The organism is Alteromonas sp. S167 (genome assembly GCF_036864375.1).
In the GTDB taxonomy this organism is placed as follows: domain Bacteria; phylum Pseudomonadota; class Gammaproteobacteria; order Enterobacterales; family Alteromonadaceae; genus Alteromonas.
The window spans coordinates 115,344-230,686 of record NZ_JAZETR010000001.1 but is presented as its reverse complement, the minus strand read 5'-3'; the positions used below and the strand labels follow the sequence as shown (position 1 = coordinate 230,686).

The window sequence follows — 115,343 nt, the reverse complement described above, 5'->3', positions numbered from 1 at the left end:
GGCATCATAATAGTGCTACGACCGTCTTGTGAGGTAAGTCCTGTTATACCCTGTGGCGAACCATTAGGGTTAGCCGGATATTGCATAGTCGGGTTGCCATAGTTATCAACATAGCGCATTGCTACTTGCTGACCTACGTTACTTAGGGCTTGCTCATTTGCAAACTCGGCCTGCCCTTCACCGTGTGAAACAGCAATAGGCATACGTGAGCCAGCCATACCATCTAGCAGTACCGATTTCGACTCCATCACTTCAACCATGGCTACGCGTGCTTCAAAGCGCGCAGATTGGTTAGTTACGAAGTGAGGCCAGTGCTCTGTGCCAGGAATAAGTGACTTCAAGTTTGAAAGCATCTGACATCCGTTACAAACGCCTAAGCTGAATGTATCTTCGCGGTTAAAGAAGCCTTCAAATTGATCGCGAGCCATGCTGTTGAACAGAATTGATTTAGCCCAGCCTTCACCTGCACCTAGTACGTCACCGTAAGAGAAACCTCCACATGCAGCTAGCCCCGCAAATTGCTCAAGCGTAACACGGCCTGACAAAACATCGCTCATGTGTACGTCTATTGCGTTGAAGCCAGCACGGGTGAACGCCGCTGCCATTTCTAGATGCGAGTTAACACCTTGCTCTCGTAAAATAGCTACTTTAGGTTTTACACCTTTGGCAATGTATGGCGCCGCAATATCGTCGTTTACGTCGTAACTTAACGCTACATGTAAACCTGGGTCTTGTGAATCTTGCTTGGCAGCGTGTTCTTGTTCAGCGCAAGCAGGGTTGTCGCGTAGTTTTTGCATTTCAAACGTAGTTTGTGCCCACGTTGTGCGCATAGAAACGCGACTATCAGTTAGGATAAAAGCACCGTCACGAGCAAACTCAATAGTATCTGAAGCATTCAGCGTTCCGATATCGTGCGTTAACGCACCTAAATCGAATTGTGCAAAGATTTGATTAACCGCATCAATGTCGCTTTCAAGTACCTGGATAACACCGCCAAGCTCTTCGTTAAAGAGTACCGCAATATCGCTTCCAGACAATGCATCAAGGTTAACACTTACCCCGGTTTTACCGGCAAACGCCATCTCTGCAACAGTAGTGAATAAACCACCGTCAGAACGGTCGTGATATGCCTGAACCAAACCTTTTTCGATAAGCGCCTGCATGGCATCGAAGAAGGCTTTTAAACGTGTCGCTGAAACTACATCTGCTGGGCTATCGCCTAACTGCGTATAAACCTGAGCTAAACAGCTAGCACCTAAACGGTTTTTGCCTTCACCTAAATCAATAAGTAACAAACGGCTATCGCCTTTATCAGTGCGCAGTTGTGGCGTTACCGTTTTACGAATATCTTTAACCGCACCAAAGGCAGAAATAACAAGTGAAAGCGGTGACGTTACCGCTTTGTCTTCGCCGTTATCTGTCCACGCGGTTTTCATCGACATTGAGTCTTTACCCACCGGAATGGTTAAACCTAACTCAGGACAAAGTTCTTCACCAACCGCTTTTACTGCTTCGTAAAGACCTGCATCTTCACCAGGGTGACCTGCCGCGGCCATCCAATTTGCCGATAACTTAATACGTTTAATGTCGCCAATGTTTGCTGCAGCAATGTTAGTTAGTGCTTCACCTACCGCCAAGCGAGCAGATGCTCCATGTGATAGCAGTGCTACTGGTGTACGTTCACCCATCGACATTGCTTCGCCGTGATAGGTATCAAACGCAGAAGCAGTTACCGCAACGTCAGCAACCGGCACCTGCCAAGGACCTACCATTTGATCGCGACTTACCAAACCTGTCACCGAGCGATCGCCAATGGTAATTAGGAAGGTTTTTTCCGCCACCGTTGGCAACGACAAAATACGTTCAGCCGCCTCGCTAAGAGTGATACCGCTATCGTCTAATGCCGCAGAATTAGCGGTTGAAGACGTTACATCGCGATGCATTTTAGGTGGTTTACCTAGCAATACATCAAGGGGCATATCGATAGGTTTGTTATCGAACTGGCTGTCATTAAGATTAAGATGCTGCTCTGCTGTTGCTTCACCTACTACCGCAAAAGGTGCGCGTTCACGTGCACATATTGCTTCAAAAACAGGCAGATTTTCAGGGGCTACTGACAATACATAGCGTTCTTGCGACTCGTTACACCAAAGCTCAAGCGGCGTCATGCCTGGTTCGTCAGACAATACTTTACGTAGCTCAAAGTTACCACCACGACCGCCGTCATTCACAAGTTCCGGAAGCGCGTTAGACAAACCACCCGCGCCCACGTCGTGAATAAATTGGATTGGGTTATTATCACCCAGCTGCCAGCATGCATCGATGACTTCTTGGCAACGGCGCTCCATTTCAGGGTTATCACGCTGTACTGAAGCAAAGTCTAGATCTTCGTTTGATTGACCAGATGCCATAGACGACGCTGCACCACCGCCAAGGCCAATGTTCATTGCAGGGCCGCCTAAAACAATAAGCTTGGCACCTACTGTAATTTCGCCTTTTTCAATGTGTTCACGACGAATATTACCTAAACCACCGGCAAGCATAATTGGCTTGTGGTAACCGCGCACCTCAACACCGTTAAAGCTATTTACTTCTTGCTCGTACGTACGGAAATAACCCAGCAGGTTTGGACGGCCAAACTCGTTGTTAAATGCTGCGCCACCTAGCGGCCCTTCAATCATAATATCAAGAGCACTAACAATACGCTGTGGCTTGCCATACTCAGCTTCCCACGGCTGAACTGCACCAGGAATACGCAAGTTTGATACGGTAAAACCAACTAGGCCCGCTTTTGGTTTTGAGCCGCGGCCTGTTGCACCTTCGTCGCGAATTTCACCGCCAGAGCCAGTAGCTGCACCTGGAAATGGTGAAATGGCGGTTGGGTGGTTGTGCGTTTCCACCTTCATTAGAATATCAATGTTTTCATTGTGATATTCATATTGATGAGACTGAGGATTAGGGAAGAAACGGCCCGCTTGCCAGCCTTCCATTACTGCTGCGTTGTCTTTGTATGCAGAGTAAACGTGGTCAGGCAGTAGCTCGAACGTGTTTTTAATCATCTTAAACAGTGACTTTTCTTGTTCGTCACCATCGATGGTCCAGCTTGCATTAAAGATTTTGTGTCGGCAATGCTCAGAGTTTGCCTGAGCAAACATATATAGTTCTACGTCAGTTGGGTTCCTACCCAGTTTCGTAAAACTATCGAATAAGTAATCAATCTCATCATCAGCGAGTGCAAGGCCCAATGTTAAGTTTGCACTAACAAGTGCTTCTTTGCCTTCACCCAATACATCAACCGTCGCAAAGGTGTTTGCTTCGGCTTGCATAAACAATACTGCTGCGTCTGCTGTTTGCGTAAATACCGACTCTGTCATTCGGTCGTGTAGAAAGCTTGCAACATGCGCATAATCGCTTTCGCTTAATGCGGTTTCCGTTTCAATATAAAAGGCACAGCCGCGTTCAATGCGATTGATTTCTTTTAAGTTACAGTTGTGAGCGATGTCGGTGGCTTTAGAAGACCAGGGAGAGATAGTGCCGGGGCGAGGAGTAATAAGGAAGAGGGTTCCAGAAGGTGATTGTGCTTGCCTCGCGGGGCCGTAAGTGAGCAGCTTTTCTAGTATCTCTATGTGCTGCTTAGACAAATCACCTTGGGAATCGACTAGGTGAACATATTCACTGTAAAGGTTTTTCACCTTAACGCCGGATTGACCCAGCTTTGCAATCAGTTTAGTTTGGTTAAACTCTGATAGTGCGGGAGCGCCTCTTAGGACCAACATATTGTTTTACCTGGTTTGTTAGAAACAACGACCACCAATGCGACCCGTTGCCTCTTGGATTGATGAGTATTTCGGCGCGGATTATAGAGTAAATATCATTCCTTGGTAACCTCATAACGCGCTAACATGACGTTTTTTTTAAACTTAGTTGGTTTAATAACAATAAGTAAAGGTTTATGCAGCAAGACGGCTATAAAAAGCGATTAAAAACATTCTTGGTAATCACATTTACTGCACTTTTGTTCAGCTGTGGTACGCCACACGTGCCAACGGCATTATCATCACTGCTTGAACGTGAATCTATTCGAGTAGGCACGGTTTATGGCGCAGCAACATATTATAACGGTGCGGAAGGTCCTCAGGGTTTTGAATACGAATTGCTAGCTGGTTTTGCCGACTATTTAGGCGTAACGCTCGACGTTTATCCTTTTTACAATTACGACGAAATGCTGCAGCAGTTGGAAGACGGTAATCTGGATATCGTAGCAACGGGTGATGCTGTTACCAGCCAGTTGATGGCTCGATTTGACTATGGCCCTCGCTATCAACAAGTTAAACAACAGCTGGTATTTCAAGCGGGCACAGCGCGTCCACGCAGTATGCAAGACCTTGAAGCACCAGTGGTATCGGTGACAGGCAGCAGTCAGTCATTTCTACTTTACCAAGCGCTAGAAAACACAAATAGCGAGGGGGATAAAAATAAGCTTGTTACCACTGAAGATTCTGATTTAGAAGAACTGCTTCAACAAGTCGCGCTTGGTGATATTTCATATACTGTGGCCGACAGTAACCGTTTAGCTTTACAGCGTCGTCGCTATCCAAACCTTGCTGTTGCTTTTACTGTTAACGACGCCATGCCCATGGCATGGGCCCTGCCCCGCAACCAAGATGATTCAGTAAAAGCAGCGCTTATTGAATACTTTGGTACCGTGCATCAGTCGGGGTGGTTTACGGTTTTAGAAGACAAATATTTTGGGCACATTCGCCAGTTTGATTATGTCGATAGCCGCGCATTTAACGCTGCCGCTGAACATACCCTTGTTCAATATGAAGCATTGTTTAAACAGTACTCAGGAGATTTAGACTGGCGTTTGCTTGCTGCCATGAGCTACCAAGAAAGTCATTGGGAACCCGATGCAGTTTCACGCACAGGCGTTAGAGGGTTAATGATGCTCACACTCGATACTGCGAGCGACTGGAATGTTGACGATAGAACCGATCCAGAACAGAGCATTCGCGGTGGTTCGCGCTACTTTGCAAGCCTTCTTCAGCGTATTCCAGCCCGTATTGGTGAACCAGATAGAACCTGGATGGCAATGGCCGCGTATAACATTGGTATGGGACACCTTGAAGATGCAAGGATCCTTACAGAACGTCAGGGAGGAAATCCTGACTTGTGGGTAGATGTTAAACGCCGACTACCGCAGCTGCGCCAGAAAAAGTATTACCGTACTACGAAATACGGATATGCTCGTGGAGATGAAGCATTAACCTATGTCGAAAACATACGTCGTTATTACGATAGTTTAGTGTGGCTCGACGAACAGGGTAAAATTTAAGCTCAACGCAAACCATCAATGGCTTGATAACTGTCATTTCGGTGTCATCTTACTTATGTACAGTAAAAATATCGCTTCACGTGAGGCTAGCTGTCCCGTATTGCTATCAAGAAGATGCTGCATGGAGGATAAATGAAGAAAAACCGTTTTATGAGAAAAGGAACACCATTGAAAAATAACAATCGACGTAGAATGATGTTGAAACGTTGTCACCAAAAAGTATTACAACGCCGCAAGCTATTTGTAACCACCGACTTATTTACCCAACTGGTACGCCCTGCTAACTAGCCGTGATACCTATTAACCGTAATACTTATTAACCAAGATACTATTATACGAGATAACATTAGCCGAGATTCTATTAGCTAAGATACTAGGACTTTTGGCTTTCTTTTTTGGCTTTTTTAGCCGCTTTTATTTCCTTCCTGCGCTTTTGAAAAAACTGCGACAACTTTGTAGCGCATTCATCAGCAAGTACACCAGATTGAATATCGACTTGATGGTTAAGCGCAGGATGTTGAAGTAAATTCATTACTGAACCCGCCGCGCCTGTTTTCGCGTCCCACGCACCAAACACCACTCGTTTAACCCTAGCATGCACAAGCATTCCCGCACACATAGAGCAAGGTTCAAGGGTGACATATAACGTAGCGTCAACCAAGCGATAGTTCTGGATGTGTTGTGCTGCGTCCTTTACCGCACGCAACTCTGCATGAGCTGACGGGTCATTATCACTTATTGGTGTATTCCACCCCTCTCCTATCACCTCATCATTTAATACAACGCATGCGCCAACAGGCACTTCACCAATAGCTTCTGCCCTGTCTGCTAAAGCAAGGGCATGTCGCATCCATTTCACGTCATGCTCGGTAGTTGGGCTTAAAAGCGTTTCACTTTCAGCACTGTTCTGTTTTTTGTGACTATTTTCGTTACTCATTCGTCAATTTTACTACTTCGGGTGGTGAAATACGTTAACTGGCAGTGCTTCACGCAATATAAAAAACACTTAAACAGCTAATAATTAATGACTTTTGTCACTTGGCAACAGATTTGCAAATAATGCATAGTAGCTTACATAGTAGCTAAACTAACCGAACTAAATACGCTGCGATATGCAAACCGTTACATCTTTTACTTAAAAAATATGACCGATAGTGGTTATAGTAACAAAAGGGCTATCGCAGTAAGTAGAAAAATAGAAGGGCAGGCGAAATACCCTGTTCTCAACTACACTTTTTAAACATCACCAGAGAGGGATACCGCCGTGAACATGACTGCCGTTGCTATTGTTGCCATTTGTGCTTGGGCACTTGTTACTATAATCGAAAGTGCTAAAGATAAAAAAGGTAAAAAGCTGAATACCAAAGAAGCGGATGCTTACAAAGCTGAGATTGCTGAACTAAAAGAACGTGTTTCTGTACTTGAAAAAATTGTAACCGATGAACGTTACGACCTTAAAAAACAGTTTGCAGATTTAGAAAAAGACCGTGTTGCGTAGTCTTACTGACAACGTTGACTTTAAGCCGTCTTTTTTATCAATATCTGCACTTAACTGCTTATAGCAAGCGGCGCGTTAATATTCGCTAGTCCCTATCGGATAAGGCTTTAAACAACGCTGCTCAACTTTTTGGGCAGCGGTATTCGTACAGCGTCAAACAAAGATGAACTAACTTCCCTCAAGCAGTCGCCTTTCGGCACGTTCAACGCGTCTTGGTTTACCTGCTATTACCAACACATCATGGGCTTTTAAAACTGCGTCACTATCGGGGTCTTTAATTTCATTTCCATCTCTTCTTAGCCCTTTCACACTCACGCGCATACGTTCAAAGTCTATTTGTTTTAGCGATTTACCAATACACGACGCATGTTCAGACAGCACAATGGCGTGGATAAATTCCAACTTATCTTCCGTTCCATAGGTAATTTCAGTTGTTTCGCCTGGGTAAAAACCGTGCATATGATCGTAGCGACCTTTTCGTTCTGCACGGACTCGTTTTAAAATTCGCGACATTGGGACTCCAGCATAATGCAGAACCTGAGATACCAGCATTAGGCTACCTTCTTGCAGTTCAGGCACTACCTGATTAGCGCCTGCGGTATACAAGCTTTCAAGCTGATAGTCACGTTTTGTTCGCACCATTACGTCTATGGTGTCTACTAAGGAACGCGCTTGTGTAATGACCTGCTTCGCTTTATCTACTTGGTCAAATGTCACCAAAACCAGTTTGGCTGTTTTAAGGTTAGCACTTTGCAGAATGTCTTTTTGGCTTGCATCACCAAAAATCACAGGTTCGCCCGCATTTCGGCTCTCGTGAACACGCACCGGATCCATATCAATTGCCACAAAGTTAATACCTTCCATTTTTAGCATTCGCGCAACCGACTGCCCTACGCGTCCGAAGCCACAAATAATAACGTGGTTACGTAATAGCTCGGTGTGTAATGGATGATTTTCTTCATCGACAAGAGTATCTTTGTTAACGATGCGCTTTGCTATTAATACACTGTTATTCATAAGCCATGGCGTAAGCGCCATACTGATTACGCCCATACATACAATTAGTGAGGATTGTTCACTGGTAAGTACACCATGAGTGGTTGCCAATGCTGCTATAACAAAACTGAATTCACCAATTTGACAAAGCTTTACACCTGCGGACCAGCCATCTACCGCATCAGTTTTTACTAACACTGACGCAGCCCGAACCAAGATCACTTTTACTATCATTAGCGCAAACACACCGAAAACGATTTCAAACAAACTGTTCATTAACACGGTAAGCTCTAGTTGCATGCCAACCGTTACAAAAAACAGCCCCATCAAGATATCTCGGAATGGCCTGATATCGGCTTCTAATTGATATTTATACTGGCTTTCACCTAACATCATTCCCGCAAGAAAAGCCCCTAGCGCCATGGAAAGGCCAAAGTAATACGTCAGCCCACCGGCCAATAAAGCAATGAGAATGGTGGTGAGAACAAACAATTCATCGGTTCGTGTCCTCGCTATTTCACGAAACACCCAAGGTAGTAACCACTTACCAACAGACATCAAGAATGCAATAACAAATAAGCCTTTGAGCAATGCCCCACCCAAAGCCATTGCAATACTGACCTCTCCTTGTTGTGCCAACAGCGGAATAGCAATTAAAAAGGGCACCACAGCAAGGTCTTGAAACAATAAAATACTTACAGCAAGCTGTGTTCTGCGATTATTCAGTATGCCCATTTCCGTGGCTTGCTTTATTACAATTGCCGTCGAGCTTAGCGCTAAAGTTCCGCCAATAATGATTGATGCACTTAGCCCAATGCCAAGAAAATAAGGTACGCAAGTAAAAACGGCGGTGGTCAAGACCATTTGACCAAGGCCTACTCCAAAAACTAATGAGCGCATGGCAAGTAGTTTGGGTAAAGAGAACTCCAACCCTAAAGAGAAAAGAAGAAAAACGATGCCCACCTCTGCCAGTAAATGCATTTCTTCTGGGTGAGCAAAAACGGAAAGAATTTGAGGGCCGGCCAATACGCCGGCAAAAAGATATGCCAAAATTGGCGGTAAATGTACTCTTTTGAACAATGCCACTGCGCAAACTGAGATAAACATTAACAGTACAATATTTAAAAAACTAGTTCCCACACAACCTCCATAGCCCACGGCTTTTAGCTAGCTCACCCTCGAAATTCGCTTTTTCTTATTGCTTATTATCTGTCACCTTTTTTAACGGCGAGCGCCCAGTTTATCTCGAATCTAAAAACAACAAACATACCTTGTATATCTCATTCACTGAAGGCTTATGAAGTTCTTATTGAGCTCATATATAGCAGCGTCAATTTTACTGTTGGCATTCAGTTTGCAACTGCCTTGCTAACAGATGCAAATCCGGCAAGTTTTGCCGCTGCCAGCGATATAAGGGCTTCTAAAGGCTCTTACTCGCCGCAGATTCGTCAGGGCTTTGACGCTTATTTTTTGCATATCGAAGCACATTTGCATGAGGTATTACCGTGGATTTATCAACGCCTATCTACGATAGCACACAACATAACAACTTTTATCCAGCTGAGAGTATCGGAAACGCGCTATCGGTTAGCGAACTTAGCGGTTTTATAACGCAACTTCTCTCTACGCTTGAGTTACAAGAGCTAGGCGCTCTTTATTATCAACAGCTAAATACACTTTTACCTGTTGTAGGCCTAAGCCTTTCAGACTTTGATGCCCGCTGGGTGTTCGGTCACGCCAAGGTATCTTCAACGTTAATTGATTTACCACTTAAAAACGTGTCTTCAATATCTGGCGAACAAGCTCAAGCCTACTATTACATTAGTTCACCCTTGTCATTGTCGCAACGAGAAACATTATTCCAACTTCATGATTTATTTGGAAAACAAGTAAAACATGCCGTAGAGCACCTGCGCTTAAAGCAGATGGCAACAAAGGATGCACTGACAGGATTAAGCAACCGCGGCGGCTTCGAACAATCAATGATTAGACAGCAGGCGTGGGCGCAGAGACATGGCGAAACTTTCGCATTGCTCGTAATCGATTTAGATAACTTTAAATACGTGAATGATAACTTTGGTCATCGCGAGGGCGACAAAGTACTTGCTCATGTCGCTTCCCTCCTTATAAATGTGCTTCGTGATGAGGACGAGCCATTTAGATTCGGTGGAGACGAGTTTTGCTGTTTGCTTGATTGTCAAAATCAACAACAACTAGCTTGTGCCGCTGAACGTATTCAGGCAAAGATAAACGGCTCAAGCTATTTAGCGAGAATGGGCGTATCTTGTAGCTTAGGAGGCGCAATTTATCGAGATAGCGATACTACAAGCACACTTTTCGACCGCGCTGACAGCGCGCTTTATAGCGCGAAGAATGCAGGTAAAAATACTTATCAAGCTGCGTAACGAGCAATAGAACGGGGTCACAGAAAGTGGCAACAATAAAAGCACAAAAAAGCGGCAGTGAATTGCCGCTTTTTGCTATTAACTGAAAAACGTTTGTGATGTTTTCAACACGTTTTTAAGTATTTATAAGCAAGTCACCTGTTAACTTAATACTTATCCCCGCTTGTCGGGGCTCAAACCATTCGACTGTTTTATTAAGTATTAGTGCCACAGGTTTATCATTAATATAAATTACTGGCACGCCATCGCGCTCCCACAAAGGCACTCGCCACACCTTAAACCAGTCTTTCAAACTTTTCGTCACGCTGGCAGCTTCGGGTTTTACTTTCAAAGCGCGTTTGTTTGTTTCCAGACGAATACACGGAATAGCTGAAGATGAAGTTGTGACGTTGTCTTTGAAGTAAGTATCCATCTCAGAGCCGCTAGTGTCTTCCACATCAACAACTATTACTATACCCAACCAAGGCAGCTGCACTGGCTTTCCGTTTTCAATGATCAGATATTTTTCCGGCAAGACCTGCTGTTTTTCAACCCAATATAAATCGTGTTGGAAACGTGCCACCTTTCCCCATTTGAAAAGCACTTCTGGCGTAGCGTCTTGTTTCGCTGAAAGCATTTTAATTACTTCATCAACTTGAGCTTTACTGGGCGGTAATTCAGCATGATTGGTAAACCACGCTCTTAATACATTGGCTTGCCATGGTACAGACAACGATGCCAATGCGTCACCGTTTAATTGGTTTTCAGATACCATACAACGCTGCAAGTGCTGCTGTGCTGTATCATTTAATAATACGGACTGCTGAGCGCATAATTCGGCGCTTCGACTTACCGTTTTTGCAAGCTTTGGCCAGCGCGCCACCAGCTGAGGGATAATGTCGTTACGCAAAAAATTTCTGTCAAAGCTATTTTGTGCGTTGGACTCATCTTCCACCCAAGCGATATTTTCTTGCTTGGCATATTGCACAATAGCTTGCTTTTCTAACGACAGCATAGGGCGCAAAACAAGTACACCATCGCGATAAGTCGCTTCGCCCATTGCAGCAAGGCCTTGAGGTCCGGCACCGCGTTTTAATTGAAGTAATACCGTTTCAAGCTGATCTTCGGCATGCTGCCCAAGCAGCAATACACCGTTAACTTCTTTACAAACGCGAAGCAGCGCTTCATATCGAGCTTTGCGCGCCTGAGCTTCAAGACTTGTTCGGTTTTCCTGCGCCACTTCAACAGTAGCAAGATGAAAATTAACGTCGCTCAAACGACACTGCAATTCACAGTGGCGTGCCCATGCGTCTGCGTTATCGCTTAACCCGTGGTGAACATGAACGGCATGTAGCTCTCCACCTTCTTGGTCTCGTAAGCTAACAGCGGCATGAAAGAGAACTGAAGAGTCTACACCGCCGCTGAATGCGACAACGAGCGGTGTATCGATAGCAAGGTTAAATTCGGTAAGTGTATGGGTTATACGCTTCGCTACATGTTTAGCTATGTGTGTAGCAACATGCTGTGCATTTACGGTATGCTCATGCGCGTTTTCTAATTCACTTTTCACAGATCAAAGTTCACTTACCGGCAATACCTCTATTACTTATTGAGCTTGAGATGTTTAGCAATAACCAAACGACATTAAGCGTGAATAACGCTCATCCATCAATTTGGTTTTATCTAACTCTTTTAGCTGGTTAAGTTGCTGCTTAATCACGGCTTTTAAGTTAGCCGCCATTGAGTTGTGGTCTCTATGGGCGCCACCTAACGGCTCTTCAACAATATTGTTAATTAGACCCAGTTCTTTAATTTGCGGTGCACTGACACCCATTGCCTCGGCAGCAAGTGGCGCTTTTTCAGCGCTTTTCCACAAAATAGAGGCACAGCCTTCAGGTGAAATTACAGAGTATGTGGAATATTGAAGCATATTCACACGGTCACCTACTCCAATTGCTAGTGCGCCGCCCGAACCACCTTCACCAATTACCGTACAAATGATAGGTACATTAAGCTCGGCCATTTCAAATAAATTCTTAGCAATCGCTTCACTTTGTCCACGCTCTTCAGCACCAACACCTGGGTATGCTCCCGGCGTGTCGATAAACGTAATAATAGGCATATTAAAACGTTCAGCCATTTTCATAAGGCGCAGCGCCTTACGATAGCCCTCGGGCTTCGGCATACCAAAGTTGCGCTTAATCTTTTCATGGGTATCGCGGCCTTTCTGATGACCTATCACCATTACCGGTTGGTCATCTAGCATTGCTGGGCCACCTACAATAGCCTTGTCATCTGCAAAAGCGCGATCGCCGGCTAGTTCATCGAACTCGGTAAAAATACGCGGAATATAATCAAGCGTATAAGGCCTCATTGGATGGCGGGCCAGCTGTGATACTTGCCATGCGCCAAGGTCAGAAAAGATCTTCTTGGTAAGTTCGGCACTTTTACCACGAAGCTTATTGATCTCTTCTTCAATACCTACATCAAATTCGCCACCTTGATTCACCAACCTTAGCTCTTCAATTTTTGCTTCTAATTCGGCTATTGGCTGCTCAAAGTCCAAAAACTGTATACTCATTTCATGTCCTATTCGTACTACGCTCGTCTATGCAAACGCGAGATGTCCAATCTATCGAACTCTGACCGCTAATGGTAGAGTATTGAAACGGCTTTTTCTCCCAAACACTGTTTGAGGTCGTGTAAGAGCTGATCTTCCGGTGTAACATACCATTTTGCTCCGCATGCGAGTGTAACTTCTGCATCGGGGTGTGTCACAGCCAGCTGAACAGGGCAACTTCCACCATTAAATGCCTGCAGGATAGATTGCATCTGACTCATTTTCTTTGGTTCAAGCAACTGGGTATCTATGTTTAGCGCCAGCGCTCTCGCGTTTTTCTCTCGTGCCTGAACAATGTCCATTACATCACGGGCGGTGATTGTATTGCCCCCAGAGAAATCATCAAAGCTGACCTGTCCCTTTATAAGCAAAATTCTGTCGTTTTCTAACACACTTTCGAACTGTTCGTACATATCGGGGAAGAAACGTACGTCTATTCTTGCACTCTTATCATCCAGTGTCACTATGGCCCAGCGACGGCCACGCTTGTTTGTCATTACGCGAACGCCAAGTACTAAACCCACCGCGCTTGCCATTTGATCCTTATTAGTAGGTTTCAAATCTACCAAACGGCCATCAGTATAATAGCGAAGCTCGTCTGCATACTGATTTATTGGGTGGCCGGTTAAATACAAGCCAAGCGTGTCTTTTTCACCCTCTAGCCATACTTTTTCTGGCCATTCAGGCACATCTGCAAAAGCTTGTTTCACATCTTCAGGCTCGGTGGTTAATAGTCCAAACATATCAGACTGACCAAACGACTCAGCCTTCGCATGTTGACCGGCTGCAGCCAGCGCTTCTGGTAGACTCGCCATAAGCGTGGCACGGTGCGGGCCTAAGTTGTCCATCGCGCCTGCGAGCACTAGCTTTTCTAATACCCGTTTATTAACGCGCTTAATATCTATTTTTGCACAAAAATCGAAAAGGTCTTTAAACGCACCCTGCGTTTCTCGCGCTTCAATTATGGCTTCAATTGGACCTTCACCCACACCTTTAATGGCACCGATACCGTAAACAATGCGCCCTTCGCTATCTACCGTGAACTTGTACTTACCCACATTTAAGTCTGGTGGTAAAATTTCAATACCCATGCGTTCGCATTCATCTACAAGGGTTACAATTTTATCGGTGTTGTCCATATCAGCCGACATTACCGCCGCCATGAACTCAGCCGGATAATGTACTTTTAGCCATAGTGTTTGATAAGACACCAATGCATATGCTGCAGAGTGCGATTTGTTGAAGCCGTAACCTGCAAACTTTTCTACCAAGTCGAAAATCTTCATCGCCAAATCTGGGTCGATGTTATTTCCCTTAGCACCATCGGCGAACGTACCGCGCTGCTTAGCCATTTCTTCTGGCTTTTTCTTACCCATTGCACGACGAAGTAAGTCGGCGCCACCAAGCGAGTAGCCCGCCATTTCCTGAGCTATCTGCATTACCTGTTCCTGATACAAGATAATGCCGTAGGTAGGCTCTAGAATTTCTTGCAAACACTCGTGCTGGTATTCAGCATCTGGGTAAGAGATTTCTTCGCGTCCGTGCTTACGGTCGATAAAATTATCTACCATGCCTGATTGCAATGGTCCAGGGCGAAATAGTGCTACCAATGCGATAATATCTTCAAAACAGTCGGGCTTAAGGCGCTTTATAAGCTCTTTCATACCGCGAGATTCAAGCTGGAATACTGCGGTGGTTTCTGCGTTTTGTAAGGTTCTAAAGCTTTTCGGATCTTCTAAAGGAATAGCACTGATATCTACATCAACGTTCTTCCCTTCTTTGATCATATCAATAGCCCACTGAATAATGGTGAGCGTTCTGAGGCCTAGGAAGTCGAATTTTACTAAGCCCGCAGTTTCAACGTCGTTCTTATCGAATTGTGTTACCGGGTTTTTACCTTCGTCATCGCAATAAAGTGGCGAGAAATCGGTAATGGTAGTTGGCGCTATTACAACACCACCGGCGTGCTTACCTGCGTTTCGCGTTACCCCTTCAAGAATACGCGCCATATCAATAAGGTCTTTTACTTCCTCATCGCTGTCGTACACTTCGGGCAACTGTGGCTCTGCGGCAAACGCCTTTTCAAGCGTCATGCCCGGGTCGGGTGGAATAAGTTTAGAAATTCTATCAACAAAACCGTAAGGATGGCCTAAAACTCGACCTACATCGCGCACAACCGCTTTTGCCGCCATCGTACCAAAGGTAATGATTTGCGATACCGCCTGACGACCGTAAAGCTCAGCAACGTGGTCGATTACTTCGTCTCGTCTATCCATACAGAAGTCGACGTCGAAGTCTGGCATTGATACACGTTCGGGGTTTAAGAATCGCTCGAATAGCAGGTCAAATTCCAATGGATCGAGGTCGGTGATTTTAAGCGCATAAGCCACTAATGAGCCAGCACCAGAGCCACGGCCAGGGCCTACTGGAATACCGTTATCCTTACTCCATTGAATGAATTCCATTACGATAAGGAAGTAACCTGGGAAACCCATTTGGTTTATTACTTCAAGCTCTATACGCAAGCGATCATCGTATTCCGGTCGCTTTTCTTTTCTTACATTTTCATCGGGAAATAAGAACTCAAGGCGCTCTTCTAAGCCTTCTTCGGATACTTTAACCAAGAAGTCTTCCGTGGTCATACCGCCCGTGGGAAACTGGGGTAAGAAGTATTCATTTAATCGAACGGTAACGTTACAGCGCTTTGCTATTTCAACGGTATTTTCTATTGCTTCTGGAATATCGCTAAACAGCTCAATCATTTCATCAGCGGTGCGCAAGTATTGCTGGTCGCTGTAGCGTTTAGGGCGACGGCTATCGTCTAACGTGTAACCATCGTGAATACACACGCGAATTTCGTGTGCATCAAACCCTTCTTGATTAATAAAACAAACTTCATTAGTTGCTACAACAGGTAGGCTTTGGGCTTCAGCAAACTCAACGGCCAAGTGAAGGTAATCTTCCTCGCCTGCCCTGCCGGTACGAATAAGCTCTAAATAAAAACGGTCTGGAAAATGGGTTTTATAAAACGCTAAGGCACCCTCAAGAATTTTGGCGTTATTCTTCATCAAACCCACGCCAATATCACCGTGCTGCGCACCCGAAAGCACAATAACCCCTTCACTGTGTTCAGCAAGCCACTCTTGATCGATGACAGCTCGATGTGACAAATGCCCACGAAGGTATGCTTTAGATATAAGAATGGTAATGTTCTTATAGCCTTCATTGTTCATCGCTAAAAGCGTGAGTCTGAAGGGTTCGTCGCCAAAAATATCGTTGGTTACCCAGAAATCAGTACCGATAATGGGTTTAATGCCTAAGTTGTGCGCCTCAGAATAGAACTTCACCAAACCACACATATTCATTTGATCAGTGATTGCCACAGCGGGCATTTCAAGGGCCGACACTTTGCCCAATATAGGCTTAACTTTATTAAGCCCATCCATCATTGAGAAGTCGCTGTGAACGCGTAAATGAATAAATGGCGATGACATGATGTTATTTCTCTTCAAGTAACGCTTTAACGGGTTTGAAACTCTTACGATAACAATCTAACACACCAAATTCAGCAATGGCTTCAAAATGTGCTTTTGTGGGGTAACCTTTGTGACCGGCAAAGTTATACTGCGGATAGGCCTCGTGCAGCGTCAGCATATCACTGTCTCGCTCAACTTTAGCAATAATAGATGCTGCAGAAATTTCAGCATGTAAGCTATCGCCTTTTACCACGGCTTCAGCATTGTAACGCCATTGTGGAACACGGTTGCCATCTACACGCACAAAGTCAGGAGTAACAGCTAAACCATCCACCGCGCGGGTCATGGCAAGCATAGTTGCGTGAAGAATATTAAGCTCGTCAATCTCTTCGGGACTTGCGCGCCCAATGTGCCAATACAAGGCTTTTTCTTTAATCTCAGCGGCAAGGGCTGTACGCTTTTTTTCACTCAGCTTTTTTGAGTCGGTTAGCCCTTCAATAGGGTTGGCTGGGTCTAGTATTACGGCAGCGGTAACAACATCACCCACTAATGGGCCACGCCCAACTTCGTCTACTCCGGCAATTAAATTATGCAAACAATTCCTCCACGACGGCTTTTGCAGCTGTTTTATCAGCATTGCATTTTAGCGTATGGTGGAGGTCGGTGAAACGGGAAATAAGGGCTGAATTGTCACTTTCGAAGAAGTTAAGAAGTTGACTGCTCATATTATCGGCATTCACTTCTTCTTGTAGTAGTTCGGGAATAATCGCTTCGTTTGCCAATAAATTAGGCAAGGTAAAGAAGGGGGCTTTGTATAAGCGCTGCATGATTTTATAGGTAAGTGGCGCAAGCTTGTACGCTGCAACCATTGGCCTTTTACACAGCATTGCTTCAAGTGTAGCGGTGCCCGACGCCAATAAGATAGCGTCGCTGGCTATCATGGCATCTCGCGCTGTTCCCTGAGTTACTGTGATAGGCAAACGCTGCTCTGCATTGTTGGTATCTTTAAGTAGACTCTGAATTTGCTCAAGACGATGTACGTTTGCCGCAGGAATAACAAAATGAATGTCAGGCCGCTGCTTATGAATAAGCTCAATAGTGTCGAGAAAAACGGGAAGTAAGGTATCAACTTCGCCTCGTCTAGAGCCAGGCAACACAGCTAATACTCTACTGTCTTGGTCAAGTCCAAGGGCTAAACGTGAAGCGCTTTGGTCGGGTTCAAGGGCGATAGAATCAGCCATTGTGTGACCCACAAAGGTGTAAGGTACATTGTATTTGTCGTACACCTGCTGTTCAAAAGGAAACAGGCCTAATACGCGATTAGCGGCTTTTGCGATTTTGTGGATACGCTTTTCACGCCACGCCCAAACGGTGGGACTAACGTAATGCATCGTTTTAATACCCTTAGCCTTCAGTGCCTTTTCAACACGCAGATTAAAGTCGGGGGCATCAATACCTACAAAAATATCTGGGGGGGTTTTCTCAAAATGTGCAAGAAGCTGCTTTTTTACTTTTAGAATGGAGGGAAGATGAGACAGTACTTCAACCAATCCCATCACCGATAAAGTTTCCATATCAAATAAACTATGAAAACCTTGCTCAATCATATGCTGACCACCAATACCTTCGATAATTGCATCAGGGTATTGACGTTTTAATTCAGCCACCATGCCGGCTGCAAGAACATCGCCAGAGGGCTCTCCGGCAACCATGCCGATTCTTAATGGCTTTGTCATGACTAGCGGATAATGCCTCGCTCTGCATTTTTCAAGAAGGTTACCATGCGTTCAACGCCTGGATATTGAGCTGCAGGCTCAGCAAGCTTTGCTAGCGCTTCATCAATAGTATTGCCTTCACGATAAATCGCTTTGTAAGCGCGTTTTATAGCCATCACTTCATCTTTAGCAAAGCCGCGACGCTTTAACCCTTCCGAGTTAATACCCTGCGGAATATTTTTCTGGCCACTTACCATTACGAATGGTGGTACATCGCGAAGAATAATGCCGCCTGCGCCCAAGAAGGCGTGCGCGCCAATTTTACAAAACTGATGAATGCCAACAGCACCGCCCACAATAACGAAATCGTCCATGTGAACATGGCCTGCTACCGCAACATTGTTGGCAATAATAATATCGTCGCCCAACACACAGTCGTGTGCAATATGTGCATTAGCCATGAATAAGCCCCTAGAGCCTATAATGGTAATGCTATTGTCTTGAACAGTACCTCGATGCACAGTGACACCTTCACGAAACTCATTATCATCACCGATAACCAGCTCGGTAGGTTCGCCCGCGTATTTCTTGTCTTGGCAATCTTCACCAATAGAAGAAAATTGATAAAACTTGTTATTTTTACCGATACGCGTGGGGCCGCGCACCACCACATGTGATTTCAGTATACAACCGTCGCCAATGGTGACGTTGTCGTCTACCACACAAAATGGGCCTATGGTGACGTTGTCACCAATGATTGCAGTTTCAGAAACTACAGCAGAAGGATGGATCACGTTATGCTATCTCTCTCATCGCACACATAAATTCTGCACTGCATGCTATGTCGCCATCGACGCTTGCAGTACCTTTAAATTTCCAAATCCCTCTGCGTTCTTTCACCAAAGCCACGTCAAACTCTAAGCGGTCACCCGGCACAACCGGACGCTTGAAGCGCGCATTATCAATCCCTGCATATAAATATAGCTTATCGTTCTTTCCCATGGTTTTAAAACCTAGCACACCCGCAGCCTGTGCCATCGCTTCTAGGATAAGCACACCAGGAAAGATAGGCTGTTCAGGAAAGTGGCCCATAAAGCAAGGTTCATTAATAGTAATGTTTTTATATGCCTTGATAGACTCACCCAGCACATAATCCGTTACACGATCAACCAACAGAAATGGATACCTATGAGGTAACAACGCCAAAATTTCTTGAATTTCGATGGTATTGAGTGAATTGGTCAAAAACTTTCTCCTATGTACAAGCATGACCTACAACTGATTTATGGTCAAACTCGCCGTGAAAACTGAAAACGGCGGCAACCATACGCTGTTAAGCGTGAAAAACAAATCAGACCAACACCTTTTGGGTGTTGGTCTGACAAAATAGTTTTTGTACTACCAACCTTGGTAGAAGATTAGTTTGCTTTGCTAACCTGATTTAGTACTTGCTCAGACAGGTCATGCTCTTCTTTAGCAAAAGCAACCGCGCCTGCATTAAGTACTACGTCGTAGCCTTGCTTCGCTGCAACGGTATCAATAGCTTGCTTGATAAGACCAAGAAGCTTGTTACGCTCTTCGTTACTACGACGTTGAATGTTCTGCTGTAAAGGCTGGCCTTTCTTAGAAAGCTCTTCACGAACTGTAAGAATTTTTTGCTCTAGCTCTTTTTTCTCAGCATCGCTCATTGTTGCAGCATCACGCTGAAGGCGCTCTGCATAGAACTGACCGTCGCGCTGAAGTTGATTTACTTCTTCAAGCTGGTCTTTAAATTCAGCCTGAATGGCATTTTGGATTTCAGCAGCCTGAGGCATTGCCTGAAAAATGCCTTGCACATCGACTACGGCAATTTTCTGCTCCGCCATTACAGACGTACTTACTAAAGCGCTACCCAACATTGCACCTGCAACGATATGTTTAACCAACTGTTTCAAAAGGAACTCCTTTTTGCGTCTTTTATTATGAGGCGCGTTTTTCTTGCGCCCATCTTAATGTTTAGAAAGTTTGACCGATATTGAAGGTAAAGAATCGTGCGTCGTCACCTTCTCGCTCTGTAATTATTTTAGAGAAACTAAATACCATAGGCCCCATCGGTGAAACCCACTGAACAGAGACACCTGCCGAGCTACGATACAGACTCCAGTCAGAATAGTCCAACAGCTCATCGCCGAAGCGCTGATTTGGATTAACCTCAAGCTGACTATAACGGTCGAAATCAAACTCAGTATCCCATACGTTACCGATGTCCACAAACAAACTTGTACGAACTGAGTTATCCATTTCTTCTTCAACGAATGGCGTCGGTACAATTAACTCTACACCACCAAGTGCCATCGCGTTACCACCAAGGCTTCGCTGAGACCATGATACGAGTGCGTTGTTAGGGTCGCCAGGGAACACTTCGCCATCAGGGCCGGTTACACCGCCTGTTGTAGCTAGTGAAACGCCTCGCGGACCTACCGTGTTGTTTTCAAAGCCACGTAGTGAATCTGCACCACCAGCAGTAAAGTTTTCAGTGAACGGAAGGATTTGCTCGTTACCGTTAATATCACCGTAACCGTTACCGTAACCTAAACGAATTCGAGTAAGTAATGACCAACGTTGATTACGTGTTAACGGGAAGTACCACTTACCGTCGAATACGCTTTTGAAGTAATTAACGTCAGAGTTTGGTGTAGTGATGCTAAATGAAGCACGCTGCGTTGAACCCGCAGTTGGGAACAAACCGCGGTTTAGCGTTGAACGACTCCAGCTAACACTTGCTAGAAAACTGCTATAGCTGATAGCTGCATCAGGATCTGCACCATTGGTGAATTGGTTATAAAAACGCTCTGTTTGCTCGAAGAACCCCCTATTGAAAAGTTCTACGTCGCTGTACGTTAGACCAAAGTTGATTCGGTTGAATTCGTTAATTGGATAACCAATGTTGGCGCCCAAAGAATAACGCTTCGAGTTGTACTGAATAACGTTAAAGTCGGAACCATCGAATTCACTGTATCCAATTGAACCACCCAAGCTGATGCCATCAATGGTAAAGAATGGATCGTTGTACGTTGCCTGGATCGATTGTTGGAACGCGGTTGTATTCAAGTTAATACCAACTCGTTTACCGGTTCCAAGAAAGTTGTCTTGCTGAATACCCGCTTGCAGGCTTAATCGCGTTCTATCACCATAGCCGATACCAGCATTGAACGAGCCAGATGGCTGCTCTTTTACGCTGAAGTTAACATCAACTTTGTCTTCAGAACCAGGAATTCGAATCGTTTCAAACTCCACTTCTTCCATATAAGTTAAACGAGACAACTGGTTTTTTGAAGACTCAAGAAGACCGTTAGATAACCATGTGCCTTCCATTTGACTAACGTTCTGACGAAGCACTTCATCTGCCGTTACTACGTTTCCGTTAAACTTGATACGGTTAACATAGATACGCTTACCTGGGTCTACCGATAGCGTAAGCTTTACCGTTTTATCTTCATCGTTAATATCCGGCACTGTCGTTACCGTTGGGTATGCATATCCAAATCGACCAAGATATTTACTGATAAACTCTTCGGTGTACGTCACTTCCGCTTGGTTATAAAGCTCGCCAGACGTAAGCGGCAACACACGTTCTATATATTCTTCGTGACCCAGAACATCACCCACCAACTCAACTTCAGAGATAGTGTACTGTTCACCTTCTGACACGTTCATCGCAATATAAATGCCTGACTTCTCGGGTGTCATTGACACTTGAGTAGAGTCAACATTAAAGCGCAGATAACCTCTATCTAAATAGAAATTACGTAACGTTTCCATGTCACCTTGCAATGTTTGCTGCTGGTAACGGGTTTCTGAAAGGAAATCCCACCATGGCGTGTCGTACTGAAGCTCAAAAGCCTCCATAAGCTCAGCGTCAGAGAAAAGATTATTACCAACAATATTGATCTGCTCAATTGCTGCCGCATCACCTTCTTCAAACAGAAGTTTAAGATCAACACGATTACGTGGTAATGGCGTAATAATTGCCGTTACATCGGCGTTGTATTTACCGATGCTGTAGAAGAAATCTTTTAAGCCATTTTCGATTGACGTTAATACGGTTTTATCAAGCGGCTCACCCAGTCTTACACCATTGCCATCTAGGCTCTCTTGAAGCTGTTCATCTTTGATGTCGTCATTGCCTTCAAAGATGATATTACTGATGGTCGGGCGCTCAGCTACGCGAACAACTAGCGTATTGCCATCACGTAGAATTTCTACGTTCTCAAAGTGAGTAGATGAGTAAAGCGAACGAATAAGTTGCGTTACCCTAAATGTATTTAGCTCGTCGCCAACTTGTACGGGCAAGTATGTTAACGCTGCACCAAGTGCAACACGTTGCAAGCCTTCTACACGAATATCTTCAACAACGAACTCACTGTCTTGCGCCGCAGCATTGGCAAAGCTAGCACTGGAAAGAATGGCTCCGGCTGCTACTAACTGTTTTAACTTCATCTATTTTTCTTTTCCTGGCCGCGTTTTTATATTTACTGTTTTGTACTTCCTGATTTCAATCAGGTTATGCGAGCAATATCGTTAATAATAGCGATACCCATAATCGTAAACAGAAGCACGCCACCTATTCTGTATCCCCACTCCTGAACCGCCTCGGGCACAGGTTTGCCAGTGATCAACTCTGCGGTATAAAACATCAGATGACCACCATCAAGCATGGGCAAGGGTAATAAATTTATAATGCCTAAATTCACGCTAATTAAGGCTAGAAAACTCAAGAAATAGGCAAGCCCGTAACCAGCACTTGTTCCCGCTCCTTGAGCTATTGAGATAGGCCCGCTTAAGTTCTTCACCGATACATCGCCGGTTACTAGCTTTCCTATCATCTCGACACTAAGTGTCATAAGACGCCATGTTTTATCAAGCGCCTTTGTTATTGCCTCTATAATGCCATATTGATGTGTAAACACATACCCCTGTGGCCAAGGCTCAAACGTTGGGCTTACGCCAAGATAACCACTTTGCCCTTGTGGCGTATCACGGCGCGCTATCGTGGCACGTAGCGTTTGTAGTTGTCCATCCCTTTCAACATCTAATGCAATTGTTTGCCCAGGGTTGTCTACAATGTAATCAACCAGTGCATTCCACGATGCTAATGCGTTACCGTCTAACGCGACTAACTTGTCTCCAGGTTGAAGACCTGCTTGCGCTGCAGCACTCCCCTCTCCAACAAATCCTACTGTTAGTGTTGGGTCAGGTCTAAACGGTGTAAGCCCCAAGCTGCTTAATGGAGACTCGATATCTGGGTCAAAGTTCCAACCATTCAATGTAAATGTCAGCTCTTTTTCGACATTTGATGAATTTTTAACCGTTACTACCGCAGTTTCACTGCCTATGTTAGAAACCACCTCTAGATTAACGGCTTCCCAATCAGGTGTGCTTCGACTGCCTACTTTAATAATTTCATCGCCAGGCTGAATACCCGCAAGTGCTGCAATGCTTTGAGGTTCAACGTCTTTTACTACAGGCTTTACGGTTTCAAGACCTACCAAATACATTAGCCACAACGCAAAAAAGGCAAAGACAAAATTAACACCTGGCCCAGCAGCAATAATTGCCATACGCTGCAACACGGGCTTATTGTTAAATGCCTTGTCCGCTTTGTCAGCCGGCACGTCGTCAATACGTTCATCCAACATGCGAACATAGCCACCTAGTGGGATCATAGCGATCACGTATTCCGTACCCGACTTACTTAACTTGCGCCATATGGGCTTTCCAAAACCAATTGAAAATCTCTCAACCTGAACACCGCAGCGACGCGCTATGTAGAAGTGCCCCCACTCATGAACAGCAACTAAAATACCAAGGGCAATAATGAAAGCGCCCAAACTCCAAAAGAATGCTAGCACTGGAATTTACCTCGAATGATTTCGTTAGCTTTCGTTCTTGCTAATGCGTCTTGCTCGACGATTTGTTGTATTGAATTTACAGACACCGATGCCATAGCATTTAATGTGGCGTCGTTCACATCTGCGATATCACAAAACTGAATATTGCCTAACAGAAAGTGCTCTACCGCCACTTCATTAGCCGCGTTTAAACGCGTTGTAGCACATTGACCTTCGCGACAAGCATCAATAGCCAACTTAAGGTTTGGGTAGCGCTCAAAACATGGGGTTTGAAATGTGAAGTCAGAAACCGCTGCAAAGTCGAGCGGCGAAACGCCAGCATCGATACGCTCTGGATAAGCCAAGCCATGCGCAATGGGCGTGCGCATATCTGGGTTCCCCATCTGCGCAATCACAGAACCATCAACGTATTGAACCATCGAGTGAATAATACTTTGAGGATGAATAACCACATCGATATCATCTGCACCCGCGCCAAACAGCCAGCATGCTTCAATAAACTCAAGCCCTTTGTTCATCATAGTGGCAGAGTCGATAGTAATTTTTCTTCCCATGGACCAATTTGGATGAGTGCTCGCCTCATCAATAGTTATGGCCTTGAAGGTGTCGAGAGCACGAGAGCGAAAAGGTCCACCAGATCCCGTCAGCAGAATTTTATGTATACCTGACGAGGCAAAGTCGCCATATTGATAGTCATGCGGTAAGCACTGGAAAATAGCGTTATGTTCGCTGTCTATAGGAAGTAGCGTGGCACCACTTTGGTTGGCGGCTTCAATAAAGAGCGCGCCGGACATGACAAGGGCTTCCTTGTTGGCTAACAGTACCCGTTTACCTGCTTTCACGGCTGCAAGGGTTGGTAATAACCCAGCCGCTCCAACAATGGCCGCCATAACAGAATCGACTTCAGGCGCACTAGCTACATCTTCAAGTGCCTGTTGGCCACACAATACTTCTGCAGCAACCCCCATTTGCTTAGCGATGTCACAAGCGTCTTGATAAAGCGATTCATCGGCAACCACAACATAGCGAGGTGCAAATTTAAGCGCCTGTTCCATCAAAAGTGTAAGCTGTGAGTTCCCTGTTATCGCGAAAACGCGATACTTTTCAGGGTGTCGACTTATAACGTCTAGTGTATTACAACCAATGGAGCCTGTGGCTCCTAACACTGTTACTGTTTGCATTACGCCATCCACGTTACATAGCAAAACGCGAAAACAGGGAATGCCGCAGTTAAGCTGTCAATACGGTCTAAAACGCCACCGTGACCTGGAAGGATCTTACCGCTGTCTTTAATTCCTGCACAACGCTTAAGCATGCTTTCATTCAAATCGCCAAGCGCTGACACAGCAACTGTGACGCCACCAATGGCAAGGTGCAACCAAATGCGTGAAGGTTCAACCTGATAGTGCAAAGCAGCAAACGCAATAATAGCAAAAGAAGCGGCAATACCGCCAAGAAGCCCTTCTAGGCTTTTTCCTGGTGATACATTAGGACGTAGTTTGTGGCGACCAAATTTAACGCCTACAAAAAACGCACCTATATCAGCAGCCCAAACTATACCCAGCACGTAAAACATCAGTGACGCGCCATAGAAAGGGTCAACATCATGTAAACTAGTACGCAGCGCAACAACCGCCACCCATGTTGGAATAAGTGTTAACGCACCAAAAATAGTTCTTACACTTTTACTATCTCGCCAAAATTTTGAGTACTTTGGATAAGCAAGCACCATAAATAAAGACGCTATCCACCAGAAAACAGAGAGCGTTAAAATGGCGCGATAAAGGCCGTGCAACTGGCCTTGATACCATATGGTTTCAGCATCGACAATGAACGAGAGTAAAATACAGAAGAGAAAGGCGCCAGCCATGTAGAGAAGCTTTTTAGGTCGTTCGCAAACACCTGACATATTTGCCCATTCATAGGCACCAATACCTACAACGCCAGCAATGGCAATTTCGAACCAAAAAATGGGGAGAAATAAAATAGCGTAAAGCGCCAACGGCGCAAGAATTAATGCAGTTATTATTCGTTGTTTTAGCATAGTTTGCCCTTGGCTAGTGTTACCAGGGCAAGCCTGATAATTGCCTGCATGGTCTTAACCATCGGCTTTGACAACCTGTTCACCGGTAAGGCCGAATCGGCGTTGGCGAACTTTGAAATCGTCTACGGCTTGTTGAAACACGTCTTCGTTGAAGTCGGGCCATAGTACGTCGGTAAAATAGAGTTCGGCGTACGCACATTGCCACAACAAGAAATTGCTGATGCGATGTTCACCACCGGTTCGGATGAGAAGATCGAGTTCTGGCAACTCGGCTGTAGACGTAAACGAGTTAAACAACTCTTCGTTTATGTCAGCCTCTTTGACTTCGCCCGTTTTCACTTGTGCGGCAAGCTGCTTAGCTGCATTTACGATATCCCAACGGCCGCCGTAATTTGCTGCAATGTTCAGCACAAGTTCGCTGTTGTCCTTCGTCATTTCTTCTACTTTGTGAATTTTTTCGACAAGTTTTGCATCGAAACCATTCACATCGCCAATGACTTTTAATCGCACGCCGTTCTTATTTAGCTTTTTGGCTTCACTGTTTAACACTAGGTTGAACAGCTCCATCAATACACTAACCTCCTCTTCTGGGCGCTTCCAGTTTTCACTAGAGAAAGCAAACAGCGTTAGCGATTCAATATTGTTTTGACGCGCGAAGCGAACTACTGCGCGCACAGAATCAACACCGGCCTTATGGCCAAATGTACGAATTTTCCCTTTCTTTTGCGCCCAACGACCGTTGCCATCCATGATAATAGCAACGTGCTTAGGGCCAGCAGCTTCCGCTGGCGCCTTCGCTTCGGTTGGTTTGGTCGCGTTAAACAACTTTCCAATCATACTAATTACTTATACTTCCATTAACTCTTTTTCTTTGTCAGCAAGCATGCTGTCAACTTTCTTAATGAACTCGTTAGTAATTGATTGGATGTTTTCTTCAGCGGCACGACTCTCGTCTTCACTGATTTCTTTTTCTTTCAGCAGGTCTTTTACATCACCATTGGCATCACGGCGAATGTTACGGATTGCAACGCGACCGCCTTCTGCTTCATTACGTACAACGCGAATTAGGTCTTTACGACGCTCTTCGGTAAGTGGAGGAAGTGGGATGCGAATTGAACCACCTGCACTCATCGGGTTAAGACCCAAGTCAGATTGCATGATGGCCTTTTCAACTGCTTGAATAGCGCTTTTATCAAATACAGTTAGCGCTAGTGTGCGGCTGTCTTCAGCAACTACGTTAGCAACCTGCTTTAGCGGAGTATCAACACCATAATAAGGCACCATAATGCCGTCTAGAAGGCTTGGGTGCGCACGACCCGTACGAATTTTGCTGAATTGGCCCTTAAGTGAAACTAGGCTCTTTTCCATACGCTCTTGCGCATCTAATTCAATTTCATCAATCACGATTTGTATCCTATTGTTCTTAATTAACCGTTGTCAGTGTGGCGGATAACAGTGCCTTCTTTTTCACCCATCACTACACGCTTAAGACAACCTGGCTTGTTCATGTTGAATACACGAATAGGTAAGCTGTGGTCGCGTGCAAGAGTAAACGCTGACAAGTCCATTACTTTTAATTCTTTTTCCAACACTTCTTGGTATGACAGTTCATCATACAATGTTGCTTCTGGGTTTTTAACAGGGTCATCGCTGTATACGCCGTCTACTTTTGTTGCTTTAAGCACCGCGTCAGCTTCAATTTCGATACCGCGCAAACATGCGGCAGAGTCTGTCGTAAAGAAAGGATTACCTGTGCCTGCAGAAAAAATAACAACACGGCCTGATTTAAGAAGGCTTATAGCTTCTGCCCAATTGTAAGCATCACAAACGCCGTTAAGTGGAATAGCAGACATCATTCGTGCATTAACGAACGCTCTATGAAGCGCATCGCGCATCGCTAAGCCGTTCATTACGGTTGCAAGCATACCCATATGATCGCCCACTACACGGTTCATACCAGCTTTTGCTAGACCTTCACCGCGGAATAAGTTACCACCACCAATAACAAGACCAACTTGAACACCAAGTTCAACCAACTCTTTGATCTCTTGCGCCATTCTATCAAGCACTTTAGGGTCTATGCCAAAGCCTTCTTCACCCATAAGGGCTTCACCGCTAAGTTTTAACAGAATGCGACGGTATGCTGATTTTGGTGTGATACTCATAATTTGGAATGTCCTCGTAAACCCAGTTTGTCCTATATTCTCTCAAAATATTGCGTTAGAAAACATAGGACAAGCCGTTTTAAAAGCCTTGTTACTACTGTTGCACAAGATTAGCTTTACATTGATATAAAGCAATGGCAACAATAATGATAGACAGCTATAAAAAAGCACCTCCGAAGAGGTGCTTTGTAGTTTATCTAACTATTGCGTTATGCAAAAGATAAACGCTCAATTATTTCTTAGCAGCTTCCATTTGAGCAGCTACTTCAGCAGCGAAGTCTTCAGTCTTCTTCTCGATGCCTTCACCAACTTCGAAACGTACGAAGTTGATTACGTCTGCGCTGTTGTTCTTAAGAAGTTCAGCAACAGAGATTGAAGGGTCTTTAACGAAAGGTTGACCAGTCAAGCTCACTTCACCAGTGAACTTCTTCATGCGGCCTGCAACCATTTTCTCAGCGATATCAGCTGGCTTACCAGACTGGATAGCGATTTCGATTTGGATTTCTTTCTCTTTCTCAACAACTTCTGCCGGAACGTTTTCAGGCTTAACAAATTGCGGGCTTGCAGCTGCAACGTGCATTGCAACGTCTTTAGCTAACTCGTCGTCACCACCAGTAAGGATAGAGATAACGCCGATACGACCGCCGTGGATGTAAGCACCTAGTGTGTCACCTTCAACGTTGATAACACGACGTGGAGAGATGTTTTCACCAATTTTAGCAACTAGCGCATCACGTACTTCGCTAACTTTAGCGCCGTTCATTTCAGCGTCGTTAAGAGCTTCAATATCGTTGATGTTGTTAGCTGCCGCTACTTCTAGAAGCTCGTTACCGAACTTAAGGAAGCCTTCGTCACGTGCAACGAAATCAGTTTCACAGTTAAGTTCAAGCATAGTCGCACGACCCGCTTCAACTTTAGTAAGGATTACACCTTCAGCTGCGATACGACCAGCTTTTTTAGCTGCTTTCGCTTGACCTGATTTACGCATGTTTTCAATGGCTAGCTCAATGTCACCATCCGTTTCAACCAGGGCTTTTTTACAATCCAGCATACCTGCGCCAGTACGCTCGCGCAGTTCTTTAACTAGTGCTGCAGTCACTGCCATTTTTCAATTCCTCAGCATTAAATATAAAATTCGTTAGGTAAAAGGGGCGATATCGCCCCTCTCAATACGGTTCGTATTGTAGTACCGTCATATTATCTACATATGACAGTCAGCAATCAGAATTACTCTGCTGCTTCTACGAAGTCGTCTTGCTCAGCTTGTACTTCAAGGTTGCTTTCGCGACCTGAGTTGATAGCGTTTGCAGCTGCATCCAAGTAAAGTTGGATAGCACGGATAGCATCGTCGTTACCAGGGATGATGTAATCAACACCGTCTGGGTTAGAGTTAGTATCAACTACACCAACAACAGGAATACCTAGGTTACGCGCTTCAGTGATAGCAATGTGCTCGTGATCTGCGTCGATAACAAAGATTGCGTCTGGTAGACCGCCCATATCTTTGATACCACCAAGGCTGTTTTCAAGCTTGTCCATTTCACGCTGTAGCATTAGCGCTTCTTTTTTAGTTAGCTTTTCAAACGTACCGTCTTGGCTTTGTTGCTCAAGGTCTTTAAGACGCTTGATTGACTGACGTACTGTTTTCCAGTTAGTCAACATACCACCTAACCAACGCTTGTTTACGTAGTACTGGTCGCACTTAAGAGCAGCTTCTTTAACTGCTTCGCCAGCTGCGCGCTTAGTACCAACGAAAAGGATTTTACCTTTCTTAGACGCAACACCTGAAAGGTAGTTAAGTGCGTTGTTGAAAAGTGGAACCGTTTTTTCAAGGTTGATGATGTGAACTTTGTTACGTGCGCCGAAGATGAAAGGCTTCATCTTTGGGTTCCAGTAACGAGTTTGGTGACCGAAATGCACACCGGCTTTCAGCATGTCACGCATAGAAACATTAGCCATTTTATTTTCCTCTTGGGGTTAGGCCTCCATATACCCCTTGTATCGATCCAGACCAACCTAGATTGAGCTGAACACCCCGATACGAAGTGACGGTATATGTGTGTTTTAATAAAATAAATTTACCCTCAAAAACGGCGCCTTTCGCTTGGTGTAAACACTAAGAAAAATTGAGCTTTCCGTCAGGGCGCGCGCTTTATACCACAACAAGCACTTGAGCTCAAGTTTTCGCGCTTAAACCGTATCTTTTTTCTGAGTAAAGGTTGCGTTAGGTAGCGTGTTTTTCTTTTAAAGTATTCAGCCAAACTAAAGCAGGCTGATTAACTTACCGACACATAAAATTAACCATAATTTACAGCAACTTACTCAGAATGACCTGATTAATGTTATACTGCGTAAAATAGTTATTAATTACAGATTTTAACTTTAACGAGTTGAGAGGCGCTGTGTCAGCAATTATCAAAACCCCTGAAGAAATCGAAAAAATGCGCGTCGCTGGTAAGCTAGCGGCAGAAGTTCTAGAAATGATCACGCCGCATGTTAAAAAAGGTGTGACAACAGATGAGTTAAACACCATCTGTCACGACTATATTGTTAACGAGCAACAGGCAATTCCCGCTCCGTTAAATTATGGTCATCCGCCATTTCCTAAATCTATTTGTACGTCGGTAAACCACTGTATTTGCCACGGCATTCCGTCTGACAAAAAATTGAAAGATGGCGATATCATAAATATTGATGTCACCGTAATTAAAGACGGTTACCACGGCGATACGTCTAAAATGTTTGTGGTAGGCAAGCCTTCTATTCTTGCAGAGCGTCTTATCCGCATCACTCAAGAATGTTTGTACCAAGCCATTGAACAAGTGAAGCCGGGTATGCGCCTTGGCGACATTGGCCACATTTGCCAAACCCATGCAGAAAAGCATAACTATTCAATTGTGCGTGAATATTGCGGTCACGGTATAGGCGCAAGTTTCCATGAAGAACCACAAATAGTGCACTACGGCAAGCCGGGAACGGGTGACGTTTTAGAGCCAGGCATGTGCTTTACCATCGAGCCAATGGTAAACGCGGGCAAGCGCTATTCAAAAGTACTTCCCGACCAGTGGACGGTAGTCACAAAAGACCGTAGCTTGAGTGCCCAATGGGAACACACATTATTAGTTACGGAAACCGGTGTTGAGGTGCTGACACTGCGAGAAGATGAAACACTACCACGTATAATTTCTCACAGTTAGAGCTTTGCCTTCGGCATTAATTTAAAAGCAGTAAGTCTTTTCTTACTGCTTTTTTTATTTCTGATTTAAATAACTTATCGCTAAAAAGCAGCTTTCTTTCGTTTCACTTCACACTTGCCATTTTCATGTAAGCCGCGTCTTATTTGGCCTGCTGTTGCACTCTTCTGTAATCAAGACTTTCAACTGAAACATTTTCGTAACATAACACCATAAATATTCACATTTAACCTTGAATTATGCATCTATAGGCTACTGCGAAAACTCGACAATTCGTGATATTGTTCATGGTGTTTAAAAACAAATCTATGTAAAAGGTGTATTTTGAACCTGCCATCACTGATTAAAAACATCGATGCTATTACTTCAGTAGACGATATCCCAGCGATTAAACGCTGTGTTGAAGACAGCTACTCTTGGATCACGACATCATTTGATAGCACACCCGTAAATCAGCTGGTCACCGGCAGAGCACAATTCGTTGATGCACTTTTATGCCATTTGTGGCAACTGTATGGTTTGGATACAGTGAGCGAGCTAGCGCTTTGCGCCGTAGGCGGTTACGGGCGAGGCCACCTTCAGCCACATTCCGATATTGATTTACTGATAGTAAGTAAGAAAAAACTCAAGCAAGAAGCACAAGAGAAGATTGGCCAGTTCATTACCCTATTATGGGACATCAAGTTAGATGTGGGGCAATCTGTTCGCACGATAAAAGAAACCGTAAAGCTTGCCAAAGACGATATCACTATTGCCACAAACCTTGTTGAAAGCCGTTTGCTTTGCGGATGTGAAAACACGTTTGAAAAATTATGGGAAGACGCCAACGGACGAAACTCTTGGAGCAGTAAGGCTTTCTTTTCGGCAAAATATGAAGAGCAAAAGAAGCGCCATGCAAAGTTTAACGGCACAGCTTACAACCTAGAGCCAAATATCAAAGAAAACCCGGGCTGTTTGAGAGATATACAGTCGATTGGCTGGGTTGCCAAAAAGCACTTTAAAGAATACGACGGCTGGAATTTAGTCGGTCACGGCTATTTTACCGAGCAAGAACACAGCGAGCTCATTGCCTGCAGAATGCACTTATGGAAAATGCGCTGTGCTTTGCATTTGGTCGCTGGCAGAAGTGAGAACCGGTTGCTGTTTGATTATCAGCCCGATGTTGCTCAAATGATGGGGTACGGCGAGGAAGGTAAAGCGTCTGTAGAAAAAATGATGCGTGATTTTTTTAGAACCGTTGCTCGCGTTTCAGAACTCAATCAGATGCTTTTACAGCGTTTCAAATACGATATGCTTAACCAAAGCATACAGCGCACATCGATTATTAACGATGACTTTGAATTGCTAGACAATATGATTTCCCCTCGGCATGAAAAGGTTTTTTCATCACCTGAAGCCATTCTGGAGTTTTTAAATCTGATCACCAATACACCAGAAGTTCAGGGCCTAAGCACAATTTGCATACGACAACTGCGTAATGCACACCGCGCGTTTGAGACAGAATACTTCGTTGAACGCCCCGCCTGTCGCGAAAAGTTCATGGTATTGATGAAACAGCCAGACTTTTTTAACTTCGCATGGGACGTAATGCACCAATACGGTATTTTACAGGCGTATCTTCCGGAGTGGGATACCATTGTTGGGATGATGCAGTTTGACTTATTTCACGCCTACACAGTAGATGAACACACCCATAGGCTGGTAAAACACGTCAACTTTTTCTTTTCAAAAGAGAACAAAGCCTTTCCTCGCTGCGGAAGAATTTGTCGAAACTTAGATAAGCCAGAAGTACTTTACATTGCGGCTATATTTCACGATATCGCCAAAGGAAGAAACGGCGACCATTCTACGCTTGGTGCAAAAGACGTCGCCGTTTTTTGCGAGCGTCACAATGTGCCCAAAGATGACGCCGAAATGATAGCGTGGCTTGTTGAAAATCATTTACTAATGAGTGTTGTTGCTCAGCGTAGAGACATTTACGACCCTGACGTTATTAGTGAATTTGCCAGTGCAGTAAGAAGCCATAATCACCTTAACTTACTGTATACATTAACGCTTGCTGACATTCGCGCTACTAACGATAATTTATGGAACGATTGGAAAGCGTCATTGCTACGCGAGCTTTATTTGATGACGCAAAAAGCCCTTGATAACGGGCTGCAGTGTCAAATAACCCTTAATGAAAGGGTAGCTACCCACAAACACCAAGCGCGACAAATACTACAAGAGCGTGCCATCGACCCTATCGCTATCGACGCACTATGGGCAAGACTAGACGATGATTATTTTGTGCGTTTCAAACCCACTCAAATAGCGTGGCACACTGATGAAATATTGAAAGCACAGGATGACTGGCTAACGCCAGACAACGAAGGGCTGCTGGTAAAAGCAAATGACAACAGCGCTAAAGGCGGTACCGAATTATTAATATACGGCAAAGACAGAAAAGCACTGTTTGCGCAGGTTGCATCGGTACTTGATAGTCGCAACTGCTCAATTCACGATGCACATGTTACGGTAACCAGAGATGGCTACGTATTTGATAGCATGTTAATTCTGGAGAATGACGGAAATAGACTGTCGTCAGATTCGCGTATTGCTTCTATCGAAAATGCTATTTGTGCTCAGCTAGAAAAGCCTGGACGTTCACACGAAAATAAACGTAAGCTACCGCGCCAGATGAAGCAACTGGACGTTCCAACAAAAGTTCGCTTTTTTACTATTAACGATGAAGCGACGTTGGTAGAGTTAGAAGCCCTAGACGCCCCCGGCATTTTAGCTAAAATTGGACACGCTTTCGTTGATACGAACATTACGCTAAAACTTGCGAAAATTGCCACCATTGGTGAACGCGCGGAAGACATTTTTATCGTCAGCAACGAGGCTGGCAAAGCATTAACCCAAGAACAACAGGTAAGCCTGAAAAAGCACATCCTGTTTAAACTCGACCAACTTGAAGATATCACAATACCATGAATGAATTGAAAGCCATTATTGAAGACGCCTTCGAAAATCGCGACAGTATTAGCCCAACTTCTGCGCCAGAGGAAGTCAAGAAAGCCGTTGCCCAAGCCATTGACCTACTTAACACCGGTAAGGCGCGCGTAGCAGAAAAGATTGCTGGCGAATGGGTTGTTCACCAGTGGCTAAAGAAAGCGGTATTGCTTTTTTTCCGTCTGCATAACAATGATGTTATTGAAGGTGCTGAGAGCAAGTTCTACGATAAAGTTCCGCTAAAATATACCAACTACACCGCTGAGCAATTTGCTGCTGATGGCGCGCGTATTGTGCCACCAGCTGCAGTACGTACAGGTACTTTTGTTGGAAAGAACGCGGTTGTTATGCCTTCTTATGTGAACATCGGTGCGTTTGTTGACGAAGGTACCATGGTAGATACATGGGCTACCGTTGGTTCATGTGCCCAAATTGGTAAAAATGTGCATTTATCTGGCGGTGTAGGCATTGGCGGTGTGCTAGAGCCGTTACAAGCTAACCCAACCATTATTGAAGACAACTGCTTCATTGGTGCGCGCTCCGAAATTGTAGAAGGCGTTATCGTTGAAGAAGGCTCTGTTATTTCAATGGGCGTTTATATTGGTCAAAGCACGCGTATATATGACCGCGAAACTGGTGAAGTACACTATGGTCGTGTACCTGCAGGCTCTGTAGTGGTAGCAGGTAACCTGCCAAGTGCAGATGGCAAATACAGCCTATACGCCGCCATCATTGTTAAGAAAGTAGATGCAAAAACACGTGCAAAAGTGGGCATAAACGCCCTATTACGCGACGCTGAATAGTAACAATATTAACGAAGGCAGTGATCCACAAAGCGTTGTTGAGATAACTGCATCAAAAAAGGCGCCCTATCGGCGCCTTTTTCATTTGTTGTAGTGAGCTTACGCTAGCAGTTTATCTTTAATTGAGTTCACCCACTCTACTACATCCTTTTCAGGTTCAAGTGTTTCCATTGCATCAATTTCAAGCATGTCTGCTACTGCCTTGCCTTTAAGCTCAGTTAAAAGCGTTTGAAATTGCTTGCCCGCCCCACAAAAACTTTCACCGTAGCTACTGTCGCCTAATGCGGCAACAGCAAAAGGCTTGCCGGCCAGTTCTGGAGACTCATCTTGAAGATCGGAGAATACAAATTCCAAATTTGGTGGCACATCACCTTGGCCTGTGGTTGATGTAATAATTAGTAGCGCATCTGCATCTGTGAAGTCAGATACTGATGGGTCGCTTTCTAGTGAACAATCAAAGCCCTGCCCTGCTAAACTCTCTTCAACTTGTTCAGCAACATGTTGAGCATTGCCATACACGGTGCCCGCAATTATTTTCAATGTACTCATTTAACCCTCTATTTCTTTGTTTAATGTCGCCGCAGTATTAACCGTGCTGCTCGAATATTGAATCTACCCTACGCTATCCGCCCGTACTTTTTGCCCACCTAGTGAAGCGGCTAACTACCCAACAGCGAAAGGCGCCAACTCGTCCAATAATTTTCGCATTTCGTGGTGCATTTCACTATTAACCGTTATCCATTTTTGGTGCACTGGGTGCGTGAAGCCCATTTGTGTACAACTTAAGGCCAAGTTTGAAAAATTAAAGTGCGCTTTAGCGAATTTGTTTTGTTTGCCGTCTCCATGTGTCGTATCGCCAATAATAGGATGGCGAATATGCACCATGTGTCTTCTTAATTGGTGTTTACGGCCGGTGCTTGGTAATAAACGTACAAGCGTATACCTTGCACTTTGGTATTTACCAACAGGTTCAGGTACTTCAAAACGCTGTACGCTCTCATAAACAGTCGTAGCTTGCTGAGGTGGCTGTTGAGGACGTTTGTGTTTATCCGCAATTTTGTCGTAGCGATACTTCAGCGCGTAATCAATCATTCCACTGTTATGCACAAAGCCTCTTACCAATGCGTGGTAAGTTTTACCTATCTGCTTTTCCATCATTTGCTTGCCAAGCGCTGCTGCGATATCAGAACTGAAGCTGAATAACAGTACCCCCGACGTTGGCCTATCTAAACGATGCGCTGGGTAAACGTGCTTTCCCAATTGATCTCGCAGTGTTTGAACCGCGAACACTGTCTCGTGTTTATCTATGGGGCTTCGATGAACCAACATGCCGGGAGGCTTATCTATCGCAACGATATATTCATCTTGGTAAAGCACGTTAAGTACATTCCCGCCGTGGTTTTCGCGAAGATCATTGCTAATAGGGAGTTGAGTTTCGGCCACTAATTTACATCCTTACTAGCTAGCGCAGCAATGTCATCAATGCGCTTTAAGCATGCCAGAACACCAGAGACTCTCTGTTCAACATTTTCATCGGCATTATCTTTGGCCCCCCCCTCTACACGGCCTTTAACACCAGAGTCCAAATACAATTCAGCCGCGGGGTATATTTGCATTTCAGGCACTTTATTACCGCTGTCCAAAAGCCATTGCATTTTGGGTATGAAGATAAAAGCCAGCCAGCTCTCAAATGGCATTGAATCAACAGCAAAAGGCGTCGTACTCTGCATGGCTTGCTGTGATGGAGGTGTGCTGGGCCACATTTCTGCAGACTTCATGGCTTGAACTAGGCATACCAATTCATCGGCCATCTCAGCATTGAATTCACTCACTTTCACCTCATTGAACAAAACGACAAACACGACAGCGTTCGTTTAAGGCTTTTTGTATATCGCGCTGTCAGTAAAAAAACGAGCGGAGTATAGCATTGCTACCGCTCAATTTGTTAGACGTACCCGTAAAAAGCACACCTGTGATAAACTTTCACAAACAGAAGTATTTCGGATTGAGCAATGAGCGCTAAAAACATTAATTCCATAAGCGAATTTTTATTACATGCGGGAACTGAGTACCATGTGTACGACATGGGACGACGACTTGTACCCACCGATGCACAAGCCTTTCTAGATATAGAAAATGGCGCAGCATACGCTCCGTACCCACGTCAACAGCACGCCTGGTTTGGCATTGTATTTTGGAATAAACACGCGTCGACACAACATTATATTTGGTTTGTAAAACTGCCTCTTGATGAACAAGGCTTGGTAGTTGCCGCTGCACGAAATCATTTTTTAGATATTATTGTGGATGCGTTAGGGCAAAGTGTTGCAGATGATTCTGAGAAAGCGCAAACCCTTCCTGACAACCCGTACTCATTTGTACCAGGCCAAACGCTGCTTGCCCAGTTCAACGCTATGGTAAAAACCGCATTAAGCCAACCATTGAGCGAAGATGCGCAAAAAGTAGAAGCGTACATACAAGCACCTCAATTAGTAGACTGGCAGCAGCTATCAATGCAGAGTGTGGCTGACTTTGTATGTTCGCTTCCTTCTCATGACAAGCGCGATAGTTTAGTAAACGCATTTGTGAAAAATCATGGTTTATATTCGGATGTATTCTTAAATACCATGATGGAAATGTGCGAAAACATTGCTCTTCACGAAGCAATGGAAACACTATTTATTAATAGGCTTAATAGCGATGCTGATGTTTCTCTTGCCGCGCTTCGCGGACTGTCTACACAGGAATATAGCGGTACCATTAATAAGGCCCTTACAGAGCTTCTTAAAAATGAAAACGCGCAACGTGTAGATGTTTTAAGTGTTGTGGCTGCCCGCCATTTTGAGCAGCTCGATGATGAATTACTCGCGTCTTTCTTAGAGCAAGCCGCTTTGGTCGATGAACAAGAAGCTCACAATGGCGCATTATTTTCCGGTTTTTTTTCTGACTTGGTCCAAATTCCTAAATTAAGAAGACAAGTACTAACACTGTTGCACTCGCCTCAGAAAAGTAAAACGCTATACAGTGCCTTTGAAAAGCTGTTTGCTCAAGCGAGACAATAACATGACGTTACTTGAATTGGTTGTGTGGTTGGTTATTGGCTTTACAGGGTATCAGTTTTGGCGCGTACGAGGCATTTCAGAACGAAGTAATAGCTATTTAAAACAGTACTGTGACACGCATGGATTACAGCTGCTTAGTGTTGCCCGTAGTAAAACTCGCTTTTCATTTAAGTATGGTAAACCAGACTGGCAAAGCACATTTGTTTTTGAATTTTCCAGTAATGGAGAGGACAGGTACAGCGGCGAGGTTGAAATGATTGGGCTACGCGTTGTCAGAACTGAAGTTCCACCGCATAAAATGTAAACATAACTTTTGCTGTTTGGCATGTATGCAAATACGAGAGCTTTCGCATAAACATAAAAAAAAGGGGAACCTTACGGCTCCCCTTTTTCTTGGAATTTTGAGTTTCCCTCTCTGCGATCCTTTGCGACTAAAATCATCCCGATTAAAATCCGTATTCGCCCCTTTCCATTTTCTCTCGCGCCTTCCTGTGCGAGCTACCCATCCATGAGCAGGTCCCTTTCCATTTATCCTTAATAACTGCACATCCTGCGTGCAGTGTTCCTCTTCCTGAGGCTGTCCTTGTCAGACTCCGCTGACTATCCCTTCCGTTACTCCCTTATAACTACACATCCTGCTGTAGTCTTACCTAAATCCGTGGCGTGTCCTATGTCATCCGTGGTTTGCTCGTCCGTGCAAATTCTTCCATGAGGTGGGCTTCCTGCTACATCCTGTTGTGACTCCTGTCACGCAGTCAATCCCTTGAACCAGTCCCTTACGCTTATCCTTGAACTAGTCCCTTCAATCCATCCCAGCATTCCGTACTTTTCGTTTACAGCGTCCACGCTGTGTTCCATTCCATTCACTCACTGTCCTGTGAGAATCTCGTCCTTAAGTTGTCCCAGTTAGTCCTTTCAAATCTTCCTGACTCGTCGTGTATCCCTGTGACATGTACATAGTATCCCTTCCAAATATTACCGCCATATGGAATTACAAACTTTTAAGGGTGTTTTTTTGGACTTTTTTGTCTTCTCTAGAAAAATTTAATTAAATCAGTGACTTTAGACTTTAGTCTAATTTTAATATACACAAAATAGGTAAGATCGCTCACAGCATTTGTAGGAAATGTCTTACAAACGCTGAAGAAAATGTGACTTTAGGGAAAGAATTTGCGAATTGCTGTTACTTTTTTCTGTACATTACTTCGCCAGTAACATGCGAAAGACTGACTTGTCCTACAATTTCATAGTTATCATCGTTGAAAAACGAACGATGTTTGGCAACCGTGACAAAAACAGAGACACCTTCACTCTTATTGTCTTCATCTACTACGCTGTCTATGGCGCCAAGTAAAACATGCCCCAAACCATGCTCTTGATAGTCGGGGTGCACCGCAATAAAGCTCAACATGTGAAAATTTTCAGCAGGTACCAGTGAACGCACCTTTTCCTCTTTCTCAAGCATTTGTTTAGTGCCAAATAATCCTGCAGTAAGCAGCATACGCAAACGCCAATGCCAATAACGCCCTGCACCAAACGCTGCATCAGGCGCAGTTAGGCACGCAACAGCAATAAGACGTTCTTTATCAAACAATCCAATTATAGGTTGCTCCGCTACCCAAAATGCATTTAGCTCTTCCCGAATGGCCGAACGAAGACGACTTTCATAACCTTCTTTTTCGGCCTGGAAAATATCGATAAATAAAGGATCGTCTACATAAGCGTTGTAGAGAATAGAGGCGGCTACTTTTAAATCGTCGACGGTAAGATAGATTGCTTTAACCGTTTCGTGCAGCGGCACCGTTGAATCATTTAAGGCGTGAGTATTCATGAGGGTCTCCTCGAAGGCTGAAATGCAACGGCACTATCAACTACTTGAAAGTACTGGTTACTTGAATCAGTAAAATAATATCGATTACATAAACGTAATCCGTTAACTTTTACTGTTCATTTGTTAGCCTACTTGAAAAACCCTCACATGTTAACTTTTTATTAACATTTAAAGTCTACATATAGCGCAACGCTTTAGTTCATTAAGCTGTACGCGCTATCGCCCCAACCTACCAAGCTTCCATTCTTGAAAACAAGTGGCGTGCATTCATCTTTTGTTGTAACGCCATCACCCATGGTTTTTTGTGTACGATAGAATAAAACACGATAGGTACCATCCTGCTTTTCAAAGAGCTCGTTGAAGTCGGCAACGCCCATTTTCCGCAGCACGTTTTCATATGTTGCGCCTGTTTCCAGCTTTGCTATGTGCTTGCGATTATTAAACTCTCTATCTTCCCAGTCTGCGCCGTAATGACTATCAGATCCACCGCCTACCGAAACAACGCAGCCAGAAAGAAGAACAGAAGAAGCCAGTGTGACTGATAATAGAAGCGTTTTCATGTGTATTCCTTGTTTAAACATTATGTGCTTAGTTTTTATAGTAGAACGCACTAAATGAATAATGACTGAACGTTTAGTGCACTCGTTGTTTTGATATATATCAACTAAACACAGTTAAACAAAATTGAGGCCAACTTTTAAGCCATTGATTAATATCAAAATTATTTACAAAGCATTTTCTATTAACCGATTAAAATGGCGAATACACAAACTTATTAGTGAAATTCACACTTTTCACAAGGTAAACTGAAGCAAGAATTTATTTATCGGAAGCCTGAAGACCAATGAATAACGACAATATACAAAAGCTTGTTTTATTGTGTCATAAGATGCAGCAAGAGGGAGTGACTCCCTCGGTTGGCATGCTGCGCTCGAAAGCGCCGTTCAAAGTATCGGTAACCGAAGCAATTGAGACTATAAAACGCTTTAACGTAAGCAGTGCGCATACACCTAAAAAGGTAGTTGCCACGAACAATGCGGAACAAGCACTAAGCGAAAGAGTCGCCCAACTAGAAAACGAGGTTGAGCTTTTAAAGCGCTCTTTAAGTGATGTAATTAAACAATTATCAAAGTGACCTAATCAATTTCTGCATTGCAGCTTTTGGCTTTGGCTGTAGCGCTCAAGTAGGTGTTGGCGTTAGAGATGCTAAAAACGCCGCCAAATTTGGCGCTACAATTTGCTGCGGCTCTTTTCCTACTTGCTCAAGCGCAACTTCACCGGTGTCATTTATAATAGAAAGAATAAAATCTTCTTCATCGGTCAAGCCAAAGAAAAGCGTTGGAGCTTGCTTAAGTCGTTGTTTCATAAGCAGGTGTCCAATCAAGTTTTGTTGAAGACCTTCGAAATCTTCATCATTCCAAACTTGAAGAAGCTCACACTGACCTTGTTCAGCGGTCGCTGTAAAATTCGCACTGTAATAACGGGTGAAAAATTCACAGAAATCAGGATGCAATGAAAGCGACATCGCATTCTCAACATTGGAAAAACTATTCTGGCGTTCTTGCATTCTTCCTTGCGTTCCCTCGTGCATTTCGTCTTGCGTTCTGTTTTGCATTTTAGGTGCCCAACTTACCATTTCACCTTCACTAGGCGCTAACGCACCAATGGTAGCTGTTTGTTCTAGACACGGAGATGGCCAGTTCGCCTCATAAGCCACTTTGAGACCACTCTCGTTTGCAGCGTCGACATAAGATGATACAAATTTATCTATTTGTTCTGAAATTGTTAGACCCATTGTGGAGTTACCTACGTATTTTTGGGGTACACTATACTTATAAATGGCGATGTCAACTTTGCCATTGTTGTTACTAGATAATGTTAAAAGGTTCTTATGTCGACAGACAAATCACCCTCAAAAGTATCAATAAAAGCACCCGATGATCTTTCCTTAGGAAAGCAGGTTGAATATGAATTTGAATACAACCCTGGCCTTCTCCAAGGCGTACCTCGTAGTTTAAGTAGAGACACCTTGGCCTTGGGTAAAGGAGCACTACCATTCTCAGGTATAGATACATGGACGGGATACGAGTTATCGTGGCTAAATACTAAAGGTAAGCCACAAATCGCCATCTTGGAATGTGATGTACCAATTACCTCTGAATTCCTGATTGAATCGAAGTCTTTCAAACTTTATTTGAATAGCTTTAACCAAAGTAAGTTTGCGTCGCCTGAAGACGTTCGCAAGACACTAGAGGCAGACCTTTCGAACTGTGCAGGAGAAGGCGTAAGCGTTAACTTAATTCTTCCCAGTGCTTTTGAGACCTTAAAGTTTAAAGAATTTAGCGGTACTTTGCTTGACGATCTTGATATAGAAGTAACCGATTATTCCCCTGAGACTCGATTCTTAGCCGTAGATAGCGAGCAAGACGAGGTGAGTGAAACCTTAGTATCTCATTTACTAAAATCGAATTGTTTGATCACAAGTCAACCAGATTGGGCTAGTATTCAAATACGCTATCAAGGAAAAGCTATTGAGCACGAGGGGTTACTGCGTTATTTGATAAGCTTCAGGCAACACAATGAATTTCATGAACAATGTGTTGAACGTATTTACAACGACATTATGCAGCTTTGCAAGCCAAATAAGCTTACCGTGTGTGCAAGGTACACGCGTCGCGGCGGGCTAGACATCAACCCGTTCCGTTCTAACTTTGAAGCGCCTTATGCAAATCATCGTCAAGCCAGACAATAATGTGTAGCGCGAGTACCTTACAAAAAAACAATTATTAAGCTAACCAATGAAGACAAATAAAAATGGAAGCTAAACAATTACAAGCTTATAAACAGAACAATGCGCTTCTTTGCCAATTTATCATCAGGCTTTCAGCTTTTTATGAAGGCTTTTCAGATAAGATTGATAACGAATTAGGAAAACTACGTGGGCACCTTTCTGGCACGCCTAACTTTAGCCTAGCTGCAGTTAGCATTGAAAAGCTTAATAATTTAATTCAGCACCAAGATGTAACCTTAAAGAAATACACGTCTGATACCGCGGCTTCTATTGAAGACTCGATGAAACAACTTCAAAAAATTGTTTTTGAAGATGACGAACTGAAAACGTTGACGACGAAAGAGCTCATCAAGTTAAATCAGCCTATTAATGATGTGTATAGCATATACAAACTCTATGCAAAGGCACTTACGTTACATCGTGTAGCATTAAACAAGAAAATGGTATCGCTGGCACCCACTGAAGAAAAGTTAAATGCCTCACCGGCTGAGCACATTTCTTCAATCAGCGATGGTGAAGAAAATCACACGGCTCCACAAGACGAGAACCCTCACTACCGTTCTATCCTTGTTGAGTTAAATCAGCTGATTGCTTCATATGCTCAGAAAAAGCCTAACGATAAGCAGCTTAATGATATCAAAGACCGTTTAGAAAGCGGTATGGATGAAAATCAGCTGCTGAAAAGCTGTGTAGTAATATTGCGGATGATTGTTCAAGATGCAATGTCTGAGGCAAGTCTTACCGGAAAGGTAATACAAAGCCTACACAACTCGTTAGGGCAAATTAATAGCAGCGTATCGGAAAGCATTGAAGGCAGTAAGTCGCAGTTTGAGCAGCGTAAAGCAGGTAACGAACAGCTTAAGTCTCACATCGATAGTATCGAAGAAGCCGTGTCTGAAAGCGACTCTCTAGAAGTGCTAAAAGAACAGGCTCAGTCTTGTGTGAAAAACTTAATGTCAACGCTATCTGAACAACAGAACAATGACGAGAAAGGGCAAGAAGCGCTGGTCTCGTTGCTGTCATCAATGCAAGAGCGTATTGAAACACTTCAACAAAAAACGGCTGTTTACAAAAAGAAACTTGCCGAGCAAGTGATGCAAAGTAGAACCGACACATTAACTCGGCTACCAAACAGACAAGCGTATAACGAAAAACTTGAGCATGCTTTCTCACATTTCAAAGATTCCGGCGAGCCCCTTGCTGTGGCGGTAGTTGATATCGATCATTTTAAATCGATTAACGACCGTTTTGGTCACGCCGCAGGAGATAAAACACTTCAAGTGGTAAGCCGTCACTTAAAACAAAGCATGGAAAAACATGAATTCATCGCACGTTGGGGCGGTGAGGAATTTGTTATGTTATTTCCAAACGCAGACATTGATAGGGTCGACAAGAAGCTAAATGAAATGCGTACCCACCTGGCTTCATTGCCGTTTAAGTTCAAACAGGAAAAGGTAAGAATTACCGCTTCATTTGGCGCCACATGCTTTCACAAAGATGATAATACAGACTCGGTATTTGAGCGTGCAGACGAATATTTATACAGAGCAAAGAGGGATGGACGTAACCGCGTTATCACAGATTTAAATAATTAGCACAAGGATGCTGATATATGAAAAAAGTGCAGCTTAATCCGGTTGGCTCTATGAGCCAACTGTCTCAGGTGGAAGTAGCCCGCCTTCAGGATGCCACAGACAGTGAGTTTTTCTCTATGTTCAAAAACTGTTGTTTAGCAGTACTCAACAGCGGCGTTGATGAGGATAACTATGAGACACTTTTTGCCCCCTATGAAAGCTTCGACATCAAACTTGTACGACGCGAGCGTGGCGTAAAAATTGAGCTGCTCAACCCTCCTGAAGTTGCATTTGTAGATAACAACTTAGTAAGAGGAGTTCATGAACACCTTTTCGCCGTGCTTCGTGACATGCTGTACATGGGTAATAAGTACGCATTTCTTCACCAAGATGAACCCGCTGAAAGCAGTGATATTACTGATATGGTTTTCGATATGTTACGCCATGCCAATGCATTAGAAGGTAATGATGGCGTAAATACTATTGTTTGCTGGGGCGGCCACTCGATAAACCAAACAGAATATAAATATACAAAAGAAGTTGGCTATCAGCTGGGCCTTCGAGATATGAATATTTGCACAGGCTGTGGCCCTGGTGCAATGAAAGGGCCTATGAAAGGCGCCACTATTGGCCATGCCAAGCAACGTCAAAAAAATGGCCGATATATAGGTATTTCTGAGCCTAGTATTATTGCTGCAGAGCCGCCTAACGCGATTGTTAATGAACTCATTATTATGCCAGATATTGAAAAGCGTTTGGAAGCATTCGTAAGACTAGGTCATGGTATTATTGTTTTTCCGGGTGGCGTAGGTACCGCAGAAGAATTGCTTTATCTATTAGGCATACTGATGAATGAGCGCAACGCGCAACAGCCCTTTCCTGTGGTACTTACTGGACCTGCTGGAAGTGAAGCCTATTTCGAAGCCATCGATGCTTTTGTAGCTGATACGCTTGGAAGTGAAGCACAAGCTAAATATCAAATTATCGTCAATGATCCTGAAGAAGTAGCAAGAACCCTGTGCAGCGGATTGGATAAAGTGAAGAAGTTTAGAGGGGCGATGGGCGATGCTTATAGCTTTAATTGGTCATTGAAAGTTGATGCCGATTTTCAAAAGCCTTTCATTCCTACCCATGAATCGATGTCGCAGCTTCAACTTCATTTATCGCAAAGTAAAAGTAGTTTAGCGTCTAACCTGCGAAAAGCCTTCTCTGGTATTGTCGCTGGAAATGTGAAGGCAGAAGGCATAAAACAAATTAAAGAGCGAGGCCCGTTTGAACTAACTGGCGATAGCAATTTAATGAGCAAAATAGATACGTTGTTAGAATCATTTGTGGCGCAGCACCGCATGAAACTGCCGGGTAGTGCCTATGAACCCTGCTATGTTGTTAAGCAAAAATGAAACGCGATGACGCACACACATTATTTGATGCATTTGCTTACGTTTACTACTTATGTTTAAGGCACTTTTTGAGATACACTAGTAAACTAACAACATATTCTTACTAGATACAAAGTACTAATGCATTGCGCAGCTGCGTAGCGTCAACGCCTAAGCGATCATGGTGACAACTGCATTAGACTCGAAATGGAAACGAGAAGTTACGGTCATGAACACCAAAGTCATTCGTCTAATATTAGCTGGTGTCGCGCTCTACGCGGTGTTTGTTTTTATGGTTATCGCCTTTTATCCCGATAAGCCTGAAAACATGGATTGGAAAGACCGTGAAGAATACAACCGAGTTCAAATTACTAAACTGAAACTGGGTAGCACTCGTGAAGAGGTGTTAGCACTTTTAGGGTCTCCAGATATCACAGAAGCGAAACGCCAAGGCGCAATGGCAATACAAGTTATGTTTTTTAGAACGCAACACGTTCGAGCTGATGGCCTAACAACTCAGGATGAATGTACTCCGCTTTTATTTGAAAATGATAAACTGATAGCGTGGGGAGAAGGAGCCTACTCAAGCTATCAGAAAAGCTGAGGTAAACGGGAGTGACGGATATCGTTTCCACACTTAGCCGCCTTGTTCAACAACCAGAAAACACGCTAATCACCGAACAGTGCATAAATCACTGGCTCAAAACGGCAAAGCGAGTGATAACGCTGGTACATGCGCACCCAGCTATTCCGGCCTCCCTTGTTCAGCTACAAAGCGAACTGCCTTTTTGTACAAAGCAGGCTTTACTAACTGCTCTGTTTTGCAAACTAACCCAGTTTAATGACCACTACACCCAACACATTCTCGCTGCGGTCATCGCAGCCCACTGGTGTCACTCCGAAGCAAATAAAAAGCAAAATATTACTGCGTTGTTACGTTTCTTGAAGGCAAAGAAGCTAATGGTGTGGCTAGATATTCTTCGTATTCAAAAGGTGATGTTTTCTGAAAAATGCGGCCCCGCGCTTGCCGATGTAAGACTATGCGCAGCGCAACGAATTTGCCTTATAAGCGCAACTTTGCTGAATAGCTCAGAGAACATATCTCCTACTGCCCTGTTTTCAGCTATAGCCAAGAAAACACCAACGCATCACAGGGAATACGTAACGGCGATTATTGATTTATTTGTAAAACCCATGCCAGGCGCCAAGGTGTATGCCAAAAACACCCCAGGCGTACTCATCGATATTCAGCAAAAACATGGCTTTATTTTTAGCCTAGCAAACAAAGATACTGAAGGTGAATGGGTTCCGCTTTCAACTATTGTATTCCCCAAACCGCTTTTTATACCTTTCGCTCACTTTATCGCGTTATATACCGATACTGCTAAACAGCGTGCTTCAACCGGCGGAAGTCAATTCTTACCAGTATCATTTGATATACAGCGTCCACCTCAGGCCCTACTTGGCATAATTGACGAATTACAAAAGCGAGACGTAGAAATTCCTGCACTTTGTACAAAAATAGAAAAAGTAGAAACCTTCAACCGCTTCTTAATGCATACCGCAGGACAAGATAACAGGCTGCAGATACCTGTTAAAAATATAAAACAAGCGGTTATGACCTACGGTATTGAGCGCGTGGGCGATATGCTGATGCAGTTTGCATTGCTAGAGCGCCTTACACAAAACGATTTTCCACTACTTGGTATGTGCAAGCAGTTCACGCTACTTTCGTGTTCTTTCGCAAGTCATGTGGCTAGTTTATGTAACAGTAAATTCTCGCCTCAGTCAGCAGCACTTACCATGACGTTTGTTTGTGCTCCGTTATTCACCTTACCGGGGCTGAAGGTTGCATCAACACTTCCAAACAATGACGCTGATGATTTAATGATAAACCAAGGGTTCAAAGTAAAGTCACAAACACCTTGGCTGTCTATATCAAGCGAACTGGCAGGGAATTGGCATCAGAGCGCTACGTGGCGAGCGGTTCTTCACCATTGTGCAAAGTCTAACGACAGTGTTCCAAGCTCACTTAAGCAAGAACACGCTATTATGTTGATAAGCTTCGCAATGGCTAAAGCGTGTTTGTTCAAGGGAGATATATTTTCTTTACAACAAAATTTGGAGTTTAAGAGCCTGCTTAATCGGATAAACGTTGATTTCAGCGCGCTAACTAGCACTGTACATGATCAGGGTGCTCTGCTTTTTTGCCCGCTACCTAATTAAGTTGTCATATAATTAAGTTCGCACCCTATTTAAGCCCGCTAGCCAAGACAATTCCGTGCCGCAAAATATATGCAGAGTTTTACTCTTTGAACTTATACAAGTAAAATTCTTACACTAACACTAAAGTCGCACAGAGATGAATGAAGCAAAAACACGTTATAACGTAATTAATCTTTACGAATGGCTATAACTTACGCCCCCTATCGTATAAAATACGGCAACTTTTGCGCTGCTTACGGCAAAATCCCTACAAAATCCATTATAATAAGCAAGCAGACAAACTTTGGTGCATATCGCTCGCCAAATAGCAATTTAGTAAACCTAACGATTTTGACAACAGAATTACCAGAGGATCCCTCAACATGACTCAGCAACGTATTACAGTCATTCGCGGTGACGGCATTGGCCCGGATATCATCGATGCGACCACAAAAATTTTAGATAAGGTTGGCTGTGACTTTGCCTATGATTATGCCGACGCTGGATTGGTAGCCCTAGAAGAGCACGGTGAATTGCTTCCTCAAGCAACACTTGATCTAATCGCGAAAAACAAAGTTGCCTTAAAAGGCCCTCTTACTACGCCGGTAGGTGAAGGTTTTACTTCAATCAATGTTAGCCTACGTAAGCAATTTAAGCTTTATGCTAACCTACGCCCTGTAATGTCTTTTAAAGGCACAAAAGCGCGTTACGAAGACATCGACATCATTACAGTACGTGAAAACACTCAAGGTATGTATTCTGGTTTGGGCCAAGTTGTTTCAGAAGATGGCAACGAAGCAGAAGCGATGAGTAAGATCACTCGTGACGGCGCAGAAAAAATTGTTACATTCGCATACGAACTAGCGCGTCGTGAAGGTCGCAAGAAAGTAACAGCTGTGCACAAAGCTAACATTCTTAAATCTACATCTGGCCTGTTCTTAAAAGTAGCTCGTGAAGTTGGTGAGCGTTATCCAGATATCGAATCAGCAGAAATGATCGTTGATAACTGCTGCATGCAGCTTGTTATGAACCCACATCAATTCGACGTAATTGTTACTACTAACCTATTCGGCGATATCCTGTCTGACCTTTGTGCTGGCCTTGTAGGCGGCCTAGGTATGGCACCTGGTGCGAACATTGGTGAAGATTGCGCTATCTTTGAAGCGGTGCACGGTTCAGCACCTGATATTGCAGGTAAAAACCTTGCAAACCCAACATCTGTTGTTCTTGCTGCTGCACAAATGCTTGAATACCTTAACATGGGCGACAAAGCTGAGAAGATCCGCACTGCACTAAAAGACGTCATTGAGTCTGGCGACCGCACTACACGCGACCTTGGCGGTGAAGCAGGCACTACTGAGTTCACAGAAGCGCTTCTTGAGCGTCTATAAGACTTCTAGTTAAAAGCTTATGTAAAAGTCCACTTCCATAGAAAGTGGTTTAATACAGACAAGAGAATAGCGGGCATCAGCCCGCTATTTTTTTATCTGTTCTAACCTTGCCTCTTTTAACAACCAATTCGCCTCACTCACTCACGAAAAACTGTACTAAAACTGGACTGGTGTAATTTCAACTTCTTCGTATCATTCTACCTTGTACTCGTTTTGTACAACTATGCCCTCACACATTTCGCTGTAAGGGATTAACAGCAATAAAGATAAGGAAAGATCATGAAAAAAACACTGACAGGTTTAGCAATTATTACTGCGATGGCATTTCAAGCGCATATTGCACATGCCCAAGAGAACGTTTCTGTACCCGCTCAACATGCCGAGGTAAGCCAAAAGATTAACCTTAATACCGCATCAGTAGACGAGCTAACAGCGTTGCCAGGCATTGGTAAATCGAAAGCGCAAGCAATCGTTAACTATCGCACGGATGTGGGAGAGTTCCTAGAGGTTGAGCAACTTACCGAAGTTAAGGGAATTGGCCCTAAAATGCTAAGTAAAATTGAACACTTTGTGATGGTGGCGAATTAATAGAACCGTTCGCAAAAAAGAAGCTTTAGCGAGTCGTAAGTAATATAGTTCCTTCATCGCTAGAAACGCTTTAAACCTTTTGCGAACGTCTAAAGCTAGTAAGGTGTGTTGTTTATTCGCAATAAAACCTATAAAAAATGCGCCAAAAAGGCGCATTTTTTATTACTTAATTCAAAACTGCTTATTTAAGCACCGTTGCCAGATACTCTTTGAACTCTTCGCCTAGCGCAGGGTGACGAAGCGCGTATTCAACGTTAGCTTTCATATAACCTAGCTTGCTACCACAATCATGGCTTTTGCCCTTCATATAATAGGCGTCAACTTGTTCTAAATTCATAAGTGCATCGATAGCATCGGTAAGCTGAATTTCACCACCTGCGCCAGGCGGTGTAAACTCTAGTAAGTCCCAAATTTTTTCAGACAATACATAACGGCCGACTACCGCTAAGTTAGAAGGTGCTTCATCAAGTGGTGGTTTTTCTACCATCTTGTGAATTTTCGCAGATTGTCCTGGCTCTATTGATGCACCGTCCAAATCTGCAATACCAAATTTAGACACGTCTTCGTCTGGCACCTGCTCAACCATTACTTGGCTTACACGGCTTGTGTTAAATTTAGCTACCATATCTGCCAGATTGTCTTTCTTAGGATTGCTTGCTGCATCATCAATAATAACGTCTGGTAGAACAACAGCAAAAGGCGCGTCACCAATAATTGGGCGAGCACACAGTACTGCGTGACCTAAGCCATTAGCAACACCCTGACGAATATGCATGATAGTAACGTCTTTAGGACAAATAGATTGAACATCTTCAAGCAACTGACGCTTAACACGCTTTTCTAGGGTTGCTTCAAGTTCAAATGACGTATCAAAGTGGTTTTCAATACTGTTTTTACTAGCATGAGTCACCAAAATAATTTCCTTGATACCAGCAGCCACACATTCACTTACCACGTATTGGATAAGCGGCTTATCAACCACTGGTAACATTTCTTTTGGAATGGCTTTGGTAGCTGGAAGCATTCTTGTCCCAAGGCCTGCTACAGGAATAACTGCTTTTTTTACCTGACTCATGTTTAATATCCTTTTTTGATCAGCTTCGTTTCTACATTTCCTGACGAAGAAAAAACGAAATAATGCTCTGTTATTATTTTACTAATGCAATGTGCATTCCAGCTCTAAATCTCTAGTACAATTAATAGAGCATCTCCACCACAGCGTATACTCTGCCCATCAAAAGCTAGCGCTAAGGATAGGGCTAGTACAGCAATTGCACTAAATTGGTGAAACTGAGGCTAATATGGTAATCCGTTTATTGCGTACCCTCAAGCAGACACTGCAGTGAATAAACAAAAAAGTATTCTGAAATTGTATAACTATTCAAATCTAACGGATTACGTTTTTCAAAATACCAGTCAACCCATAAACAATTCTTACTCAGTGCAGTAGCAAAAAACCTAATTCATTAAAGTTACTTCTTAATTACAATGGACATAAGTTGGGCGATTGACACCACATTCTTGGTTGTTTATCGCCCACATCTTGTGTCTGCAAGCAAGCTACAGTATAAATGGCTATCCGCGTACGGACATAGTTCAAAAAATCAATCAGAAAATCAAAGAGCCTGCCTAGATAAGTGCTCTACAATAACAACCATAAGCAATGTGGAATTAAAATAAAATTATGAAATCATCTAACGATACTAGCTTTTTCGGCCATCCAGGGGGCTTGAGAACGCTGTTCTTCACAGAAATGTGGGAACGTATGAGTTACTACGGCATGCGTGCCCTTCTTGTTCTATTCATGACAGCTAGCTTACAAACACAAGGCCTAGGCTTCACTGTAGCTACCGCAGGTGCCATCTACGGCTTGTATACAGGTGCCGTATATTTTCTAGGTCTACCAGGTGGTTGGTTAGCTGATCGCTTAATTGGTGGTAAAAAGGCCGTTTGGTATGGCGGCCTTATTATTTTTGCTGGACACGTTGTTCTGGCAATTGACCTTCAAAACCTTTTCTTCGTTGGTCTTATCCTTGTAGCAACAGGTACCGGCCTGCTGAAGCCAAATATTTCTGCTATGGTTGGCCAGCAGTATGGCGACGATGATGGCCGACGTGACAGTGGCTACGCCCTTTACTACATGGGTATCAACATAGGCTCGTTAATAGCATACCTTGTAACAGGCTACCTTCAAGAAGACTGGGGCTGGCATTATGCGTTCGGCGCAGCAGCCGTAGGGATGGCGATTGGCTTAATCCAATATTACTTTAGCAATGGTTCACTTTCTGATGAATCAGTATCACCAGCAAACCCTTACGAGGGAGCAGCAAAACAGCGTGCGTGGATAGGAGTTTTTGGTGTAGTAGCGGCTTCCATAGTGGTTATCATTCTTGCACATATGGGCACAATTGTTATTGAACCCGTTGCACTTGCACAACAGGTGGCTGTGGTATTTACCGCTATCTTCTTCCTTTATTTTGGCTTTATTTATTTCAATGGAAAGCTAAGTGACAACGAGAAGAAGCGTATGTGGGCGTTGTTCTTGGTTTGCGTTGCTTCAGCATGCTTCTGGTCTGGTTTCGAGCAAGCAGGTTCTTCATTAAACCTATTTGCGCAGAACTACACAGACCGTGTAGTAGAAAGTAGTTCATTCTTAACGTCTTGGTTCGGTATGGATGCTATCCCTACGGTGTGGTTCCAGCTTTCTAATTCACTATTCATCATCATTTTATCGCCATTCTTCGCTGCACTTTGGATTAACCTTGCGAAGCGTATGATAGATCCTTCTTACACCATCAAGTGTGCAATAGGTATTGTTATCATGGCATCGGGTTTCTTGGTGATGTTTATGGCTTCTCAATACGCTGCTCAAGGTTTGAAAGTAGCGCCAATGTGGTTAGTAACTACATACTTCCTTCATACGGTTGGTGAGCTTTGTCTTAGCCCGGTAGCACTAAGTGCAGTAAGTAAGCTATCGCCTAAGCGCTTTGCGGGTCAGATGATGGGCGTATTCGTTCTAACGTACTCTATCGGTAATATTATTGCAGGCCTTCTATCTGGTAACTTCGATCCTGAAAAAGTAGAGCAAATGCCAGACCTTTATCTTCAAATAGCCTTATTTAGCATTGCCATTGCAATCGTCATTGGCTTGATGAGCTTTAAATCTCGTTTCTGGGAAAAAGCAGGTATTGAAGAAAAAGCTTAAGAAAGCTGTGTTGGTGTTTTAACCACTAACCAATTACCCTACAATGACCGCCGTCACTCACGTTTCGGCGGTTTTTTTATTAAGCGTATTTTTACCAAGAGCACTTTATGAAGTTTTATTTTTCTACTCGAGACATTCCAGCACTTAAAGGGTTACCCTTAACTGAGCGCGTAAAGCAGCTTGATAAAGCGGCAAAGCGATTGTCTGTGCCCGAAAAAACACTGCTTAACGTATTAAAACTACTTGTTATTGTGCCGGTATTTGCTCTTATCCTTCAAACCGCGTCAAATTGGACCTCGTTACTGTGGGCATTTGTGGTATTTTTGTTTTATCCATTAGTGATTAAACCCGTTCAATACTCTATTTGCGCAAAATATATAGCGCAGCAAACAAGCAAGGAAAATGCATGAAAACCATCCTAGTTACTGGTGGTGCAGGCTATATTGGAAGCCACACCGTTTTACAGCTGCTTGAGCAAGACTTTGGTGTAGTTGTATTAGATAACTTATCTAACTCAAGCGCAGAATCACTAAGACGTGTTGAAGCACTGACGGGTAAGAATGTATCTTTTGTGCAAGGCGATATTCGCGATACCGCAGTACTAGATGATATCTTTAGTGAGCACAGCATATTTGCTGTTATTCACTTTGCGGGCTTAAAAGCCGTTGGTGAGTCGGTAGAAAAGCCACTGTCTTATTATGAAAACAACGTATATGGCACACTAAACTTATGTAAAGCAATGCAAAAGCACAATGTAAAGAACATTGTGTTTAGTTCATCTGCAACCGTATACGGCGATCCGGCTTCGCTTCCACTTCGCGAAGATATGGCAACAGGACATCCAACAAACCCTTATGGCATGTCGAAGCTTATGATTGAGCACATGCTAGGTGACCTGTATGTTTCAGATAACGAATGGAACATTGTACTGCTTCGTTACTTCAACCCTGTTGGTGCACACCACTCGGGCCAGATAGGTGAAGATCCTAATGGCATTCCTAATAATCTAATGCCATACATTTCTCAGGTAGCAACAGGTAAGCTACAGCAGCTTAGTGTATTTGGCGACGACTATGACACCGTTGATGGAACAGGCGTACGCGACTACATACACGTTGTTGACCTAGCTAACGGTCACCTAAAAGCATTAGATCGCCTTGCACTTAACATGGGGCTAGATAAGTACAACTTGGGAACGGGCCAGGGCTACTCTGTTTTAGAGATGGTAACCGCTTTCGAAAAAGGCTCAGGCAAAAAAGTACCTTATAAAATTGCTCCTCGCCGTAGCGGTGATGTGGCAGCGTGTTATGCCGACCCAACTAAAGCCGCAACAGAGCTAAACTGGCATGCTGAAAAGGGGCTAGAAGAAATGTGTGCTGACACCTGGAATTGGCAATCACAAAATCCTACAGGCTACCCAAAAGCCTAATTACAGGCTTGCCTGTAATTATATTGGAGGGGCGCATGCTTATGCGCCCTACTTTTGACTAATTTAACAAACGCACACATCTCGGATATCATCTATAAAAACAAAAATAAAACAGTGCGCAGTTTCATGTTTAAAACCCTACTCATCTCAACTTTTGCGGCAATGTCTTTCAGTACATTTGCTATCACTCTCGTCGAAGTAACTCCTGTCCACTTTGGCTCAGTATCTGGCCAACTTGGTCTTAGCTGCACCATGTCTCAATTTGGTGTGATTTCGGGTGACTGTGACGCCACCGATGGCGAAATATCTATTGGGCAGATAGTTGTTACTAACTTACCTCGAAACGGAAACATAGAAGTAATTTTGACTGGTAGCAGCAATACATCGTTAAGCTACGCGCCTGTGGCAGAGTTAATTGGATCAAAATCGGGAACGACTTTTATTTATGATAATCAACCCGTTTATGTAAGGTCTAAAGGAAATGGCGCTGACTTTACAATAAATGTGTTTGGAAATATTACGGTGCAAAGCAACTTAAACTTGCGGCAGCCTTACACCGTTGATTATACGTTACAGGTAAACCAGCAATAACTGCCGCAGAGAATTACCATACTTAGCGTTCGACTAGTTACCGTCGTTGTCCTTTTTATCTTTTTGCTCTTCCAGCTCTTCTTTCTCTTCGTATTCTTCAAAATCAGTACCTTCAAGCATTGCTTCGAAGTCGGCAAAGTCGTCCAACTGTTCTTCTTCAATAACTTTGTCGCCGCTTCTGCCATCGGTAACACGGAACTCTAAACGCTCAAAGTACGCATTTTTAAGGAATGCATAATCATCAACAGCTTGCTCTATTTGCGCTTCTTGATCTAACAACTGTGCTCTTGTTTCAAGAAGTGAAATACCCAATCGTGCGAAGTTCAAACCACCGTCTATCAGTGTCATTGGGAAAGCGAAACCATCAACATAATCTCCGGTAAAGCTTCGCGGATCGCTTGGGCCTAAGAAAGGCAGCATTAAAAATGGGCCAGTATCTACGCCCCATACGCCCAAGGTTTCACCAAACTGCTCTTCTTTTCTGTCCAAGCCAATTTTAGATGCCACATCAATAGTGCCAAGCAAGCCAACCGTGGAATTAATTAGAAAACGTGCCAGGCTATCGAGGCCGTCATCCACCTTACCTTGCAATAAGTTGTTAGTAAGGTTGGCAGGTTCTTCTAAGTTTTGTGCGGCATTTAACAAGCCTGTACGAGCAAATTGTGGCATAACAGACACGTATGCAACGGTTACTGGGCGAAGGATATAGGCGTCTAGTACTTCCCAGTTAAAGTCCCACACCACGCGGTTTACCGATTCAAGCGGATCTCTTGGGTCAGACGTATCAACAGCTGCTTGTTCATTTGCCGTTAGTTCTTGTGAAGCAACGTTTTGTGACGCTTGCTGTTGTGCATTATTACTCGCACATCCACCCAACAAGCTTATTACAATCAGTAACCCAGCAGTGAGTGACTTTGAAAAATCCATAACTACAGTTCCTTATCTACAGTCACATTTAATGAAGAAATTTGCCCACTAACAACGGGGCTTAACGTTGTGCCTTCCCACTCACCTTCAGAAACAGACACATCTCCATCTAATGACAAGCGTGCGGTTATTTTCGCAGATGACAGCGATGCCAATGTATATTGCGGCATCATCGCGTTGTCTGTGGTTAACTGTACCGTTAAAGGGAAACCTTGGATAGGCATTTTCAATACCGCCGCCGGCATTTTATTTTCTGACGTTGCATCTTGTGCAAAAACAATTAAGAAGCCGCGTTTAGGTGCGCTCTCTTTTGCGTCCTCTGACATACTTATCGTCACTGAAAAACCTGTAGCAGAGGCATTTGCAACAGACGTATCGTCCTTTTCGGAAGGACTGTTTTTAGTAGCGTCAGGTGCATTAAGCGACTGTGATTCTAATTCGCTAATACGAGAACGCAAACGCATTGTCATATCACTTTCTGGCGAAAGTTTCGATTCAACCTGCGCAAAGTAGCGCTTTGTATTTTCGAGGTCGCCGAGCTGCGCAGAAACCACAGCCGTCATAAGCGCTAAATTATCATTCTCTGGGTTATTGCCTAACAAGCTTAATAATACACGCTGCGCGCGCTCTAAGTTGTTTACGTCACCTGTCGTCATCAGCGCTTGTGCTAGCGTAATGCGGTTATTCGTATTGTTGGGTGACAGACTCACGGCCTTATCAATAGCTTCAATTGCTTGCACCTCTTGACCGATACTCAACATTAATCGGCCAAAGTACATCCACCCGGTATCATCATCAGGCTCTTCACGAAGTCGTTGACGAATGGCTAGCGCCAAGTTTGCAATATCTTTTTGTGAAAGGTTGTTGGCATTTCCATTTGCAAGTTGTTGGCTTAATTTAGGAAGTGCATCAATGGCCTCACTTGCCTGTGTTACACGCTGCATTTGATTCACTTGTGAATAAACAATGGCGCCTGCAGCAATGGCAATAACACCCCCTAGGGCTATAGGCAGCTTTGCGCCACCTTTTTGTCTAGTTTCGAATGCACTTTCATCTACAAGCGCAAGTTTAAGTTCATCTACGGCTTGGCGTTTGTCATGCTCTGTAATTAACCCTTCGCTTACTTCCCTATCAAGCTCAGCCAAACGCTGCTTAACAATTTGCGTGTTACTAAGACTATCTTGCTTCGCATGATTTTTTTGTCGTAGCCAGGGAAAAGCAATTATGAGCAAAACAAACGTAATTAGCCCAGATACAATCAAATAAAATTCAGACCAACTCATTCTTTTTCTTGCTCCAACATTGCATCAGCTTTAGCCAGCTTTGCAGCCATATCTTCAGGTGGGGTTACGCTGCGTCTTCGAATGACCAAAAGCAGAGCAATAAAAATGAATAAAACAGGGCCTGCCCATAACCAAAATGTTGCCGCGGTCACCGGTGGCTGATAATGCACAAAGTCGCCATAGCGCGCTTTCATGTAATCAATAACTTCCTGTTCCGATTTCCCCTGTTTGAGCAAACTATAAACCTTCCTACGCATATCATGGGCAATCATCGCGTCGCTGTCTGCTATGTTTTGGTTTTGACACATAGGACAGCGCAACTCCGCAGTTAAGCGCAAAAAGCTAGCTCGCTGGGCATCTGAGTCGAATGTAAACTTATCTTCGGCGGCACTCACGCCGCCAACATGCAAAGCAAGAAGAATTAATATAGCGAAAACACGCGTTACTAACTTAGCGCGATGGGTTGAGAGGCTTAAATCAATCATTCGGCTGGCTCACTTACTTCATTGGCTAAATCATTTAGCGATTCATTGCGAAGCTTCTCGTACAACGGCCCTATTTTGTTGCGCCATACTCGCTCGTTAATGTCGCCTATATGGTGCATGCGAATGATGCCTGAAGCGTCGATGACAAAGTGCTCTGGAGCGCCAGTCACGCCCAAGTCTAACGAGGTGTCTCGATATACATCGAAAATATTAAACGCGTAAGGATTACCATAACGACTTAACATCTCCACTACTTCTTGTTGTACTCGAGTAAGTGTTTTTGTCCCAAAGTCTGGGTCTAAATCTTGGTCGAAATATAACCCAACAATGTGAACGTCGTGTTCATTTTTAAGCTGAGTTAGATAGGGCATCTCTACCGCACACGTTACACACCACACGCCCCAAACGTTTAATATAGTCACCTGCCCTTTTAAATCTTCAGGCGTATACGTAGTGTCCGGGTTCATTAAGTCTGGAAGAGAAAACGGAGGAAGCGTTTTATCTTTTACCTGAGAGTCTAATTCTCGTGGATCTGAAAACAACCCTTTAAATAGAAAGACTACCAACATTAAAAACAGTACTAGTGGAATGGCAACTAAGGGGGCTTTTTTCATTACGCGTCTCCTTTTGCAGCAACACTGAAATTGCTAACAACATTGCTTCCCTTCATGGCAGCATAGGCATTTTTTACCTTTTTCACTTTTGCCATTCGATAGCGTTTATCGCTAATCGAGAAAATACCACCGATTGCCATTACTACAGCACCGGCCCAAAGCCATATGACAAAAGGCTTAATGTAGATTCTTATTGCCCAAGCACCGTTATCTAGTGGTTCTCCCATCGCAATAAATAAATCTCGTGCAATGGTTGAATGAATAGCCGCTTCAGTCATAGGCATACGTTGCACTATGTAAAGACGCTTTTCTGGCACCAACTGCGCAATAAATTCACCGTTTCGAGAAACGTCAAACACGCCTGCGTCAGCATTGTAGTTTGGCCCTTCAATTTCTTTTACTGCTTTAAACGTAAAGTCATACCCAGACAGTGTAACGGTGTCGCCTACGTCCATTCTTACATCGCGCTCATGCTCGTAATTAGACACTAAGGTAACGCCAATAATTAAAATAGCGAACCCAACGTGACCTAACACCATTCCCCAATGGCTAGGCGTTAGCTTGCCGAGCTTTTTCATAAGCGTGCTGTTGTCACTATTGTCGGGCATGGCTGAAATACGCTGCATTACTTCTTGTGTTGTAGTAACTAAAATCCAAAACACCAACACCATACCAAGTACGCCCATAAAGGTTGGCGTGTCGTAAGTAAAATTAACCAGCACGCCTGCACTTAGCGCTATACCACCAGCAAGCAATAGCTGCTTTTGTAACTCGCTCGCTTTTTGCTGCTTCCAACGAGTTAATGGGCCAAGACCCAACATCAACACAAACGGTACGATTAACAGCGTAAACATCTGGTTGAAAAACGGTGCGCCCACAGAAATACTGCCCAAGCCTAGTTCCTTATGAACTAGCGGTAAAAGCGTACCAAGTAGCACTACCAAAGTGGCAGCACATAAAAATACGTTATTACCCATCAATAAAACTTCACGAGAGAACGCTTGATAACGCCCAGGGCTTTTGAGAGATGAGGCTCGCAGTGCATATAACAGCAAACCAAAACCGCTAAGTACAATCAAAATACCAAGTATAAACAGCCCTCGTGTTGGGTCGCTGGCAAATGAGTGTACTGAAACAATCACCCCCGAGCGCACTAAGAAAGTGCCAAGCAAGCTTAAACTGAACGCAGCAATTGCAAGTAACACTGTCCAAGACTTAAACGCCTTGCGCTTTTCAGTAACCGCCAAAGAATGCATTAATGCTGTGCCCACTAACCAAGGCATAAATGACGCATTTTCTACAGGATCCCAAAACCACCAGCCACCCCAGCCTAGTTCGTAATAAGCCCACCAGCTACCAAGGGCGATACCAACGGTTAGAAAAGCCCATGCAGCAATCACCCAAGGGCGAGACCAACGGGCCCACGTTGAGTCCAATTGGCCTGAGATCAATGCCGAAATAGCAAAAGCAAAGGCAACGGAAAACCCGACGTACCCCATGTAGAGCATAGGTGGGTGGATGATCATGCCAAAATCTTGTAATAGCGGATTTAAGTCTCTTCCATCCACAGGGAAAAATGGCAGCATGCTGTTGAACGGGTTTGAAGTAAGCAGCATAAATAGGTAAAAGCCGATACCGACCATGCCTAGTACCGATAGCACTCTTGCTACCATAGCAAGCGGAATGCCCTTACTGAATATGGCTACCGCTACCGTCCATACGGAAAGCATTAGCACCCACAATAGGAAGGAGCCTTCATGCCCACCCCACACAGCAGTAATCTTGTAATATATCGGCAGGCGGCTATTAGAGTGTTGAGCAACGTAGGCAACGCTAAAATCGTCTGTGACAAAAGCGTAGGTTAAGCATAAGTAGGCAATCAGTGTAAAAAGAAACAAGCCAATAGCTAAAGGCTTAGCCGTCGCCATCAGTGTTTCATGCTGACGATGCGCACCCCACAACGGATAAACAGCGAGCAAAATAGACAACACTAACGCTAAGGTAAGCGCAATATTACCAATCTCCGGGACCATAATTTACATCCCTCCAGAATTGTCGATAGTAGCAGGCTCGCTTGGTGAGTTATATGAAGGCATATTCTCAGGTTTTACGTGCTTAATGCCTTTCATCTTCTCAGCAAGCTCAGGCGGCATGTACTCTTCATCGTGCTTGGCTAATACTTCTTGCGCTTTTATGTTTGTGGAACCCGTTAACACCCCTGTTGCCACAATGCCCTGCCCTTCTCGGAAAAGGTCAGGAAGAATACCGCTGTAAGTCACGGTAACTATGGGGCCGGTGTCCATCAAATCGAACGATACCGCCAAGCTTTCGCTGTCGCGTTTTACACTTCCTGGCACTACCATGCCACCGATACGAAGGCGCTGACCAACTTGTGGCTTTTGCCCGTTCTTACCTTCAACGATTTCGCTAGGCGTGTAAAAAAGGTCAATACTGTCGTTTAATGCATAAAGCATTAATCCAATTGCACTTATAACTAACAAACCGACTATGCCTACTACGGCTAATCGCTGCTTTCGTCTGGGATTCATGCAACTATCTCACTTCGAAAAACTAAAAAATTTATTCAAAATAAAGCACTAAGTGCTTTTCTTTATGTACTTGTGCACAAGCACTTGTATTTGGTGCGCTTAACAATAAATGCCGCGCAACCTTACTGTGCGTGAGTATTTTCTTGTCGCGCTTTTTTTATGCGCGCCTTACGCTCTTGCTCAACAATCACCGCTTTTAAAAGCGACGACTGCTTTAAATAACTTTGTACGGCAATGATGCCCATTGAAAAAAAAGTAACGCCGAAAGACAACCACACGTAAAACGCATAGCCACCCATATTGATAAAATCAGAGAAAGACTCAAACTGCATACTATCTTTTCCCCTCTATATGTTGCTGCGCTAATGCTTGCACCCAAGGTCGATGCAACTCGCGCAACACTATTTCGTTTCTAAGCCTAACTGTTGTTACTGCGCCGATAAACAAGGCAAAACCCAACAGATTAATGAGCAATGGCCACAGCATTTCAGGGGCAATGGAAGGGTTGTCGAACTTACTGATCGTGGCACCCTGATGAAGCGTGTTCCACCACTCTACTGAGTAATGAATAATGGGTATGTTTACCACGCCTACAAGTGCCATGACGCCTGCCGCTTTGCCTGCTTGCTGTTTATCTTCAAAAGCCCCATACAGCGCAATAACGCCCATATACAAAAACAACAAAATAAGTTCTGAGGTTAGCCTTGCATCCCACACCCACCATGCTCCCCACATAGGTTTACCCCATGCAGCACCAGTGAATAAGGCGATAAAGGTCATTACCGCGCCAATAGGCGCCATAGCAATCATACTCATATAGGCAGTGCGCCATTGCCACACCATGCCCACTAGTGCAGCTATTGCCATAGCAACGTATGTGCCCATAGATAAAATGGCGCTTGGAACATGAATGTAAATGATGCGAAAAGAATCGCCTTGCTGATAATCTTGTGGGGCAAACGCAAGCCCCCATACCGTGCCTATCGACAAGCACAACAATGCCCCAGCCCAAAACCAAGGCTGTAAGGTTAAACAAAGCTGGTAAGCCCGCTCTGTTTTAGCGTATGGGTGTAACCACTTCCACATTAGTTCTGACTCACTTTTAAAGAATACGCTATGGCAAAAGGCGCTAATGCCGCTGCCAACAAAAGCATGGCGGCGATAATAGCAAGTTGAGACTGATAAGGTAATTGCAGTGCGGCAGAATCTACTGCTGACGTGGCAAAAATCAGTAACGGAATAAAAACGGGGATAAGTAGCAGCGCAAGCAATACACCGCCTTTTTGTAATCCAATGGTAAGCCCAACAGCGATGGCACCCACCAAGGACAATAATGGAGAACCCAGTAGCAAGGTAAGCATAAGAGCGATGTACATGTCGTATGTTAAATTCAAAAACATTGCTAGAAGCGGTGACAAAATTAACAAAGGCACAAAGCTTACCAGCCAATGCACAGCAACTTTAACTGCACTGACAGCAGGTAACGCCATGCCCGAGAGCATGTATTGTTCTAGTGCTCCGTCTTGGAAATCGTCACGAAACAACCGCTCCATCGCTAGAAGCGAAGACAAAATGGCTGCAATCCAAATAACGCCGGGCCCAATACGCTGTAATGTTTCAGGCGCTGGGCTGACACCCAAAGGGAACAGCGTAACCACCATCAGCAAAAACATTAGCGGCTGCACTAACTCTGCTTTTTGTTTAAAAGCGATATGTAAATCGCGTTTGAAAATTCCCGCATACAACGACATTAGAAACGGTACTCCAAGTCAAATACACGATGTTCACCTGCATCTTGCGATAGTAATTGATGTGATGTTGTGATGACCAAACCACCATTGCTCACATGGTCATTCATAGCGCTCTCTAGCATGGCAACGCCTTTCACATCTAACGCAGTAAATGGTTCATCTAATATCCATACTCGCGCTGGTTTAAGCCATAAACGCGACAAAGCAACGCGGCGCTGCTGGCCCGCTGATAAGTAACGCACTGGCACATCTTCTAAACCCACTAGTCCTACTTTTGCTAGTGTGTCGTAAAGTGTTCCTTGGTTTTGCTGTACGTTATGTTGGGCTAGCCAAAAGCCCAGATTGTCTAAAGCAGAAAGGCTTCCGTTAGTGCCGCTCTTGTGGCCTAAATAAAGCAGCTGAGCGTAGTAATCTTTTGGGTACTGCTGAATATCTTGGCCCGCAAATTTTACACAGCCGGCATCTGGGGCACTAAGCCCTGTTAATATGCGAAGTAAACTGGTTTTCCCAGCACCGTTAGGGCCGCGCAAGTACAGTAATTCACCGGCATTCACGTTTAGTGATAAGCCTTCAAATAAAACTCTGTCTCTTTTACTGCACGTTACCCTGCAAGCCTCTAACACGGCCTAAATACCTCAAATCCAATTAAAGCTGATTTATAACCGCGATAGTCTACCACAAGCACGCTTCTTCGCAGTCGCGAAATCCAATTAAATATGATTTACTTCAATAACAAAGGAGGTTTTTATCTATTCCTCCTAATGCGAAAGAGAGGAAAGAGATAAGGAAAATAGACGCAATGCCGATATTACTACTATGACCACACCGCTTTCATCGCTAATTGCCAACGCTACCGCAAATAAATCGGTAGAGTTAACTGCTGCCCAAACTAATCCAAAACAAATTCAGCCGCTTAGCAATGTAGCGCTAGCAAACGCCACAGCGTTGACTAACTCAGCAAGAGCGACCATCGCGAGACTGCCAGAACAAATTCTGTCAATTACGTCGCAGCCCACAAATAGTGCATCAGCAAGTTCAGTACCTCGGTCGATAAATGTTCAAGTACCCACGGATGTGTATCAACAAACACTACATCATGCGCGACTTTCTTTATTAAATAACGCCGAATTACCTAAGACTAACTCTCCTTCAGGCGCATTGGCACTGCTTTCCACTGCATCACAAGCGCAGTCATCGGTGAATATTTCACGCTCTGATGTGGATTCTTTAATTAAGGCAATAGAGCACGCTATTTTAAAAAATACGGCAGCAGCTTCAATAAAAGCCACAGTTTTTCAACGCCCAGACGGTCAGTTAGCGCTTACCACCTCACAAGGGAACGTACTTAACTTACCTGAGATAAACAGTAAATCTGAACAAGCGCTTAGAAATTTCATAGGGCAACGTGTCACTGTTTCATTGGTAAATAGCACCGGAACAGCCACGTTACTAAGTATTCAGCCGGAAAGAACAGGTTCATTGCCGTTGCAGGTCCCACTAAATGGCAAGTCTGCTGAAGGCGCTTCTGTTAAAGCCAATACTCTTAAAAACAATCTTATTCAGGCTGCTTTACAGCAAGGTACTGTCGCCGTCGATATTAAAAACGCTGCGCTGCTCAACCGCTTTCTACCTCAAAACGTCGGTCAGGGGCAGAATGTGCTGCAAAGCACAGCGCTTGTCTCGTTAACTCAGGCCACTGCAGATAAAAATCAGTTAAGCAATAAACTTACACTGAACATTGCGCAGCGAAAAGCACTTGTAACGTTTTCGTCTGCGGATCTCAATAGCGCTATTCCATCGCTTTCAAAATCAGACACTGCCAACTTGTCGCTAAACACAATACCACAAGGCAAAGTTTTACCTGCAAACAATGCTGTATTGGCGAATTCACTTACCGATGGTCTTGGCACTCAAGAAAAAGCAAACATTAATGAAAAAGGCCAAGACCCTAGAGCGTTAAAAGGCACTGATGTACATCAAGCAATAAGTACGTTATCTCGAGTATTGCTAAGCCAAACAGGCAGTACAAGAGAGGCACTGTCGCAATTACTTTCTACGGTACAAGGGCGCGAAAGCACAGCGTTACCGACAAACGCGTTGCTAAAACTTACACAACAACTCACTGGAGTTGACGCTTTAAACGCAAAACCAGCGGGGCCTTTACCTCAAAAAGCAGAAAATCCCAGCTCAGCAGCGTTAGATAAAACCATACCTGCATCACAAGGTGAGATTACTCCTTCTAAAACCGAACCCTCTAAAAGCGAGCATTTAAAAAATCAGGTATCTCGGTCTGAAACAATTGCTGCACAAAATACAATTAAGAACGCCTTACAGCCAGACACCTCACAGCAAACCGATAAATCGCTTGCTTCATTGGCTGCCTCGGTTGGCGCTCAGGCCAAAACGCTATCAAGCAATGTATTAACAAGCGTTCTTCAGCAGTTTGCTTCAAGCGTTGCTAAACAGACAACTGTTACATCGGCATCTACTGTATCCGCACCAGCATCAACAAAAACAGAAGGGCAAGCCGCTGCGATCAACGATGCAAAAGCCGATGTAATAAAAGGAGAGAACGCTCAAACCACTTCGAAGTTAAGCGCTTCGCAGACAATACAGGATATCTCGCAACAATCACTGCCAGAACGTATTCAACAAGTACTTTCTACCGCGGCATTGGTTACAACGCCAACAACATTAACCACTCCGGTTAATCAATCGGGCTTTGTTCAAGGGCTCGTCACGCTTTTACAACTTGCGCTTGCAGGTCGCGCTCTTCAGCGCCAGCCAAACCTGAAAACATTAATTGATAGCTCTGACTCTGTAATAGCAAAAACGCTGAGTAATATGGGCGTTTCAACTACACCAAGTAGAGTAAGCCAGGATGTGAATCAGCTCGATACTCGCCAGCAGCTTTTGTCGCAACTTAAAACGCTGTTGGCCAGTCACCAGCAAACAAAGGTAAGTAATGCAGAAGCGCGAATACAGGGCCAAGAGGCGTTTTATTACATTTTACCGTCTTTGTCTCAAACCCAGGCGCCAACAGAACTACTAATACAACGGGAAAAAGAACGTCAAAACCAACAAGAACAATCACAAGATAAGCGCAAACTGTGGAACGTTACCATGAAGCTAGATATAGGCGATGCAGGTCAAGTACTGGCCAAGTCGAAGATAGACCAAAACACCATTACGTTAAGCTTATATGCATCGAACGATATCATTCTACGAAGACTTGCAGATACCCTTCCCTACCTCACAAAAAGATTATCGTCTCTTGGGCTTGAAGTAACAGAGGCCAACTATCAGCGAGGACAGATACCAGACACGTTAAACACCCGCCCACACCAAATATTTGAGACACGTGTATGAGCGACAATAATAAAGCCAAAAGGGCCATCGGCCTTAAATACGAAGGCGGAGACAAAAAAAACACGCCCAAGGTTGTGGCTAAAGGATACGGTGACTTAGCACAAGCTATTATCGCAATGGCAGAAGAGACAGGGATCCTCATTCATGAAGACCCGTATCTTAGTGAAGTATTAGCTACACTTGATGTAGGGCAAGACATACCGGAATCGCTTTACTATGTCATTGCCGAACTGCTTGCTTATTCCTATGTACTTCAGGGAAAAATCCCTCCCGGATGGGAAGGAATTATCAAGCGGATTGACTTTGAAGTTTAAGAATAATCCTATCAGGCGGTTTGTGCCTCGAAACTAATTACAATGAAATGTAAAAAGCCCGCTACTGTAGCGGGCTTTGACTATCATCAATAAAAGTTGAAACGATAGCTAGTATCTATCTAAATAGTACCTTTTCTTTATTAAACCAATGAATACAGAAGTAAATTAAGCCTGCAGCTATTACTGCGGTTGAAGAGAAAATGCCGAACAAAGCGAAATAGTCCATCGTGCCTTTAAACAGCTCTTTCATTGCAAGCGCTACATTAGTTAGCGGTACCCACACCCATCCGCCTTTAAGCTCAACACCCGGCATCATTGCAATAAGCACAGGGAATATAACTACCATGATGAGTGAGCCCATGTAGCTTTGTGCTTCTTTAAATGAACGCGCATAAATAGAAAGCGACAATAGCACCGCTGCAAAAACAGCAACCACGGGTACTAACATTAGGAAGATAAGGAAGAAATCAACAAGGCCAATCATCGACATGATTTTCACAACAAATTCCACGGCCATGCCTTGTGACAAAACTAATCCCCAGAGTGCCATGGACGACACCGTAATAAGCGCGGTAATAATACCCGCGACAGCAATGGTAAAGAATTTACCTAACACGAGCTTGTGTCTATCCATTGGAGATATGAGCAACGTCTCTAGCGTACCACGCTCTTTCTCGCCTGCACCTAGGTCGGCCGCTGGCGCCATTGCACCTTGTAAACACAGAATAAAAATAAAGTACGGAAGCGCACCACCAATACGTTCGCCCCACACTTCTCTGTCGTCTGCTACATTTTGTTTTTCAATCTCTATAGGTTTTAACAAGGCAACTTGCTGTGACTCATTTAAACCCAGTGAAGAAAAAGCGGTTTGTTGGAACGTGTCTGAGTACTCGTCAACAATGTCTGAAACACGGCCCATTACCTTATTTAAGCCAGCATCGTTTAAATATAGTTGAAGTGTATGCTGTCCAGAGTTTAAAACATCGCTGTTAAAGCCTTTTGGAATAACAAGTACGAAGTCTAGCGTTTCGTTTTTGATTAGCTTCGCATAATCGGTCTCATCACCAATTGCGACTTCTTCGAATTTATCGCTAGCATCACTAAATGACTGCACAATAGCTGGCGCATAGGCTTCACCAACAATAGCGTACTTAAGCACTTTGTTTTCAGCTTTGTCAGCGGCTGAGCTCATAAAGAACATAGCCACACCAAAGATGGCTGGAAACAGAAGCAGCGGTAAGCCAATCATAAATATGATGGTTTTTCTGTCTCTTAAAAGCTCTTTGAATTCCTTTTTAAAGATTAACCACATTGCTTGTCTCCTCAGAATCCATTGATAACGTTTTTAAGAAACTCTTATGCATTTGACCACCTGAGAGCGCGCTAAACGCCGCAAGTGAGTCGTTAAATACCGTTTCACCTTGATTAATCACCGTAACTTTGTCGCACAGTGTTTGTACTTCATCTAAATGATGGGTAGAGAAGATAACCGGTGTGCCTTTATCTTTAAGGCGCTGGATAAACTCCATCACCGTGCTGGTTGCCATAATATCTAAGCCCGTTGTAGGCTCGTCCAATACAACCAATGCCGGCTCGTGAATAACTGCACGGGCAATAGAGACTTTTTGCTTCATACCCGACGAAAAGTTTTCTGCACGTCGGTCTAAGAAGTTTTGCATATCTAAGAGGTCTGCCATTTCTTCAATTCGCGAATTAATGACGTCTTTAGGAATACCGTGCAGCTCACCAAAGTAACTTATGTTTTCTCTACCGCTTAGCCTTCCATATAAGCCTGTAGAGCTTGATAGAAAACCAATCTTCTTACGTGCAATATTTGGGTTGGCAAGTACGTCTTCACCACCAATTAATACTTTACCGCTGTCTGGGCGTAATGCGGTTGATAACATGCGTAATGTAGTGGTTTTTCCGGCGCCGTTCGGGCCTAACAAACCCAATACTTGACCTTGGTCACAAGTAAAAGACACATCTCTTACCGATTGAAAATAACGCCCTTTTAACCTTGGGTCCTTCTTTTCTTGTTCGCTTAGCTTTTTAGGGTTTTCTACCTCAAACCGCTTCGCGAGACCTGATATTTCAATCATTTCCCTTCCCTCTTTATTATCACGTAACGTTTCAATGTTGTTTTTTTGGTTTTATTTTTTATAAGAAAAACAATGCCAAAAACCACTTACAAAGCATATAGTCTTTCTTATTTAAATTTTATTACAGCATCTCGCTTTTTTTATTAGTGCACAAGTTTCAACCGGCAATTAAGTGTTAATAAATATGTAGCTGCTTATTTCTCTTTTAAGCTATGAATTTAAGGCATAAAAAAACCCACCTTGCGGTGGGTCTTAAAAAGTCATCGATACGATAATTTTATTCTGGCTGCATTTCGTCTTCTTGAGGAAGCCCTTCATCAGCCTGCATCGTCTTAGACAGAAGCAACTCTTGACGGATCTTAGTTTCAATCTCGTTAGCAATTTCAGGGTTTTCTTTTAGGAACTTCATTACGTTCGCTTTACCCTGGCCAATTCTATCGCCCTTATAGCTGTACCATGCGCCGGCTTTATCAACTAACTTCTGCTTAACGCCTAGGTCGATAAGCTCAGCTTCTTTACTGATACCTTCGCCATAGCGGATCATAAATTCAGCTTGTTTAAACGGCGGTGCTACTTTGTTTTTCACAACTTTAACGCGCGTTTCGTTACCCACTACCTCGTCGCCTTCTTTAACCGCACCAATACGACGGATATCTAGACGTACAGATGAGTAGAACTTCAGCGCGTTACCACCAGTAGTGGTTTCTGGGTTACCAAACATAACACCAATCTTCATACGAATTTGGTTGATGAAGATACAAAGCGTGTTCGAACGCTTGATGTTAGCGGTAAGCTTACGAAGCGCTTGTGACATTAGACGTGCCTGAAGACCAACGTGAGAGTCACCCATGTCACCTTCAATTTCCGCTTTAGGTGTCAGAGCCGCTACCGAGTCAACAATAACCACGTCTACCGCGCCAGAGCGCACTAGCATGTCGCAGATTTCTAGCGCTTGTTCACCCGTATCAGGCTGAGAAACTAGAAGCTCATCAATGTTTACGCCTAGCTTTTCCGCGTAAACAGGGTCAAGCGCGTGCTCCGCATCTACGAACGCACAGGTTTTACCTTTGCGCTGAGCTTCTGCAATAACCTGAAGGGTAAGCGTTGTTTTACCTGATGACTCTGGACCATAAATTTCTACAACACGACCACATGGCAAACCACCTATACCTAATGCTATATCGATGGTAAGTGAGCCCGTTGAAATAGCTTCAATATCCATGGCTTGGTTGTCGCCCAAGCGCATGATTGCACCTTTACCAAATTGCTTTTCAATTTGGCCAACTGCGGCGGTTAAAGCTTTTGATTTATTATCGTCCACGTCATTATCCTCTAGGATTAGCGGTTAAATTCTGTATTAAGTAGCGTTGATACAAGTAACACTACCAAATGATGAATGCATTCTATACTGTACAGGCATACAGTTTCAACCAGTGTTTTTATTTTTCGCGCAACATTTTTAATAAATGAGAAATAGCAAAGTGAATTGCGGCATTTCTTACCTGGTTGCGATCGCCACTAAATACTTGTTTTACTTGCGCTACGTTATCGCCACAAATGAAACCAAACCAAACAGTGCCAACAGGTTTTTCTTCACTGCCGCCACCCGGGCCTGCTATTCCGCTCACCGTTACAGCTATTTGTGCGCCGCTTCTATGGCATACGCCTTGGGCCATTTCTTTTACGGTTTGCTCAGATACCGCACCATGTTTAATTAGCGTTTGTTCAGAAACGCCCAACTCTTGCTGCTTTGCGTCGTTTGAGTAAGTCACCCACGACTGATTAAACCAATCTGAACTTCCCGCAACGCTTGTAAAAGCAAAGGCAACACCGCCTCCGGTGCACGACTCCGCACTTGAAACCGTCCACTCTTTTTCTCTTAACACGTCGCCCAATGCTAATACTTGCGCAGTTAATGCGCTATCAAGCTGTAAAGGGCTAGCGTTTACAGTAGATTCGGTTGAAAATGTTGAGCTCATAACGTTATACCTGATTACACCTGTTGTGCTTTTATAAGTTTACGCTTTACAAGATCGGTGCTTGATCTTAGTAGCCGTGAGTTTATCATTTATTCCCTTCAACAGGCATTAAACCCAGCAACAAAATTACAGAGGCTTTTTTTGGAATCACATACTCCCATGATGCGCCAGTACCTAACAATTAAGGCGCAGCATCCGAATATTTTATTGTTTTATCGCATGGGTGACTTTTACGAGTTGTTTTATGACGATGCCAAAAAAGCAGCAGAGCTATTAGATATTTCTCTTACCGCTAGAGGTAAGTCAGGCGGTGAACCTATTCCTATGGCAGGTGTGCCTTATCACGCCGTTGAAAGCTATTTATCTCGCCTTGTAAAAATGGGCGAATCGGTTGCTATATGCGAGCAAGTAGGCGACCCAGCCACCAGTAAAGGCCCCGTTGAACGAGCTGTTCAGCGTATTGTAACGCCAGGCACAGTTACCGACGAAGCGCTACTAGAAGAGCGCCGAGATAATATTTTAGCGGCTGTGTGCGGCCATAGCATGCACTACGGCCTTGCTACCCTAGATGTAACCAGCGGGCGCTTTGTAATTTTTGAAAGCGATAGTGATGAAGGTCTACTCGCAGAAATACAGCGTGTAAACCCTGCAGAACTTCTTTATCCTGAAGGGTTTGAAAGCTTACCACTTATTGAGAAACGAAAGGGACTTCGCCGTCGTCCTGAATGGGAATTCGATATCGACACTGCCAACGAGCAGCTAAATGCGCAATTTGAGACGAAAACCCTCGACGGTTTTGGCATAAAATGGGTAACAAAAGGCTTAGGTGCCGCAGGCTGTGTTCTTCAATATGTAAAAGATACCCAACGCACTGCGTTACCGCATATTCGCCGTATTCAAACCGAGCAGCAAGACAGTCGCGTACAGCTTGACGCAGCCACGCGCCGAAACCTTGAGCTTACCCACAATTTATCCGGCGGTCAGGAAAACACCTTATTTAGCGTAATGGATACCACCACTACGGCCATGGGTAGCCGTATGTTACAGCGCATAATCCATTCACCGCTGACAGATCAGCATGAGCTTCATAGCCGTTTGGATGCGGTAGAGACCTTCATTAACGATGACCCAGAAGATATTCGCGGTGCACTAAAACACATTGGTGATATAGAGCGTATTATGGCGCGTTTGGCGTTGCGCTCTGCTCGACCACGCGATTTCGCACGTTTAAAAAATGCGTTTAATGCACTACCTGAATTGCAAGATGCCCTTGGTCGTTTTGATACCGGACAAGTAAGAAGCATTAGCGAAACTATTGGTACCTACCCTGAATTGCAGACGTTGCTTAACGAAGCAATTATTGATAACCCACCAGTGGTTATTCGCGATGGAGGTGTAATTGCTGAGGGCTACAATGCTGAACTTGATGAGTTACGCAAACTCTCGCAAGGTGCCACCGATTACTTAGACGCTATGGAGCAGCGCGAGCGCGAGCGCACCGGAATTTCTACCCTTAAGGTAGGTTATAACAAAGTGCACGGGTTCTTTATTGAAATTAGCCGTGCAAATAGCGCTGCAGCTCCTGCTGAATACATTCGCAGGCAAACCCTAAAAAATACAGAGCGCTACATTACGCCAGAGTTAAAAGAGCACGAGGACAAAGTACTTAGTAGCCAAGGCGCAGCACTGGCCCTTGAAAAGCAGCTTTATGAAGCGTTGTTCGACAACTTCGCGCCGCACCTAAACAACCTTATTGAAACCGCTGCAGCATTAGCAAAACTGGATGTTCTGTGCTGTTTCGCTGAGCGAGCGCTGTCGCTTGACTGGCATCGTCCACAACTAAGCCAAGAGTGTGCGTTAACGTATGAAGCCGGTCGCCACCCTGTGGTTGAAAACGTAATGAAAGACCCATTCATTGCCAACCCACTTACACTTGATACGGAGCGCCGCATGCTCATTATTACCGGCCCAAATATGGGCGGTAAATCAACCTACATGCGTCAAACCGCGCTTATTGCATTACTGGCCTGTATAGGTAGCTTTGTGCCTGCTGAAAACGCACATATTGGAAAGATAGATCGCATCTTCACGCGTATTGGTGCATCTGACGATTTAGCCTCTGGCCGTTCAACCTTTATGGTGGAAATGACAGAAACGGCAAATATCCTTAACAATGCGACTGAAAACTCACTGGTATTGATGGATGAGATTGGTCGCGGCACCAGTACATACGATGGCTTATCGTTGGCGTGGGCGTGTGCCAGTTATCTCGCGAAGCAGCTAAACGCATACACGCTATTTGCAACACACTATTTCGAACTTACTGAATTGCCTGATTCGCAGCCAGGCGTAGTAAATGTGCACCTTGATGCCATCGAACACGAAGATACCATTCGCTTTATGCATACGGTGTCAGAAGGCGCGGCCAGCAAGAGTTTTGGCTTGCAAGTTGCGCAGCTAGCTGGCGTTCCTAAACCCGTAATAAAAGCAGCGCAACAAAAGCTGGCTATCCTTGAGTCATCGCACATTATGAGTAGCGATGAAGCGAAAAAAACTAGCAAAAGTACAACTGCTAAATCCAAGGGGATTTCTGTCGCCGGTCAAGCAGAAATGCTGTTCCCTGATAAACCACATCCGGTAATGGAAGCCCTAGAGAACCTTTCTCCAGACGAGCTCTCGCCACGACAAGCGCTAGACCTTATCTATACATTAAAACGCTTAAGCCAGTCTTAGGCGCATACAAATTGTGCATCATGTGGGCAAATTGATTGTCTGCCCACATGATTTTGCGTATACTATCGCCCCGTCCAAAGTGTAGCTGGTTTTGTTCTAAACTCAGCCTATATTTACCATACAACCCAAACGTTCTAGGTTTCGCATGACAAATTATATTTTCGTCACAGGTGGTGTAGTTTCATCGCTAGGTAAAGGTATTGCTGCAGCATCGTTGGCCGCAATTCTTGAAGCTCGCGGTCTCACCGTAACCATGTTAAAACTCGACCCTTACATCAACGTCGATCCAGGCACAATGAGCCCTATTCAACATGGTGAAGTATTTGTTACTGATGACGGCGCAGAGACCGATCTTGACTTAGGTCACTATGAGCGTTTTATTCGCACCCGTATGACGAAGCGCAACAACTTCACGACCGGCCGTGTTTATGAAGAAGTGCTTAAGCGTGAGCGTCGTGGTGATTATCTTGGTGCCACTATTCAGGTTATTCCTCACATCACTAATGAAATCAAGCGCCGCGTAATTGAAGGTGCTGAAGGTCATGATGTGGCTATTGTAGAAGTAGGCGGAACAGTAGGTGATATCGAATCACAACCGTTCTTAGAAGCAATTCGCCAACTTGGAACCGAAGTAGGCCGTGAGCGCGCTATGTTCATGCACCTAACGCTTGTACCTTATATGCCTGCGTCAGGTGAAGTAAAAACTAAGCCTACGCAGCACTCAGTAAAAGAGCTTCGTTCTATTGGTATCCAACCAGACATCTTGGTATGCCGCTCGGTAGGTGCATTACCGACCAGTGAACGTTCTAAAATTGCCCTTTTCACTAATGTTGCCGACAAAGCCGTTATTTCACTGAAAGACGTAGACAGCATTTACCGCATTCCGGCAGCGCTTAAAGCGCAAGGTATGGATCAGCTTGTGGTTGACCGCTTTGGTCTAGATTGTAAAGAAGCAGACCTTTCTGAATGGGAACAAGTTCTGTATGCAGAGTCTAACCCAACGGCCGAAGTAAACATTGGAATGGTGGGTAAATACGTTGAGCTACCTGACGCGTATAAGTCGGTTAACGAAGCGCTTAAACACGCGGGCTTGAAGAACCGCTTAACAGTAAACATTCACTACGTAGACTCACAGGATGTGGAGAGCAAAGGCACGCAGATCCTAGAAAAACTAGACGCTATCCTAGTACCGGGCGGTTTCGGTGAGCGTGGTATTGAAGGCAAAATTGCGGCAGCCCGTTATGCACGTGAAAACAAAGTGCCGTACCTTGGTATTTGCTTAGGTATGCAGGTAGCGCTTATAGAATATGCACGTAACGTGGCTGGCATGGAAAACGCGAACAGCACAGAATTTGATGCCGATACCCCTTACCCAGTTGTAGGTCTTATTACCGAATGGCTAGACGCTGCAGGTACTACAGAGACGCGTACAGAAAGTTCTGATCTTGGCGGTACCATGCGCCTAGGTAGCCAGCTATGTCACCTTATCGAAGGTACCAAGGTACATGATATGTACGGTAGCGCAGAAATTTACGAGCGTCACCGCCACCGTTATGAAGTGAACAACAACTTGCGCGATCAAATTGAAGCAGCAGGCTTGAAGGTAAGTGGTTTGTCCACTGATAAGCGACTTGTAGAAGTGGTAGAAATCCCTGATCATCCTTGGTTCATTGCGGGCCAATTCCACCCTGAGTTCACTTCAACCCCTCGGGATGGACACCCACTATTTACTGGTTTTGTTGCTGCGGCAGGAAAGTACCAGAAAGAAAATCACTAATTTCTAATAAAAGGGGCGCTCTCTCCCGTTGCGCCCCAATCAATTGTTGAGGAAGAAACATGGCGAAAATTAGTCGCATTATTGGGCGCGAGATTTTAGATTCACGCGGTAATCCAACAGTAGAAGCAGATGTATTTTTAGAGTCTGGCGTTATGGGCCGTGCTGCAGCACCATCTGGTGCCTCTACTGGTAGCCGCGAAGCACTAGAACTACGCGACGGCGACAAGTCTCGTTACCTAGGTAAAGGTGTTACAAAGGCAGTAGCAGCAGTTAACGACACTATCGCGCCAGCACTTATTGGTAAAGACGCATTAGCGCAAGCTGACATCGACGGCATTATGATTGACCTTGATGGTACAGAAAACAAAGAAACATTGGGTGCGAACGCTATCCTTGCTGTTTCTCTAGCCGTTGCAAAAGCAGCCGCCGCTGAAAAAGGCGTAGCGCTTTACGAGCACATTGCAGACCTAAACGGTACTTCTGGTCAGTACTCAATGCCTGTACCAATGATGAACATCATCAACGGTGGTGAGCACGCTGACAACAATGTAGACATTCAAGAGTTCATGGTACAGCCTGTTGGCGCGAAGAGCTTCAAAGAAGCACTACGTATGGGCGCTGAGATCTTCCACGCACTTAAGAAAGTACTTTCTGCTAAAGGCCTTAACACGGCAGTTGGCGACGAAGGTGGTTTCGCGCCTAACCTAAGCTCAAATGCTGAAGCACTAGCGGTAATTGTAGAAGCCGTTGAAAACGCGGGCTACAAAATGAATGAAGACATTACTCTTGCACTAGACTGTGCAGCGTCTGAATTCTACAAAGAAGGCAAATACGTACTATCTGGCGAAGATAAGAGCTTCGATTCAGAAGCGTTCGGTGACTACCTTGCAGACCTTTCGTCACAATACCCAATTGTATCTATTGAAGATGGTCTAGACGAGAGCGACTGGGACGGATGGGCAAGCCTTACTAAGAAAATTGGTGACAAAGTACAGCTTGTTGGTGACGACTTGTTTGTAACTAACACTAAAATTCTTAAGCGCGGTATCGATAACGGCATTGGTAACTCAATCCTTATCAAGTTCAACCAAATCGGTTCACTAACAGAAACGCTTAACGCAATTAAGATGGCAAAAGATGCGGGCTTTACAGCAGTTATCTCTCACCGTTCTGGTGAGACTGAAGATGCAACTATTGCCGACCTTGCAGTAGGCACAGCAGCGGGGCAAATCAAGACGGGTTCACTATGCCGTTCTGACCGTGTTGCTAAGTACAACCAACTACTTCGTATTGAAGAAGCGCTAGGTGACGCTGCAACTTACAAAGGCCGTAGCGAAATTAAGGGGCAATAAGCCAGTCCTTGCACGTCTAGAAAAACTAAAAAAGCCAGTCAACGTTGACTGGCTTTTTTTATTTTAACTGAATCTACTCACGATCTAGGCGCGCTAGCTAGTTCTCAAATGACTTAAAGAATAAAGGCCCCTTGTTTGACTGCTTTTCTTTCTCACTTCTTCAAGAGCCTCCGCCTCACTTGCGGCGAATAGCGCATCAATCAGGCGGTTAAAGTGTGCATGCATTGCTGTTCTTGCTGCCTGAGAATTCCTTGCTTTTAAACTCTGAAAAATTTGGTTGTGTTCTTCCAATCTGTCCTGGTCAGATTGACTACAGACACTACTATAGGCATGGATTATTTGTGGTTGTGAATCGCGTAGCGCCCAAAACTTATTTACCGCGAGCAAGATTGCTTTATTACGTGTCGCTTTAGAAATAATAATATGGAATTCACGGTCGGCCTCTTCAGCATTAACACCGGTTTTCATCGCTTCAAGCGTTTTCTCTAATGCATTTAGCTCTTCGTCTGTAATTGACAACGCCGCTAGTGCAGCGGCTTCGCCTTCTACAAGTGCCCTGGCCTGAGTAAGTTCGAACGCACTAATTTGCTCGGTGGTTGCTTCTTCTTGGTCACTCGCTTTATCAAGGACGTAAACACCTGAACCTGTCTTTACCTCTACGTGCTGAAGCACCTCAAGCGCGATAATAGCTTCACGTATTGTTGGGCGACTAACGTCGAAGGTTTCTGCAAGCTCCCGTTCAGCGGGCAAACGCGTGCCAGGTGGGTACAAACCAGAAGCAATTAATGCTTTAATTTTATCTGCAATTTGCCAGAACATTCGACGACTTTTCATGTTCAAAACCTTTTCTTTAAAACCCTGAATATTTCACGCAGTTTATCTACTCATCAAAAGCTTAAATGCTACCTGAGAGCGCTCACCTCAGCGAAAGATTATAGTAAAGTACTAATCATTATATACCGTCAATATACACGCAATTGGTAATATTTCAATCCAACCTCTCCGACCATTTAAAAATTAAACTTTAAATATAAATTTCAAACACTTAAACAAATAAAATTTATTACCACCATTAGAAAAAACACCAATATAAGGACTAAAACCACTAATTTGGTCATACAAAAAGGTTAGTAACTAGACGTTACTAGAAAAATGGTCATTCATTTAATCAATCATGCTACGCATTTGCGGCTATACAAGATTGTGTAATGGCATCCCAGTTGCCTTCACTTACCCACTCTTTTTTAGCAACCCACGTTCCACCGACTGCAAATACATTAGGTAGCGAAAGGTAATCAGTTTTGTTCAATTGATTCACGCCGCCTGTAGGGCAAAACGTAACATCACGAAATACCGATGACACTGCTTTTAAAAAAGGCGCTCCACCTGATAAAGATGCTGGAAAAAGCTTTTGCTCTGTAAAACCAGCTTCAAGGGTCATAAGAATATCTGCGGTATTCGACACTCCAGGCAATACCGGTATCTGACATGCCTCCAGCGCATTTAACAATGAACTAGATACCGCGGGTGTCACGATAAAATCACTACCTACTTCAATAGCGGCAGATAATATCTCTTCGTTAATCACTGTACCTGCCCCCACTATCAGTGAAGGTACTTCTGACTTAATAGCGCTTAGCGCTTCAAGTGAGGCCTCTGTTCTAAGTACCACTTCTACAAGGTTTAAGCCTGCTTTGGACATGGCTTTCGCAATATTTACACCTTGTTCTGAGGAATCTGCCTGAATGATTGGCAACAGGGTTTGGCCTGACATAAGTTCAGAAAAGCGTGTCATACATGTTCTCTCTAGTTGTTAAATGTTAATGGGCCTTAACCTGAAAAACGTTCGTTAAGTGTTTTGCAAACAGTGTGATGGATGTGCTACCGCTTCCACCTAACTAAAAATAAGCATCGATTGTTCGGTAATGATTTAGCTTTTTTCAGCCAACGCGGCTTCTACAATGCCCTGTGGAATAATGGCTCCGCGGTGCTGAATCACAGTGCCTGCCGCTTTCGCCGCAAGTTCAACCGAACGAGAAATAGGCATATCATTAAGCCTGCTGCCTAAATACACACCGTTAAATGCATCGCCAGCCGATGTGGTATCGACTACGTTGGCAACTGGAACGATAGCGTGCTCTAAACGTTCACCGTCTAACACGGTAAGTACCGATGAAGGTCCATTCTTGATAACAATCTCATTGACGCCAAACGATTCGCAAAGGGCTAAGGCATCGTTTGCACTCTCAATATCAAAAAGCTCAATAATGTCTTCCACACCAACGAGTGCTACATCACAAAGCGAAAGTGCCTGCTTAAAGTTCTTACTTGCTTCATCAGGTGTTTCCCAAAGTCGTGCACGATAGTTAGGGTCGAACACTATTTTTACGCCGCTCTCTTTTAACGCCTCAATAAAACGAAAGAAGGATGGGCGTTCATCGCGTGGGATAATGGCAATGGAAATACCAGAGAACATAAACATATCATTGGCAGATAATGCATTAAGTGTTTCTCGATTTAGATATGACATGATGGTTTTTGCAGCTGACTGTGACCGCCAGTAGGTAAAGCTGCGCTCACCTGATTCATCAGTGTCAATGAGATACAAACCGGTAGAACGATGTTCATTTGAAAATACGAAAGAGGTGTTTAGCCCTTCCACTTCAAAGTTATTTTTCATGCGAAGGCTAAACGTATCGTTACCCACAACCGTTACAAAACCAACCTGCACATCAGAAAAACATCGCTTTAAGTAAACAGCAGAATTGTACACATCGCCTGCAAAAGATTGATGTAACGTTGTGTCAGAGCCTTCATTCGAGCGCAGTTCAACCATGCATTCGCCAATAAAGCTAAGCTTTTTCATTTGGTACGCCTTGTTTGGTGGTTCATTGAAACTGTGAGCACATAAAACGTGCCCACAGTAAAAGCACTATTGTTTTATTGGTTCGATTTTGGGGATAAGAAGCCAAACCGAAGCAGCGGCAATAATGGCAAGTGATGCGCCAATAATAAAAGCAGGGGTATAGTTGCCATCGGCGGTTAACATGGGCACTAGTGAAGTTAACCCCACAGCGCCTAGTTTGGCTGCCATTCCGGAAAACCCAGACAAGGTTCCCACCGATTTTTTACCTAACAGGTCGCTAGGTAATGTTTGAACATTACCAATGGCGGTTTGAAAACCAAATAAAATGACAGCCATAATCAACACCGCCGTAATTGCAGACCCTGGATTTGCCATTGCCAGAAGAGCAGGAAGCATAATCACACAGCCCAGCGTGATAACGAGCTTTCGGGTTTTATCGGTATTCCAACCGGCCTTTAATCGGTTCTGCGCAAGTAAGCCGCCAAACCAAGCTCCCAGCATGGCGCCAACATACGGAACCCATCCATACAAACCAATAGACTTAACATCCATGCCATACACTTCGTTAAGGTAAATTGGGATCCAGAATACAAACAGCCACCAAATAGGGTCGATAGCAGCGGAAGCGATAATCACGCCCCAGCTTTGTTTTTTCGACAGCAGCTCTTTCGTAGAAGGGTTGTATTCGTTCTCGCAATCAGCAGCATCATCACTTGATTCCACGCGCTGGCCAGTAAGAATGTACTGTTTCTCTTCTTCAGTTATCCAAGGGTGTGAGCCAGGCGGTGCTTTAACAAGCACAAGCCACGGTACTAGCCATAAAAAGCCCAGCGAACCCACAACAATAAAAATTAGCTGCCAGCTAAAGTAAATGGTCATCATGGCAATGGCTGGAATAGCAATAATTCCACCTATGGCTGCGCCTGAATTAAAAATACCCTGCGCTAATGCACGCTCTTTAGTTGGAAACCATTCGGCATTACCTTTAGCCGCGCCTGGCCAGTTACCCGCCTCTGACACACCCAGAATGGCACGAAAAATGGCAAAACTTAGAAAACCTTGTGCAAATGCGTGAAGCACGGTAGCAAGAGACCATACGCCTATTGATAATACAAACCCAATACGGGTGCCTATCCAATCGAAAATTTTTCCGAAAATAGCTTGTCCAAAGGCGTAAGCGAAAACGAAGACGATAGAAATATTTGCATAAATTTGTTTGCGCTCTACTGCAGATTCATCGGGGAAAAGATCTTCAACAATGTCTGGCCAAAGTACGCTAAGTGCCTGTCTATCGATGTAGTTAATTATGGTTGCTAGCGCGATAAGGGCAATAACCCACCATCGCAAGCCATTAATTTTCATTATTATTCTCCCACAAAATCTTCGCGAGCAGGGCTAAATGTATCGATTAGAATACCGCCAGTAGGGCAAACTGCACCATGCTCTACGTGAGGTGGAATAAGACAACTATCCCCTTTCTTCAAAATCTTCATTTCACCACCTATGCTGAAATGAAATTCACCTTCTTCAACATACGTTACTTGAGAATGACGATGTGCATGGGTATATCCTTCTGCACCCTTATCAAAAAATACTTTTACAGCCATAAGTTCATGATTAAAACCCAGCATTTGACGCTTTAAACCGTTGCCCAAGTCTTCAATCTCGGTCTCGTTGCCAAATAGAAAATGTTCGCTTTGCTTATTCATAACGTAAATCCTAAAAAATTACAGCGCATACACAGCGAGACGGCTTGAAAGCGTGTAACGGTTTTTATCAAAATCAAAAGAAACAGACTTGGTCGACTCACTACCGTCTGTGGTATTTATGGCTATCAGAAACTGTTGTTCGCCCGCCGTTACTACAAGTAAAAGCAACGTGTCGTGTTCTACAGTGTGAACTGACGTAATAATGCTTTCTGCGCCCAACGTATATTCTTTGCTTGGGTTGTATTCACCATGGGGCTCTAAAACAGAAACGAATTGGTGATGTGCCTCGCCTTCCACACGACGTATAAAGCCGCTCTCGTTGCGAAGATTGAAATTAGGGTCACCGGCACCTAACTGTGTAAATAGAAAGGCTTCATTGCCTTGTGCAACGCTGTGTTGTGAATAGAAACGGCCGTTGCTATTTAACCAAGTCACTCTTGCCATATCAGCTTTAGGAATGCCCTTAGCCCTTAGCCACAAGTGCTGATATCCACTTACTGTTCCTAGTGCAGATAACGTATTGGTATACCCCTGATATTCAAAACTAGTATCGATTAGATGCCCGCTGTAATGCAGCGGTAAATCGTAGGTATGCGGCTTGTCACTAGATACATCAAACACATCAACAACAATGCGCTTGTTCAAAGTAGGCAGGGAAAGTAACGCTATGGTTCTATCAAGTACAACGTCGTTATAGGCATTATCGATGCTAGCGCGAGCAACTGTACCGTGCTTATTGCTTTCAAAGAAATGTAGCGTAGGCGCGTTTGCATTTGCTTTATCTAGATTAAAAGAAAAATGACTTTGCTCATCAACCACTACCGTATTGTGCGCAACGGTTTGTTTGGCATAACTATTATTTTCTGGAAGGTAACGACCACCAAATTTAGCTTCTACATTTAAGAATCGTGCCGCACCATAGTCGGTTACAATTTCACTGCCTTTATCGTAAAACTGCCATGTTAGTTTATCGAAGTGACCATGCCCTAAACCTTGGGCTGCAGGTTTAAATAAAACAGCTTCGCCTTGCGCTTCTTCACTGCGCATAATAACCAATGCACCTTCATCGCCGTCTTTACCGTCACCCAAGGCCATCGATTCGAAAACATAAGGCGTTGCTTTGTTCTCATCTAGGGCCTTCGCTACGTCAACACCATCGCCTGTGAGTACTATTCGTCCTTGCTGCTTAGCAATATCCAGTAAACCTGAATCTTTAGCTTGCTGGTACGCCACAGCAACACCATACACAAGCTCAATAGTATCTATGCCTTTACTTTTAATGGCATCATTGATTGGGAAGAACAGCCCATTGTAGCTAAGTTGAATGGTGGTATTTATTGCTTTAAGCAAAACCTTATCGCGGTAGTCAAAAATGTTGCGTTGAGGCTCATTGTTTTCAATTGCTTTAGCAAACGTTATAAACGGCATTAGTGCATAACGTTGATAGTAGGGCCCTTCGTTGTAATAGCCTTGAGGAGAAAACAAGGTATCAAGCTGTTTTAAGAAACCACCTTTGCCAGACTTTTCAAGGTCGTATAGTGCTTTTTCAACCCATTCTGGTTCGTTTAGCACGTAGCCTGCCATACCTACGCCAGCAGTGGCCCACGTTCCGTGATTGTGTACTTTATTGAAAGTAGATGGTTGCCCTTCAGATAAGAACAACGCTACAGGCCGCAACAGTTGGCTCTCAATAACGCTTCGCTCTTCTTCATTAAGTGCGTTATACACTAAGTCGTAAGCTTGAATAGTATTCACAAGCCATACGGCTTCATTTAGGCTTTGCCAGAAGAAAACGCCTGGATTTTGTGCATTCACTTTACGCTGTGGGTGCAACCCTAAAGTAGGATAAAGTGCCGCATAGTCTAACAAGAGACTTTTTACATAATCCGCATACTTTTCGTTATCACTAATTTGGTATACCACGCCAGCGTTATACATAAGCTGGTAATTCTTTTTATGACGTTCGTGGGTGTAACCGCCGCCACCGTCTTTTGGCACAGGAACCACGTTTGGCATTGCTAGATGCAAATCTACCTCTTGCTTAACTTGCAAATAAGCATCTTGAAAACGCCCCCCATGCTTTGCGGCATGGCGCATTTTTACAACGTCGTCTTGCGTGATCACTAAGTTAGGATGGGCGGCAAGTGAAGAAAAAGAAAGCGAACAAAAAATGAAAAGTAACAGCGCAGATTTATTTTGTAGGGTACAGAGGTTTTTAATCATTGCTATTTACTCCTTGTTCGCTTTCGTGGAAACATTGTCTTGTAACAAAGCAGTATGGGTGCCGTGCGCAAATTTCTCCTCAATTTTCGGCGCGGATGTATTTACGAAAACATTACTTGTTATTGTTGTTTTCGGCTCTCCAACTGTGTGATTAACCACGATAGGCTCAGACTCATTGAATTCATTGTTGTGTAGCGTCGAAACCTGTACACCATGAACGTATACGCTAGCACTTTGTTTGTTGCGTTTACCGCTGCCTACGTTAGTTAACACGTTGTCCAGCATACTTAGGTGCGGCCCAAATGTGCTCTCATCGGTACCGCCTCGGTAAAGATTCACAACGCTACCACTCACATTTTTAAACGTATTATTGGTTATTCTGACGTACTCAGCGTTATAAATACCGTAATCCTCTATCTCTTTATCGAGACTTAGAACATGACCAGTAACATCGTTAAAGTTATTTTTTGAAAGTGTTATGTCATCGGCAAATGCACCTTTGCCAGATGTGAAGAAGTTAAAAGAATGGTTGATATCTAGACGTTCAATATCACAGTTTTCTACATTGAAGACATAGTTATGCAGCATGCCCCATTTCTTTGTTCTCACAACGCTATTGCCAAAGGCGTCTGGGCTGTTTTTTCCTGACAGTACCAAACCATCAAGTTTCAAATTTCCATTGTCCTGTATTTCAAACAAGGCAGAGCGTTCGAACGACAGCGTTGTCGCTTTGGGAACTTGTGCTGTAACCGTTACTGTTTTATCGATAATAAGAACACTGGGCACAACGATTGTGCCAGGTGCGATTGCAATAACATCTCCGTCACTGGCATTTTCAAGTGCTGTCATAAATTCAACAGCATCGGCACCTACGTTAATTGTTTTACCTGCAGCGAAGTTCACTTCAGGTACTATTTTGGGATACCAGCTTACGCCGACGTCACTTTTTGATACGACGTTCATGTCAGAAGCAACACCAACATTTTTTGTTTCTGCGCCTTTTACCTCGGGCTCGTTTAACTTAGCGACGTTAAGCCCATTCTCACTCTTAACAAGGGGTAGCACTGCAGTAGTAAAACCTTCGCTAAGTTCTTTTATCATTTTGGTATTAGCGACATTGTTAGCGAATGTAATGCCGCTCACATCATCAAACAATGTAAAAGGTTGGTTTAGCGAAGCATTGTAAATAAGGTTATTGGCAAACAATGAATTTATAGGTGCCGCGCTTCTCTCTTCATCGCTTCCTGCACCAAGTTGAATATGTGACACGTTAATGAATGAGTTATTTGTGATTTGCGCGTTATTGACCTGATGATAACGATTGATAGGCGAGTCAGGCACACCATTCATAACCGTAAAGCCACTACCAAAGCGATAGCCCGTTAGCCTCTCCAAGTAGTTATTGGTTATCACTTGGCCTTCATTGATAACGCGAATTCCGCCAGTATGGTCTACGCCATTGCCTAAAAATACATTGCTTTCAACGCGGTTATTATTACCGTGTCTTAGGGTGAGAGTGCCTTTGGCGGATAGAAAAACGTTTCCCTTCAGCAGGTTCTCACCTGACTTCACAGAAATAATTTCAACCTCGCCATTTGTCTGTTCGAAGATATTATTGATAACCTGAGTATACGAATTACTCAGTGAGTAATGACTTGTACCAATTCTTAACGTTTCTCCACCGTTTGAACCGAATACAGGGCGATAACCGAAGTAGTTGTGATCAATACTGTGATGGTTCTCTTGATGTGCTTCGCCGTTTAGTCGGACCGCGACAGTAACTCCTTTGTTACGCTTACCCGTTAGATGATTATGGTCAAACCGATTGTGCTTACCATAAAGCGCAACCCAATAATCTGATTCTTGGCGATCTGGATTACTGTATTCATCAATGACTGTTTCACTTACTCGTGAATAATTAGCAGGCGTTTCTGCATCTTTTCTAAACGCGATAACAGCGCTAGTAGGGGTATAGCCGTTTTTGAATACTAAACCCGATACTTCTAAATACTGCCCAGCTAACCTTAAATTAGAGCGGCCAGACAGAATAACCTTTCCTTTTGTTTGTGCAGACAGCGTGATAGGACTATCTGCACTGCCCTGACCTTCTAATAAAATTTCGAAGTCGCGGTAAACACCGTCTTTCAGTATTACGTCGTCACCCGCCTCTAGCGAAGGTGCTATTGCGCTGTATTCATCTTGTGAGCTAACAATATATTGTTTAGCGCCTGCATTTGACGACAAAGCACTTACCACAATAAATACTGCTAACCATTCAAATAAACGTACTTGCATATACAGCCTGCCCTTTGCTTAAAGTAGAACTAGTGACGACGTAACTGACACGCTACTTAGTGAGCGTTTTAAAATAATCGAAAATTTCAGGTACGTTGCCTTGGCTTAATCCAGCATCTACCGCAGCATTTAAGTTCGCAGACGAACCTTCGGCAATTTTAGATACCGTACCTAGGTCTTCTACCATTTTCAGAAAGTAACCTAAGTCTTTATTGGCATTTGCAATTGAAAAGCCCAAATCACTTACGTTGTCGACGGCGTAGTTTTTACAAAACTGCATAAATGGAGAGCTAGATGGGCCTGTAGACATAATGTCGAAAAGTTGCTGTTTATCTACGCCAGCCTTTTCTGCCACAGCGAACGCTTGCGACATAGCACACACGGTTGTCATTCCCATAAAGTTATTGATTAATTTGGTGGTGTGACCCGCGCCTAAAGCCCCCAGGTGAAATACATTTTCACCCTGATCTTGAAGTACACCTTTTACTTTATTGAAAGTGTCGATATCGCCTGCAGCCATAATATTCAGAAGGCCGTCTTTGGCGTGAGCAGGTGTTCTCCCAAGCGGTGCGTCAATCATTCCCACGCCTTTCTCGGCTAGGTCTGCACCAATTTTCTTGGTAGAAGCTGGAATTGACGTACCAAAATCAACTAACACAGCGCCTTCTTGCAGGCCTTCCAGTACACCGTTTTCTGCATAAATCACTTTTTCCACGATGTCTGAAGTGGTTAGACACAACATAACAATATCTGATGCTTCAGCGAGTGCCTTACCAGTTTGAGCCGTTTTCCCGCCGCGCTCTACACACTTTGCTACCGCATCTTTATTTAAGTCCATCACTGTGACGGCATAACCTTTGTTTTGAAGGTTTTCTACCATATTGCCGCCCATAAGGCCTAAACCGATGAAACCAATGGTTGGTTTGGACATGACTGTCTCCTAATGACGATATTCGTTGTCTTGCTCGAATATAAGCGTCGAACTGAAAATTAAATGAATAACGCTTTGTTGTGGCATGTGCTTTAAAAAATGCCAATTCAAGCTTGTATTCAAAGTATTATTAGCTAACCAATTTGTCAACCAATTATTGAGAATAACAAAAAAGCTGTAATACCAATAAAAGAAAGAATCAAGCCAAGACATTAAGTTAAATCAAAGCAAAAACATGATTTAATTGAATTTAATCAAATCACACCATGTTTTCACTCAGCGTCTTTGCTTTGACAATTTCATTTTTACCACTGACGCATTGGTAAAACCAAAAGCTGGAAAGTTGGTTGCGGTATCTAAAAACTTTTTCTTCAAATACCGCAATAACCTTTCTTTCAATCAGAATCGGTAGTTTGCGCCTAGCGTAATTCTGCGGTCAGTCAAACCTTGGAAGCACAGTAGTGCGTTTTCATTTACACAGTATTGCTCCACTTCTGACTCAGTAAGATTCACAGCTTCCACACCGACGTTTAAGTTTTCGTTCACGTCATAGGTAACGCTGGCATTTAGCTGGCCGCGATCACCCTGTACGGCTGGAAAGCCCCATGGAAAACTTGAAGTACTGCCGAAGTCATCGGTTCGATATGCTTCTCGCCAGGTGTAACGCATACGCGCTGATAACCCGTATTTCTCGTAGTAAAGCGTAAAGTTGTACGCATTTTCAGATAGGTTCAGTAGCCCCTGCACTGCTGATACGTCTATATCATCAACACCCGTAGTTGCAGCAAAAACGTTTGAAGCACGGCTTGTTGCGCTGTTCTCAGCTTCGCCACCAGAGAACTCTTGGATGGTATAGTTTGCAAGCACACCAAAACCTGACGCCCAACCTAGTTCACTTTCAAAGCCCGATAGGTCGTACTGAACCGCGAACTCGATACCTTTCTGAGTAGTCTCGCCGGTGTCGTTTATCTTGGTCTCAGTTCCCACACAAACGCCTGTGCCTAAATCAGGCCCGAAAACGTTAATATCGGCAATTGGGTTGAATATACCGCCACCTTCACAAGGATCAGTAAGGTCTCTGAAGCCTGTAGTTGGGTCTTCAAACGGCGTTACAATTTGGTCAACAAAAAGGTCTTTACGGGTTTTGTGGAAGATACCTACGCTAACCACGCTGGCTTCAGCGAAATACCATTCAGCAGATAAATCGTAAGACACTACCTCTTCTGGCGTTAAGCCTGGGTTACCAATAGCCACATTCGGGTTAGGGCTGGTACTGAAAGTTACCGAGGTAGATAGGTCGTTGAAGTTAGGACGACGTATGTCTTTGCCTGCACCAAAACGCAAAACCACGTCATCAGTAACATCAGCCACAATGTTCAAGCGTGGCAAAATAAAGTCGTAGTCACCTGTGTTGGTAACGCGAGAAACCAGTTCATTACCCTCATCGTCCACGGTAATAGAATTACCCAGTGAAGTTACATCTGTTTGAAGATATCGAACGCCGAAGTTACCTCGGAACATTTCATATTCAAAATTAGCTTGCGCATAGAGTGCATGTGTCTCTTCCTCAATATCGAAGAAGCCTGATGAACTTGCTGTTGGTGCACTTAGGCTGCGGCTTGAGCCATGCACATCTAATGCTTGCTGAAGTGTGGCAAGCACACCATCGGGGTCAGATGCCACCAGCTCTGGGTTTATCAACAGGAAGTCTTTTACAAATAGGTCTCGACCGTCTGCTTCATTGAAATTGTCTGGACCAGCCACTAACAAATCGGCAAATAAGTTACCGCGAGGACTGTCGTCCATAGTTCTTAAACCGACACTTGTGCCAATATCCTCGCGCTTGCTACCCGATTTATTATAACGGTAACCAAAGTCCACAGAGGTGATCATCGTGTCAACGAAGTAAGTGAAATCGACTCTGAAGGCATCTTCAAAGTTTTCAGTGGTGTCACGACCAATGTTGACATCGCGAAGTACTACGTTGTTAGGGTCTAGAAGCTGTGCTGCGGTTGGCGCAAACTCGGCACCCTCAGCAATACCAAACGCAAGTGAACCACCGCGTAAGTCATAGGCAAAAGGAACACTGTTATCGTTTGCACCACCAGCATCTAAAGGCGCATTCGGATTAATAAAGTTCAGCGTTGTATTAAAGCTTGGCGTTGTTGTGTCTGATGAAGATGAAGCGACCTCTGCAAAAACCTTCCATTTGTCGCCTTGCCATTCACCACCCAGTCTAAAAATTTTACTGTCGGTAACACGAGAATTGGTATCGCTAGAGAAGCGAAGGTTAGGATCGTCATCGTCATTAGCAAGATTAACCGGGATAACACCGCGAAGTGCTGCTTGAATAGAGCCAAGGTTAGTACCACCTAGTGAGCCAAAGTTGATGGTTTCAAATTCGTCTGGCACAGATATATCGTTCAGAGCGCTCACGCCAGAAGCCTGCACACGTGAACTTTCTTGCAAACGCTCTTGGTCGTTTATTACCGCGTCAAAGAAGAAACGCGTATTGTCATTGGGCGCCCATTCGATGGTACCCACCAAGTTTTTAGTTTCATATTCAAAATTGTCATAGTCTTGTACGAAAAACTGAATAGGTAAAAAATCGAAGGCCTGTGCGCTTGCAAAACCACTGTCTGAAGCAACAAGGTTATCTCTATCTGCTCTAGGACGGAATGAAGTTACGTCTTGTTCAGCATAACTACCGCTAAGCACAATACCAATTTTTCCATTATCGGTATCCCAATTATCCCCAAACGTACCGGAAAATCTGGGTTGGAAATTACTGTCTGTAGTAAGGCTGCTGTTTTCGCCTTGAACACGAATAGCAGCGAGTTGTTCTGTAAGCTGTAGAGGACGAATAGTTTTAAGGTTGATAGTACCACCAACAGAGCCTTCAATCGTTTTAGCGTCAGGAGACTTGGTCACTTCAAGCCCTGCGATAATCGACGCTGAAACATCTTCAAAATCAATACCGCTTCGGCCCGCGCCAGAACCAACGGTCGATACACCGTTTATTTCAGTTCTATTTGCATCAGTACCACGAATTTGAACCCCCGTACCTACACCAGCTTCTCGAGTAATTTGAACACCGGTGATGTTTTCAAGTACTTCAGCAAGGTTTTGGTCAGGCAATTTACCAATATCTTCTGCTTCAATAACTTCTACAAGGTTGTTTTGGTACCGCTTTTCATTAAGTGCACTGGCCAATGAAGCTCTAATACCCGAAACCTCGATGACTTCTACGTCGTTTCTAGCTTCTTCTTGCGCTTCTTGTGCGCCCACATATAACGGCTGGCTTAGCGCTGTAGCAGAGAGTACAGCGATAGAGATCTTAGATAGTTTGTGTCCCATGAATATTTCCTTCGATGGATATTGAGACAAACTATACGTCTATCTCTAACCATTTTGTTAAATTTGAAACCCTATAACCCTCAACCTGTCTTACAGATTATTAACAAGAGCGCAACAAAAGTAATCCAAATAAAAATATTGGTCAACAGCAAAAACACAAATAAATCATACCAAAATAACAAAATTTGGACTTACCAATATAAAAATCAAATAAAAAACAATTAAATACAGACACATAGAAAAGAACCAAAGCTAGTAACAAATAAAAATGCATACAATCAATTATTGAAAAATAGACTAATTGGTAATACAGACATAAAGAGAGTGACATAGTGACTTTCTCAAATGCTTTAATTATATGTAGGCCTCTGCTCAAACATGCATTGAATATAGCGGTATGGCCTTTTTCTTGGTACGTTTAATAAATAACCAAAGAATTCATGCTGTAAAAAATGAAACCAGAAGATAGTACATCACGAAGTCAGTCGGGATTTTTTTCTGAGTCAGGCGAGCTTGGTGGAGCGCACCCACAATTTGCAGAGCTATGTACGGCCCTTTACGAACGAGAGGTAACTGCGCTATCAGTGAGCGCAATTAAAAACGTTTCGCTAATAAAACGCAGAATAGGAGGCTTGCCGCATCATGTAAGAAGCGTTGCACGCTTCATGGTTGCAGTGCGTCACAGTGATGTAATGTCTCCACTTGATATCGATACTCACAACGGTAGCTGGTATGCCAAGCAAGCTTCTAAATGCCCTGGAAATAAACACGATGAGCAGAAATGTGCTCAATGGTATGCACAGCATGGAACATATGGCTTGGTGGTTCCGGTCTTAATGAGTTCAATGGAAGGGTTTACCATAGAGCTAGACTCCATTGATATGATTGATCACAAACTACATCGTGTTCATTTAAATAAGCACGGCTGGTTTTTAGAGTCTGGTGCTTCAACTGACGACAGTGAGAAAATTGGACTCTCCCGCTGTTTGTTGAAACCTAATAAAGCAGTCATGACAAGCGCATGCTGCGGTCATAGCTGGACACACAAAAGCCGCACTTTTCCTCGCGCATTGTCCATTCGTGAAATGAGACTTTCCACGCAAATTAACTGGAAAAATTTCACACTACCGCCGCCTCAAAAAGAATAAAAACCCACAAAATCAAAATAAAAACGCACAAAACCAAAGGTAAAAACAATTTCCAATTTAGTACACCCATCCTAAAACGCAGTAGAAAATGTCCATCCCCCACTCAACTAGCGTCGAAATGGCAAGTAACAGCAATAAACCAAGACAAAAACTAGGACAAATATCCTAAATAATTAAATAATTTGTTTTATACACGAAAAATATAGTCATTATGAAAATCAATGGTTGACCTGTTGCACTCACATGGTTACATTGAACCCACAAACTCGGTCAGCAAGAAACTAAAGCTCATGCAAATTCGTTTCATTCTTCTATCTCTACTCCTTATGGCAGCCAGACTGCACGGGTAGATTGCGACCAGCAATTAATCACACAAAAACCCGTGCCAAGCACGGGTTTTTTTTTACCATTTAACTGAGAGAGCGTCATGACAAATCAAGTGAAGATCTTTGATACCACATTACGAGACGGTGAGCAGGCGTTACCTGCCAGTCTAAGTGCCAAAGAGAAGCTACAGATTGCGCTGGCGCTTGAACGTTTAGGTGTAGACATTATTGAAGCGGGCTTTCCAGTTTCATCACCTGGCGACTTTCGCTCGGTACAAATGATTGCTAAAGAGGTAAAAAACTCCGTTGTTTGTGGTTTGTCTCGCGCTTTGCCTGGCGATATAGACGCCTGTGGACAAGCTCTTAGCGTTGCCGAGCAATTTAGAATTCACACTTTTATAGCAACATCAGAGATTCACGTTGGCGCTAAGCTTCGCAAGTCTCAAGACGAAATAGTCGAGATGGCGGTAAAAGCCGTTAAGCACGCAAGACAGTATACTGACGACGTAGAGTTTTCCTGTGAGGATGCTGGGCGCACCCATATCGATTATCTATGCCGCATGGTTGAAGCAGCTATTAACGCTGGTGCAACGACAGTGAATATTCCAGACACCGTAGGCTACACTACCCCTACTGAGTTTGGCGGCATTGTTCAGCAATTGTTTAATCGTGTACCTAACATCGACAAAGCCACTATTTCAGTGCACTGCCACAATGATTTGGGGCTAGCCGTAGCCAACTCCTTAGCAGCGGTAGAGCAAGGAGCAAGACAAGTGGAATGTACAGTAAACGGTATCGGTGAGCGTGCTGGTAATGCATCATTGGAAGAAATCGCCATGATCTTACAAACCCGTAAGAACATGTTGGGGTTTGAAACAAACATCAATTCTACTGAAATTTCACGTACATCGAAGTTAGTCAGCCAGCTTTGTAATATGCCGGTGCAATCTAACAAAGCCATAGTAGGTGCGAATGCATTCAGTCACTCGTCGGGCATTCATCAAGACGGCGTTTTAAAAGCGCAAAATACCTATGAAATTATGACCCCAGAAAGTGTGGGCATAAACAAGAACAACCTTAATCTTACTTCTCGTTCGGGTCGTCATGTCATTAAGCATCGCTTAACCGAACTGGGCTATAAGACTGAAGACTACGACCTAGAAGCAGTCTATGACGCCTTCTTAAAGTTAGCGGATAAGAAAGGCCAAGTGTATGACTACGACCTTGAAGCCTTGTTGTTCTTTGACAAACAAAAGCACGACCAAGCTCACTTCCAGCTACTTTATCTTCAAGCTAATTCAGGGCGTGAAATTATCCCAAGCGCCACGGTAAAAATGAAAGTGGGCAGTGAAGAGATCACCCAATCCAGCATTGGAAACGGTCCTGTAGACGCCGCTTATAAAGCTATCATGTCTATTCTGGGGCACGAAGATTTAGAGGTTGTAGACTTTAAACTAGATTCAAAAGGAGAAGGTGCTGATGCCCTGGCGCAAGTGAGCGTTATAGCCACTTACAAAGGCCGTCGCTTCCACGGAATAGGCCTTGCTACAGACATAGTAGAGGCAGGCGTTAAAGCCCTTATCTTTGTACTTAATAACACCTATTTAGCTGACAAAATCGATCAGCAAAAAAATCAACAAGAACGCGTTGCAGGAGTATAAATGAGCCAGTATTCAATTGCCGTATTAGCCGGAGACGGTATCGGCCCAGAGGTAATGCAAGAAGCCAATAAAGTTTTAGATGCCGTAGAGAAGAAATTTAACGTCACACTTAATCGTACTGCTTATCCTGTAGGGGGCTACGCCATTGATACTGAGGGCGAAGCATTACCTTCAAAAACGCTACTAGGCTGTGAAAAAGCCGATGCAATTTTATTTGGCAGCATTGGCGGCCCTAAGTGGGACACATTGCCTTTAGAACAGCGTCCAGAGCGAGCAGCGCTGCTTACTCTTCGTAGCCACTTTGATTTATTCAGTAACCTACGCCCTGCTCGTATTTATCCAGGTCTTGAAAGCTTGTCTCCCCTTCGCGAAGACATTGCTAAATCGGGCGTAGACGTTTTAGTTGTTCGTGAGCTAACCAGCGGTATTTACTTTGGTCAACCTAAGGGCCGAGAAGGTGAAGGCGAAGAAGAATTCGCCTACGACACCATGCGCTACAGCAAACGAGAAATTCGCCGTATTGCCATTGCAGCATTTGAAGCTGCACAAAAGCGTCGCGGTAAAGTCACCTCCGTAGACAAAGCCAACGTGTTGGTAACCAGTCGTTTATGGCGTGAAATTGCTGAAGAAGTAGCAAAAGACTACCCAGATGTTGAGCTTGACCACATTTATATTGATAACGCCACCATGCAAATAATGAAGAACCCGGCGCAGTTCGATGTGATGCTGTGTTCTAACCTGTTTGGCGATATCGTGTCTGATGAATGCGCTATGATGACTGGCTCTATGGGCTTGTTGCCATCGGCAAGTATGAACGAAGACGGTTTTGGTCTTTACGAACCAGCGGGCGGTTCGGCCCCTGATATTGCTGGCCAAGGCATTGCTAACCCTATCGCACAAATTTTATCAGCCGCCATGATGCTGCGTTTTAGTATGAATTTAAACGACGCTGCAGATGCTATTGAAAAAGCAGTGGTAGCAACGCTAGAAGCAGGTGTACTTACAGGCGAGTTATTACCTGCAGATAAACGTAGTCAAGCGGCAAGCACATCGCAGGTAGGCGATGAAATTGTTAAACAATTAATGGCGCAGGAGTAAAACAACCTCATGGCCAAGACCTTATATGACAAAGTGTGGCAAGCCCACATTATTGACCAAATCGGTGAAGACAGCTTAATTTATATCGACCGTCACTTAATTCACGAAGTAACGTCACCTCAGGCATTCGCTGGCCTTAACGAAAAAGGCCGTAAAGTGCGACGCCCTGATCGCACGGTTGGCACCATGGATCACAGCATTTCAACCCGTTCGTTAGCCATTGATGCGTGTGGCCCCGCCAATGCGCTTCAGCTACAAACCTTGGCAAAAAACTGTGAAGACCACGGTATTCAGCTTTTCCCGGTTGGGCACCAAAAGCAAGGTATTGTGCACGTCATGGGCCCTGAGTTAGGTTTAATTCAACCAGGTATGACAGTAGTGTGTGGTGACTCTCACACTGCAACACACGGGGCATTTGGAGCGCTAGCTTTTGGTATTGGTACTTCTCAAGTAGAGCATGTGCTAGCAACACAAACCTTAAAACAAAGCCGTGCGAAAAGCATGCTTATCAATGTTAACGGTAAGCTTCCTGTAGGTATTACCGCAAAAGACATCATTCTTGCCATTATTGGAAAGATTGGTCATGCCGGCGCTACTGGTCATGTTATCGAATATGCAGGTGAAGCTATTCGTGGCTTGAGCATGGAAGAGCGCATGACAGTGTGTAATATGAGCATAGAAGCTGGTGCGAAAGCTGGACTTGTTGCACCTGACGAGAAAACCTTTGCTTATCTTGAGAGCCGTGAATACGCACCTAAAGGGCAAGATTGGGAAGACGCTGTCGCTTACTGGAAGACGCTTTACACCGAGGAGGGCGCTACATTCGACACTGTGGTTGAACTAGAAGCCGCCGATATTGCCCCTCAGGTAACGTGGGGCACAAACCCAGGCCAAGTAATTGGCGTAAATACGCCTGTACCGGCGCCTGAAGATTTCAACGACCCCATTGAAAAAGAAAGCGCTGTAAAAGCACTTGAATATATGGGTTTAAAACCCGGTGAAAAGCTTGCCGACGTTGCAGTAAACCACGTATTTATCGGCTCATGTACTAACGGGCGTATTGAAGATATGCGCGCTGCAGCACAAATTGCCAAGCGCGGCAAAGTCGCCGATTCAGTAACAGCTATTGTTGTTCCGGGATCTGGTAATGTTAAGCGCCAAGCAGAAGCTGAAGGATTAGATAAAATCTTTATCGATGCTGGCTTTGAATGGCGTTTGCCGGGCTGCTCAATGTGCCTTGGTATGAATGACGATAAACTAGTGGCAGGCGATAGATGTGCTTCTACCAGTAACCGTAACTTTGAAGGCCGACAAGGTCGCGGTGCACGCACCCATTTAGTAAGCCCAGCAATGGCTGCAGCCGCCGCCATAACCGGGCGATTTGCTGACGTTAGAGATTATCAGGAGTAAGTTATGTCTGAACAAGGTTTTACACAACACACAGGCATTGCTGCGCCACTTGATCAGGCCAATGTCGATACCGACCAAATTATTCCAAAGCAGTTTCTAACCGGTGTTACTCGTGCAGGCTACGGGAAGCATTTGTTTCACGATTGGCGCTATTTAGACTTGGAAGAAAAAGAGCCTAACCCAGCGTTTACATTGAATAAGCCTGAACACAAGGGTGCAAGTATTTTATTAGCTCGCGAAAACTTTGGCTGTGGTTCAAGCCGTGAACACGCGCCATGGGCACTTGCTGATTTTGGATTTAAGACGGTTATTGCCACCAGCTTTGCCGATATATTTTATGGTAACTGCATTAATAACCAGTTAGTGCCAGTGGCACTATCAAGTGAGCAGATGGATGCATTATTTTCAGCAGTAAAGGCGAGCCCTGCAACCGAGATTACCGTAGACCTTCCGGCTCAAACAGTAAGCGCAGGCGAAGTAAGCTTCTCTTTCGACATTGCAGAGCACCACAAAACTAACTTAATTAAAGGGTTAGATGCAATTGGTCAAACATTAGAGTTAACCGATAAAATTGAAGCGTTTGAAAGCAAGCAAGCTGCTTGGCTTTAGCTACTATACAGCTGTAGTGTTTACTCTGCCATGAAGTAGGCACAAGTAAGTAATAGCGAATGATAAAGGTGTTTTGTATAACACCTTTATTTTTTTAGACTAAAGTGTAGTAATCTGTTCCTCCTTTTCTATGGATTATCGTAGAATTCACGCCTATTGTAAGTATGTCGAATACGGCTTTTAGGGCCTAATGGGAGAAGTAATGTTAGAGCAAGTGCGAATTGATGATTTACAGCCAGGTATGTACGTCAATAAGGTACTTGAGCAAACAGGCTCGCTTAAAATGCGCTCAAAGGGCATTGTTAAAACGCAACGTATTATCGATTCGCTAAAAGCGAAAGGCATCTTGGTGGTTGAAGTAGACAGCGCTAAGTCCAAATTCGAGAATGCAGCTACCAATGCGCCCTCGGCTCCAGTTGAAGAAAGTAAAGCTGAAAGCGCTCCAGAAAAACCAAAACCAATGGGACGCGACGCCATAAACGAAGCCAGCGATTTGTATGAAAATGCAGTAAGTATTCAAAGCAGCTTTATCAAGTCACTAAAAAACGGGGCTCCAAAAGACTTATCGCCCATGGAGTCGCTGTCGCACAGCTTAATTGAAAGCGTATTTGATAATAAAGACGCGTTAAGCTGTTTAACCATGATAAAAGAGGCAGACCAGTATTTGCTGGAACACTCTATCAACTGCAGTATTTTGGCTGGCATTTTCTGCGAATTCTTGGGCTACGACAGAGACACTATAGAACAAGTGAGTTTGGGTACTCTGCTAATGGATATTGGTATGTCATCATTACCAGAAGATGTTCGAGTAAGTACCGACACGTTTTCAGATGATGACTGGGAAGTCATGAAGACCCACGTAGAGATCGGTATTGATTTAATCGAGCAGTGTGGAGATATCTCAGACCTATCACTTCAAATTATCGAGCAACACCATGAAAGAATAGATGGCTCGGGATACCCTAAAGGTTTAATGGGCGACGATATTTCAGAGTTTGCGCGTATTGCCGCTATCGTCGACGCTTTTGACGCAATGACGTCTAATCGAACACACAAAGACAGCATTACCCCAATGCAGGCATTAAAACGCCTTACTGCTACAGAAAACTTAGATCAAGAATTGGTTAAACAGTTTGTACAATGCATTGGTGTGCACCCCGTTGGTTCACTAGTACGCTTAAAAAGTGGGAAGCTTGGCATTGTGAGTAAAGCCAACCCGAAAGACCCAGTAAACCCGCAAGTGATGACTTTTTACAGCGTAACATCGCAACATTTTAATGAAGTTAAGCGTATCGATTTAAGCCTGTATGAGGACGAGATAGTATCGGGCGTGCGACCTGAAGAATTCAATTTGAATTTGCCTAAATTCTTTAAAGACGTTTTCATTAATCAAATACCGCTTTAAACGAGCAATGCGAGTTATAAAAAGGCCCGTCAGAAACGGGCTTTTTTAATTAATGGAAAAGTTAACTTCAAACAAGCAAGTGCTTTTCGGCTTACCAATCGGTTAACGCGGCCATAGTAAACAATTCATCTTCGAAGGAAAGCACCACTCGCTGTGCCTCTATATTGATAATTTGTACCTTGTCGGCAATCCAATCGCCTTCGCCCATCTGACGACCGTTTACTCTCACCCATCTATCAGCTGGGCGCGACGCATACATATGCGCACTAAAATTCATAGAGGGAAGCCGTGTTAGCAGCCTTACTGGAAGCTGATCTACACGCGGTATATCATCGCGCACGGTCACGCGAGTTTCATTCTCGGCCGGTGCCGATTCTGCTTTAGCATCTAACGCTTCAACCGCCTTGTTAAAACGCGCTAATAGCTCTGGTGAAACAGATACATTACCTTGGTCTGAAGACTCGTTGAGTACTCTACCTTCATAGTCGTCACTATTATTTGTAGTAGTTTGAGTGTTCCCATAACGGTTAGTGGTTTGTGCTGTATTCACGCCCCCCGTTTCGTTATAGCCTTGCTGAAAGTTGGGTGTAGACGACATGTTTTGCGGCTGTGCATAGTTTGTTGAACCTGCGTTTTCTGTGCTCTGATTAACAGAAAAGTCGTTTACATTGCTTTGGTTTGATGCGTTTTGGTCTGTCGTGTTTTGAGCAGCAACTTGAGTGCCTTGAGACTGACCATTTGGCTGTTGAGAAGGCTGCCCTTGAGCACCTGAAGAGGCGTTACCTTCAGCGGCAGACGCGCTAGGCGAAGCAGCATTATTATCGCGTTGGTTAGCTGGTGTACTTACACTGTCCACCTTTGCTATTTCAGCGTTACTCGTATTAACCGGCCACCAGTTGTCACGGGTTGCCGCGGTAAAACCCAGTGCTAAGCCACCGGCAATCACAATAGCAAATGTAGCTACTTGTTTACCGTATACTTTCCATGCTGAGGGTAGCCCTTCAACGGTAGGCAAAAACAAGCTTCTATTGAATTGCTCGTTTAAAGATTTATCAAATTTTGCGGTAGTGTCGTGCTGGCCGCGCAACAACGCTTGCGTTTGAGTACGATGCTGTACAGCAGGTGCAATTTCTACCGTTTGTTCTGGATCTATTTCTAGCTCTTGCACCCCCATTTCAGACAAACCTTGCACCATGGCGTCGCTGGTCACTAAACCCGACTTCCTTATTTTTACCGGGCCGTTTTGCTTGGTGACTTGCACAATTACCATGCCCGGCTTTAGGTTTTCAACCGCCACTATGTTAGACATACAAACTCCCTATGCCGTAACCACATACTATTGCCATAACAAACGCCGACACTAAATACCATTTACGGTGGCTTTGCACGCGCTGGCTAACCACATCTGCACCTAATATTTGTTCTGCCGCAGCTAAAAATATGGTTTTCTGCACAACCGCGTGCTGCTTGGTAAAAGACAATGTAAGTGCTCTATCGCAAAGAAGATTAATAACACGAGGAATGCCTCCGGTAATTTGGTGCACAGCACGTAAAGTAGACTTACTGAATATGCTGATATCGCCTTCAGCCACACTTAAACGGTGAGCAATATACGAACTTACTTCTGGAGCAGTAAGGGGTAACAAGTGATAGCGCGCCGTAATGCGCTGCGCTAACTGACGTAATTCGTTTCGCTTTAACAACTGCTGTAGCTCTGGCTGACCAATAAGTACTACTTTAAGCAGTTTCTCTCGATTAGTTTCTAAGTTAGTTAGAAGGCGCAGCTGTTCTAGCACTTCTGGAAGCAAATGCTGCGCTTCGTCTACCATCAATACCGTATTAATACCGGCTTGGTGGTTTTGTGCAAGCTTGGACAAAATAAGGTCTGTAAAGTACTTTAGGCTGGCTTTTTCTGGGTTGTATTCCAACCCTAATTCGTCACATACGGTGGCTAGCAACTCAAGTGCTGACAACGTAGGGTTCAAAATCATTGCTACCTGCGTATTGTCGGGCAGCTGCTGCAATAGCTTTCTTGATACCGTGGTTTTACCTGTACCCACCTCTCCGGTGAGCATTACAAAGCCCCCGCTTTCTCGTAATCCAAAGGTTAAATGGGCAAGTGCTTCTTTATGCCTTGGACTCATATATAAATAATCGGGGTTAGGGGCAATCGAAAAAGGATTGTCATTTAACCCGAAGTAATTCAAATACATGGTAGCGAGTGCGCCTTTTATAATTTTTATAACGACGAATAAACTACCAGAGCACAACATCAAGTGAAAGTCCTAAGGTGAACCCTGCGAATTTTATTTGTAACATTGCTATACTGCGCCACCAGTAACTGAAAATAAGCTTTTAAATAAGTGACTGAAAATAAGTTCTTAAATAAGTAACTTGAAATTACTGACTAACTAATCATTTGGAACAGCATGCAGGTATATCTCGTTGGTGGCGCAGTTCGTGACGCACTGTTAAATAGAAAAGTAATAGAGCGCGACTATGTGGTGGTGGGTGCGACACCTGAAGAAATGCTTAACCAAGGCTTTACCCAAGTAGGCAAGGACTTCCCCGTTTTCTTACACCCTAAAACCCAAGAAGAATATGCCCTTGCTCGCATAGAACGCAAATCAGGAAAAGGCTATACGGGTTTTGTATGCGACGCATCAAGTACCGTAACACTTGAAGAAGACTTGCTGCGCCGCGACCTAACGGTAAACGCCATAGCGCAAGACAACCTTGGAAACCTTATTGACCCGTATGATGGAAAAAAAGACTTAGAAAACCGCTTGCTCCGTCACGTTTCAGAAGCGTTTAGTGAAGACCCTTTACGCGTATTCCGCGTTGCCCGTTTTGCCACCCGCTATGCGTATTTAGGTTTCACCATTGCAGATGAGACTATGGCACTTATGCAAACCATGGTACAAAACGGCGAGCTAACAACATTAAGCGCAGAGCGAGTTTGGCAAGAAACAAAGCGCAGCCTTTTAGAGCAAACACCTGATGTTTTCTTTACAGTGTTAAGCCAAGCACACGGCCTCAACGACTGGTTTGCTGAGCTTGAAAATAATGTTGATACCGCACTAACTACATTGAAAGCAGCGGTGGAACTTGAAAAGGTAGAAGCTGAAAAGTCAGATGCTAAAAGCTGCGATGCGGAATCCGTTATGCTGATAAAACGGTTTACTGCCCTGCTCTCTCATCTTACCGAAGACGATGCAAAACAACTGTGTAGCCGACTAAAAGTGCAAAACCAAGTGAGCGAAATTGTAACGCTTGCCTGCAAGTTTAAAGCGCTCCTTGCAAACACGAACAACTCACCAAGCGATCTACTCGCTTTATTTAATGGTTGTGATGCATGGCGAAGGGAAGAGCGATTTACTTTACTACTTAGCGCTTTCGCTTCTTATGCGCATACTCAAGGCATAGATTGGCAGCATCAGAGAGGCCATATTGAACGCGCATTGGCTGCCGCCAACCAAGTAAATGTGCAAGACATTATCGCCACGGGTGTTAAAGGCCCCGCAATTAAAGAAGCGCTTAATCAAGCAAAGTTAGATGCCATTGCCTCTATTTCTAAATAATTGTTTCAACGTAATGTTTAGTAGAAAAACGAAAGCGCGCTTTCATACTTCAATATCATCTTCACTATTGTGTTTATTTTTTTGGGTAACGGTCACTCTTACCCTTGCTGGTTGCGCTAAGAAAGTACAGATAATACCTGTTGAAGAGTTTCGTTTTACTCAGCAACAGGTACGGAAGGCAGCACTTTCAGAAGATGCTCACCTTGCGGCATTCATTTTTGAAGATGCCTCAGTGTCGGTTTGGGACATTAATGAGAAACGAGAACTTTATAATTGGCATGCTGAAGCACTTGATGAAGCATCGCTGCATCTCATTTCATTTTCCAAAAATAAGGCGTGGATGGCACTTACAGGTCATTGGAGCACAACGCTTATAAACTTGCGTTCTGGTGAAGTGGTAGGAAGTTGGCACTTTAGCGGTATAGACCCCGGTGCAACGGCATCGTCTACCGCCCTGCCCGCTCTCGGCGATAGCGCGCTGGTTGGTATGACAGACGGCACTGTATTGCGACTGAATTTTGATAACGGTACAGCATTACAATATCAGCACAATACAATGAAAGTACTTCACGTCGGATATGCTTCCGGTGACTATGCATTTTCTGGAGGTATAGATAAACACTGGTTTTTGTGGGACCTAAACAAAAACGAGGTGGTGCTGGAAAAGCTATACAAAAGCAGAGTTACTGCTTCCGTACTCGACAACAGAGCGCAGCGAGTTTTTATATCCGATGCACTTAATACCCACGAAATAGTTGATCTCACTTCTTATGAAGTAGTGTCAAACCTGCAATTTATGGAACGTTTCCGCTTTTTCCGAAAAGGGCTTTTTTTGGAAAATGGCGACTATCTTATTACCACATCGCCAAAATCAGTCGTAACCTTGTGGAATGCTAATTCTGGTGAAGAATTAGCTTCATGGGAAATTAAGCGCTACTCAAGCGAAGCAACCACGCATGCTATTACGCTTAACAACGATGGTGATGTTGTTACCCTATCCTCTGACGGCGTGCTTCAAAGCTGGGATTACCGTTCACTGATTACACACAAATAGTACGCGCAAGTGTTACGCACCACTTACATGCGTTAGTAACACGCGTCAGTAATACACCTGATCTAAGGAATACTGTATACAGCGCTTATCAAAGCGTTTTAAAAGCGTTTTAAAAGCATATTTTCATTTACACATCTAACGTATCTCGCTAGTATCAATCAGGGATTACAAATGTAATCCCTTGTTAGTATTCGTTCCACTGTTCTAACTTAAAGGCATTTTTTCGTGTCTTTTTGAGCAACGGTAATTTCATTTTGAAAAAGTTTGGCATCTGCATGGAGACGCTTAAGTGACAAGAACAATAATCACGTGCTTTGTATTTTTAGTATTTACATTTTTGGTTACTGGTTGTGCTAACAAACCAACCGTTCATGTATATGGAAAATACCTTGATACTCCAAAGCTCCACTCGCTAACCGAAAAATTAAAGGAACAAGGCTTAAATGTAGAGGCGAACGAGTTCGACTTTCCCACAACCGTCAACTCAAATACGCTGCTTTATTCCTTGTTATTACGATCGCCAGAGGTGATAGATAGAACGGCATCCATTGCTGAACTAGAGGGCTTTCCAATTACTAATATGCAAGCACTTACACAGGGTAACCATTGGTACACCAAAGACTCCCTCGCATTATTTTTATTTCCAGATGGCAGAAAGCCGAAGGGTACACTTCTCGCTCAAGACCTTACCAATACATACAAAGGGAAAAGTTGCGGAGATGGCCAACGCTTAACACTACACAAAAACGGTACTTATCAGCTTACGCTTAAAACCAAAAACAACGTGGTTAACACAAAGGGGCATTGGAAGTTTCGCCAATTTCCTTATCTAGAGCTTCAAGAACTAAATTCGCCTTACGCCAACTACTATTTCGAAATATCACAAATTGAAAGCGAAGATAAAGTGAGTAAGCTGAACCTAACGCAATTACAACTACTGAACGCCAACAGTGCCAACCCGTTAACCTCAGAATGTGTGTTCATTCATGGTATACGAATTTAACGGCAGTTTTTCTCTGTGTTTTAGTGCAGCAATGCTACAATACGCCCCATTCATTTAGAGCATTTTTTATACTATGACTTTCGAAGAACTCGAATTAGACGAAGCACTGTGTCATGCAGTTGCCGATATGGGCTTTGAAGCTCCTACTAGCATTCAAGAGCTAGTTATTCCACATGGCCTAGACGGTCGCGACATTCTGGCCTCGGCACCAACGGGCACAGGTAAAACGGCTGCGTTTTTACTTCCGGCATGTCAGTTTTTACTCGACTACCCGCGCAAGCAACCTGGCGCTACGCGTATATTAATTCTAACGCCAACGCGCGAATTGGCGTTACAGGTATACGAACAAGCACTGGCTATTACAAAGCACACTCAAATTGTGTGCGGCGTAATTACTGGCGGTATTAACTATGGTACCGACAAAGAAACCTTAAGCAAAAACCTGGATATCCTAGTGGCTACACCGGGCCGACTGCTTGAGCACATTGAAAAAGAAACCGCCGACTGTCGCGACATAGAATGCCTCATCCTTGATGAAGCCGATCGCATGCTGGACATGGGCTTTTCAACGGTGGTAAATCAAATTGCCGCCGAAGCACGCTGGCGTAAGCAAAACTTATTATTCTCAGCAACCCTTGAAGGCGCGGGCGTAAGAAACTTTGCTCATGAGATCCTGAACAATCCAGAAGTGATTGAAGCCAACCCGTCGCGCAAAGAGAAAAACAAAATTCATCAGTGGTATCACCTTGCTGATGACATGAATCACAAGCAAGCGTTGCTGGTAAATATACTTCAGCAAGAAACCACTACTACAGCGGTAGTGTTTGTGAAAACCCGCGACCGCCTTCAAATGCTTAAAGACTTTTTAGCATCGAAAGATATTCCTGTATGTTGGCTACAAGGCGAAATGCCGCAGGATAAACGTATTGCAGCTCTAGCGCGTTTCAAAAGCGGTGAAGTACCAATATTGTTAGCTACCGATGTAGCAGCTCGTGGTATTGATGTACCTAACGTAAGCCACGTAATTAACTTTGATATGCCGCGTAAAGCCGACGTATACGTTCACCGTATTGGCAGAACAGGCCGCGCTGGAGCAAAAGGTACAGCAATATCATTAGTAGAAGCACATGACTTCGAAATGGTAGCCAAAGCTTCGCGTTACATGGGCGAACCACTAAAAGCTCGCGTTATCGATGAGCTGCGCCCTAAAAACAAAACGCCTAAAATTGGCCCGAAAAAGAAAAAAGTAAAAGCCAAAGATAAAGCAAAGGCAAAAGCTAAACCTAAAAAGCGCAAGTAATTAAGCATGCGGAATGGTGATGGACATGTGCGGAGTTTTGACGGCGCGGGGTGAGGGATTGCTGAAACAAACCCTCACCCCACACCTCAATTTACAGTTCATATCTTTTTAAGGGCTTATATTCACACGCTTGTTGGTAGGTAAGCTAGGGGACTAATATTATGAAATTTCCTGAAAAAATTGTTTTAGCAACGGGTAACCAAGGCAAAGTACGCGAGTTTGCGTCATTGTTCGCTGATTACGGTGTAGCTGTCGTTGCTCAAAAAGAGTTAGGGGTATCTGATGTACCTGAAACAGGCACTACGTTTGTTGAAAATGCCATTATTAAAGCGCGTCATGCAGCAAAGGTAACAGGTCTTCCTGCTATAGCTGACGACTCTGGCTTGGTGGTTGATGCTCTAGGCGGTGCACCGGGTATTTACTCTGCTCGCTATGCTGGCGCAGACGCCACCGACGATACTAATATCGATAAGCTCCTTGCAGCGCTTAACGGCGAAACCCAGCGCAAGGCACATTTCTTCTGCACACTTGTGTTTATGCGTCATGCCGACGACCCAGTACCCTTGGTAAGCCAAGGTAAGTGGGAAGGTGAAATTCTTACCGCGCGTTCTGGTACCGATGGTTTTGGTTACGACCCAGTTTTCAATGTTCCATCGCACGGTTGTACTGCCGCTGAACTGGAAAAAGCAGATAAGAACCTTATTAGTCATCGCGGTAAAGCACTGGCTATTTTGCTAGACAATATGAGATCAAACTTTGCGTAATCCACCGCTTAGCCTATACATCCATATACCGTGGTGTGTTCAAAAATGTCCGTACTGCGACTTTAATTCCCATGGACTGAAGTCGGCGTTACCGGAAAAAGAGTATGTGGCGCATTTGCTAGATGACCTAGCCGAAGACGCCAAGCTAATTGGCGATCGCACTGTTGAAACTATTTTCATTGGTGGCGGCACACCTAGCCTGTTTTCAGCACAGGCCATGGCCGATATTTTACACGGCGTAAAACAGCGCGTTAATTTAAGCGACAGTGCTGAAATAACCATGGAAGCCAACCCTGGTACGGTGGAAGCGGGTAAATTTGCTGGCTTTTATCAAGCAGGCGTAAACCGAATTTCGGTGGGGATCCAAAGCTTTCAGCCAAAGCATCTAAGTGTTCTTGGTAGAATTCATAATAAAAGTCAGGCTGAAAATGCGGTAAAACAAGCACATAGTGCAGGCTTGCCCACGTTCAATTTAGATTTAATGCACGGCTTGCCAGAGCAAAGCGTTGAAAATGCCATGTCTGACTTGCAGCAAGGTATTGCGCTAAACCCATATCATTTGTCTTGGTATCAGCTTACCATCGAGCCCAATACACCTTTTTACTCCCGTCCACCAGAGCTGCCAGACGATGACATCTTGTGGGACATTCAAGAAAAAGGGCATGCGCTTTTAGAAGCAGCAGGCTACCACCAGTACGAAATTTCAGGCTACTCGAAGCCGGGGCATCAGTGCCAACACAACTTGAACTATTGGCGCTTTGGCGACTATTTGGGTATTGGCTGTGGCGCACATGGAAAGGTGACTGACGCACAAAATGGCACTATTAACCGATTAGTGAAAGTCAAACACCCGCGTGGCTATATGGAAATAAGCAGGCCGTACCTTGATACAAAAACCTTGGTGCAGGAAGACGATCTCCCTTTTGAATTTTTCATGAACCGCTTTCGCCTTGTAGAGCCCTGCCCTATTAGTGATTTCAGCGATTTTACAGGAATTGCGCTATCGACAGAGGTGAAAAAGGCGCTTGTTGATGCAAATCAGCAAGGGTTGCTGTCTATTTCTGATAACCACTGGCAGGTAACGGCAAAAGGCAGACGATACTTAAACTCGCTTTTATCGTGCTTTGTGTAGCAGCTATATTTTCTAACTAACCTTTTTGACTACCATTCTGACTAGCCCCTCTAACTAACCCTTCTGACTAACTATGGCGTTAGTCAGAATCTGTTTGTTGCAAGGTAATAATATTGTAGGGCTTAAATGCGGGTACGCTTTCTCGTAGTTTTTCTTCCGCAGCATCTAAACGCTTCAGTTTTTCGCAAAACCACTCTGCTTTCTTACGCAGTGTAGTAGCTTTATCGCCTACATCTAAATGCTCGCCTACATTGTTCAGCTGGCGCGTTATCTCGGCCACTTTTTCCTGATTTACTTCGCCGTTGCCCGTGTTTATTCCGCTAATTGCAGACAAAATACCGCCTACAGAGGTAGAAATCGCTTCTTCAAGCTGCGCTTCAATTTCACTGTCTACGAAGTCGTCTACGCTTTCAAGCGATCCTGGGCCGATAAAATAGTGGTTACTGGCGTGGCGAAATTTATCTTTAACGCGGTGTCTTACGCGCTTCATGGCGCCATTCAACCGTTCGTAGCTGTCGTGATCGCTTCCTACCAAGCCTAAATAAACATGCTCGATAGTGTCTATGGCAAGATCAACGCCTTCGGTTGCCAATACAATCATTTTAGGTACTACATAATGCAGACCAGAGGAGTACTCTTCTAGCAACGCGCGCTGCTGATCGTCTAATGTTTGCCAACGGCCACTTACAAACAATTGAGACTGTTCATTAATTTGCACAACAGTACGCGTTTTGTCCATTACGCGTAATTGATCTTTGTTCACGGCTATACCATACGCGAAATCGATATTGCAGGTATATTCAGCGTGCGCCAATGTATTAACACCAACGAGCAAACAAATAGTGAGGATTACAGCCTTAAGGCGCATTTCTATTTTCATAATAGTATTGTGGCTAGCTTACAGCGAAATAAAAAGCCATCATGAGTCTAACGTGCTAAAAATCAGGTTGAATTTGGGGCTAACCTGAAAAAACAAAGCACGCAGTATAATGCGTGCTTTGCCAAGTTAAAGTTAACTATTAAGATAATAGACGAAAGAACAGTTTTACTGTGTTCATTGCCCTAATCGTTTGTGAAAGTGCGAACTAACCTAACGTAGATAAACCTATCTTTTTCCTTAATCGAATGACTGGCATTAAAGAATGCCACCACCCACGCCCTATCTGGATCATCAGACGACGGTGTAGAACTCCAAAAGTCGTCAGCAGGCGTTGCTGGAAACAACGACGCGTTTATAGCAGGGCGAACACAATCACGTTCGGTTAGCGTTGCTAACTCTTTTACATTTGGCAAACGCCAACCTAATAAGTCTTCATTACTGGCTTGCTGTGCTAGCTGCAATGCTTCTTGCCAGGTGTATTTCACCGCTTCTCCACTACAAGTTGAACCATCCCACGTTTGCCCTTCTGAACATCTTCGCCAAACTAGGTCGGTAGTGGTGTCAAGCAGTGTATTTGTAGTTACCGCTGTAAAATTGCTGCTTGGTGTTGTTTCCAAGCCATCCGACAAGCACTCTTGTGCAAGAGCTGAAGATGAATAAGTGGCAATACATGCAAAGCTAACCACTGCGGTTGCAATTTGTTTTACGTTTTTTATTTTAAACACTGTATTAATTACTTTTTTTAGCATCGTCATTATCTCCCAGCACGAACTAATCGCACACGACCTGCCGTAGACTTATTCAAGAAATTATCTACCCCTGAATCGAAGTCTAATGCCCATGCATTTTGTGCGTCATCGCTGTTTACACCGTCAGCACTTGGCACCGATGTCCAATACCACAGTGGTGTTGTAGACACTTGCCCTGTATTTGGAAAGTAGTCTTCGTCTATTGCTACATCGTTAGCAATTCCCAAATGCATTAGCGAAAACAGCTCTTTATGCGTTGGCATGCGCCAGTCGAAAAAGCCGCATAACCCTTGTGCATTCATAGCCTCGACGTAAGCCGATGTGTTGCACTCGGCCAGTAAGCACGTTGCATTTGCGCCAGTTTGATCTCCCTCAAACCCACCGTTTACTTCGTCACTGAACCAAGAATACGTAAAATCCTTATCTTGGAACGTTCCATCATCAGTTTTCACTTCCCACACTAAGCCCGTTACGTTGTCTCGCACGCAGGACCATGTTGCGGCGCTGGCATCCTGCTCATCACCATTGGCATTTAAGCGTGTGAAATCAAAACCTGCTTTACCACGACCTGCTTTTTCAATTAAGCCATTTTGTTCAATGATATCGGCACCGCGCTGACCGTCTTGCCCTGGAAAATCATTTTGCTGAACCGACGTTAACGCGTTGTTGGTAGCCTGCTGTAAAAAGCCTGTATCATTCATCAGCGGCGTAGGCATCGGGCGAATACGTACATTTATGGTGTCTTCAACACTGTTTCCATTAGCGTCCGTAACGGTTAGCGTGTAAGCCACAACCGTTGCTGAATCTACCGCAGGCGCTACTGCAAACGTAGATAGCGCATCATCGTCATCTATTGCACGAACGGCATTATTAGCCGTTGATGAAGGTACGTTATTGCTTCGCTCCCAGGAATAAACCAGAGGCATGGCGCTAGGAATACTTGTGCTTGCTGTGCCGTTTAGAATAACCACTTCACCGCTGAAAACACCTTGAGAAAAACCAGCATCAACAACCGGTAGCGTCTCCGTTTCTGACTGAATCGAAATAATGACGGCCTCGGTGTCGGTAGCGCCTTCGGTATCAGTTACTTGAAGTTCAAAACTAAGTGTTTGTGGATCATTAGCTATAGGGGTGGTTATCGTTAACGTTGATAAGTTGGTGTCTATACCAGTAATCACGTTGGTGCCGCGAGTTTGCGACCAGCTATAATCGGCGATTCCGTTGGCCGAATCGGCATCGCTGCTGCCCGAGCCATCGAATATCACCTCAACTCCGCCTGGAAATGTATTTGCAGGCAAATTGCTATAACTAGGTACGGTCACGCTGGCTACAGGCGCGATATTCACTGGCGCAACGGTGATAATGGTGAAGTCTGTCGCTGAATTCCCGCTATTATCGTTAACCGACACGGTAAAACGGTACTCTGTTGATGCATTTACTGAAGGGGCAGTAAAGCTTGCCGTTGAAGAACTTGTGTCATCTTGTGTAATGGCTACTGATGGCGACGATGTCCAGTTGTAGGTGTAGTTACCGTCTCCGCCCGATACTTCTGCGCTTAGCGTATAGCTTACTCCTTCGGTAACCGTTGCATCAGGCCCTGCATTGATCAGTAGATTCGTATTGCCCGAGCCATCACCGTCGGTGCCGTCACCTCCGCCACCACCGCCTCCACAAGCAACCAATGTAAGGGTAAATAAGGCAAAGAAGAAACATTGAACGCCATAACAAAGTTTTGCCGAGGAAGAGAGAGAATGATTGGCTTGCATAAGTACTCCTATCACACCAAGCACGCTTGGTATGCAAAATCAAAGTATGAGAAATTAAATGCAGTGACGAGGCGGTGTACTGCTTAAGCAAACAGCACACTAAACCTAAAAAGCAAAAGACTAACTACAAAACACGCTTCGATTCTTTTGCTTCAGAAACCATTACTTGGAGTGCTTCTAGTTGCTTTTTACCTACGGCCACGTCAGTCATGTCATAAATCATCATACTGATGTAATCCACTTTGCCCGTCGCTGAGGTTAACGGAGAAAGTGTGATGTTTTGATACATAAAAGATTCACTTCCTGTAATCGGCCGATAATTAGGAAACTTGAACAAATAAGGGCGTTGTTCCCATGTCATAAACGCACGGGTTTTTAAGTCGAAAACGGGTTTCGCTTTTCTCATAAACCAGTCTTGCTTGATGGTAGGAAAAAGCGTGAACAGCGACTTGTCTCTTACTTCACTGGGTAACAAACCGCTGTGACTTTCCATAAAGCCGTTCCACACCTGTACATTAAAATTCCTATCAAGCACAACTATGCCAACGTCTACCGACTGCAGCATGTCCATCATCCAATGGAATTCTTGCAACTCATCTAAGTGCTGACTCATTAGAAATCCTCCAACAAGTGTGCAAGCTTCGAATTCATCATTTTCATCGATTCTTCAGTAAACAGCAGAATTAAGTCACACTGAACGTTGTAGCCCTCTAAGCCGTAGCTTAGCTCTATTGCTAACGTACGCTTCCATTTAATTTGGTTCATGCTAATAATTTCGGTAATAGCACGATGCTGACCCAGCACGATTGGATGGCCTTGGCTGAAGTTAATGTCCATCTGAACAGCTAGCCCCGTTAAACAAGTACCAATCAATATGCTAGCAGCGTCCATCAGCAACTCTAGCTGAAGTTGGTCGTCAACCTCACCTTCTACATTCAGTATTTTGGCCACATCATCAAAGCTAGAGTCACTTAAAATACATATTGCCTCGCCACTCACACCAGGACCTAAAAAGCCTTGGCAAACTGCGGTAACTTGTTCGTGACTTTCAATGTCAGACAGCATCATGTGCAGTTCAGACACTTCAATAAGGTTCACATTTGGAATAGGAAGCTCAACAAATACATTCATGATACGGGCAAGGTGGTCGCCCGCTTGCCCCATGGCAATATTTGTAATCTCTTGATAGCAATCGCGAATATCAGGGTCGAGCGGCGTTTCCTCTTCCTCAATCTCTTCTTCAACGTGTAAGATATTGTATTTATCGAGTACTTCGGCAAGTTTAGATGGATCGACAGGTTTACGAATGAAATCTATCGCACCGAGCGAGGTAACGCGTTCATGTGCTTCAGGCTGAACGTCACCAGAAATTACTACGGTTTTGGTTTTTAGTCCCTGCTTTTGAATGGCTTCGAGGGTGCCATACCCATCTAGAACAGGCATGTTCAAGTCAAGCAGCAGAAGGTCACCTTTGCCTTCCGCTAGCGCGGTTAACGCTTCTTGACCATTTTTGGCGAAGTGAACAGCAACTTCCCAGTCTTGAGGAAGGCACTTGGCCACTTGCTTACGCGCCACTAAAGAGTCGTCACATACGAGTACAGAAAACATTAAGTTCTTTTACCACCTAGCTTATAAACCAGTTTTCACCGACGATTTTTTGTTATTTTTAGTGTATCGGCACAAAAGCGATGAACTAAAGGGATGATTTTTCTCGGCGTTTAAAAAGGCATTAATTCACAACAAAACATATCATTAACGAATAGCACTTTTGCCAAATATTGCCAGCCAGATTCATTGTAACTTTATGGCTAAGGATATAGAAATTTACGTTTAAATGAAAAGATTAACGAAGCTAACAAAGTAATACGAACAACATTGGCAATACAAGTGCAGTAAAAATACCGTTTACACATAAGCCTAACGTCGCCATAGCGGCAACCTCATCACCCATGTGTATAGCTTTAGCAGTACCTACTGCGTGAGCAACAGTACCAAGTGCAACCCCTTGCGCATGTGAATTGTTAATACCGAATACTGAAAATATACTACCAGCAACCACTGCGCCCACTATACCTGTAACAATAACAAATACAGCCGCAAGAGCGGGCACGCCACCAATATACTTTACCGTTTCCATAGCAAGCGGCGTAGTAATAGATTTTGCGAGCATAGTGAATTGCAAACTCAGTGGGGCATTAAGAGCATATAATACGCCCCACGCTAGCAATGGCGCTAAAACACCGCCAACAAAAATACTTAAAGTAAGCGGCCAGCCATAGACCTTGAGCTTTTGCCATTGCCTATAAATAGGTAATGCTAAAGCCACTGTTACGGGGCCAAGCCCCCAATGCAGAAGCCATGCCGATTGCTGGTAGCTTTCAACGGTGGTTTTACTTAATAACAAGAAAACACTCAGCAGCGCAGCTGTGCCAACTAACGGATGTGTTATTGGGTGACCTTTACAAAGCCGATGTAGTTGAAGCGCAGCTACATAACACAGCAGCGTCGCAAGTAACCACAACGTGCTTTGCACTTGAATTAGTTCACTGATCATTGCCAGCGCCTTCTGAGCTCGCACCGGCAGTTTTACTACGGTTAAGACTATCTTTTTTAACGAGTAACCGCTGTGCCACTTGCGCCGTTAGTAACAAGCTAATTGCTGTGGTTAAGATAATAGCCAGTCCAATGGCTAGTGCATTGCTGCTTATCTCGTCCCAAAATAGAGATACGCCCATAACCGCCGGCACGAAAAATAGCGACATATGTTTTAAAGGGCCAGTGACGAAAGTGGAAACATCAACTTCAACAGAGGGAAATTTAAATAGAATAAAAAGTAAAAGTAACAGCCCAACCAAAGCACTAGGTACAGGCAATGCCGCATAATAGGTAATGCTAACGCCCACCGAATAGGCCAAAAATACAAGTAATGCACCAACAAAGTAGCGTTTGATTGCCCTCATTTTTCCTCTTGCAACGAAGTAGTACCGCGCCGTAGTTTTGCGAAGTTAAGTCATTACAAGAGGTTACCCATTTAAAGCCGAAACTGCCAGCAAGACAATGGTCTTAATGGTTGACTCTTTCTCTATCGAGTTTTCCAGAAAAGGTAATAGTATTTATGTGTGATTTTAAATGTAGCCCCATCACTCATAATGGCATGTTGCTGATTCAGCCTTTGCTCTAGTTTCGTCACATGCTCTTCATTTACCGCAACCGAGCGGTTACAACGCTTGAAGCGTTGGTCGTCAAAACGTTTCAATAAATCATTTAACGTTGCTCGCACTATTATGTTTTCATTAATCGTTTGAATACACATATAGTCACCAGCGGCTTCAATCCATTTAACGTCAATGGGGTTTAAACAGCACCACCCTTTTTCTGAGCGTACACCCACCATTCCCGGCTTTTGAGTCTGGTCTAACTGCCTGCGTAGCTTGGCCAAGAGCGCAAGCTCTGAAACACCGTATTGTTTACATAATCCGTTAACAAGTTGCTGAAACTGAGCAGTGCGTTCATAACAAATGTACTTCTGCTCGACGCACGCAATGGCATTTTCTATTTGTAAGCCATCGAATGGTGAAGCAATAAAACCCGATGCGTTATGGTCGAAAGCCAGTAGCGCCTCGCTATCTTTTTCACCAACTGCAACCCAATAACGCGATGCCAGATTTCGGCTCAATTGAGCAACAGAATAAAAACCAATTGAGTCAGGGTGCTTCTGAGCCAAGGCTAGGCAATGGCCCGCCGACTGTGCTTCATAAATGGAGGAAAAAATATTTAGGCGATGCAATAGCGCTATCAGCTGCTGTTGACGCGCTATCGACTGAAGAAATACAAGAGCAATCATTTGCTTTCCCTCGCGCTATAAAAAATAGAAAACGCGTCCCTACTGCTAAATTAAAAAGGGCTACAGGCTGCGTAGCCCAATGGTTAGGGTGACTAAAAAAGCGCATTAGCGTTTCGCAGTAAGTACAGTGTTTTGATCGTTAACGTGCTTGGCAATAAGACTCTGTGTTTTCAATGCATTGTGCGTGGCTGCAAAAGAAAGCAAGTCTTCACCGTTGCAAACCAATCCTTCGTGTAAGTCTCGAATATTTAACCCCGTTGCTTTAACTGCTCGATTTAACTTCAATTTGCTGTCACTTTTAACGGCTGCACATACCGCAATAAGCTCGTTTTCAAGGTGAAGTGGATAGTCCTTTGCGTTTGCTACCGATGCTACTAATGAAAAAGTAATACCTGCTAATACTGCAGTAGTGTAGTGGCGCTGTTTAGTTTTAGAGCGTAAGTTCAACATAACAAGTCCTCTGATTGTGTTAGTTAACGCGGTGACGACCACTCCCTGCCCCGCATCCTTAAGTTAGTGAAACTTTGCCGTTGAAACGCTATAAAATCGTTAAGCCCCCGCTATTTGCGATGTTGCGATGTTGCGATAAGCACACAAATTGCGAGGTTAAATAATCGGTGTAAACTGTATTTAGTCGTATTTCGCACACACTTTGATACAAACAACACTTTTGGTGTGAAAACGCGAAGAGAAAATAAGAACAAGTCATTACGGCAACTACTTAGCGTTACCGAATAAAACATTAAGTCAGGGACGAGTTATGCTTCAGAGAAAAAGCTATCGACAAGTAAGAGAGTACATGCAACCTGGTGACGTTATTGCCTTTGGCGGGCAAAGCATATTTTCTCGTTGGGCAAAATTTACTACCGGTTCAGGTGTAACCCATGTCGCCATAGTCATGGAAAATCATCAAGACACTCACCCAAAAGACAATGTCTCTTTAAAGGTAATGGAATCGGCATGGTTTCGACGCAAGCGCGGCGTTATGAAAAATTGCCTTCACAAAAAAGTAAGAACATATAAAGGCAACATGTGGTGGCTTCCATTGTCAGCTGCTTCACGGGCTATTTTTGAACAAAATCAAGAGGCCTTTTTCGAGTTCATGCAAAAGCAAGACGGCAAACCTTACGATATACAGCAATTATTTGGGGCGGCCATAGATGTCACCGACCAGCACCCTATTCTTTCACGCCTCACTTACAACCAAGAAAATTATAATCGATGGTTTTGCTCTGAGCTTGTAGCTGCTGCACTAAAAACTGCTGGAGTTGTTGATGGTGTAAACGCGTCTGAAACAACGCCAATTGATGTGTGTCGATTCGATATATTCGAAAATCGGTACGTTCAGCTAAAGGGAAAGGATAAAATGATAAAAGGGTTTAATACCCAAAGTGCTGACAATTGGGGTCAAATTGCTTGACCCCACAACTCAATATTTGAATTGAGAACGGCTTAAAAGATACTGTCTTGGTGTATCTTGATAAACATACCCGTACCAATTTTCGAGTAGTCTACTTTATATTCTTTGCCGTTTAGGGTTTGCACGAATAAAAGCGTTTTTTCATCGCCAAACACGTCGCTAGTGGTTACATCGACTAGCTCCATATCCATCATCTTTGCATCGCGCTTATTTTCTGGCACTTGGCCTTCGTACATTTTAATGCCTTTGTACGTTACAAGCACAGGCGGATGCTCATCACCATTGATAATCAATAGATCTAGTTTTCTTATTTTGTGAATGATGGTATTTCGACCACTAGTAATATAGGGTTTTTCTGTCATTCTCATCTCCGCGACCGCTCACCTGCTTATAATTGTTAACAAAAGAATGTAAGT

The 115,343-nt window shown here is 44.1% G+C and carries 100 protein-coding genes (1 of these 100 only partly in view); 38 read left to right on the top strand and 62 right to left on the bottom strand.

From position 1 onward, the window contains the following. Positions 1-3,776, bottom strand: the 5' portion of a protein-coding gene (purL, locus tag V7R35_RS00960) for a phosphoribosylformylglycinamidine synthase (protein ID WP_334012707.1). Its footprint begins 112 nt before the window's first position; the window shows 3,776 of its 3,888 coding nt (coding positions 1-3,776); its start codon is at positions 3,774-3,776; its stop codon lies off the left edge, out of view. A gap of 176 nt (positions 3,777-3,952) precedes the next feature. Between purL and mltF the strand changes: the two genes are divergently transcribed. Then, a complete protein-coding gene (gene mltF / locus V7R35_RS00955) occupies positions 3,953-5,335 on the top strand; it encodes a membrane-bound lytic murein transglycosylase MltF (RefSeq protein ID WP_334012705.1) in 1,383 nt (460 codons plus the stop codon). Between the two features lie 373 nt (positions 5,336-5,708). Here the strand turns inward: mltF and tadA are convergent, their stop codons facing one another. Beyond that, on the bottom strand, positions 5,709-6,272 hold the full coding sequence (tadA, locus tag V7R35_RS00950) for a tRNA adenosine(34) deaminase TadA (RefSeq protein ID WP_334012703.1): 564 nt from the start codon (positions 6,270-6,272) through the stop codon (positions 5,709-5,711). A gap of 333 nt (positions 6,273-6,605) precedes the next feature. Between tadA and V7R35_RS00945 the strand changes: the two genes are divergently transcribed. Further along, positions 6,606-6,833 carry a hypothetical protein gene (locus tag V7R35_RS00945; protein ID WP_334013249.1) on the top strand — a complete coding sequence of 76 codons (228 nt, stop codon included), beginning with the start codon at positions 6,606-6,608 and terminating at the stop codon, positions 6,831-6,833. A gap of 168 nt (positions 6,834-7,001) precedes the next feature. Here the strand turns inward: V7R35_RS00945 and V7R35_RS00940 are convergent, their stop codons facing one another. Then, positions 7,002-8,969 carry a cation:proton antiporter domain-containing protein gene (locus tag V7R35_RS00940; protein ID WP_334012701.1) on the bottom strand — a complete coding sequence of 656 codons (1,968 nt, stop codon included), beginning with the start codon at positions 8,967-8,969 and terminating at the stop codon, positions 7,002-7,004. A gap of 365 nt (positions 8,970-9,334) precedes the next feature. Between V7R35_RS00940 and V7R35_RS00935 the strand changes: the two genes are divergently transcribed. Then, the gene (locus V7R35_RS00935) at positions 9,335-10,234 is read left to right on the top strand and encodes a GGDEF domain-containing protein (RefSeq protein WP_334012700.1); all 900 of its coding nucleotides are present in this window, start codon (positions 9,335-9,337) and stop codon (positions 10,232-10,234) included. Between the two features lie 115 nt (positions 10,235-10,349). On the opposite strand, the gene tilS is transcribed toward V7R35_RS00935, so the two are convergent. From tilS to rpsB, 17 genes are all read right to left on the bottom strand, one after another. After that, entirely contained in the window at positions 10,350-11,783 is a 1,434-nt protein-coding gene (gene tilS / locus V7R35_RS00930; RefSeq protein WP_334012699.1) for a tRNA lysidine(34) synthetase TilS, read from the bottom strand. Positions 11,784-11,837: 54 nt separating this feature from the next. Then, the gene (gene accA, locus V7R35_RS00925) at positions 11,838-12,794 is read right to left on the bottom strand and encodes an acetyl-CoA carboxylase carboxyl transferase subunit alpha (RefSeq protein WP_334012697.1); all 957 of its coding nucleotides are present in this window, start codon (positions 12,792-12,794) and stop codon (positions 11,838-11,840) included. Positions 12,795-12,862: 68 nt separating this feature from the next. Further along, positions 12,863-16,327 carry a DNA polymerase III subunit alpha gene (dnaE, locus tag V7R35_RS00920; RefSeq protein WP_334012695.1) on the bottom strand — a complete coding sequence of 1,155 codons (3,465 nt, stop codon included), beginning with the start codon at positions 16,325-16,327 and terminating at the stop codon, positions 12,863-12,865. A gap of 4 nt (positions 16,328-16,331) precedes the next feature. Further along, on the bottom strand, positions 16,332-16,904 hold the full coding sequence (rnhB, locus tag V7R35_RS00915; RefSeq protein ID WP_334012694.1) for a ribonuclease HII: 573 nt from the start codon (positions 16,902-16,904) through the stop codon (positions 16,332-16,334). Continuing rightward, the gene (gene lpxB / locus V7R35_RS00910) at positions 16,897-18,045 is read right to left on the bottom strand and encodes a lipid-A-disaccharide synthase (RefSeq protein WP_334012693.1); all 1,149 of its coding nucleotides are present in this window, start codon (positions 18,043-18,045) and stop codon (positions 16,897-16,899) included. The genes rnhB and lpxB overlap by 8 nt, the downstream gene beginning before the upstream one ends. A 2-nt stretch (positions 18,046-18,047) precedes the next feature. Then, a complete protein-coding gene (gene lpxA, locus V7R35_RS00905; RefSeq protein WP_334012691.1) occupies positions 18,048-18,818 on the bottom strand; it encodes an acyl-ACP--UDP-N-acetylglucosamine O-acyltransferase in 771 nt (256 codons plus the stop codon). Position 18,819: 1 nt separating this feature from the next. After that, positions 18,820-19,269 carry a 3-hydroxyacyl-ACP dehydratase FabZ gene (gene fabZ, locus V7R35_RS00900; protein ID WP_334012690.1) on the bottom strand — a complete coding sequence of 150 codons (450 nt, stop codon included), beginning with the start codon at positions 19,267-19,269 and terminating at the stop codon, positions 18,820-18,822. A 173-nt stretch (positions 19,270-19,442) separates the two neighbouring features. Continuing rightward, entirely contained in the window at positions 19,443-19,958 is a 516-nt protein-coding gene (locus V7R35_RS00895) for an OmpH family outer membrane protein (protein ID WP_334012689.1), read from the bottom strand. Positions 19,959-20,019: 61 nt separating this feature from the next. Further along, on the bottom strand, positions 20,020-22,503 hold the full coding sequence (bamA, locus tag V7R35_RS00890; RefSeq protein ID WP_334012688.1) for an outer membrane protein assembly factor BamA: 2,484 nt from the start codon (positions 22,501-22,503) through the stop codon (positions 20,020-20,022). Between the two features lie 59 nt (positions 22,504-22,562). Next, positions 22,563-23,915: a sigma E protease regulator RseP gene (gene rseP, locus V7R35_RS00885; protein ID WP_334012686.1), complete on the bottom strand. Its 1,353-nt coding sequence runs from the start codon at positions 23,913-23,915 to the stop codon at positions 22,563-22,565. After that, positions 23,909-25,096: a 1-deoxy-D-xylulose-5-phosphate reductoisomerase gene (ispC, locus tag V7R35_RS00880; RefSeq protein WP_334012684.1), complete on the bottom strand. Its 1,188-nt coding sequence runs from the start codon at positions 25,094-25,096 to the stop codon at positions 23,909-23,911. The genes rseP and ispC overlap by 7 nt, the downstream gene beginning before the upstream one ends. After that, positions 25,096-25,959: a phosphatidate cytidylyltransferase gene (locus V7R35_RS00875; protein ID WP_334012683.1), complete on the bottom strand. Its 864-nt coding sequence runs from the start codon at positions 25,957-25,959 to the stop codon at positions 25,096-25,098. The genes ispC and V7R35_RS00875 overlap by 1 nt, the downstream gene beginning before the upstream one ends. Before the next feature lie 54 nt (positions 25,960-26,013). Continuing rightward, positions 26,014-26,796, bottom strand: a complete 783-nt coding sequence (gene uppS / locus V7R35_RS00870; protein ID WP_334012682.1) for a polyprenyl diphosphate synthase — start codon at positions 26,794-26,796, stop codon at positions 26,014-26,016. A 9-nt stretch (positions 26,797-26,805) separates the two neighbouring features. Then, positions 26,806-27,363, bottom strand: coding sequence for a ribosome recycling factor (gene frr, locus V7R35_RS00865; protein ID WP_334012681.1), 558 nt, complete (start codon positions 27,361-27,363; stop codon positions 26,806-26,808). Positions 27,364-27,386: 23 nt separating this feature from the next. Beyond that, entirely contained in the window at positions 27,387-28,124 is a 738-nt protein-coding gene (pyrH, locus tag V7R35_RS00860) for a UMP kinase (protein WP_334012679.1), read from the bottom strand. 232 nt (positions 28,125-28,356) lie between these two features. Then, entirely contained in the window at positions 28,357-29,229 is an 873-nt protein-coding gene (gene tsf, locus V7R35_RS00855) for a translation elongation factor Ts (RefSeq protein ID WP_334012677.1), read from the bottom strand. Positions 29,230-29,351: 122 nt separating this feature from the next. Continuing rightward, positions 29,352-30,083, bottom strand: a complete 732-nt coding sequence (gene rpsB, locus V7R35_RS00850; RefSeq protein WP_159623661.1) for a 30S ribosomal protein S2 — start codon at positions 30,081-30,083, stop codon at positions 29,352-29,354. Positions 30,084-30,526: 443 nt separating this feature from the next. Between rpsB and map the strand changes: the two genes are divergently transcribed. From map to dapD, 3 genes are all read left to right on the top strand, one after another. Further along, the gene (map, locus tag V7R35_RS00845) at positions 30,527-31,321 is read left to right on the top strand and encodes a type I methionyl aminopeptidase (protein WP_334012675.1); all 795 of its coding nucleotides are present in this window, start codon (positions 30,527-30,529) and stop codon (positions 31,319-31,321) included. 321 nt (positions 31,322-31,642) lie between these two features. Next, positions 31,643-34,294 carry a [protein-PII] uridylyltransferase gene (glnD, locus tag V7R35_RS00840; protein WP_334012673.1) on the top strand — a complete coding sequence of 884 codons (2,652 nt, stop codon included), beginning with the start codon at positions 31,643-31,645 and terminating at the stop codon, positions 34,292-34,294. Then, complete coding sequence (dapD, locus tag V7R35_RS00835) at positions 34,291-35,115, top strand: 2,3,4,5-tetrahydropyridine-2,6-dicarboxylate N-succinyltransferase (protein ID WP_334012672.1); 825 nt, start codon at positions 34,291-34,293, stop codon at positions 35,113-35,115. Before glnD ends, dapD begins: the two co-directional genes overlap by 4 nt. Positions 35,116-35,214: 99 nt before the next feature. On the opposite strand, the gene V7R35_RS00830 is transcribed toward dapD, so the two are convergent. The 3 genes from V7R35_RS00830 to V7R35_RS00820 all read right to left on the bottom strand — a co-directional run bounded on the left by V7R35_RS00830 (position 35,215) and on the right by V7R35_RS00820 (position 36,947). Further along, the gene (locus tag V7R35_RS00830; RefSeq protein WP_334012671.1) at positions 35,215-35,664 is read right to left on the bottom strand and encodes a flavodoxin domain-containing protein; all 450 of its coding nucleotides are present in this window, start codon (positions 35,662-35,664) and stop codon (positions 35,215-35,217) included. 114 nt (positions 35,665-35,778) lie between these two features. Then, positions 35,779-36,558: a tRNA pseudouridine(65) synthase TruC gene (gene truC, locus V7R35_RS00825; RefSeq protein ID WP_438823439.1), complete on the bottom strand. Its 780-nt coding sequence runs from the start codon at positions 36,556-36,558 to the stop codon at positions 35,779-35,781. Continuing rightward, complete coding sequence (locus V7R35_RS00820; protein ID WP_334012670.1) at positions 36,558-36,947, bottom strand: YqcC family protein; 390 nt, start codon at positions 36,945-36,947, stop codon at positions 36,558-36,560. Before V7R35_RS00820 ends, truC begins: the two co-directional genes overlap by 1 nt. Before the next feature lie 180 nt (positions 36,948-37,127). On the opposite strand from V7R35_RS00820, the gene V7R35_RS00815 reads away from it, so the two are divergent. Both V7R35_RS00815 and V7R35_RS00810 read left to right on the top strand, forming a co-directional pair. Beyond that, on the top strand, positions 37,128-38,177 hold the full coding sequence (locus V7R35_RS00815; protein WP_334012669.1) for a DUF3549 family protein: 1,050 nt from the start codon (positions 37,128-37,130) through the stop codon (positions 38,175-38,177). A gap of 1 nt (position 38,178) precedes the next feature. Then, on the top strand, positions 38,179-38,481 hold the full coding sequence (locus V7R35_RS00810) for a DUF3301 domain-containing protein (RefSeq protein WP_334012668.1): 303 nt from the start codon (positions 38,179-38,181) through the stop codon (positions 38,479-38,481). A gap of 879 nt (positions 38,482-39,360) precedes the next feature. On the opposite strand, the gene V7R35_RS00805 is transcribed toward V7R35_RS00810, so the two are convergent. After that, the gene (locus tag V7R35_RS00805) at positions 39,361-40,008 is read right to left on the bottom strand and encodes a GNAT family N-acetyltransferase (protein WP_334012667.1); all 648 of its coding nucleotides are present in this window, start codon (positions 40,006-40,008) and stop codon (positions 39,361-39,363) included. 194 nt (positions 40,009-40,202) lie between these two features. After that, the gene (locus V7R35_RS00800; protein WP_334012666.1) at positions 40,203-40,568 is read right to left on the bottom strand and encodes a DUF3192 domain-containing protein; all 366 of its coding nucleotides are present in this window, start codon (positions 40,566-40,568) and stop codon (positions 40,203-40,205) included. A 284-nt stretch (positions 40,569-40,852) separates the two neighbouring features. Here V7R35_RS00800 and V7R35_RS00795 point away from each other — a divergent pair, with 284 nt between their 5' ends. Further along, positions 40,853-41,143 (top strand): hypothetical protein, encoded by a 291-nt coding sequence (locus tag V7R35_RS00795; protein ID WP_334012665.1) that lies wholly within the window; start codon positions 40,853-40,855, stop codon positions 41,141-41,143. 45 nt (positions 41,144-41,188) lie between these two features. On the opposite strand, the gene syd is transcribed toward V7R35_RS00795, so the two are convergent. Next, entirely contained in the window at positions 41,189-41,803 is a 615-nt protein-coding gene (syd, locus tag V7R35_RS00790; RefSeq protein WP_334012664.1) for a SecY-interacting protein, read from the bottom strand. A gap of 96 nt (positions 41,804-41,899) precedes the next feature. Here syd and queF point away from each other — a divergent pair, with 96 nt between their 5' ends. The 7 genes from queF (at position 41,900) to V7R35_RS00755 (ending at position 49,936) form a co-directional block, all read left to right on the top strand. Beyond that, the gene (gene queF / locus V7R35_RS00785; protein WP_334012662.1) at positions 41,900-42,760 is read left to right on the top strand and encodes an NADPH-dependent 7-cyano-7-deazaguanine reductase QueF; all 861 of its coding nucleotides are present in this window, start codon (positions 41,900-41,902) and stop codon (positions 42,758-42,760) included. Between the two features lie 62 nt (positions 42,761-42,822). Then, positions 42,823-44,394 carry a GGDEF domain-containing protein gene (locus V7R35_RS00780; RefSeq protein WP_334012660.1) on the top strand — a complete coding sequence of 524 codons (1,572 nt, stop codon included), beginning with the start codon at positions 42,823-42,825 and terminating at the stop codon, positions 44,392-44,394. Positions 44,395-44,411: 17 nt separating this feature from the next. After that, positions 44,412-45,773, top strand: a complete 1,362-nt coding sequence (ppnN, locus tag V7R35_RS00775) for a nucleotide 5'-monophosphate nucleosidase PpnN (protein ID WP_334012658.1) — start codon at positions 44,412-44,414, stop codon at positions 45,771-45,773. A gap of 208 nt (positions 45,774-45,981) precedes the next feature. After that, on the top strand, positions 45,982-46,356 hold the full coding sequence (locus tag V7R35_RS00770) for a DUF3192 domain-containing protein (protein WP_334012657.1): 375 nt from the start codon (positions 45,982-45,984) through the stop codon (positions 46,354-46,356). Between the two features lie 11 nt (positions 46,357-46,367). Continuing rightward, the gene (locus V7R35_RS00765; RefSeq protein ID WP_334012656.1) at positions 46,368-47,978 is read left to right on the top strand and encodes a histidine kinase; all 1,611 of its coding nucleotides are present in this window, start codon (positions 46,368-46,370) and stop codon (positions 47,976-47,978) included. A gap of 362 nt (positions 47,979-48,340) precedes the next feature. Next, entirely contained in the window at positions 48,341-49,348 is a 1,008-nt protein-coding gene (locus V7R35_RS00760) for an isocitrate dehydrogenase (protein WP_334012655.1), read from the top strand. 279 nt (positions 49,349-49,627) lie between these two features. Beyond that, on the top strand, positions 49,628-49,936 hold the full coding sequence (locus tag V7R35_RS00755; RefSeq protein WP_334012652.1) for a ComEA family DNA-binding protein: 309 nt from the start codon (positions 49,628-49,630) through the stop codon (positions 49,934-49,936). Positions 49,937-50,117: 181 nt separating this feature from the next. Here the strand turns inward: V7R35_RS00755 and galU are convergent, their stop codons facing one another. After that, complete coding sequence (gene galU / locus V7R35_RS00750) at positions 50,118-51,011, bottom strand: UTP--glucose-1-phosphate uridylyltransferase GalU (RefSeq protein WP_334012650.1); 894 nt, start codon at positions 51,009-51,011, stop codon at positions 50,118-50,120. Between the two features lie 609 nt (positions 51,012-51,620). Between galU and V7R35_RS00745 the strand changes: the two genes are divergently transcribed. The 4 genes from V7R35_RS00745 to V7R35_RS00730 all read left to right on the top strand — a co-directional run bounded on the left by V7R35_RS00745 (position 51,621) and on the right by V7R35_RS00730 (position 55,161). Next, positions 51,621-53,141: a peptide MFS transporter gene (locus V7R35_RS00745; RefSeq protein WP_334012649.1), complete on the top strand. Its 1,521-nt coding sequence runs from the start codon at positions 51,621-51,623 to the stop codon at positions 53,139-53,141. Positions 53,142-53,248: 107 nt separating this feature from the next. Then, a complete protein-coding gene (locus tag V7R35_RS00740) occupies positions 53,249-53,551 on the top strand; it encodes a DUF6170 family protein (protein WP_334012647.1) in 303 nt (100 codons plus the stop codon). Next, on the top strand, positions 53,548-54,570 hold the full coding sequence (gene galE / locus V7R35_RS00735; RefSeq protein ID WP_334012645.1) for a UDP-glucose 4-epimerase GalE: 1,023 nt from the start codon (positions 53,548-53,550) through the stop codon (positions 54,568-54,570). The genes V7R35_RS00740 and galE overlap by 4 nt, the downstream gene beginning before the upstream one ends. A gap of 126 nt (positions 54,571-54,696) precedes the next feature. Further along, positions 54,697-55,161, top strand: coding sequence for a hypothetical protein (locus tag V7R35_RS00730; protein WP_334012644.1), 465 nt, complete (start codon positions 54,697-54,699; stop codon positions 55,159-55,161). Between the two features lie 33 nt (positions 55,162-55,194). Here V7R35_RS00730 and V7R35_RS00725 read toward each other — a convergent pair whose 3' ends face one another. The 10 genes from V7R35_RS00725 to ccmA all read right to left on the bottom strand — a co-directional run bounded on the left by V7R35_RS00725 (position 55,195) and on the right by ccmA (position 63,393). Continuing rightward, positions 55,195-56,088, bottom strand: a complete 894-nt coding sequence (locus tag V7R35_RS00725) for an MlaA family lipoprotein (protein ID WP_334012643.1) — start codon at positions 56,086-56,088, stop codon at positions 55,195-55,197. Positions 56,089-56,090: 2 nt separating this feature from the next. Beyond that, on the bottom strand, positions 56,091-57,371 hold the full coding sequence (gene ccmI, locus V7R35_RS00720) for a c-type cytochrome biogenesis protein CcmI (RefSeq protein WP_334012642.1): 1,281 nt from the start codon (positions 57,369-57,371) through the stop codon (positions 56,091-56,093). Continuing rightward, complete coding sequence (locus V7R35_RS00715) at positions 57,368-57,856, bottom strand: cytochrome c-type biogenesis protein (protein WP_334012640.1); 489 nt, start codon at positions 57,854-57,856, stop codon at positions 57,368-57,370. The genes ccmI and V7R35_RS00715 overlap by 4 nt, the downstream gene beginning before the upstream one ends. Beyond that, the gene (locus tag V7R35_RS00710) at positions 57,853-58,470 is read right to left on the bottom strand and encodes a redoxin family protein (protein WP_334012639.1); all 618 of its coding nucleotides are present in this window, start codon (positions 58,468-58,470) and stop codon (positions 57,853-57,855) included. Before V7R35_RS00710 ends, V7R35_RS00715 begins: the two co-directional genes overlap by 4 nt. Then, the gene (locus V7R35_RS00705; protein WP_334012637.1) at positions 58,470-60,503 is read right to left on the bottom strand and encodes a heme lyase CcmF/NrfE family subunit; all 2,034 of its coding nucleotides are present in this window, start codon (positions 60,501-60,503) and stop codon (positions 58,470-58,472) included. The genes V7R35_RS00710 and V7R35_RS00705 overlap by 1 nt, the downstream gene beginning before the upstream one ends. A gap of 3 nt (positions 60,504-60,506) precedes the next feature. Beyond that, on the bottom strand, positions 60,507-61,019 hold the full coding sequence (gene ccmE / locus V7R35_RS00700) for a cytochrome c maturation protein CcmE (RefSeq protein ID WP_334012634.1): 513 nt from the start codon (positions 61,017-61,019) through the stop codon (positions 60,507-60,509). A 122-nt stretch (positions 61,020-61,141) separates the two neighbouring features. After that, positions 61,142-61,351, bottom strand: coding sequence for a heme exporter protein CcmD (ccmD, locus tag V7R35_RS00695; protein WP_334012633.1), 210 nt, complete (start codon positions 61,349-61,351; stop codon positions 61,142-61,144). Position 61,352: 1 nt separating this feature from the next. Further along, positions 61,353-62,105 carry a heme ABC transporter permease gene (locus V7R35_RS00690; protein WP_334012632.1) on the bottom strand — a complete coding sequence of 251 codons (753 nt, stop codon included), beginning with the start codon at positions 62,103-62,105 and terminating at the stop codon, positions 61,353-61,355. Further along, a complete protein-coding gene (ccmB, locus tag V7R35_RS00685; RefSeq protein ID WP_334012631.1) occupies positions 62,105-62,770 on the bottom strand; it encodes a heme exporter protein CcmB in 666 nt (221 codons plus the stop codon). Before ccmB ends, V7R35_RS00690 begins: the two co-directional genes overlap by 1 nt. Continuing rightward, positions 62,770-63,393, bottom strand: coding sequence for a cytochrome c biogenesis heme-transporting ATPase CcmA (ccmA, locus tag V7R35_RS00680; protein ID WP_334012630.1), 624 nt, complete (start codon positions 63,391-63,393; stop codon positions 62,770-62,772). Before ccmA ends, ccmB begins: the two co-directional genes overlap by 1 nt. 193 nt (positions 63,394-63,586) lie before the next feature. Here ccmA and fliK point away from each other — a divergent pair, with 193 nt between their 5' ends. After that, positions 63,587-66,139 carry a flagellar hook-length control protein FliK gene (fliK, locus tag V7R35_RS00675; protein WP_334012629.1) on the top strand — a complete coding sequence of 851 codons (2,553 nt, stop codon included), beginning with the start codon at positions 63,587-63,589 and terminating at the stop codon, positions 66,137-66,139. Next, a complete protein-coding gene (locus V7R35_RS00670; protein WP_334012628.1) occupies positions 66,136-66,453 on the top strand; it encodes an EscU/YscU/HrcU family type III secretion system export apparatus switch protein in 318 nt (105 codons plus the stop codon). The genes fliK and V7R35_RS00670 overlap by 4 nt, the downstream gene beginning before the upstream one ends. Before the next feature lie 115 nt (positions 66,454-66,568). Here the strand turns inward: V7R35_RS00670 and V7R35_RS00665 are convergent, their stop codons facing one another. The 4 genes from V7R35_RS00665 to V7R35_RS00650 all read right to left on the bottom strand — a co-directional run bounded on the left by V7R35_RS00665 (position 66,569) and on the right by V7R35_RS00650 (position 70,534). Continuing rightward, positions 66,569-67,765: an ABC transporter permease gene (locus V7R35_RS00665; protein ID WP_334012626.1), complete on the bottom strand. Its 1,197-nt coding sequence runs from the start codon at positions 67,763-67,765 to the stop codon at positions 66,569-66,571. Further along, complete coding sequence (locus V7R35_RS00660; RefSeq protein WP_334012625.1) at positions 67,749-68,555, bottom strand: ABC transporter ATP-binding protein; 807 nt, start codon at positions 68,553-68,555, stop codon at positions 67,749-67,751. The genes V7R35_RS00665 and V7R35_RS00660 overlap by 17 nt, the downstream gene beginning before the upstream one ends. Before the next feature lie 277 nt (positions 68,556-68,832). Beyond that, a complete protein-coding gene (recA, locus tag V7R35_RS00655) occupies positions 68,833-69,876 on the bottom strand; it encodes a recombinase RecA (protein ID WP_334012624.1) in 1,044 nt (347 codons plus the stop codon). A gap of 118 nt (positions 69,877-69,994) precedes the next feature. Then, positions 69,995-70,534, bottom strand: coding sequence for a CinA family protein (locus tag V7R35_RS00650; protein WP_334012622.1), 540 nt, complete (start codon positions 70,532-70,534; stop codon positions 69,995-69,997). 159 nt (positions 70,535-70,693) lie between these two features. Between V7R35_RS00650 and mutS the strand changes: the two genes are divergently transcribed. From mutS to eno, 3 genes are all read left to right on the top strand, one after another. Continuing rightward, entirely contained in the window at positions 70,694-73,267 is a 2,574-nt protein-coding gene (mutS, locus tag V7R35_RS00645; RefSeq protein ID WP_334013247.1) for a DNA mismatch repair protein MutS, read from the top strand. 145 nt (positions 73,268-73,412) lie between these two features. Beyond that, a complete protein-coding gene (locus V7R35_RS00640) occupies positions 73,413-75,044 on the top strand; it encodes a CTP synthase (protein WP_334012621.1) in 1,632 nt (543 codons plus the stop codon). A gap of 59 nt (positions 75,045-75,103) precedes the next feature. Then, positions 75,104-76,396 (top strand): phosphopyruvate hydratase, encoded by a 1,293-nt coding sequence (gene eno / locus V7R35_RS00635; protein ID WP_334012619.1) that lies wholly within the window; start codon positions 75,104-75,106, stop codon positions 76,394-76,396. Between the two features lie 93 nt (positions 76,397-76,489). Here eno and V7R35_RS00630 read toward each other — a convergent pair whose 3' ends face one another. The 9 genes from V7R35_RS00630 to V7R35_RS00590 form a co-directional block, all read right to left on the bottom strand. Further along, positions 76,490-77,230: a FadR/GntR family transcriptional regulator gene (locus V7R35_RS00630; RefSeq protein WP_334012617.1), complete on the bottom strand. Its 741-nt coding sequence runs from the start codon at positions 77,228-77,230 to the stop codon at positions 76,490-76,492. A 343-nt stretch (positions 77,231-77,573) separates the two neighbouring features. Next, entirely contained in the window at positions 77,574-78,191 is a 618-nt protein-coding gene (eda, locus tag V7R35_RS00625; protein WP_334012616.1) for a bifunctional 4-hydroxy-2-oxoglutarate aldolase/2-dehydro-3-deoxy-phosphogluconate aldolase, read from the bottom strand. 135 nt (positions 78,192-78,326) lie between these two features. Further along, positions 78,327-79,262 (bottom strand): sugar kinase, encoded by a 936-nt coding sequence (locus V7R35_RS00620; RefSeq protein ID WP_334012615.1) that lies wholly within the window; start codon positions 79,260-79,262, stop codon positions 78,327-78,329. Positions 79,263-79,328: 66 nt separating this feature from the next. After that, on the bottom strand, positions 79,329-80,624 hold the full coding sequence (locus V7R35_RS00615) for an MFS transporter (RefSeq protein ID WP_334012614.1): 1,296 nt from the start codon (positions 80,622-80,624) through the stop codon (positions 79,329-79,331). 2 nt (positions 80,625-80,626) lie between these two features. Next, a complete protein-coding gene (locus V7R35_RS00610) occupies positions 80,627-80,971 on the bottom strand; it encodes a cupin domain-containing protein (protein WP_269349538.1) in 345 nt (114 codons plus the stop codon). 18 nt (positions 80,972-80,989) lie between these two features. After that, the gene (locus tag V7R35_RS00605; protein WP_334012612.1) at positions 80,990-83,194 is read right to left on the bottom strand and encodes a heparinase II/III domain-containing protein; all 2,205 of its coding nucleotides are present in this window, start codon (positions 83,192-83,194) and stop codon (positions 80,990-80,992) included. A gap of 6 nt (positions 83,195-83,200) precedes the next feature. Further along, the gene (locus V7R35_RS00600; RefSeq protein WP_334012611.1) at positions 83,201-85,489 is read right to left on the bottom strand and encodes a polysaccharide lyase 6 family protein; all 2,289 of its coding nucleotides are present in this window, start codon (positions 85,487-85,489) and stop codon (positions 83,201-83,203) included. Between the two features lie 52 nt (positions 85,490-85,541). After that, positions 85,542-86,420 (bottom strand): NAD(P)-dependent oxidoreductase, encoded by an 879-nt coding sequence (locus tag V7R35_RS00595; protein WP_334012610.1) that lies wholly within the window; start codon positions 86,418-86,420, stop codon positions 85,542-85,544. A 399-nt stretch (positions 86,421-86,819) separates the two neighbouring features. Beyond that, positions 86,820-89,777, bottom strand: a complete 2,958-nt coding sequence (locus tag V7R35_RS00590; RefSeq protein ID WP_334012609.1) for a TonB-dependent receptor — start codon at positions 89,775-89,777, stop codon at positions 86,820-86,822. 452 nt (positions 89,778-90,229) lie between these two features. On the opposite strand from V7R35_RS00590, the gene V7R35_RS00585 reads away from it, so the two are divergent. From V7R35_RS00585 to V7R35_RS00560, 6 genes are all read left to right on the top strand, one after another. After that, the gene (locus V7R35_RS00585) at positions 90,230-90,925 is read left to right on the top strand and encodes a hypothetical protein (RefSeq protein WP_334012607.1); all 696 of its coding nucleotides are present in this window, start codon (positions 90,230-90,232) and stop codon (positions 90,923-90,925) included. 427 nt (positions 90,926-91,352) lie between these two features. After that, a complete protein-coding gene (leuA, locus tag V7R35_RS00580; protein ID WP_334012605.1) occupies positions 91,353-92,912 on the top strand; it encodes a 2-isopropylmalate synthase in 1,560 nt (519 codons plus the stop codon). Next, positions 92,913-94,010, top strand: a complete 1,098-nt coding sequence (gene leuB, locus V7R35_RS00575) for a 3-isopropylmalate dehydrogenase (protein ID WP_334012603.1) — start codon at positions 92,913-92,915, stop codon at positions 94,008-94,010. Between the two features lie 9 nt (positions 94,011-94,019). Continuing rightward, entirely contained in the window at positions 94,020-95,420 is a 1,401-nt protein-coding gene (gene leuC / locus V7R35_RS00570; protein ID WP_334012601.1) for a 3-isopropylmalate dehydratase large subunit, read from the top strand. Positions 95,421-95,423: 3 nt separating this feature from the next. Continuing rightward, positions 95,424-96,029, top strand: coding sequence for a 3-isopropylmalate dehydratase small subunit (gene leuD / locus V7R35_RS00565; RefSeq protein ID WP_334012600.1), 606 nt, complete (start codon positions 95,424-95,426; stop codon positions 96,027-96,029). Positions 96,030-96,231: 202 nt separating this feature from the next. Then, positions 96,232-97,434 carry an HD-GYP domain-containing protein gene (locus V7R35_RS00560; protein ID WP_334012599.1) on the top strand — a complete coding sequence of 401 codons (1,203 nt, stop codon included), beginning with the start codon at positions 96,232-96,234 and terminating at the stop codon, positions 97,432-97,434. 91 nt (positions 97,435-97,525) lie between these two features. Here the strand turns inward: V7R35_RS00560 and V7R35_RS00555 are convergent, their stop codons facing one another. After that, positions 97,526-98,743 (bottom strand): general secretion pathway protein GspB, encoded by a 1,218-nt coding sequence (locus V7R35_RS00555; RefSeq protein WP_334012598.1) that lies wholly within the window; start codon positions 98,741-98,743, stop codon positions 97,526-97,528. Next, complete coding sequence (locus tag V7R35_RS00550; protein ID WP_334012597.1) at positions 98,736-99,647, bottom strand: ExeA family protein; 912 nt, start codon at positions 99,645-99,647, stop codon at positions 98,736-98,738. Before V7R35_RS00550 ends, V7R35_RS00555 begins: the two co-directional genes overlap by 8 nt. A 216-nt stretch (positions 99,648-99,863) precedes the next feature. Here V7R35_RS00550 and V7R35_RS00545 point away from each other — a divergent pair, with 216 nt between their 5' ends. The 6 genes from V7R35_RS00545 to hemW all read left to right on the top strand — a co-directional run bounded on the left by V7R35_RS00545 (position 99,864) and on the right by hemW (position 106,268). After that, entirely contained in the window at positions 99,864-101,015 is a 1,152-nt protein-coding gene (locus V7R35_RS00545; protein WP_334012595.1) for a CCA tRNA nucleotidyltransferase, read from the top strand. Between the two features lie 13 nt (positions 101,016-101,028). Beyond that, complete coding sequence (locus V7R35_RS00540; protein WP_334012594.1) at positions 101,029-102,069, top strand: WD40 repeat domain-containing protein; 1,041 nt, start codon at positions 101,029-101,031, stop codon at positions 102,067-102,069. A gap of 289 nt (positions 102,070-102,358) precedes the next feature. Continuing rightward, positions 102,359-103,072, top strand: coding sequence for a hypothetical protein (locus tag V7R35_RS00535; RefSeq protein WP_334012593.1), 714 nt, complete (start codon positions 102,359-102,361; stop codon positions 103,070-103,072). A 73-nt stretch (positions 103,073-103,145) separates the two neighbouring features. Beyond that, positions 103,146-104,372 (top strand): ATP-dependent RNA helicase SrmB, encoded by a 1,227-nt coding sequence (gene srmB / locus V7R35_RS00530; protein ID WP_334012592.1) that lies wholly within the window; start codon positions 103,146-103,148, stop codon positions 104,370-104,372. Between the two features lie 161 nt (positions 104,373-104,533). Beyond that, entirely contained in the window at positions 104,534-105,136 is a 603-nt protein-coding gene (rdgB, locus tag V7R35_RS00525) for an RdgB/HAM1 family non-canonical purine NTP pyrophosphatase (protein ID WP_334012591.1), read from the top strand. Then, entirely contained in the window at positions 105,129-106,268 is a 1,140-nt protein-coding gene (gene hemW / locus V7R35_RS00520; protein WP_334012590.1) for a radical SAM family heme chaperone HemW, read from the top strand. The genes rdgB and hemW overlap by 8 nt, the downstream gene beginning before the upstream one ends. A gap of 79 nt (positions 106,269-106,347) precedes the next feature. Here hemW and V7R35_RS00515 read toward each other — a convergent pair whose 3' ends face one another. The 9 genes from V7R35_RS00515 to V7R35_RS00475 form a co-directional block, all read right to left on the bottom strand. Beyond that, the gene (locus V7R35_RS00515) at positions 106,348-107,148 is read right to left on the bottom strand and encodes a YggN family protein (protein WP_438823438.1); all 801 of its coding nucleotides are present in this window, start codon (positions 107,146-107,148) and stop codon (positions 106,348-106,350) included. Between the two features lie 182 nt (positions 107,149-107,330). Then, entirely contained in the window at positions 107,331-107,897 is a 567-nt protein-coding gene (locus tag V7R35_RS00510; protein WP_334012589.1) for an Lcl C-terminal domain-containing protein, read from the bottom strand. A gap of 5 nt (positions 107,898-107,902) precedes the next feature. Then, a complete protein-coding gene (locus V7R35_RS00505) occupies positions 107,903-109,663 on the bottom strand; it encodes an Lcl C-terminal domain-containing protein (RefSeq protein WP_334012588.1) in 1,761 nt (586 codons plus the stop codon). Positions 109,664-109,787: 124 nt separating this feature from the next. Beyond that, positions 109,788-110,276: a PAS domain-containing protein gene (locus V7R35_RS00500; protein WP_334012587.1), complete on the bottom strand. Its 489-nt coding sequence runs from the start codon at positions 110,274-110,276 to the stop codon at positions 109,788-109,790. Beyond that, positions 110,276-111,271 (bottom strand): response regulator, encoded by a 996-nt coding sequence (locus V7R35_RS00495; protein WP_334012586.1) that lies wholly within the window; start codon positions 111,269-111,271, stop codon positions 110,276-110,278. Before V7R35_RS00495 ends, V7R35_RS00500 begins: the two co-directional genes overlap by 1 nt. 244 nt (positions 111,272-111,515) lie before the next feature. Then, complete coding sequence (locus V7R35_RS00490) at positions 111,516-112,217, bottom strand: LrgB family protein (protein WP_334012584.1); 702 nt, start codon at positions 112,215-112,217, stop codon at positions 111,516-111,518. Then, positions 112,207-112,623 carry a CidA/LrgA family protein gene (locus V7R35_RS00485; RefSeq protein WP_334012582.1) on the bottom strand — a complete coding sequence of 139 codons (417 nt, stop codon included), beginning with the start codon at positions 112,621-112,623 and terminating at the stop codon, positions 112,207-112,209. Before V7R35_RS00485 ends, V7R35_RS00490 begins: the two co-directional genes overlap by 11 nt. Before the next feature lie 122 nt (positions 112,624-112,745). Then, positions 112,746-113,507 carry a LytR/AlgR family response regulator transcription factor gene (locus V7R35_RS00480; RefSeq protein WP_334012580.1) on the bottom strand — a complete coding sequence of 254 codons (762 nt, stop codon included), beginning with the start codon at positions 113,505-113,507 and terminating at the stop codon, positions 112,746-112,748. Positions 113,508-113,612: 105 nt separating this feature from the next. Next, complete coding sequence (locus V7R35_RS00475) at positions 113,613-113,957, bottom strand: DUF3718 domain-containing protein (protein WP_334012578.1); 345 nt, start codon at positions 113,955-113,957, stop codon at positions 113,613-113,615. Positions 113,958-114,267: 310 nt separating this feature from the next. Here V7R35_RS00475 and V7R35_RS00470 point away from each other — a divergent pair, with 310 nt between their 5' ends. Further along, positions 114,268-114,927 (top strand): hypothetical protein, encoded by a 660-nt coding sequence (locus V7R35_RS00470; RefSeq protein ID WP_334012577.1) that lies wholly within the window; start codon positions 114,268-114,270, stop codon positions 114,925-114,927. Positions 114,928-114,959: 32 nt separating this feature from the next. On the opposite strand, the gene V7R35_RS00465 is transcribed toward V7R35_RS00470, so the two are convergent. After that, positions 114,960-115,289, bottom strand: a complete 330-nt coding sequence (locus V7R35_RS00465) for a hypothetical protein (protein WP_334012576.1) — start codon at positions 115,287-115,289, stop codon at positions 114,960-114,962. Positions 115,290-115,343 lie beyond the last annotated feature (54 nt).

Coding starts and splice junctions, on each gene's coding strand:
- mltF (WP_334012705.1), top strand. CDS start 3,953: ATGCAGCAAGACGGCTATAAAAAGCGATTAAAAACATTCTTGGTAATC.
- tadA (WP_334012703.1), bottom strand. CDS start 6,272: ATGAGTAACGAAAATAGTCACAAAAAACAGAACAGTGCTGAAAGTGAA.
- V7R35_RS00945 (WP_334013249.1), top strand. CDS start 6,606: ATGACTGCCGTTGCTATTGTTGCCATTTGTGCTTGGGCACTTGTTACT.
- accA (WP_334012697.1), bottom strand. CDS start 12,794: ATGAGTATACAGTTTTTGGACTTTGAGCAGCCAATAGCCGAATTAGAA.
- dnaE (WP_334012695.1), bottom strand. CDS start 16,327: ATGTCATCGCCATTTATTCATTTACGCGTTCACAGCGACTTCTCAATG.
- lpxB (WP_334012693.1), bottom strand. CDS start 18,045: ATGACAAAGCCATTAAGAATCGGCATGGTTGCCGGAGAGCCCTCTGGC.
- bamA (WP_334012688.1), bottom strand. CDS start 22,503: ATGAAGTTAAAACAGTTAGTAGCAGCCGGAGCCATTCTTTCCAGTGCT.
- ispC (WP_334012684.1), bottom strand. CDS start 25,096: ATGCAAACAGTAACAGTGTTAGGAGCCACAGGCTCCATTGGTTGTAAT.
- V7R35_RS00875 (WP_334012683.1), bottom strand. CDS start 25,959: ATGCTAAAACAACGAATAATAACTGCATTAATTCTTGCGCCGTTGGCG.
- uppS (WP_334012682.1), bottom strand. CDS start 26,796: ATGATTGGAAAGTTGTTTAACGCGACCAAACCAACCGAAGCGAAGGCG.
- pyrH (WP_334012679.1), bottom strand. CDS start 28,124: ATGAGTATCACACCAAAATCAGCATACCGTCGCATTCTGTTAAAACTT.
- tsf (WP_334012677.1), bottom strand. CDS start 29,229: ATGGCAGTGACTGCAGCACTAGTTAAAGAACTGCGCGAGCGTACTGGC.
- rpsB (WP_159623661.1), bottom strand. CDS start 30,083: ATGGCTAATGTTTCTATGCGTGACATGCTGAAAGCCGGTGTGCATTTC.
- dapD (WP_334012672.1), top strand. CDS start 34,291: ATGAATGAATTGAAAGCCATTATTGAAGACGCCTTCGAAAATCGCGAC.
- V7R35_RS00830 (WP_334012671.1), bottom strand. CDS start 35,664: ATGAGTACATTGAAAATAATTGCGGGCACCGTGTATGGCAATGCTCAA.
- V7R35_RS00815 (WP_334012669.1), top strand. CDS start 37,128: ATGAGCGCTAAAAACATTAATTCCATAAGCGAATTTTTATTACATGCG.
- V7R35_RS00810 (WP_334012668.1), top strand. CDS start 38,179: ATGACGTTACTTGAATTGGTTGTGTGGTTGGTTATTGGCTTTACAGGG.
- V7R35_RS00805 (WP_334012667.1), bottom strand. CDS start 40,008: ATGAATACTCACGCCTTAAATGATTCAACGGTGCCGCTGCACGAAACG.
- V7R35_RS00800 (WP_334012666.1), bottom strand. CDS start 40,568: ATGAAAACGCTTCTATTATCAGTCACACTGGCTTCTTCTGTTCTTCTT.
- V7R35_RS00795 (WP_334012665.1), top strand. CDS start 40,853: ATGAATAACGACAATATACAAAAGCTTGTTTTATTGTGTCATAAGATG.
- syd (WP_334012664.1), bottom strand. CDS start 41,803: ATGGGTCTAACAATTTCAGAACAAATAGATAAATTTGTATCATCTTAT.
- queF (WP_334012662.1), top strand. CDS start 41,900: ATGTCGACAGACAAATCACCCTCAAAAGTATCAATAAAAGCACCCGAT.
- V7R35_RS00780 (WP_334012660.1), top strand. CDS start 42,823: ATGGAAGCTAAACAATTACAAGCTTATAAACAGAACAATGCGCTTCTT.
- ppnN (WP_334012658.1), top strand. CDS start 44,412: ATGAAAAAAGTGCAGCTTAATCCGGTTGGCTCTATGAGCCAACTGTCT.
- V7R35_RS00770 (WP_334012657.1), top strand. CDS start 45,982: ATGAACACCAAAGTCATTCGTCTAATATTAGCTGGTGTCGCGCTCTAC.
- V7R35_RS00760 (WP_334012655.1), top strand. CDS start 48,341: ATGACTCAGCAACGTATTACAGTCATTCGCGGTGACGGCATTGGCCCG.
- V7R35_RS00755 (WP_334012652.1), top strand. CDS start 49,628: ATGAAAAAAACACTGACAGGTTTAGCAATTATTACTGCGATGGCATTT.
- galU (WP_334012650.1), bottom strand. CDS start 51,011: ATGAGTCAGGTAAAAAAAGCAGTTATTCCTGTAGCAGGCCTTGGGACA.
- V7R35_RS00745 (WP_334012649.1), top strand. CDS start 51,621: ATGAAATCATCTAACGATACTAGCTTTTTCGGCCATCCAGGGGGCTTG.
- V7R35_RS00740 (WP_334012647.1), top strand. CDS start 53,249: ATGAAGTTTTATTTTTCTACTCGAGACATTCCAGCACTTAAAGGGTTA.
- galE (WP_334012645.1), top strand. CDS start 53,548: ATGAAAACCATCCTAGTTACTGGTGGTGCAGGCTATATTGGAAGCCAC.
- V7R35_RS00730 (WP_334012644.1), top strand. CDS start 54,697: ATGTTTAAAACCCTACTCATCTCAACTTTTGCGGCAATGTCTTTCAGT.
- V7R35_RS00725 (WP_334012643.1), bottom strand. CDS start 56,088: ATGGATTTTTCAAAGTCACTCACTGCTGGGTTACTGATTGTAATAAGC.
- ccmI (WP_334012642.1), bottom strand. CDS start 57,371: ATGAGTTGGTCTGAATTTTATTTGATTGTATCTGGGCTAATTACGTTT.
- V7R35_RS00715 (WP_334012640.1), bottom strand. CDS start 57,856: ATGATTGATTTAAGCCTCTCAACCCATCGCGCTAAGTTAGTAACGCGT.
- V7R35_RS00710 (WP_334012639.1), bottom strand. CDS start 58,470: ATGAAAAAAGCCCCCTTAGTTGCCATTCCACTAGTACTGTTTTTAATG.
- V7R35_RS00705 (WP_334012637.1), bottom strand. CDS start 60,503: ATGGTCCCGGAGATTGGTAATATTGCGCTTACCTTAGCGTTAGTGTTG.
- ccmE (WP_334012634.1), bottom strand. CDS start 61,019: ATGAATCCCAGACGAAAGCAGCGATTAGCCGTAGTAGGCATAGTCGGT.
- ccmD (WP_334012633.1), bottom strand. CDS start 61,351: ATGCAGTTTGAGTCTTTCTCTGATTTTATCAATATGGGTGGCTATGCG.
- V7R35_RS00690 (WP_334012632.1), bottom strand. CDS start 62,105: ATGTGGAAGTGGTTACACCCATACGCTAAAACAGAGCGGGCTTACCAG.
- ccmB (WP_334012631.1), bottom strand. CDS start 62,770: ATGTCGTTGTATGCGGGAATTTTCAAACGCGATTTACATATCGCTTTT.
- fliK (WP_334012629.1), top strand. CDS start 63,587: ATGACCACACCGCTTTCATCGCTAATTGCCAACGCTACCGCAAATAAA.
- V7R35_RS00670 (WP_334012628.1), top strand. CDS start 66,136: ATGAGCGACAATAATAAAGCCAAAAGGGCCATCGGCCTTAAATACGAA.
- V7R35_RS00665 (WP_334012626.1), bottom strand. CDS start 67,765: ATGTGGTTAATCTTTAAAAAGGAATTCAAAGAGCTTTTAAGAGACAGA.
- V7R35_RS00660 (WP_334012625.1), bottom strand. CDS start 68,555: ATGATTGAAATATCAGGTCTCGCGAAGCGGTTTGAGGTAGAAAACCCT.
- V7R35_RS00650 (WP_334012622.1), bottom strand. CDS start 70,534: ATGAGCTCAACATTTTCAACCGAATCTACTGTAAACGCTAGCCCTTTA.
- mutS (WP_334013247.1), top strand. CDS start 70,694: ATGATGCGCCAGTACCTAACAATTAAGGCGCAGCATCCGAATATTTTA.
- V7R35_RS00640 (WP_334012621.1), top strand. CDS start 73,413: ATGACAAATTATATTTTCGTCACAGGTGGTGTAGTTTCATCGCTAGGT.
- eno (WP_334012619.1), top strand. CDS start 75,104: ATGGCGAAAATTAGTCGCATTATTGGGCGCGAGATTTTAGATTCACGC.
- V7R35_RS00630 (WP_334012617.1), bottom strand. CDS start 77,230: ATGAAAAGTCGTCGAATGTTCTGGCAAATTGCAGATAAAATTAAAGCA.
- eda (WP_334012616.1), bottom strand. CDS start 78,191: ATGACACGCTTTTCTGAACTTATGTCAGGCCAAACCCTGTTGCCAATC.
- V7R35_RS00620 (WP_334012615.1), bottom strand. CDS start 79,262: ATGAAAAAGCTTAGCTTTATTGGCGAATGCATGGTTGAACTGCGCTCG.
- V7R35_RS00615 (WP_334012614.1), bottom strand. CDS start 80,624: ATGAAAATTAATGGCTTGCGATGGTGGGTTATTGCCCTTATCGCGCTA.
- V7R35_RS00610 (WP_269349538.1), bottom strand. CDS start 80,971: ATGAATAAGCAAAGCGAACATTTTCTATTTGGCAACGAGACCGAGATT.
- V7R35_RS00605 (WP_334012612.1), bottom strand. CDS start 83,194: ATGATTAAAAACCTCTGTACCCTACAAAATAAATCTGCGCTGTTACTT.
- V7R35_RS00600 (WP_334012611.1), bottom strand. CDS start 85,489: ATGCAAGTACGTTTATTTGAATGGTTAGCAGTATTTATTGTGGTAAGT.
- V7R35_RS00595 (WP_334012610.1), bottom strand. CDS start 86,420: ATGTCCAAACCAACCATTGGTTTCATCGGTTTAGGCCTTATGGGCGGC.
- V7R35_RS00590 (WP_334012609.1), bottom strand. CDS start 89,777: ATGGGACACAAACTATCTAAGATCTCTATCGCTGTACTCTCTGCTACA.
- V7R35_RS00585 (WP_334012607.1), top strand. CDS start 90,230: ATGAAACCAGAAGATAGTACATCACGAAGTCAGTCGGGATTTTTTTCT.
- leuA (WP_334012605.1), top strand. CDS start 91,353: ATGACAAATCAAGTGAAGATCTTTGATACCACATTACGAGACGGTGAG.
- leuB (WP_334012603.1), top strand. CDS start 92,913: ATGAGCCAGTATTCAATTGCCGTATTAGCCGGAGACGGTATCGGCCCA.
- leuC (WP_334012601.1), top strand. CDS start 94,020: ATGGCCAAGACCTTATATGACAAAGTGTGGCAAGCCCACATTATTGAC.
- leuD (WP_334012600.1), top strand. CDS start 95,424: ATGTCTGAACAAGGTTTTACACAACACACAGGCATTGCTGCGCCACTT.
- V7R35_RS00560 (WP_334012599.1), top strand. CDS start 96,232: ATGTTAGAGCAAGTGCGAATTGATGATTTACAGCCAGGTATGTACGTC.
- V7R35_RS00555 (WP_334012598.1), bottom strand. CDS start 98,743: ATGTCTAACATAGTGGCGGTTGAAAACCTAAAGCCGGGCATGGTAATT.
- V7R35_RS00550 (WP_334012597.1), bottom strand. CDS start 99,647: ATGTATTTGAATTACTTCGGGTTAAATGACAATCCTTTTTCGATTGCC.
- V7R35_RS00545 (WP_334012595.1), top strand. CDS start 99,864: ATGCAGGTATATCTCGTTGGTGGCGCAGTTCGTGACGCACTGTTAAAT.
- V7R35_RS00540 (WP_334012594.1), top strand. CDS start 101,029: ATGTTTAGTAGAAAAACGAAAGCGCGCTTTCATACTTCAATATCATCT.
- srmB (WP_334012592.1), top strand. CDS start 103,146: ATGACTTTCGAAGAACTCGAATTAGACGAAGCACTGTGTCATGCAGTT.
- rdgB (WP_334012591.1), top strand. CDS start 104,534: ATGAAATTTCCTGAAAAAATTGTTTTAGCAACGGGTAACCAAGGCAAA.
- V7R35_RS00515 (WP_438823438.1), bottom strand. CDS start 107,148: ATGAAAATAGAAATGCGCCTTAAGGCTGTAATCCTCACTATTTGTTTG.
- V7R35_RS00510 (WP_334012589.1), bottom strand. CDS start 107,897: ATGCTAAAAAAAGTAATTAATACAGTGTTTAAAATAAAAAACGTAAAA.
- V7R35_RS00505 (WP_334012588.1), bottom strand. CDS start 109,663: ATGCAAGCCAATCATTCTCTCTCTTCCTCGGCAAAACTTTGTTATGGC.
- V7R35_RS00500 (WP_334012587.1), bottom strand. CDS start 110,276: ATGAGTCAGCACTTAGATGAGTTGCAAGAATTCCATTGGATGATGGAC.
- V7R35_RS00495 (WP_334012586.1), bottom strand. CDS start 111,271: ATGTTTTCTGTACTCGTATGTGACGACTCTTTAGTGGCGCGTAAGCAA.
- V7R35_RS00490 (WP_334012584.1), bottom strand. CDS start 112,217: ATGATCAGTGAACTAATTCAAGTGCAAAGCACGTTGTGGTTACTTGCG.
- V7R35_RS00485 (WP_334012582.1), bottom strand. CDS start 112,623: ATGAGGGCAATCAAACGCTACTTTGTTGGTGCATTACTTGTATTTTTG.
- V7R35_RS00480 (WP_334012580.1), bottom strand. CDS start 113,507: ATGATTGCTCTTGTATTTCTTCAGTCGATAGCGCGTCAACAGCAGCTG.
- V7R35_RS00475 (WP_334012578.1), bottom strand. CDS start 113,957: ATGTTGAACTTACGCTCTAAAACTAAACAGCGCCACTACACTACTGCA.
- V7R35_RS00470 (WP_334012577.1), top strand. CDS start 114,268: ATGCTTCAGAGAAAAAGCTATCGACAAGTAAGAGAGTACATGCAACCT.
- V7R35_RS00465 (WP_334012576.1), bottom strand. CDS start 115,289: ATGACAGAAAAACCCTATATTACTAGTGGTCGAAATACCATCATTCAC.